General features: G+C 73.7%; 91 protein-coding genes (2 of these 91 only partly in view). 62 read left to right on the top strand and 29 right to left on the bottom strand.

The features are described from left to right. A protein-coding gene (locus D1J63_RS11275) for a response regulator (protein ID WP_125628797.1) crosses the window boundary here: on the bottom strand, positions 1-121 show its 5' end (the start). The gene continues 572 nt to the left of window position 1, outside the view; 121 of the gene's 693 nt are visible here — the first part of the coding sequence; it begins with the start codon at positions 119-121; its stop codon lies beyond the left edge, outside the window. Next, the gene (locus D1J63_RS11270) at positions 118-1782 is read right to left on the bottom strand and encodes a sensor histidine kinase (RefSeq protein ID WP_125628796.1); all 1665 of its coding nucleotides are present in this window, start codon (positions 1780-1782) and stop codon (positions 118-120) included. Before D1J63_RS11270 ends, D1J63_RS11275 begins: the two co-directional genes overlap by 4 nt. A 154-nt stretch (positions 1783-1936) precedes the next feature. On the opposite strand from D1J63_RS11270, the gene D1J63_RS11265 reads away from it, so the two are divergent. The 4 genes from D1J63_RS11265 (at position 1937) to D1J63_RS11250 (ending at position 6669) form a co-directional block, all read left to right on the top strand. Further along, positions 1937-3331 (top strand): cation:dicarboxylase symporter family transporter, encoded by a 1395-nt coding sequence (locus tag D1J63_RS11265; protein WP_125628795.1) that lies wholly within the window; start codon positions 1937-1939, stop codon positions 3329-3331. A 188-nt stretch (positions 3332-3519) separates the two neighbouring features. Further along, on the top strand, positions 3520-3918 hold the full coding sequence (locus D1J63_RS11260; RefSeq protein ID WP_125628794.1) for a MerR family transcriptional regulator: 399 nt from the start codon (positions 3520-3522) through the stop codon (positions 3916-3918). Positions 3919-3929: 11 nt separating this feature from the next. Then, the gene (locus tag D1J63_RS11255; protein ID WP_125635388.1) at positions 3930-4244 is read left to right on the top strand and encodes a thioredoxin domain-containing protein; all 315 of its coding nucleotides are present in this window, start codon (positions 3930-3932) and stop codon (positions 4242-4244) included. A 148-nt stretch (positions 4245-4392) separates the two neighbouring features. Next, positions 4393-6669 (top strand): AAA family ATPase, encoded by a 2277-nt coding sequence (locus tag D1J63_RS11250; protein WP_125628793.1) that lies wholly within the window; start codon positions 4393-4395, stop codon positions 6667-6669. Between the two features lie 3 nt (positions 6670-6672). On the opposite strand, the gene glgB is transcribed toward D1J63_RS11250, so the two are convergent. From glgB to D1J63_RS11230, 4 genes are all read right to left on the bottom strand, one after another. Beyond that, complete coding sequence (gene glgB, locus D1J63_RS11245) at positions 6673-9024, bottom strand: 1,4-alpha-glucan branching enzyme (RefSeq protein ID WP_164712800.1); 2352 nt, start codon at positions 9022-9024, stop codon at positions 6673-6675. A gap of 40 nt (positions 9025-9064) precedes the next feature. Further along, positions 9065-10462 carry a maltokinase gene (locus D1J63_RS11240; protein WP_125628792.1) on the bottom strand — a complete coding sequence of 466 codons (1398 nt, stop codon included), beginning with the start codon at positions 10460-10462 and terminating at the stop codon, positions 9065-9067. 96 nt (positions 10463-10558) lie between these two features. Continuing rightward, complete coding sequence (gene treS / locus D1J63_RS11235; protein ID WP_125628791.1) at positions 10559-12259, bottom strand: maltose alpha-D-glucosyltransferase; 1701 nt, start codon at positions 12257-12259, stop codon at positions 10559-10561. Continuing rightward, positions 12256-14319, bottom strand: a complete 2064-nt coding sequence (locus D1J63_RS11230) for an alpha-1,4-glucan--maltose-1-phosphate maltosyltransferase (protein ID WP_125628790.1) — start codon at positions 14317-14319, stop codon at positions 12256-12258. The genes treS and D1J63_RS11230 overlap by 4 nt, the downstream gene beginning before the upstream one ends. A gap of 370 nt (positions 14320-14689) precedes the next feature. Here D1J63_RS11230 and D1J63_RS11225 point away from each other — a divergent pair, with 370 nt between their 5' ends. Then, complete coding sequence (locus D1J63_RS11225; RefSeq protein WP_164712799.1) at positions 14690-17308, top strand: glycosyltransferase family 1 protein; 2619 nt, start codon at positions 14690-14692, stop codon at positions 17306-17308. Positions 17309-17339: 31 nt separating this feature from the next. Here the strand turns inward: D1J63_RS11225 and D1J63_RS11220 are convergent, their stop codons facing one another. The 7 genes from D1J63_RS11220 to D1J63_RS11190 all read right to left on the bottom strand — a co-directional run bounded on the left by D1J63_RS11220 (position 17340) and on the right by D1J63_RS11190 (position 29550). Then, the gene (locus D1J63_RS11220; protein ID WP_102928392.1) at positions 17340-17849 is read right to left on the bottom strand and encodes a DUF1990 domain-containing protein; all 510 of its coding nucleotides are present in this window, start codon (positions 17847-17849) and stop codon (positions 17340-17342) included. A 71-nt stretch (positions 17850-17920) separates the two neighbouring features. Beyond that, a complete protein-coding gene (locus D1J63_RS11215; RefSeq protein WP_125628788.1) occupies positions 17921-19570 on the bottom strand; it encodes a M4 family metallopeptidase in 1650 nt (549 codons plus the stop codon). Positions 19571-19824: 254 nt separating this feature from the next. Next, positions 19825-21873, bottom strand: coding sequence for a M4 family metallopeptidase (locus D1J63_RS11210; RefSeq protein WP_164712798.1), 2049 nt, complete (start codon positions 21871-21873; stop codon positions 19825-19827). Between the two features lie 294 nt (positions 21874-22167). Continuing rightward, positions 22168-23925: an ABC transporter ATP-binding protein gene (locus tag D1J63_RS11205; RefSeq protein WP_125628786.1), complete on the bottom strand. Its 1758-nt coding sequence runs from the start codon at positions 23923-23925 to the stop codon at positions 22168-22170. After that, positions 23922-25739 (bottom strand): ABC transporter ATP-binding protein, encoded by a 1818-nt coding sequence (locus D1J63_RS11200; protein WP_125628785.1) that lies wholly within the window; start codon positions 25737-25739, stop codon positions 23922-23924. Before D1J63_RS11200 ends, D1J63_RS11205 begins: the two co-directional genes overlap by 4 nt. After that, entirely contained in the window at positions 25736-27628 is a 1893-nt protein-coding gene (locus tag D1J63_RS11195) for an ABC transporter ATP-binding protein (protein WP_125628784.1), read from the bottom strand. Before D1J63_RS11195 ends, D1J63_RS11200 begins: the two co-directional genes overlap by 4 nt. Then, positions 27625-29550, bottom strand: coding sequence for an ABC transporter ATP-binding protein (locus tag D1J63_RS11190; RefSeq protein ID WP_125628783.1), 1926 nt, complete (start codon positions 29548-29550; stop codon positions 27625-27627). The genes D1J63_RS11195 and D1J63_RS11190 overlap by 4 nt, the downstream gene beginning before the upstream one ends. 193 nt (positions 29551-29743) lie before the next feature. On the opposite strand from D1J63_RS11190, the gene D1J63_RS11185 reads away from it, so the two are divergent. The 4 genes from D1J63_RS11185 to D1J63_RS11170 are packed head-to-tail and all read left to right on the top strand — an operon-like array spanning position 29744 to position 33406. Continuing rightward, a complete protein-coding gene (locus D1J63_RS11185) occupies positions 29744-30646 on the top strand; it encodes an ABC transporter ATP-binding protein (protein WP_164712797.1) in 903 nt (300 codons plus the stop codon). Further along, complete coding sequence (locus D1J63_RS11180; RefSeq protein WP_125628782.1) at positions 30643-31404, top strand: ABC transporter permease; 762 nt, start codon at positions 30643-30645, stop codon at positions 31402-31404. The genes D1J63_RS11185 and D1J63_RS11180 overlap by 4 nt, the downstream gene beginning before the upstream one ends. Before the next feature lie 39 nt (positions 31405-31443). Beyond that, entirely contained in the window at positions 31444-32697 is a 1254-nt protein-coding gene (locus D1J63_RS11175; RefSeq protein WP_176153714.1) for a sensor histidine kinase, read from the top strand. Next, positions 32687-33406, top strand: a complete 720-nt coding sequence (locus tag D1J63_RS11170) for a response regulator transcription factor (protein WP_277601461.1) — start codon at positions 32687-32689, stop codon at positions 33404-33406. The genes D1J63_RS11175 and D1J63_RS11170 overlap by 11 nt, the downstream gene beginning before the upstream one ends. 75 nt (positions 33407-33481) lie before the next feature. Here the strand turns inward: D1J63_RS11170 and glgX are convergent, their stop codons facing one another. Beyond that, positions 33482-35758 (bottom strand): glycogen debranching protein GlgX, encoded by a 2277-nt coding sequence (glgX, locus tag D1J63_RS11165; protein WP_125628780.1) that lies wholly within the window; start codon positions 35756-35758, stop codon positions 33482-33484. A gap of 155 nt (positions 35759-35913) precedes the next feature. On the opposite strand from glgX, the gene D1J63_RS11160 reads away from it, so the two are divergent. From D1J63_RS11160 to D1J63_RS11140, 5 genes are all read left to right on the top strand, one after another. Further along, a complete protein-coding gene (locus D1J63_RS11160; RefSeq protein ID WP_125628779.1) occupies positions 35914-37164 on the top strand; it encodes an Ig-like domain-containing protein in 1251 nt (416 codons plus the stop codon). A gap of 197 nt (positions 37165-37361) precedes the next feature. Next, the gene (locus tag D1J63_RS11155; protein ID WP_232250108.1) at positions 37362-38522 is read left to right on the top strand and encodes an Ig-like domain-containing protein; all 1161 of its coding nucleotides are present in this window, start codon (positions 37362-37364) and stop codon (positions 38520-38522) included. A 44-nt stretch (positions 38523-38566) separates the two neighbouring features. Then, a complete protein-coding gene (locus D1J63_RS11150; RefSeq protein WP_102929612.1) occupies positions 38567-39334 on the top strand; it encodes an enoyl-CoA hydratase-related protein in 768 nt (255 codons plus the stop codon). Positions 39335-39640: 306 nt separating this feature from the next. Next, a complete protein-coding gene (locus D1J63_RS11145) occupies positions 39641-40144 on the top strand; it encodes an ATP-binding protein (protein ID WP_164712796.1) in 504 nt (167 codons plus the stop codon). 97 nt (positions 40145-40241) lie between these two features. Beyond that, positions 40242-40853, top strand: coding sequence for an ADP-ribosyltransferase (locus tag D1J63_RS11140; protein WP_125628776.1), 612 nt, complete (start codon positions 40242-40244; stop codon positions 40851-40853). A 16-nt stretch (positions 40854-40869) separates the two neighbouring features. On the opposite strand, the gene D1J63_RS11135 is transcribed toward D1J63_RS11140, so the two are convergent. Then, positions 40870-41511, bottom strand: a complete 642-nt coding sequence (locus D1J63_RS11135) for a GNAT family N-acetyltransferase (protein WP_125628775.1) — start codon at positions 41509-41511, stop codon at positions 40870-40872. A 48-nt stretch (positions 41512-41559) separates the two neighbouring features. Here D1J63_RS11135 and D1J63_RS11130 point away from each other — a divergent pair, with 48 nt between their 5' ends. Both D1J63_RS11130 and D1J63_RS11125 read left to right on the top strand, forming a co-directional pair. After that, positions 41560-42474 carry a MerR family transcriptional regulator gene (locus D1J63_RS11130; RefSeq protein WP_125628774.1) on the top strand — a complete coding sequence of 305 codons (915 nt, stop codon included), beginning with the start codon at positions 41560-41562 and terminating at the stop codon, positions 42472-42474. Positions 42475-42521: 47 nt separating this feature from the next. Next, complete coding sequence (locus D1J63_RS11125) at positions 42522-42734, top strand: EF-hand domain-containing protein (RefSeq protein WP_030402432.1); 213 nt, start codon at positions 42522-42524, stop codon at positions 42732-42734. Positions 42735-42800: 66 nt separating this feature from the next. Here D1J63_RS11125 and D1J63_RS11120 read toward each other — a convergent pair whose 3' ends face one another. After that, positions 42801-43358: a glycoside hydrolase family 25 protein gene (locus D1J63_RS11120; protein WP_125628773.1), complete on the bottom strand. Its 558-nt coding sequence runs from the start codon at positions 43356-43358 to the stop codon at positions 42801-42803. Between the two features lie 179 nt (positions 43359-43537). Here D1J63_RS11120 and D1J63_RS11115 point away from each other — a divergent pair, with 179 nt between their 5' ends. The 8 genes from D1J63_RS11115 to D1J63_RS11080 all read left to right on the top strand — a co-directional run bounded on the left by D1J63_RS11115 (position 43538) and on the right by D1J63_RS11080 (position 52585). Beyond that, positions 43538-44272, top strand: coding sequence for a D-Ala-D-Ala carboxypeptidase family metallohydrolase (locus tag D1J63_RS11115; RefSeq protein WP_125628772.1), 735 nt, complete (start codon positions 43538-43540; stop codon positions 44270-44272). A gap of 138 nt (positions 44273-44410) precedes the next feature. Further along, positions 44411-44938, top strand: a complete 528-nt coding sequence (locus tag D1J63_RS11110) for a hypothetical protein (protein ID WP_102929604.1) — start codon at positions 44411-44413, stop codon at positions 44936-44938. 319 nt (positions 44939-45257) lie between these two features. Continuing rightward, the gene (locus tag D1J63_RS36890) at positions 45258-46769 is read left to right on the top strand and encodes an FAD-binding oxidoreductase (protein WP_206209357.1); all 1512 of its coding nucleotides are present in this window, start codon (positions 45258-45260) and stop codon (positions 46767-46769) included. 131 nt (positions 46770-46900) lie between these two features. Then, on the top strand, positions 46901-48112 hold the full coding sequence (locus tag D1J63_RS11100) for an acyl-CoA dehydrogenase family protein (protein WP_125628771.1): 1212 nt from the start codon (positions 46901-46903) through the stop codon (positions 48110-48112). A 67-nt stretch (positions 48113-48179) separates the two neighbouring features. Then, entirely contained in the window at positions 48180-49676 is a 1497-nt protein-coding gene (locus D1J63_RS11095; protein ID WP_125628770.1) for an MFS transporter, read from the top strand. Positions 49677-49863: 187 nt separating this feature from the next. Beyond that, positions 49864-51570 carry an AMP-binding protein gene (locus tag D1J63_RS11090; RefSeq protein ID WP_164712795.1) on the top strand — a complete coding sequence of 569 codons (1707 nt, stop codon included), beginning with the start codon at positions 49864-49866 and terminating at the stop codon, positions 51568-51570. Beyond that, positions 51561-52061, top strand: coding sequence for a nuclear transport factor 2 family protein (locus tag D1J63_RS11085; protein WP_125628768.1), 501 nt, complete (start codon positions 51561-51563; stop codon positions 52059-52061). Before D1J63_RS11090 ends, D1J63_RS11085 begins: the two co-directional genes overlap by 10 nt. Then, complete coding sequence (locus D1J63_RS11080; RefSeq protein WP_240798787.1) at positions 52058-52585, top strand: PPOX class F420-dependent oxidoreductase; 528 nt, start codon at positions 52058-52060, stop codon at positions 52583-52585. The genes D1J63_RS11085 and D1J63_RS11080 overlap by 4 nt, the downstream gene beginning before the upstream one ends. On the opposite strand, the gene D1J63_RS11075 is transcribed toward D1J63_RS11080, so the two are convergent. After that, positions 52539-53549, bottom strand: coding sequence for an NAD(P)-dependent oxidoreductase (locus D1J63_RS11075; protein WP_164712794.1), 1011 nt, complete (start codon positions 53547-53549; stop codon positions 52539-52541). The genes D1J63_RS11080 and D1J63_RS11075 overlap by 47 nt on opposite strands. 216 nt (positions 53550-53765) lie before the next feature. On the opposite strand from D1J63_RS11075, the gene D1J63_RS11070 reads away from it, so the two are divergent. After that, a complete protein-coding gene (locus tag D1J63_RS11070) occupies positions 53766-54530 on the top strand; it encodes a glucose 1-dehydrogenase (protein ID WP_125628766.1) in 765 nt (254 codons plus the stop codon). A gap of 257 nt (positions 54531-54787) precedes the next feature. On the opposite strand, the gene D1J63_RS11065 is transcribed toward D1J63_RS11070, so the two are convergent. Beyond that, positions 54788-55657 (bottom strand): ScbA/BarX family gamma-butyrolactone biosynthesis protein, encoded by an 870-nt coding sequence (locus tag D1J63_RS11065; protein ID WP_164712793.1) that lies wholly within the window; start codon positions 55655-55657, stop codon positions 54788-54790. A gap of 285 nt (positions 55658-55942) precedes the next feature. Between D1J63_RS11065 and D1J63_RS11060 the strand changes: the two genes are divergently transcribed. Beyond that, a complete protein-coding gene (locus tag D1J63_RS11060) occupies positions 55943-56629 on the top strand; it encodes a ScbR family autoregulator-binding transcription factor (RefSeq protein ID WP_125628764.1) in 687 nt (228 codons plus the stop codon). A 49-nt stretch (positions 56630-56678) separates the two neighbouring features. Here the strand turns inward: D1J63_RS11060 and D1J63_RS11055 are convergent, their stop codons facing one another. Next, entirely contained in the window at positions 56679-57281 is a 603-nt protein-coding gene (locus D1J63_RS11055) for a shikimate kinase (protein ID WP_241235547.1), read from the bottom strand. Between the two features lie 203 nt (positions 57282-57484). Between D1J63_RS11055 and D1J63_RS11050 the strand changes: the two genes are divergently transcribed. The 16 genes from D1J63_RS11050 to D1J63_RS10975 all read left to right on the top strand — a co-directional run bounded on the left by D1J63_RS11050 (position 57485) and on the right by D1J63_RS10975 (position 78866). Then, entirely contained in the window at positions 57485-59299 is a 1815-nt protein-coding gene (locus tag D1J63_RS11050; protein ID WP_125628762.1) for a class I adenylate-forming enzyme family protein, read from the top strand. Beyond that, complete coding sequence (locus D1J63_RS11045) at positions 59296-59694, top strand: hypothetical protein (RefSeq protein WP_125628761.1); 399 nt, start codon at positions 59296-59298, stop codon at positions 59692-59694. The genes D1J63_RS11050 and D1J63_RS11045 overlap by 4 nt, the downstream gene beginning before the upstream one ends. A gap of 78 nt (positions 59695-59772) precedes the next feature. Next, positions 59773-60078, top strand: a complete 306-nt coding sequence (locus D1J63_RS11040; protein WP_125628760.1) for a LysR family transcriptional regulator — start codon at positions 59773-59775, stop codon at positions 60076-60078. A gap of 320 nt (positions 60079-60398) precedes the next feature. Beyond that, positions 60399-60902: a flavin reductase family protein gene (locus D1J63_RS11035; protein WP_240798785.1), complete on the top strand. Its 504-nt coding sequence runs from the start codon at positions 60399-60401 to the stop codon at positions 60900-60902. A gap of 216 nt (positions 60903-61118) precedes the next feature. Then, on the top strand, positions 61119-62657 hold the full coding sequence (locus D1J63_RS11030; protein WP_125628758.1) for an FAD/NAD(P)-binding protein: 1539 nt from the start codon (positions 61119-61121) through the stop codon (positions 62655-62657). Between the two features lie 76 nt (positions 62658-62733). Beyond that, the gene (locus D1J63_RS11025; RefSeq protein ID WP_164712792.1) at positions 62734-63543 is read left to right on the top strand and encodes a class II aldolase/adducin family protein; all 810 of its coding nucleotides are present in this window, start codon (positions 62734-62736) and stop codon (positions 63541-63543) included. Between the two features lie 171 nt (positions 63544-63714). Further along, complete coding sequence (locus tag D1J63_RS11020) at positions 63715-65106, top strand: 3-deoxy-7-phosphoheptulonate synthase class II (protein ID WP_125628757.1); 1392 nt, start codon at positions 63715-63717, stop codon at positions 65104-65106. A gap of 25 nt (positions 65107-65131) precedes the next feature. Beyond that, the gene (gene aroH / locus D1J63_RS11015; protein WP_102932541.1) at positions 65132-65509 is read left to right on the top strand and encodes a chorismate mutase; all 378 of its coding nucleotides are present in this window, start codon (positions 65132-65134) and stop codon (positions 65507-65509) included. Further along, positions 65509-66681 carry a prephenate dehydrogenase gene (locus D1J63_RS11010; protein WP_125635378.1) on the top strand — a complete coding sequence of 391 codons (1173 nt, stop codon included), beginning with the start codon at positions 65509-65511 and terminating at the stop codon, positions 66679-66681. Before aroH ends, D1J63_RS11010 begins: the two co-directional genes overlap by 1 nt. Positions 66682-66828: 147 nt before the next feature. Further along, entirely contained in the window at positions 66829-68013 is a 1185-nt protein-coding gene (aroC, locus tag D1J63_RS11005) for a chorismate synthase (RefSeq protein ID WP_125628756.1), read from the top strand. Between the two features lie 97 nt (positions 68014-68110). Further along, complete coding sequence (locus tag D1J63_RS11000; protein WP_125628755.1) at positions 68111-69610, top strand: transposase; 1500 nt, start codon at positions 68111-68113, stop codon at positions 69608-69610. Continuing rightward, entirely contained in the window at positions 69607-71739 is a 2133-nt protein-coding gene (gene tkt, locus D1J63_RS10995; protein ID WP_125628754.1) for a transketolase, read from the top strand. The genes D1J63_RS11000 and tkt overlap by 4 nt, the downstream gene beginning before the upstream one ends. Before the next feature lie 110 nt (positions 71740-71849). Beyond that, positions 71850-73082, top strand: a complete 1233-nt coding sequence (gene aroA / locus D1J63_RS10990; RefSeq protein ID WP_232250442.1) for a 3-phosphoshikimate 1-carboxyvinyltransferase — start codon at positions 71850-71852, stop codon at positions 73080-73082. A gap of 222 nt (positions 73083-73304) precedes the next feature. Then, positions 73305-74216: a helix-turn-helix domain-containing protein gene (locus D1J63_RS10985; RefSeq protein ID WP_164712791.1), complete on the top strand. Its 912-nt coding sequence runs from the start codon at positions 73305-73307 to the stop codon at positions 74214-74216. After that, a complete protein-coding gene (locus D1J63_RS10980) occupies positions 74213-77869 on the top strand; it encodes an AMP-binding protein (protein ID WP_125628751.1) in 3657 nt (1218 codons plus the stop codon). The genes D1J63_RS10985 and D1J63_RS10980 overlap by 4 nt, the downstream gene beginning before the upstream one ends. A gap of 790 nt (positions 77870-78659) precedes the next feature. Beyond that, positions 78660-78866 carry a hypothetical protein gene (locus D1J63_RS10975; RefSeq protein WP_125628750.1) on the top strand — a complete coding sequence of 69 codons (207 nt, stop codon included), beginning with the start codon at positions 78660-78662 and terminating at the stop codon, positions 78864-78866. Between the two features lie 76 nt (positions 78867-78942). On the opposite strand, the gene D1J63_RS10970 is transcribed toward D1J63_RS10975, so the two are convergent. Next, positions 78943-79935: an LLM class oxidoreductase gene (locus D1J63_RS10970; RefSeq protein WP_125628749.1), complete on the bottom strand. Its 993-nt coding sequence runs from the start codon at positions 79933-79935 to the stop codon at positions 78943-78945. A gap of 495 nt (positions 79936-80430) precedes the next feature. On the opposite strand from D1J63_RS10970, the gene D1J63_RS10960 reads away from it, so the two are divergent. The 17 genes from D1J63_RS10960 to D1J63_RS10880 all read left to right on the top strand — a co-directional run bounded on the left by D1J63_RS10960 (position 80431) and on the right by D1J63_RS10880 (position 100111). Next, positions 80431-81654 (top strand): transposase, encoded by a 1224-nt coding sequence (locus D1J63_RS10960; protein ID WP_232250744.1) that lies wholly within the window; start codon positions 80431-80433, stop codon positions 81652-81654. Positions 81655-81870: 216 nt separating this feature from the next. Then, complete coding sequence (locus D1J63_RS10955; RefSeq protein WP_125628748.1) at positions 81871-83511, top strand: carboxylesterase family protein; 1641 nt, start codon at positions 81871-81873, stop codon at positions 83509-83511. Between the two features lie 182 nt (positions 83512-83693). Continuing rightward, positions 83694-84863, top strand: a complete 1170-nt coding sequence (locus D1J63_RS10950; protein ID WP_125628747.1) for a 3-deoxy-7-phosphoheptulonate synthase — start codon at positions 83694-83696, stop codon at positions 84861-84863. A gap of 62 nt (positions 84864-84925) precedes the next feature. Beyond that, positions 84926-85741 (top strand): 2,3-dihydro-2,3-dihydroxybenzoate dehydrogenase, encoded by an 816-nt coding sequence (locus D1J63_RS10945; RefSeq protein ID WP_125628746.1) that lies wholly within the window; start codon positions 84926-84928, stop codon positions 85739-85741. A 139-nt stretch (positions 85742-85880) separates the two neighbouring features. Next, positions 85881-86504 (top strand): isochorismatase family protein, encoded by a 624-nt coding sequence (locus D1J63_RS10940; RefSeq protein WP_125628745.1) that lies wholly within the window; start codon positions 85881-85883, stop codon positions 86502-86504. Continuing rightward, entirely contained in the window at positions 86501-88426 is a 1926-nt protein-coding gene (locus D1J63_RS10935; protein WP_125628744.1) for an anthranilate synthase family protein, read from the top strand. Before D1J63_RS10940 ends, D1J63_RS10935 begins: the two co-directional genes overlap by 4 nt. A 168-nt stretch (positions 88427-88594) precedes the next feature. After that, on the top strand, positions 88595-89674 hold the full coding sequence (locus tag D1J63_RS10930; protein WP_125628743.1) for a ketoacyl-ACP synthase III: 1080 nt from the start codon (positions 88595-88597) through the stop codon (positions 89672-89674). Positions 89675-89684: 10 nt separating this feature from the next. Further along, the gene (locus D1J63_RS10925; protein WP_125628742.1) at positions 89685-90488 is read left to right on the top strand and encodes an arylamine N-acetyltransferase; all 804 of its coding nucleotides are present in this window, start codon (positions 89685-89687) and stop codon (positions 90486-90488) included. Positions 90489-90493: 5 nt separating this feature from the next. Beyond that, positions 90494-92080 carry an FAD-dependent oxidoreductase gene (locus tag D1J63_RS10920; RefSeq protein WP_125628741.1) on the top strand — a complete coding sequence of 529 codons (1587 nt, stop codon included), beginning with the start codon at positions 90494-90496 and terminating at the stop codon, positions 92078-92080. Between the two features lie 146 nt (positions 92081-92226). Continuing rightward, on the top strand, positions 92227-92712 hold the full coding sequence (locus tag D1J63_RS10915; RefSeq protein WP_233645640.1) for an Rrf2 family transcriptional regulator: 486 nt from the start codon (positions 92227-92229) through the stop codon (positions 92710-92712). Between the two features lie 87 nt (positions 92713-92799). Further along, on the top strand, positions 92800-94284 hold the full coding sequence (locus tag D1J63_RS10910; RefSeq protein WP_125628740.1) for an MFS transporter: 1485 nt from the start codon (positions 92800-92802) through the stop codon (positions 94282-94284). 194 nt (positions 94285-94478) lie between these two features. Next, complete coding sequence (locus D1J63_RS10905; RefSeq protein ID WP_125628739.1) at positions 94479-95672, top strand: MFS transporter; 1194 nt, start codon at positions 94479-94481, stop codon at positions 95670-95672. Positions 95673-95799: 127 nt separating this feature from the next. Beyond that, entirely contained in the window at positions 95800-96417 is a 618-nt protein-coding gene (locus D1J63_RS10900) for an NAD(P)H-dependent oxidoreductase (RefSeq protein ID WP_125628738.1), read from the top strand. A gap of 29 nt (positions 96418-96446) precedes the next feature. Then, the gene (locus tag D1J63_RS10895; protein WP_125628737.1) at positions 96447-96830 is read left to right on the top strand and encodes a DUF4440 domain-containing protein; all 384 of its coding nucleotides are present in this window, start codon (positions 96447-96449) and stop codon (positions 96828-96830) included. A gap of 142 nt (positions 96831-96972) precedes the next feature. Then, the gene (locus tag D1J63_RS10890) at positions 96973-97620 is read left to right on the top strand and encodes an NAD(P)H-dependent oxidoreductase (protein ID WP_125628736.1); all 648 of its coding nucleotides are present in this window, start codon (positions 96973-96975) and stop codon (positions 97618-97620) included. 179 nt (positions 97621-97799) lie between these two features. Next, a complete protein-coding gene (locus tag D1J63_RS10885) occupies positions 97800-99377 on the top strand; it encodes a class I adenylate-forming enzyme family protein (protein WP_206210503.1) in 1578 nt (525 codons plus the stop codon). Between the two features lie 176 nt (positions 99378-99553). After that, positions 99554-100111, top strand: a complete 558-nt coding sequence (locus tag D1J63_RS10880) for an NAD(P)H-dependent oxidoreductase (protein WP_318023158.1) — start codon at positions 99554-99556, stop codon at positions 100109-100111. A gap of 414 nt (positions 100112-100525) precedes the next feature. On the opposite strand, the gene D1J63_RS10875 is transcribed toward D1J63_RS10880, so the two are convergent. From D1J63_RS10875 to D1J63_RS10835, 9 genes are all read right to left on the bottom strand, one after another. Further along, entirely contained in the window at positions 100526-101740 is a 1215-nt protein-coding gene (locus D1J63_RS10875) for an FAD-dependent oxidoreductase (RefSeq protein ID WP_241235546.1), read from the bottom strand. After that, entirely contained in the window at positions 101737-103134 is a 1398-nt protein-coding gene (locus tag D1J63_RS10870; RefSeq protein WP_241235545.1) for an FAD-dependent oxidoreductase, read from the bottom strand. The genes D1J63_RS10875 and D1J63_RS10870 overlap by 4 nt, the downstream gene beginning before the upstream one ends. Further along, positions 103131-105251 carry a molybdopterin oxidoreductase family protein gene (locus tag D1J63_RS10865; RefSeq protein ID WP_125628734.1) on the bottom strand — a complete coding sequence of 707 codons (2121 nt, stop codon included), beginning with the start codon at positions 105249-105251 and terminating at the stop codon, positions 103131-103133. Before D1J63_RS10865 ends, D1J63_RS10870 begins: the two co-directional genes overlap by 4 nt. Next, positions 105241-106620, bottom strand: coding sequence for a nitrate/nitrite transporter (locus D1J63_RS10860; RefSeq protein WP_125628733.1), 1380 nt, complete (start codon positions 106618-106620; stop codon positions 105241-105243). Before D1J63_RS10860 ends, D1J63_RS10865 begins: the two co-directional genes overlap by 11 nt. Before the next feature lie 74 nt (positions 106621-106694). Continuing rightward, positions 106695-108083, bottom strand: a complete 1389-nt coding sequence (gene pcaB, locus D1J63_RS10855) for a 3-carboxy-cis,cis-muconate cycloisomerase (RefSeq protein WP_125628732.1) — start codon at positions 108081-108083, stop codon at positions 106695-106697. Continuing rightward, entirely contained in the window at positions 108080-110056 is a 1977-nt protein-coding gene (locus D1J63_RS10850) for an FAD/NAD(P)-binding protein (RefSeq protein ID WP_125628731.1), read from the bottom strand. Before D1J63_RS10850 ends, pcaB begins: the two co-directional genes overlap by 4 nt. Positions 110057-110159: 103 nt before the next feature. Next, positions 110160-111728 carry a class I adenylate-forming enzyme family protein gene (locus D1J63_RS10845; protein ID WP_125628730.1) on the bottom strand — a complete coding sequence of 523 codons (1569 nt, stop codon included), beginning with the start codon at positions 111726-111728 and terminating at the stop codon, positions 110160-110162. A 105-nt stretch (positions 111729-111833) separates the two neighbouring features. Continuing rightward, positions 111834-112388 (bottom strand): SRPBCC family protein, encoded by a 555-nt coding sequence (locus tag D1J63_RS10840; protein WP_125628729.1) that lies wholly within the window; start codon positions 112386-112388, stop codon positions 111834-111836. Positions 112389-112718: 330 nt separating this feature from the next. Then, positions 112719-113696 (bottom strand): NADPH:quinone reductase, encoded by a 978-nt coding sequence (locus D1J63_RS10835; RefSeq protein WP_125628728.1) that lies wholly within the window; start codon positions 113694-113696, stop codon positions 112719-112721. A gap of 223 nt (positions 113697-113919) precedes the next feature. On the opposite strand from D1J63_RS10835, the gene D1J63_RS10830 reads away from it, so the two are divergent. The 3 genes from D1J63_RS10830 to D1J63_RS10820 form a co-directional block, all read left to right on the top strand. Beyond that, positions 113920-114363, top strand: a complete 444-nt coding sequence (locus tag D1J63_RS10830) for a GNAT family N-acetyltransferase (RefSeq protein ID WP_125628727.1) — start codon at positions 113920-113922, stop codon at positions 114361-114363. A 135-nt stretch (positions 114364-114498) separates the two neighbouring features. Next, on the top strand, positions 114499-114939 hold the full coding sequence (locus D1J63_RS10825; protein ID WP_125628726.1) for a hypothetical protein: 441 nt from the start codon (positions 114499-114501) through the stop codon (positions 114937-114939). Further along, a protein-coding gene (locus D1J63_RS10820; protein WP_277601460.1) for a disulfide bond formation protein DsbA crosses the window boundary here: on the top strand, positions 114926-115343 show its 5' portion. Its footprint extends 239 nt past the window's final position; the window shows 418 of its 657 coding nt (coding positions 1-418); its start codon is at positions 114926-114928; its stop codon lies off the right edge, out of view. The genes D1J63_RS10825 and D1J63_RS10820 overlap by 14 nt, the downstream gene beginning before the upstream one ends.

The following is a 115343-nucleotide window of genomic DNA, read 5'->3' as shown; positions in this document are numbered from 1 at the left end:
GGGCCTTGCCGACCGCCGTGAACCCCGGCACCCGGCCGACGTACATGACGTGCGCGTCGGCGGCGACGGGGTCGTCCTCGACGACCAGGACCCGGATGGGCTGCGCGTCGGCCGTGCTCACACCGCACCCCCGGCGCCAGGTCTGCCCGCCGCGGCGGCCGGTGCCGCTCCGTCGCCCAGCGGCAGCCGGGCCTCGAAGCGGGCGCCGCCGCCCTCCGCCTCCGCCACGGTCAGGGTGCCGTCGTGCCGCCGCACCGCCTGCCGGACCAGGGCGAGGCCCAGTCCGCGCCCGCCCTCGCCGGCCGGCTTGGTCGAGAAGCCCCGCTCGAAGACCAGGTCCGCGTGGGCGGGATCGACCCCGGCGCCGGTGTCCGACACGCGTAGGACCAGCTCCGAGCCGACGTCCCCGGAAGCCTCCGTGTACGCCGCCACCGTCACCCGCGACGGCACCGCGCCCTGCGCCGCGTCCACCGCGTTGTCCACCAGGTTGCCCAGGATCGTTACCAGGTCCCGGGCGGGCAGCGACGGCGGCAGCAGTCCGTCGTCCAGTCGGCTGTCCTGCGACACCACCAGCTCCACTCCCCGCTCGTTGGCCTGCGCCGTCTTGCCCAGCAGCAGCGCCGCGAGCACCGGCTCGCTCACCGCCGCCACCACCTGGTCGGTGAGGGCCTGCGCCAGCTCCAGCTCCGCCGTCGCGAACTCCACGGCCTCTTCCGCCCGCCCCAGCTCGATCAGCGAGACGACCGTGTGCAGCCGGTTCGCCGCCTCGTGCGCCTGCGAGCGCAGCGCCTGCGTGAAACCGCGCTCCGAGTCCAGCTCGCCCGTCAGCGACTGAAGTTCGGTCACGTCCCGCAGCGTCACCACCGTGCCCCGGCGCTCGCCGCCGGAGACCGGCGAGGTGTTCACCACCAGCACCCGGTCCGCCGCCAGGTGCACCTCGTCCACCCGCTGCTCCGACGCCAGCAGCGCCCCGGTCAGCTGCGACGGCAGCCCGAGGTCCGCCACCGAGGCCCCGATCACGTCACCGTGCACGCCGAGCAGCTCCCGTCCGCCGTCGTTGATGAGCGCGACGCGGTACTGCCCGTCCAGCATCAGCAGCCCCTCCCGCACCGCGTGCAGCGCGGCCTGATGGTAGTCGTGCATCCGGCTCAGCTGGTCCGCGTTCATGCCGTGCGTGTGCCGGCGCAGCCGCGCGTTGATCACGTACGTGCCGACCGCGCCGAGCAGCAGCGCCCCTGCCGCCACCCCCGACAGGGCCGTGAGCTGCTCCTGCGCCCTCTTGCTGATCTCCTCGACCTTGATCCCCGCGCTGACCAGACCGACGATCCGGCCGTCGTCCGTGATCGGTGTGACCGCCCGGACCGAGGGGCCGAGCGTGCCCGTGTAGGTCTCGGTGAAGGTCTGGCCCCGCTGCGCGCGCTCGATGTGGCCCTGGAAGAGGTGGCCGATTTGCTTCGGGTCCGGGTGGGTCCAGCGGATGCCCTCCGGATTCATGATCGTCACGAAGTCCACGTCCGTGTCCTCCATGACCCGCACCGCGTACGGCTGGAGGCGGGCCGTCGGGTCCGGGGTGCGGATCGCCTCCGCCACGGACGGCGAGTCGGCGATCGCCAGCGACACCGCCCTGGCCTGGCGTCCGGCGGCCTCCTCCGCCTGCCCCCGGTCGCTGAGGTAGGTGAACAGCGCGTACCCGACCACGACGACCGCTATCAGTACGGCCTGCATGGCGAAGAGCTGCCCGGCCAGCGAGCGCGGGCGGGGTCTCGGAACGCGGAGGTGCATGCCGCCAGTCTCCCTCGTGGCTGGATTGTGAACTAAATGAACGCAAGGGTGACCGCGCTCACATGCCGGGAGATAGTCACCGCATCCCCGATACACACCCCGGACGTGAGCCGCACGCCGGTGACTACCGACGACGTCGTCAAGGAGGGCAGCCGTGACCAGCAACGCCGCTACCGCACCGGCCGCACCCAAAGCCAAGCGGGACCGCACGCACTATCTCTACATCGCCGTGATCATCGCGGTCGCCCTCGGTATCGCCGTCGGTCTGATCGCCCCGGACTTCGCCACCGAGCTGAAGCCGCTCGGCACCGGCTTCGTGAACCTCATCAAGATGATGATCTCGCCGATCATCTTCTGCACGATCGTGCTGGGCATCGGCTCGGTCCGCAAGGCCGCCAAGGTCGGCGCGGTCGGCGGCATCGCCCTGGTCTACTTCTTCGTGATGTCCCTGGTGGCGCTCGCCATCGGTCTGATCGTCGGCAACATCCTGGACCCGGGCACGGGCCTCGCGGTCACCGACGCCGTCAAGGAGACCGGTCAGGCGCAGGTCGACGCGGAGGCCAAGGGCACCGTCGACTTCCTGATGGGCATCATCCCGACGACGATCGTCTCGGCGTTCACCGCGGGCGAGGTGCTCCAGACCCTGCTGATCGCCCTGCTCTGCGGCTTCGCCCTGCAGGCCATGGGCAACGCCGGTCAGCCCGTGCTGCGCGGCATCGAGCACATCCAGCGGCTGGTCTTCCGCGTCCTGGCGATGATCATGTGGGCGGCCCCGGTCGGCGCCTTCGGTGCCATCGCCGCCGTCACCGGCTCGGCCGGCGTCGACGCCCTGAAGAGCCTGGCCGTGCTGATGCTCGGCTTCTACGTCACCTGCGTCCTCTTCCTCTTCCTGGTCCTCGGCACGGTGCTGCGCCTCGTCTCCGGGATCAACGTCTTCTCGCTCTTCAAGTACCTGGGCCGCGAGTTCCTGCTGATCCTGTCCACCTCCTCCTCGGAGTCGGCGCTGCCGCGCCTCATCGCGAAGATGGAGCACCTGGGCGTCAGCAAGCCCGTGGTCGGCATCACCGTCCCGACCGGCTACTCGTTCAACCTCGACGGCACCATGATCTACATGACCATGGCCTCGCTGTTCATCTCCGACGCCATGGGTACGCCGATGTCGATCGGTGAGCAGATCCCGCTGCTGCTCTTCCTGCTGGTGGCCTCCAAGGGCGCCGCCGGTGTCTCCGGCGCCGGTCTGGCCACGCTGGCCGGCGGTCTGTCCTCGCACAAGCCCGCCCTGGTGGACGGCATCGGCCTGATCGTCGGCATCGACCGCTTCATGAGCGAGGCCCGCGCGCTGACCAACTTCGGCGGCAACGCGGTGGCCACCGTCCTGATCGGCACCTGGACCAAGGAGATCGACAAGGACCGGGTGAACGACGTCCTCGCCGGACGGATCCCGTTCGACGAGAAGACCCTCCTGGACGACGAGCACGGCGCCCCCGACGCCGAGGACACCCCGGACCTGCCCGAGCAGGGCGGCGAGAAGGAGCTGGCGCGGGCCTGACGGCCGTACGACGCCCGCACACTCCGGGCGGCTGAGGTGCTCCCCCCGTTGCTCAGCCGCCCGGTCCCCCCAAGAAGCCCCGCGCCATCCCCCCGGCGCGGGGCTTCTGCCTTCGCGGGCCTTCTTGCCTTGACGTCCGCGCCCACCGGCTTGCCTTGACGTCCGCGTCAAGGCCTACGTTCGTCCCCATGCGAATCGGCGAGCTGGCCGCACGGGCCGGGACCACCACGCGGACGCTGCGGTACTACGAATCGCGGGGGCTGCTGCCCGCGCGGCGGGGCGACAACGGCTACCGGACCTACGACGAGGACGACCTGAAGCTGCTGCGGCAGATCAGGACCCTCCAGGACTTCGGGTTCGACCTGGAGGAGACCCGCCCCTTCGTGGAGTGCCTGCGCGCCGGGCACCCCGAGGGCGACTCCTGCCCGGCGTCCCTGGTGGTCTACCGGCGCAAGCTGGCGGAGCTGGACACGCTGATCGAACAGCTCACGTCGGTGCGCACGCAGGTCGCCGCGCAGCTGACGCGGGCCGAGGCGGCGGTTCCGGGGGGTCCGGAGCCCAAGTGCGAACTGGGAGGACACGGATGACGAGCAACGGGGTGCGCGAGGTGACCGACGCGGATTTCGCGGTGGAGGTGATCGGGTCGGACCTGCCCGTGCTGGTGGAGTTCACCGCCGACTGGTGCCCGCCGTGCCGGCAGATGGCGCCGGTGCTCGGCGCCCTCGCCGAGGAGGAGGGCGACCGGCTGCGGGTGGTGCAGCTGAACGTCGACCGGAACCCGGCGACGACGAACGCGTACAAGGTGTTGTCGATGCCGACGTTCCTGGTGTTCCGCGGGGGTGAGCCGGTGAAGTCGATGGTCGGCTCCCGGCCCAAGCGGCGGCTCCTGGAGGAACTGTCCGAGGTCGTCTGAGACGACCTCTGAGGCGTCGGCCGACCGGCCGGCCCGGCATACGAAAAAATCCCCTGAGCAATTGCGCTCGGGGGATTTCTCTGCGTATATTCGATGATTCGTGACTTCACGGGAATGAGGTCGCGAAGAAGTTCAGTAGGCACAGTATATGCGGCCGGGAGTGGAATTGTCAAACACCGAATTTCCGGACGATGAATTGCGGCACGAGCAGGAATTCATCGACGGGCTGTACGCGCGCGTGGACGCGCTGCGCGGCGACGCCGAGGTCTCGGTGACCGAGGCGCTCGCGCAGGGCAACACCCCCCAGCAGGCCCGGCTGGAACGGGACATCCTGGTCGCCGAGCGCTCCGGGCTGCTCGCCGCGCTCAACGCGGTGGACGGCTCCCTGTGCTTCGGCAGGATCGACCTCACCTCCGGCGAGGGCCACCACATCGGCCGCATCGGCCTGCGCGCCGACGACGCCGAACGCACCCCCGTCCTCATCGACTGGCGGGCCGGTGTCGCCCGCCCCTTCTACCTGGCCACCGGCCACACCCCGATGGGGCTGCGCCGCCGCCGGCACATCACCAGCGAGGGCCGCACGGTCACCGCCCTGCACGACGAGATCCTCGACCTCGGCGACGAGACCCGCACCGGCCACGAGGACCCCTCCGGCGACGCCGTGCTGCTGGCCGCGCTGAACTCGGCGCGCACCGGCCGCATGGGCGACATCGTGCAGACCATCCAGGCCGACCAGGACCGCATCATCCGCGCCCCGCACCGCGGCGTCCTGGTCGTCGAGGGCGGCCCCGGCACCGGCAAGACCGCCGTCGCCCTGCATCGCGCCGCCTACCTGCTCTACGAGCACCGCGAACTGCTCGCCAAGCGCGCCGTCCTCATCGTCGGCCCCAACCCGGCCTTCCTCGGCTACATCGGCGAGGTGCTGCCCTCGCTCGGCGAGACCGGCGTCCTCCTCGCCACCGTCGGGGAGCTGTTCCCCGGCGTGAGGGCCACCGCGACCGACACCCCGGAGGCGGCGGCCGTCAAGGGCCGGGCCGACATGGCCGACGTGCTCGCCGAGGTGGTCCGCGACCGGCAGGCGCTGCCCGACCCGGTGATCGCGATCGAGCACGACCGCGAGATCCTCATGCTCGACGACGACCTGGTCAGAGTCGCCCGCGAGCGCACCCGCGCCGCGAAGCTCCCGCACAACGCGGCCCGCGAGCACTTCGAGGGCCACATCCTCAACACCCTCACCGACATGGTCGCCGAACGCATCGGCACCGACCCCTACGACGGCACCAACCTCCTCGACCCCAGCGACATCACCCAGATCCGCGACGAACTCGCCGAGAACCCCGAGGTCTGGTCGGCGATCGACCAGCTGTGGCCCCGGCTCACCCCGCACCGCCTGGTCGCCGACCTCCTCGCCGCCCCCGAGGCCTTCCTCCCCGCCGAGGACGCCGCCGCCGTCCGCCGCCCGGTCACCCGGCGCTGGACCGTCGCCGACGTGCCGCTGCTGGACGAGGCGGCCGAACTGCTCGGCGTGGACGACCGGGTGGCCCGCACCCGCGCCGAACGCGAGCGCGAGGAGCAGATCGCCTACGCGCAGGGCGTCCTCGACGTGTCCTACGCGTCGCGCACCTACGAGTTCGAGGACAAGGACGAGGAGGACGCCGAGGTCCTGTCCGCCCACGACATCATCGACGCCGAGCGGTTCGCCGAACGCCAGGAGGAGGACGACCACCGCAGCGCCGCCGAACGCGCCGCGGCCGACCGCACCTGGGCCTTCGGGCACATCATCGTGGACGAGGCGCAGGAGCTGTCCCCGATGGCCTGGCGGCTGCTGATGCGCCGCTGCCCGACCCGCTCGATGACCCTGGTCGGCGACCCGGCGCAGACCGCCGAGGCGGCCGGCGTCGGCTCCTGGTCGAAGATCCTCGCCCCGTACGTCGAGGACCGCTGGGAGCACACCCGGCTCGGGGTCAACTACCGCACGCCGGCCGAGATCATGGACCTCGCGGCGGCGGTGGTCCGGGCCGAGGACCCGTCCTTCGCCCCGCCGAGTTCGGTTCGGTCCACGGGCGTACGGCCCTGGATCCGCGCCACCGCCGACCTCCCGGCCGCCGTCGCCGAGGCCGCCCGGGAGCTGACCCCCGAGGAGGGCCGCCTCGCGGTCATCGCCCCGCGCGAACTGCACCGGGTGCTCGCCCCCCGGCTCGACGGCGTGACCGCGGGCGCCGAGCCGGACCTCACCCACCGGGTCGTCCTGCTCGACCCGCGCCAGTCCAAGGGCCTGGAGTTCGACTCCGTCCTGGTCGTCGAGCCCGGCCGTTACGGCACCAGCGACCTGTACGTCGCCCTCACCCGGGCCACCCAGCACCTCGGCGTCCTGCACAGCGAGCCGCTGCCGAAGGGGCTCGCGGACGAGGGCGGGGCGGGCTGACGGTCAGGCCGGGCGCAGCCACACCGTGGCCAGGGGCGGCAGGGTCAGCCGGATGCTCGCCGGCCGGCCGTGCCACCCCTGCGGTTCCGGCTTGACCGGGTGCGGGTTGCCCACGTCACCGCCGCCGTACCGGGCGGCGTCGGTGTTGAGCACCTCGTGCCAGGCCGGGACCTCGTCGGGGACGCCGAGGCGGTAGTCGGAGCGGACCACCGGGGCGAAGTTCGACACCGCGAGCAGCGGGGTGCCGTCGGCGTCGAGGCGCAGGAACGCGACGACGTCGTCCTCGGCCGCGTCGCCGACCACCCACGCGAACCCGGAGGGATGGGTGTCGCGTCGCCACAGTGTCGGCGTGGCCCGGTAGACGGTGTTCAGGTCCCGGACCAGGTCGCGCACGCCCCGGTGGTCGGCCGCCGCGCCGTACTCCGGGTCGAGCAGCCACCAGTCGGGGCCGTGCGCCTCCGACCACTCCGCGCCCTGGGCGAACTCCTGGCCCATGAAGAGGAGTTGCTTGCCGGGGTGGGCCCACATCCAGCCCAGGTACGCACGCTCGTTCGCCCGCTGCTGCCACCAGTCGCCGGGCATCTTCGACACCAGGGACCTCTTGCCGTGCACCACCTCGTCGTGGGATATCGGCAGCACGTAGTTCTCGCTGTAGGCGTACACCATGGAGAAGGTCAGCTCCCCGTGGTGGTACTTGCGGTGCACCGGCTCGCGGCCCATGTACTCCAGCGAGTCGTGCATCCAGCCCATGTTCCACTTCAGGCCGAATCCCAGCCCGCCGAAGCCGCTCGGGCCCTTGTGGTGCGTGGCCCGCGTCACCCCGTCCCAGGCCGTCGACTCCTCCGCCACGGTCACGACGCCGGGCACCCGCCGGTACACCGTGGCGTTCATCTCCTGGAGGAACGCCACCGCGTCCAGGTTCTCCCGGCCGCCGTGCTCGTTCGGCGTCCACTGGCCCGGCTCGCGCGAGTAGTCCAGGTAGAGCATCGAGGCGACCGCGTCCACGCGCAGCCCGTCGATGTGGAACTCCTCGCACCAGTACACGGCGTTGGCGACCAGGAAGTTGCGCACCTCCCGGCGCCCGAAGTCGAACTCCAGCGTGCCCCAGTCCGGATGCGCCGCCCGCAGCGGGTCGGAGTGCTCGTACAGCGGGCGCCCGTCGAACTCGGCCAGCGCCCAGTCGTCGCGCGGGAAGTGGGCCGGTACCCAGTCCATCAGCACGCCGATCCCGGCCCGGTGCAGCCGGTCCACGAGGTACTTGAAGTCGTCCGGGTCGCCGAGCCGGGCCGTGGGCGCGTAGAAGCCGGTGACCTGGTAGCCCCAGGAGCCGCCGAAGGGGTGCTCGGCCACCGGCATCAGCTCGACGTGCGTGAAGCCCAGGTCGGCGACGTAGGCCGGGAGCTGCTCCGCCAGCTCGCGGTAGGTCAGCCCGGGGCGCCAGGAGGGCAGGTGGACCTCGTACACCGACATCGGCGCCTCGTGCGCGGGCGCGTCCGCGCGGTGGGCCAGCCACTCCGCGTCGCCCCAGGTGTAGTCCGAGGCGTGCACGACGGAGGAGGTGGCCGGCGGGACCTCCGTACGGCGGGCCAGCGGGTCCGCGCGGAAGGTGCGCGAACCGTCGGGCCGGGTGATCTCGAACTTGTACAGCTCGCCCGCGCCGACACCGGGCAGGAACAGCTCCCACACCCCCGTCGAGCCGAGGGAGCGCATCGGGTGGGCGGTGCCGTCCCAGAAGTTGAAGCCGCCGGCCACCCGGACCCCGCGCGCGTTCGGCGCCCACACCGCGAACCGGGTGCCCGCCACCCCGTCGTGCGTCGTCGGGTGCGCGCCGAGCGCCCGCCACAGCTGCTCGTGCCGGCCCTCGCCGATCAGGTGCAGGTCCAGCTCGCCCAGGGTCGGCAGGAAGCGGTACGGGTCCTCGACCTCCTGCTCCGTCCCGTCGTAGACCACCAGGAGCCGGTGGGCCGGGACCTCCTTCAGCGGCGCGAGGCCGGAGAAGAACCCGTCCCCGTCGTCGTGCAGCTCGACCCGCAGCTCCTCGGCGAGCACGGTCACCGCGCGGGCGTACGGCCGCAGCGCCCGGAACGCGACCCCGCCGGGCACCCGGTGGGCGCCGAGCACCGAGTGCGGATCGTGGTGCGTGCCGGCGAGCAGCCGCTCCCGGTCGGCGGCGTCCGGGGCGGGGGAGCCGGCGACGGTCGTCCCGGGCGAGCCGACGGCCACCTTCCGGGGCGCCTTCTTCTTCGCGGCGGCCTTGGCGGGCCCCTTCCCGGAACCGGAACCGGAACCGGCCGTCTTCTTCTTCCCGGTCGTCTTCTTCGGGTCGGGGCCGCTGGACGAGGGGCGGGGGGTCACGGGAGGAGCCTCCTGGGCGGGACGGGGGCGGACGGGGGCGTCATGCGGGTTCGGGCACGGACAGGCGGCGCACCGCCGCCAGGGGCACCTCGAGCCAGTCGGGACGGTGCCGGGCCTCGTACAGGACCTCGTAGACCGCCTTGTCCGTCTCGTAGGCGCGCAGCAGCACCGGGTCGGTGCGCGGGTCGTGGCCGGCGGCCTCCGCGTACCCGGTGCAGTACGCGGCCCGGCAGGAGTCGGCCCAGCCCGGCACGCGGACCTCGGCCGAGTGCGCGGCGTAGTCGAAGGAGCGCAGCATTCCCGCGACGTCCCGCACCGCCGGCTGCGGGAGCCGCCGCTCGGCCAGGGGCTTCGCGGGCTCGCCCTCGAAGTCGATCAGCGACCACTCCCCGTCGGGCGAGCGCAGGCACTGGCCGAGGTGCAGGTCGCCGTGGACCCGCTGGGCGGTCCAGGTGGTGCCCTCGGCGGCCAGGTCGGCCAGCGCCGTGAACGCCGTCCGCAGCGCGGGCGCGTACGGCCGGAGCAGGGGCACGGCCCGGGCGGCCTCCTCCAGCCGCCCGGTCATGCCCTCGGCGAGCTGCCGCACCTGGGCGTGGCCGAGGGTGACGGTCGGCAGTGCGCGGGCCAGCGCGGTGTGCACCTCGGCGGTGGCCCGCCCGAGCGCCCGGGCCTCGGCGACGAAGTCCTCGCCCTTGGCGAGTTCGCGCAGCGCCAGCTCCCAGCCGTCGGTCGCACCCTGCAGATAGGGCTGGAGCACGCCCAGCACCCAGGACCGGCCGGCCAGGTCCGCAACGATCCACCCGGCCGGCGCCGGCACCCGGGGGCAGCCCTCGCGGGCCAGGGCCAGCGGCAGCTCCAGGTCGGGATTGACGCCCGGCACGATCCGCCGCAGCACCTTGAGGATGAACGTATCTCCGTACACGACCGACGAGTTGGACTGCTCGGCGGTCATCAGCCGCGGCACCAGCCGCGCGCGGATGGCGTCGTCGTCCGGTGCCCGCTCGAAGCGGAGCCCCCCGATGCGGGCCCGCGTGCGCAGCGCCTCCAGCAGGACCTCGGCGGGGCGGGTGTCGTGGAGGGCGTCGTAGGCGGTGCGGCCGGCCGCCGGGCCCTCGGTCACATGGCCGATCAGCGCGGGCGCGAGCCGGGGCGGCAGCGCCTCGCGGGTGCCGATCAGGAGCTGGTAGCAGTCACCGGGTTCCTGGGCCGCGCCCCCGGCCGGCGCGTGCTGCTGGTGGGCGCGGACCAGGACGTGGTGGAGGCCGAGGCGGGAGTCGGCGGGGAGCAGTTCGGTCGCGGCGACCAGCGAGAAACCGGTCACCGGACGTCCCTTGCCGGCGAACCAGCGCTGGCGCGGGAGCCATTCCCGCAGCAGTGGGTCGAGGGACGCCAGGAGACCCGGCGGGCTCGTGACGGTGCGTATGACGGCTTCCGACATGGCGTCGCGTCCTTTCCCCGGAGAATCGGGGTGGTTACTGATGCGTGCCCCGCGCGGAACGGTGGAAACCGCCCCGCCCGGGGGCGGGGCCGGTGGCTAGACGGCGTCCTTGCGGAGCCGGAACCAGTAGAAGCCGTGCCCGCCGAGGGTCAGCAGGTACGGCAGGTCGCCGACCGCCGGGAAGCGGACCCCGCCGAACAGCTCGACCGGGTGCCGTCCGCCGAAGGCACTGAGATCCATCTCCGTGGGCTGCGCGAACCGCGAGAAGTTGTGGACGCACAGCACCAGGTCGTCCCCGTACTCGCGCAGGAACGCCAGGACGGCCGGGTTGGAGGAGGGCAGCTCGGTGTAGGTGCCGAGGCCGAAGGCGGGGTTCTGCTTGCGGATCTCGATCATGCGCCGGGTCCAGTGCAGCAGGGACGAGGGCGAGGCCATGGACGCCTCGACGTTGGTCACCTGGTAGCCGTAGACCGGGTCCATGATCGTGGGCAGGAAGAGGCGGCCCGGGTCGGACGAGGAGAAACCCGCGTTCCGGTCGGGCGTCCACTGCATGGGGGTGCGCACGGCGTCGCGGTCGCCGAGCCAGATGTTGTCGCCCATGCCGATCTCGTCGCCGTAGTACAGGATCGGCGAGCCGGGCAGGGACAGCAGCAGGGCCGTGAACAGCTCGATCTGGTTGCGGTCGTTGTCGAGGAGCGGGGCCAGGCGCCGCCGGATGCCGATGTTGGCGCGCATGCGTGGGTCCTTGGCGTACTCCGCGTACATGTAGTCGCGTTCCTCGTCGGTGACCATCTCCAGGGTCAGCTCGTCGTGGTTGCGCAGGAAGATGCCCCACTGGCAGCCGGACGGGATCGCGGGGGTCTTGGCGAGGATCTCGGAGACCGGGTAGCGGGACTCCCTTCTGACCGCCATGAAGATGCGCGGCATGACCGGGAAGTGGAACGCCATGTGGCACTCGTCGCCGCCCGCCGCGAAGTCGCCGAAGTAGTCGACGACGTCCTCCGGCCACTGGTTGGCCTCCGCCAGCACCACCGTGTCCGGATACTGCGCGTCGATCTCCTTGCGGACCCGCTTCAGGAAGTCGTGCGTGCGCGGCAGGTTCTCGCAGTTGGTGCCCTCCTCCTGGTAGAGGTACGGCACCGCGTCCAGCCGGAACCCGTCGATGCCCAGGTCCAGCCAGAACTTCAGCGCGGAGATCATCTCCTCCTGCACGGCCGGGTTCTCGTAGTTGAGGTCCGGCTGGTGCGAGAAGAAGCGGTGCCAGTAGTACTGCTTGCGCACCGGGTCGTAGGTCCAGTTGGACGCCTCGGTGTCGACGAAGATGATCCGCGCGTCCTGGAACTGCTTGTCGTCGTCGGCCCAGACGTAGTAGTCGCCGTAAGGGCCTTCCGGATTTCTCCGGGACTCCTGGAACCACGGGTGCTGGTCACTGGTGTGGTTCATGACGAAGTCGATGATCACGCGCATGCCGCGCTGGTGCGCCGCGTCCACGAACTCCACGAAGTCGGCGAGGTCGCCGAACTCCGGCAGGACGGCCGTGTAGTCGGAGACGTCGTAACCGCCGTCACGCAGCGGCGACTTGAAGAAGGGCGGGAGCCACAGGCAGTCCACGCCCAGCCATTGCAGGTAGTCCAGTTTGGCGGTCAGGCCCTTGAGATCACCGATGCCGTCGCCGTTGCTGTCCTGGAAGGAGCGGACGAGGACCTCGTAGAAGACGGCTCTTTTGAACCAGTCCGGGTCCCGGTCCTTGGCGGGGGTGTCCTCGAAGGTGTCCGGCACGGGCTCGTTGACGATCATGTGGTGGGTGACCCTCCGATCTGCGGGTGGGACGGTCGCAGAACCGTGCAGACGTGCGCGGGCGAACGGCCCGGCTCCAGGCGCACATAGTTGGCCCTGCCCCAGTGGTAGGTCTCGCCGGTCAGCTCGTCGCGGACCGGCACCGACTCGTGCCAGTCCAGGCCGAGTTGCGGCATGTCCAACGAGACCGTCGCCTCCTGGGTGTGGCGGGGGTCGAGGTTCACGACCACCAGAACCGTGTTCGACCCCTGCCGCTTCGAGTAGGCGATCACCTCCTCCTTGTCCGTCGGGTGGAAGTGCAGATCGCGCAGTTGGCGGAGCGCCGGGTTCTCGCGCCGGATGGTGTTGAGGCGGGTGATGAGGGGGGCGATGGTGGTGCCCTCGCGTTCGGCGCGGGCCCAGTCGCGGGGTTTGAGCTGGTACTTCTCGCTGTCGAGGTATTCCTCGCTGCCGTCGCGCAGGGGGGTGTTCTCGCACAGTTCGTAGCCGCTGTAGATGCCCCAGGTGGGGGAGAGGGTGGCGGCGAGGACGGCGCGGGTCTCGAAGGCGAGGCGTCCTCCGTGCTGGAGGTAGGCGTGGAGGATGTCGGGGGTGTTGGCGAAGAGGTTGGGCCGCATGTAGGAGGCGGCGTCCCCCGACAGTTCGGTGAGGTACTCCGTCAGTTCGCGTTTGGTGTTGCGCCAGGTGAAGTAGGTGTAGGACTGCTGGAAGCCGATCTGGGCGAGGGTGTGCATCATCGCGGGGCGGGTGAAGGCCTCGGCCAGGAAGACGACGTCGGGGTCGGCGCGGTTGATGTCGGCGATGACGCGTTCCCAGAAGGCGACGGGTTTGGTGTGGGGGTTGTCGACGCGGAAGATCCGCACCCCGTGGTCCATCCAGTGCCGCAGGATCCGCACCGTTTCGGTGTGGAGGCCGTCGGGGTCGGTGTCGAAGGCGAGGGGGTAGATGTCCTGGTACTTCTTGGGCGGGTTCTCGGCGTACGCGATCGAACCGTCGGGGCGGTGGTGGAACCACTCGGGGTGTTTGTGGACCCAGGGGTGGTCGGGGGAGCACTGGAGGGCGAAGTCCAGGGCGATCTCCAGGCCGTGGCGGCCGGCCTCACGCACGAAGTGGTCGAAGTCGTCGAGGGTGCCCAGGGCGGGGTGGATGCTGTCGTGGCCGCCTTCGGGGGAGCCGATGGCCCAGGGGACGCCGACGTCGTCGCGGGTGGCGGACAGGGTGTTGTTGCGGCCCTTGCGGTGGGTGGTGCCGATGGGGTGGATCGGGGGGAGGTAGACGACGTCGAAGCCCATCGCGGCGATCGCCGGGAGGCGTCGGGCGGCGGTGCGGAAGGTGCCGTGGGGGGTGTCGGGGGTGCCCTCGGAGCGGGGGAAGAACTCGTACCAGGCGCCGTAGAGGGCGCGTTCCCGCTCGACCAGCAGCGGGAGGGGCTCGGAGGAGGTGACCAGGTCCCGCAGCGGATGCCGGGCCAGGACCGCGTCCACCTCCGGCGTCAACGCCGCCGCCAGCCTGGACGCGGCCGGCCTGTCCTCGTCCCGCAGCGCGTCGACGGCGGCCAGCAGCGCACGCCGCTCCGCCCGCCCGGGCACCTCGGCGGCGGCCCTCTCGTACAGCCGGGCGCCCTCCTCCAGCACCAGGTCGGTGTCCATCCCGGCCGGAATCTTGATCCCCGCGTGGTGCCGCCACGTGGTGACCGGATCGCTCCAGGCCTCCACGGCGTACGACCACAGTCCGGTCTCGCCCGCGGTGACGGTGGCGCCCCAGCGGTCGGTGCCCGGGGCCAGTTCCCGCATCGGCGTCCAGGGGCCCGGCCGGCCCCGCGGATCTCTCAGGACGACGTTGGCGGCGACCGCGTCGTGTCCCTCGCGGAACACGGTGGCGGAGACCTCGAACGACTCGCCGGTGACGGCCTTGGCCGGCCTGCGCCCGTGCTGGACGACCGGACGGACGTCCAGGACGGGGATGCGCCCGACGACGGTGGTGGGCTTTGCGGAGGACGCCGGGGAGGTGCCGGCGGCCGGGGATGCGGGGGATGCTGACGAGTGGTGCGTGGCGGGCATGACCGCTCCTGTCCGCGTCAACTGGGTGGGCGGATGACTGCTGGGGAGGTGGGTCCTGCGAGGTGCGTGCGGGGCGTACCGCAGGAGCCTTCCCACACTCTTCCGGTGGGCAATCCGGCACTTTGTTAACTACTCGCGCGTATGTCGACAACACGACACACACGGCGATCTGACCGTCGCTTTCCCGGATGTCGCTCCCGCAATCAGCGTGCGTCGCGACATGTGCAGCTTTCCTCGCGGGCCGAAGTGCCACAAGAAGGCCGACGGGGAAAGATCCGGCCATATCGACACGCCGTGCGCGTCACGGCCTGTCCGGCGGAACGGGTCGAAGGGCCCAACACGGGACACATCGCGCGGTAACGTCGTGAGGGTGAAGGCGATCCGTCGACTGACCGTCCGTCCCGTACTCCCCGACCCCCTCCGGCCGCTCAGTGATCTGGCCCGCAATCTGCGCTGGTCCTGGCACCCGGAGACCCGCGACCTCTTCCAGTCCGTCGACCCCGAGTGCTGGACCGCGTCCGGCCGCGACCCGGTACGGCTGCTCGGCACCGTGCCGCCCGCGCGCCTCGCGGAGCTGGCCGAGGACCGGCGCTTCCGGCGCCGGCTGACCGCGGTGGCCGACGACCTCGACCACTACATGACCGGCGACCGCTGGTACCAGGCGCAGCCGGGCCGACTGCCCGCCGCCGTCGCCTACTTCTCGCCCGAGTTCGGCATCACCGCCGCGCTGCCCCAGTACTCCGGCGGCCTCGGCATCCTGGCCGGCGACCACCTCAAGGCGGCCAGCGACCTGGGGGTGCCGCTCGTCGGCGTGGGCCTGCTCTACCGGCACGGCTACTTCCGGCAGTCCCTCTCCCGGGACGGCTGGCAGCAGGAGCACTACCCCGTCCTCGACCCCCACGAGCTGCCGCTGGCGCCCCTCAAGGAAGCCGACGGCACCCCCGCGCACGTCGCGCTCGCGCTGCCCGGCGGCCGGGAGTTGCGGGCCCGCATCTGGCTGGCCCAGGTCGGCCGGGTGCCGCTGCTGCTGCTCGACTCCGACGTCGAGGAGAACGACCCGGGCGAACGAGGCGTCACCGACCGTCTCTACGGCGGCGGCAGCGAACACCGGCTCCTCCAGGAGATGCTGCTCGGCATAGGAGGTGTCCGGGCGGTGCGCACGTACTGCCGGCTCACCGGCCACGCCGCGCCCGAGGTGTTCCACACCAACGAGGGCCACGCCGGGTTCCTCGGGCTGGAACGCATCGCCGAACTGTGCGACGAGGGCCTGGAGTTCGGTCCGGCCCTGGAGGCGGTGCGGGCCGGCACCGTCTTCACCACGCACACCCCGGTCCCGGCCGGCATCGACCGCTTCGACCGCGAGCTGGTCGCCCGCCATTTCGGCCCCGACTCCGAACTCCCGCGCATCGACGTCGAACGCGTCCTGCGGCTCGGCATGGAGACCTACCCCGGAGGCGAGCCGAACCTCTTCAACATGGCCGTGATGGGCCTGCGGCTCGCCCAGCGTGCCAACGGCGTCTCCCTGCTGCACGGCGGGGTCAGCCGGGGGATGTTCGCCGGACTGTGGCCCGGCTTCGACGCCGAGGAGGTGCCCATCACCTCCGTCACCAACGGCGTGCACGCCCCGACCTGGGTGGCCCCCGAGGTGTTCCGGCTCGGTGCCCGGCAGATCGGTGTGCAGCGGGCCGAGGACGCGCTGACGGTCGGCGGCTCGGACCGCTGGGACTCGGTCGCCGACATCCCCGACCAGGACATCTGGGAGCTGCGCCGCACCCTGCGTGCCCAGCTCGTCGAGGAGGTGCGCGAGCGGCTGCGCGCCTCCTGGCGGCAGCGCGGCGCCGGGACGGCCGAGCTGGGCTGGATCGACGACGCCCTCGACCCGGACGTGCTCACCATCGGCTTCGCGCGCCGTGTCCCGTCGTACAAGCGGCTCACGCTGATGCTGCGCGACCGGGAGCGGCTCACCGAGCTGCTGCTGCATCCCGAGCGGCCGATCCAGATCGTCGTCGCGGGCAAGGCGCACCCGGCGGACGACGGCGGGAAGCGGCTGGTGCAGGAGCTGGTGCGGTTCGCCGACGACCCCCGGGTGCGGCACCGCATCGTGTTCCTGCCGGACTACGGCATGGCGATGGCGCAGAAGCTCTACCCCGGCTGCGACATCTGGCTGAACAACCCGCTGCGGCCGCTGGAGGCCTGCGGCACCTCCGGCATGAAGGCGGCGCTCAACGGCTGCCTCAACCTGTCGGTGCTCGACGGCTGGTGGGACGAGTGGTACCAGCCGGACTTCGGCTGGGCCATCCCCACCGCCGACGGCGTCGGCACCGACCCCGACCGGCGCGACGCCATAGAGGCCAACGCCCTCTACGACCTGCTGGAGCAGCGGATCACCCCGCGCTTCTACGAGCGGGGCGCGAGCGGGCTGCCCGACCGGTGGCTGGAGATGGTCCGCAGGACCCTCAGCCTGCTCGGCCCGAAGGTGCTGGCCGGCCGCATGGTCCGCGAGTACGTCGAACGGCTCTACGCCCCGGCCGCCGAGGCGCACCGCGCGATGGACCCGGACTCCGCGCGCGGGCTCGCCGAGTGGAAGGCGCGGGTGCGGACGGCCTGGCCGGGCGTGAGCGTCGACCACGTGGAGACGTCCGCCGCCACGGCCAGCGCCGAACTCGGCACCACGCTCGCCCTGCGGGTGCGGGTCAAGCTCGGCGACCTCGCGCCGGAGGACGTGGAGGTGCAGGCGGTCTCCGGCCGGGTGGACTCCGAGGACCGGATCACCGACGCGGCGAAGGTGCCGCTGAAGCCGGTGGGCGGCCCCGACCTGGAGGGCCGTTGGGCCTACGAGGGCCCGCTCGCCCTGGACCGCACGGGCCCCTTCGGCTACACGGTCCGCGTCCTGCCCGCGCACCGGCTGCTGGCGTCCGGCGTGGAGACCGGTCTGGTCGCGGTGCCCTCGGGCGACCTGGTGGAGGCGGCGGGGCTGCTGATGCGGTGAGCGCCGACGGCGGGGCGGTGACGAGGAGGGCTCAGTCCTCCTCGTCACCCCCGCTCAGCCGCCTGAGGACCGTGCCGCAGCGGCGGGCGTAGGCGTGCTGGAAGGCGCGGGCCGCCGGTCCGCCGGCCTTGGCGTACCACTTGGCCGGGCGGCTGAAGGCGTGCACGGTGAGCCAGACCGTGCCGTCGCCCGTGCGGTCCACCACGAAGGCCTCCTCGCCGGACTCCGGGTGGCCGGGCAGCGTGCCGTAGGCCCAGCCCGCCCGGCGGTGCTCCTCCAGGGTCCACACCACCCGGCAGGGCGCCTTGATCATGCCGGCCAGGGTGACGGTGACGTCGACGCCGGGCGCGGCACGCTCCGCGCTCGCGTCGATGCCGACCCCCATCTCCCGGTGCATCTCCCAGGTGAGCAGGGCCTCGGCCGCCCGCCGGAACACCGGTTCGCCCTCCCCGAGGCGGGTGCGTACGTGCATGGGGCGGAAGCCGGGCGGGCAGTGGTCCTGCTCGCGGGTGGCGCCGACGTCGTCGTACGTGAAGGACATGGGCACCAAGGGTAGGGCGGCACCCGGGAACCACTGGTTCCGGGTGCCGCGGGCCGTGTCGGGCGGGATCGTCAGTTCACGTTGATCGCGGTCCAGGCCGCGCCCACCGTCTTGTACTCCGTGCTGTCGGCGCCGTACAGGTCGGACGCCGCGCTCAGGGTGGCCGCGCGGGCGTCGGCGTAGTCGGTCGTCGACGTCATGTACTCGGTCAGCGCCTTGTACCAGATCTGCAGGGCCTTGGCGCGGCCGATGCCGGTGACGGTGGAGCCGTCGTGGGTCGGCGAGTCGTAGTCCACCCCGTCGACCGTCCGCGCCCCGCTGCCCTCGGCCAGCAGGAAGAAGAAGTGGTTGGCGGGACCGGACGAGTAGTGCACGTCCACGCCGCCGAGACCCGAGTCCCAGTAGTCCTTGGACGCGCCGTCCTTGCTGGGCTTGTCCATGTAGCGCAGCGGGGTGCCGTCACCGTTGATGTCGATGGCCTCGCCGATGAGGTAGTCGCCCTTGTCGGTGGAGCTGTTCGCGAAGTACTCCACGCCGGTGCCGAAGATGTCGCTGGTCGCCTCGTTGAGGCCGCCGGACTCGCCGCTGTACTCGAGGCCCGCGGTGTTGGAGGTGACGCCGTGGGTCATCTCGTGCCCGGCCACGTCCAGCGAGGTCAGCGGGTTGGTGTTGCCCGTGCCGTCGCCGTAGGTCATGCAGAAGCACTGGTCCGACCAGAAGGCGTTGACGTAGTTGCTGCCGTAGTGGACGCGGGAGTAGGCCGCCTTGCCGTCGTTCTTGATGCCGTTGCGGCCGAAGCTCTCCTTGTAGAAGTCCCAGGTGACCTGGGCGCCGTAGGCGGCGTCGACGGCGGCGGTCTGGTCCTGGGGGTCGCTGGAGGCGGTGCCGGTGCCCCAGACGTCGTCGGCGTCGGTGAACAGCGTGCCGGTGCCGGAGGTCTTGCGGGCCAGGTTGTACGTCTTGTGGCCGCCGCGCCCGGTGTCGTACAGCTGGTACGAGGAGCCGGACTTGGTGGTGCCGAGCTCGACCGTGCCCGAGTAGAGGCTCTTGCCGGAGCCGGTCTGGATGCCCTGGTACTCGTACAGCTTGGCGCCGGTGGCGGCGTCGGTGATGACGTGCAGCTCGTTCGGGGTGCCGTCGTCCTGGAGGCCGCCGACCACGGTCTCGTAGGCGAGGACGGGCTTGCCCTCGGCGGCCCAGATCACCTTGCGGGGCGCGGAGTCGGCCGCGGTCCTCGACGACCCGGCGTCCTCGGCCGCGGACAGCGCCTGCTGCTCGGCCTTGGCCGCCTTGACCTTCGGCGTGACCGTGGCGACCTTGATGGCGGCCTTCGTCGCCTTGGTGACGCCTCTGGTGGCCCCGGACTTCGACCGGTGCACGACGAGGTCGCCGCCGAGGACGGGCAGGCCGGCGTAGGTGCGCTCGTAGCGGGTGTGCACGGTGCCGTCGCGGTCCTTGACCACGTCCTTGACGACCAGCTTCTCCTTGGCGCCCAGGCCCAGCTCGCGGGCGGCGTCGGCCGCGCCGGCCTGCTGCTCCCGTATGAGCGCGCTGCGGGCGGAGTCCGACAGCAGGACGGGGGCGCCCGGGAGTGCCGACGGCGCGGTGCTGTCGGCGGCGGCGGTGCCCGCGGTCAGACCGGTGGTGAGCATCGCCCCGGCTGCGACCGCGGTGGCGAGGGCCAGCGTGGTGCGCTTGTGACGCGCGAAGAGGGAAGACACACAAGCTCCTTCGGTGGGGGGACCCGGTCGGCGTGGGGTGTCCGGCCGGTTGCTGCGAAGTTGTGCGGCGGGTGACGGAAGACTGACACCGAGAGCGCGTACATGTCAGGAGGGCATGATGATGTTGGCCGAAAATAGTCGGCCGGTTGTATGGGTGCGAAATGTGAAGGACATGAAGAGGGCGCCGCCCCGGAGGAGTCGAACCTCCGAAGCGGCGCCCTGACTCGGGGTGGTGCACCCGGGGGCCGGCGGGCCTACGGGAAGGTGAGCCGCCAGGCGTCGATGTAGCCGGTGTCCGCCGGGCCCTGGTCCTGGACGCGGAGCTTCCAGGTGCCGTTGGCCGTCTCCGAGGAGGCGTTGACCGTGTAGGTCTCGTGCACGTCCTCCGCCGGGTCGTAGCCGCTGCTCTTGAGGCGGTACGTCGACCCGTCGGGCGCGACCAGGTCGATCCGCAGGTCACCGCGCCAGCTGTGCACGATGTCCACGCCCACCTGGAGGTTGCTCGGTGCCCTGCCGGAGCGGCCCGTGACCGTGATGGACGAGGTGACCGCCGACCCGTAGTCGGGGATGTTCACGTCCGTGTCGTTCTCGAACGTGCCGCCGTCGCCGGGGTCGGGGTCGCCACCACCGGGCCGCGAGCCGACGTTGATGCCCGCCCACGCGTTCGCCACCGCGGTGTACTCGGCGCTGCTGGTGCCGTACAGCTCACCGGCCGCCGCGAGGGTGCCGGTGCGGGCGCCCGCGTAGTTGGTGGTCGACGTGAACTTCGTGGTCAGCGCGCGGAACCAGATCTTCTCCGCCTTGGCGCGGCCTATGCCGGTGACCGGGAGGCCGTCCGAGGTGGGCGAGTTGTAGGTGACACCGTTGATGGTCTTGGTGCCGCTGCCCTCGCTCAGCAGGTAGAAGAAGTGGTTGGCCGGACCCGACGAGTAGTGCACGTCGGAGTTGCCGATGCCCGAGAACCAGTTGTCGTAGGACGCGCCGTCCTTGCTGGGCTTGTCCATGTAGCGCAGCGGGGTGCCGTCGCCGTTGATGTCGATCTCCTCGCCGATGAGGTAGTCACCGACGTCCGAGGAGTTGTTGGCGTAGAACTCGACCGACGTGCCGAAGATGTCGGACGTGGCCTCGTTCAGACCGCCGGACTCGCCGCTGTAGTTGAGTCCCGCGGTGTTGGACGTGACGCCGTGGGTCATCTCGTGCCCGGCCACGTCGATGGCGGTGAGCGGGTTCGAGTTGTTGATCCCGTCGCCGTAGGTCATGCAGAAGCAGCTGTCCGACCAGAACGCGTTGACGTAGGCGTTGCCGTAGTGGACCCGGCTGTACGCCGCCACACCGTCGCCGCGGATGCCCGAGCGGCCGTGCACGTTCTTGTAGTAGTCCCAGGTCAGCGCGGCCCCGTAGTGCGCGTCGGCGCCGGCGGTCTCCGGGTCGGAGGAGGTGCCGTTGCCCCACACGTCGTCGGAGTTGGTGAACAGCGAGCCGGTGCCCGAGGTCCGGCCGCCCAGGTTGTACGTCTTGTGGCTGCCGCGCGCGGTGTCGGTCAGCGTGTACGACGACCCGGACTGCGCGGTGCCCAGCGTCACGGTGCCGCTGTACGTGGTGTGGCCGGTGCCGTTCTCGATGCCCTGGTACTCGTACAGCTTGGCGCCGGTGGCGGCGTCGGTGATGACGTGCAGCTCGTTCGGGGTGCCGTCCTCCTGGAGGCCGCCCACGACCGTCTCGTACGCCAGGACCGGAGTGCCGTTGGCTGCCCAGATCACCTTGCGCGGGGCGCGGTCGGCGTCCGGCTGCTCGGCGCCGGCGGCCTTCGCGGCGGACACCGCCTGCGTCTCGGCCTTCGCGGCGGAGATCTTCGGCGTCACGGAGGCCGGCTTGATCGCCTTTGCCGTGGCCTTGACGACCTGCTCCGTCTTGCCCGCATCACTGGTCACCACGAGGTCGCCGCCGAGGACCGGCAGGCCGTCGTAGGTGCGCTCGTAGCGGGTGTGCAGGGTGCCGTCGCGGTCCTTGGCCACGTCCCGGACGACCAGCTTCTCCTTGGCGCCCAGACCAAGTTCGTCGGCGGTCTTCGCCTTGGTGGCGTTGGCGTCGCGGATCAGCTCGGCGCGCTGGGCCGGGCTGAGCTTCACCAGCTCGTTGCCCTTCGCGGGCGACGGGTCGGGGGCCGCGGTGGCGGTGCCGGACTGCACCGCCGTGGCGATCAGCGCGGCGACACCGGCCAGCGCGACCGCCGCGGCACGCCGGTGCGTGGCGCGGCGGGAGGTGGTGTGGGAGGTGCGTCTGTGGGGAGTACTGCTGCTCAACACTGACTCCTTCTGCGTGGCCGCGGGTTGCGCGGCCAGGGGAGACCGGTCGGCGGGTGGCCGGCCGGGCGGAACTGTGCGGTACGCAGAAACCTGGTGCTAGGAGCTGGCCTCGGCACAGCGCTCGTGGGGAAGCTGTGGGGGCACTGTGAAGGGGCCGACGGAAGAGTGGCAGGAGAAAGCGCTACTTGTCAGGAGCGCGTCACTAAGTTGGCTGGAAATGGTTCGTTGACCGGGCGTTCACGTTCGATAAACGGAATCGTTGCCGTCCGGGGCCGGTTACTGTCCGGCCGGTCAGTATCCGGCGGACGGCTCCCCGTGCCAGGAACCCCACAGGGCCGCGTACGCCCCGCCCGCCGCCACCAGTTCGTCGTGCGTGCCCAGCTCGGTCAGCAGACCGCCCTCCATCACCGCCACCCGGTCGGCGTCGTGCGCGGTGTGCAGGCGGTGCGCGATGGCGATGACCGTACGGCCCTTCAGCACGGCGGCCAGCGCCTGCTCCGTGTGCCGGGCCGTCGTCGGGTCCAGCAGGGCGGTCGCCTCGTCCAGGATCAGCGTGTGCGGGTCGGCCAGCACCACCCGGGCCAGCGCGAGCCGCTGGGCCTGCGAACCGTCCGGGGTGTGCGCGCCCTCCTTCGCCCCCAGCTCGGCGTCGAGGCCCCCGGGCAGCTCCCGCACCCACTCCTCGGCGCCCACCGCGTCGAGCGCCGCCCACAACTCCTCGTCCGTGGCGGCGGGCTCGGCGATGAGCAGATTGTCCCGGACCGTGCCCAGGAACACGTGGTGCTCCTGGGTGACCAGCACCACCTGACGGCGCAGCCGCTCCGGGCCCAGCGCGACCACGGGCACCCCGCCCACCGTCACCGAACCCTCCGTCGGCGCGTCGACGCCCGCGAGGAGCCGGCTCAGCGTGGTCTTGCCGGCCCCCGAAGGACCGACCACCGCCAGCCGCTCGCCCGGCCGCACGGTCAGGTCCACCCCGCGCAGCACCTCCCCGCCCCGCTCGTAGGCGTAGCGCACCCCGGACACGTCGATACGGTCGTCCGCCGGCACCGCCGACTCGTCCGCCCCCGCCCGCGGCGCCCCCGCCAGCCCCTCCACCCGGGCGAAGGAGGCGGCACCGGCCTGCAGTTGCTCGACCCGCAGCAGCACCTCGTCCAGCGGCCCGGCCAGCTGCTGGAGGTACACGGCGCAGGACACCACCGCGCCGAGGCTCGCCGACCCGTGCTCCCGCAGCACCCCGCCGAGCAGCAGCACGCCCGCCACGGGAAGGACGTAGGAGACGTCCACCGCCGGGAAGAACACGCTGCGCAGGAACAGCGTGCGGAACCGGGCGCGCCGCGACACCTCCAGCGCCTCGAGGTTCGTCGTGACCCGCCGCCCGGCCAGCCCGAACGCCTCGACGGTGCGGGCCCCCGACACCGTGGCCGCCAGGCTCTCCGCGACGTCCGAGTTGGCCGCGCCCTCGGCGAGATAGGCCGCCCGCGCCCGGCGCAGGTACCAGCGCAGCGCGAGCCAGGCCGGCGTCAGCCCCAGCACCCCGACCAGACCGAGCAGCGGGTCGAGGACGAACACCGCGGCGGTGAGGAACAGCGCCTGCACCGCGTTGACCAGCAGCTCCGGGCCCGCGTCGCGCAACGTCGTGCCGACGGCGGTCACGTCGGCGGTGCCGCGCGTCGTCAGGTCCCCGGTCCCCGCCCGCTCCACCACCGACGCGGGCAGCGCCAGCGTCCGGTCCACGTACCGCTCACGCACCCGGGCGAGCGTCCGTTCCCCGAACCGGTACCCCACGTAGCGCGCCCAGCGGGCCAGCAGCAACTGCGCCAGCGAGCAGACCAGAATGGCGCCCGCCATCCGGTCCACCGCGTCGACCCCGCCCCCGGCGCGCACCTCGTCGACGATCCGGCCCAGCAGCCACGGCCCCGCGAGACCGGCCAGCGCGGCCAGCGCGTTGAGGCCGAGGACGACGGCGAAGGACCTGCGGTCGGCGCGTACGAGGCCGGCTGCGGCGCGGCGGACGTCGGCGCGTTCGGCCACGGGCAGGTGTGTCATCGGGCGGGCTCCCCTTCTTCCGCGCCCTGTCCTGCGGCGGCCTCCGCTTCGGCGTCCCGCGCGACCAGGGCGCGGTATCCCGGTTCGGTGTCCAGGAGTTCGCGGTGCGTGCCGGTGGCGGCGACCTTGCCGTCGACCAGGTGGTGCACGACGTCCGCGCGGTCGAGGAGGAGCGGGGAGGTGGCGGCCAGCACGGTGGTGCGGCCCTTGCGGGCGCGCTTCAGGCGGCCGGCCACGGTGGCCTCCGTGTGGGCGTCCAGGGCGGAGGTGGGTTCCGCGGCCAGGAGGATTTCGGGCTCGGTGTGGAGGGCGCGGGCGAGGCGGACGCGTTGGCGTTGGCCGCCGGACAGGTTTCGGGCCTGGGCCTCGATGGGGGTTTCGAGGCCGTCGGGGAGGGCGCGGACTATGTCTTCCGCGGCGGCTGTGTGGATGGCTGCGGTGAGCTTCGCCCACTCGTCTGCCCCGGTGCGCTGTTCTGCGTCTGCCGCTGAGTTGTGGCTTGTCGCGCAGTTCCCCGCGCCCCTGGGGTCGGATTCCAGAGCGCCGATCACATTGCTCAGGGGGCCTGCGAAGAGGTCGGCTTCCGGGGCCGCGACCAGGATGCGGGAGCGGATCTGGCGGAGGGGGATGTCGGCCAGCGGGATGTCTCCCCAGGTCGCGTCCGACGGGGTGTAGCGGCCCAGGCGGTCCAGGATCTCGGCGGCGTCGGACGGGCGGGACGTGGCCAGGGCGGTGAGGCGGCCGGGGAGGACACGGACGCCCGAGGCCGGGTCGTGGAGTGCCGAGGGTTCCGCGGGGGCCTCCCGGGTGCCCTCGTCCGGGGCCGGTTCCAGGCGGAGGAAGGCGACGACGCGGCGGGCGGCCACCACACCGCGGCTGAGCTGGTGGCCCATCTCGATGAGGAACGCCACCGGCCAGCCCAGCGCGACGACATAGCCGTACACCGACACCAGTTCGCCCACGCTGATCCGGCCCTGGGCGGCCAGCCGCGCGCCCATCCAGGTCACCAGGGCCAGGAACAGCATCGGCAGCCCCATGCCGAGGGCCTGGATCCAGCTGGTCACCGCGCCGACCCGGTAGCCCTGCTCGCGCAGCCGGCCCGAGTCCCGGCGGAAGGCGTCCGCGACCAGGCCCTTGCCGCCCAGTCCGTTCAGCACCCGCAGCCCGCCCGCCAGGTCGCCGATCCGCGCGGTCAGGACGGACTGCCGCTCCCGGTACTCCGTCTCCCTGCCCTGAAGCCGGCCCATCAGCGGACCGAGGGCCACCGCGAGCAGCGGCACCCCGAGCAGCACCACCAGGGCGAGCCGGGTCGACACCGACAGCATCAGTCCGCCGACCGTCGCGTAGGCGGCGACCGCCCCGACGCCCGGTCCCACCGCCGTCAGGGACCCGCTGATGGTCTGCACGTCGCCCACCCCGATGGTGACGACCTCGCCCGTGCCCACCTGGGCGCGCAGGGCCGCCCCGAGCCGGGTCGCGTGGGCGACGACCGCCTTGACGGTGCGGAAGTTGGCGTCCATCCGCACCTTCGTCATCGTGCGGTGCCGCATCATGCCCAGCCACGCGTTGACCCCGCCGACGGCGACCATGGCGCCCGTCCAGCCCGCCAGCGCGCCCAGGTCGCCGGGCTCCAGGCCGTGGTCGACGGCGCGGGCCATCAGGTACGGGGTCGCCGCCAGCAGCACCATCCAGACGCTGGCCAGCACCGCCCCCGCCAGGCAGCGGGGCCACTGCCGCCGCACCAGCCACGCCAGATACCGCCAGCCGCCCCGGCGGTCGGGGGTGCCCGGGTCCGCGTACGCGTCGATCCTCACGCCAGACTGTCCCGCCAAGCCCGGTGCAGGTCCGCGAACCGGCCGGTACCGGCGACGAGTTCGTCCGGGGCGCCGTCCTCGACGATCCGGCCGTGCTCCATCACCAGCACCCGGTCGGCGATCTCCACGGTGGACAGCCGGTGCGCGATCACCACCGCCGTACGGCCCTTCAGCACCGTCGTCATCGCCCGCTGCACCGCCCGCTCCCCGGGGATGTCCAGCGAGCTGGTCGCCTCGTCCAGGATCAGCACCGCCGGGTCCGCGAGCAGCGCCCGCGCGAACGCCACGAGCTGCCGCTGACCGGCGGAGATCCGGCCGCCGCGCTTGCGGACGTCGGTGTCGTAGCCGTCGGGCAGCGCGGCGATGAAGTCGTGGGCGCCGATCGCCTTAGCGGCCCGCTCGATCTCCTCCCGCGTCGCCTCCGGACGGCCGATGGCGATGTTGTCGGCGACCGTGCCGGAGAACAGGAACGCCTCCTGCGTCACCATCACCACCCCGCGCCGCAGTTCCGGCACGGCCAGCTCGCGCAGGTCGGTGCCGTCCAGCAGGACCCGTCCGGCGGAGGGGTCGTAGAACCGGGCCAGCAGCTTGGCCAGCGTGGACTTGCCCGCGCCGGTCGAGCCGACGACGGCGACCGTCTGCCCGGCCGGGAGCGTCAGCTCGAAGCGCGGCAGCACCTCGCCGCCGGTGCGGTAGCCGAAGCTCACCGACTCGAAGACGACCTCGCGTCCGGGGTGCTCCGACTTCAGCGGCGGCAGCTCCTTCGGCGCGGTCGGCTCCGGCACCGACGGCGTCTGGGCCAGCAGCCCGGCGATCTTCTCCAGTGAGGCCGCCGCCGACTGGTAGGAGTTCAGGAACATTCCGAGCCGGTCGATCGGGTCGTACAGGCGGCGCAGGTACAGCACCGCCGCCGCCAGCACCCCGAGCGCCAGCGTGCCGTCGGCGACCCGGTAGGCGCCCCACAGCACGATCCCCGCGACGGCCGTGTTGGCGATCAGACGGGAACCGACGACGTAACGGGCCATCTCCAGCAGCGCGTCGCCGTTGGTCCGCTCGTGGCGGTGGTTCAGGACCGCGAAGTCGGCGTCGTTGGCGGCCTCCCGGCGGAAGGCGCGCACCGGCCGGATCCCGTTCATCGTCTCCACGAACTTCACGATGACCGCCGCGATCGCCGTGGACCGCTGCCGGTACACCCGACCCGCGCGCCGCTGGTAGAGCCGCACCAGCCCGTACAGCGGGACGAACGACGCCACCGCGACGGCGCCCAGGCCCAGGTCCAGCCAGAGCAGCAGCGCGGCGATGTAGACGAAGGACAGGATGACCGTCACCAGCTCCTGCAGGCCCTCGTCGAGCAGCTCGCGCAGGGCTTCCACGTCCGTGGTGGAGCGGGAGATGAGACGGCCCGAGGTGTAGCGCTCGTGGAAGTCGACGCTCAGGGCCTGCGCGTGCCGGAAGATCCGCCCGCGCAGGTCCAGCAGCGCGTCCTGGTTGACCCGGGCCGCGGTGGCGATGAAGGCGTACTGGAGCGCCCCGGCCGCCAGCGAGCACAGCAGGTAGCCGGCGCCCACCGCGATCAGCGGGCCGTGGTGGTCGTCCCGCAGGGCCGGTACCGCACGGTCGATGGCGTACGCCACCAGCAGCGGGCCCGCCTGCACGGCCGCCTGCTGGAGCAGCAGGAGGAGGCCGGTGAGGGCGACGCGGGCCTTCATCGGCGCCAGCAGGGAGCGCAGCAGGGCACCGGTCGCACCCGGCGGGCTGGGCAGGACGTCCTGGTCGAACGAGTCGCCGCCGTCGGCGGCGCGCGCGTCGGTGCCGGTCCCGGCCGGGTCCCCGCTCCCGGGGTCCTCCGGCTGGTCCCTCTTCGGCGCGGTGGCCGTGGGCGAGGTCATCGGCCGTCCCCTTCCTGGAAGCCCTCGGGATTCTCGTGCCCGTCGAGCCCGGACATCAGATGGGCGTACTCGGGGCTGGTGCGCAGCAGTTCGTGATGGGTGCCGACGGCGGTGATCCGGCCCCCGGAGAGCAGGGCGACGCGATCGGCGAGCAGGACGGTGGAGGGGCGGTGGGCCACGATCAGCGCGGTGGTGTCCGCGAGGACGTCGCGCAGGGCGGCCTCCACCGCGGCCTCCGTGTGCACGTCCAGCGCGGACAGCGGGTCGTCCAGGACGAGGAACCTCGGCCTGCCGACCACCGCCCGCGCGAGCGCGAGGCGCTGACGCTGGCCGCCGGAGAGGCTCAGGCCCTGCTCGCCCACCTGGGTGCCGGTGCCCTCGGGAAGCGCGTGCGCGAAGTCGGCCTGCGCGACGGCGAGCGCGCGGTCCAGCTCCTCGGCGCCGGCGCCCTCACCGGCGCCCATCAGCACGTTCTCACCGACGGTGGCCGAGAAGAGGGTGGGTTCCTCGAAGGCCACGGCGACCATCGAGCGCAGCTCCTCGCGGGACAGGGCGGTGATGTCCTCGCCGTCCAGCGTGATCCGTCCCTCGGTCACCTCGTGCAGACGGGGGACCAGCGCGGTCAGCGTCGTCTTGCCGCTGCCGGTGGCACCGACGAGGGCCATGGACTCACCGGGGCGGATGTGCAGGTTGACGTCCGTCAGGAGGGGCGGGGAGTCGGGGGCGGCGTCGGGGTAACGGAACAGGACGTGCTCGAACCGGAGGCCTTGTGGCTGACCCGTGCTGGTGGTGGCCTCAGGGAGAGGGCGCTGCTCGCTGGAGGGTGCCGGTGCGCCCACCCTCCCCCACTCTCGGCTTCGCTCGAGCGGGGGGACCCCCATCGCCCCAGCGGCACGACTGCCCGCAGCTGGGGCCGATTCAACCTCCGCGTCCATCACCTCGAAGTACCGGTCCGTGGCCGTCGCCGCCTCCTGGCTCATCGCCAGGAGGAAGCCGATGGACTCCACCGGCCACCGCAGCGCCAGCGCCGTGGACAGGAACGCCACCAGCGTCCCCGCCGACAGCGCCCCGTCGGCCACCTGCACCGCGCCCACCACCAGCGCCGCCCCGACCGCCACCTCGGGCAGCGTCACGATGACCGCCCAGATGGCCGCCAGCAGCCGCGCCTTGCGCAGCTCCGTGCCCCGCAGGGTGTGCGACAGCTCGTGGAAGGCGCGGGCCTGGCTGCGGTGCCGGCCGAAGCCCTTGATGATCCGGATGCCGAGCACGCTCTCCTCGACCACGGTCGTCAGATCCCCGACCTGGTCCTGCGCGCGCCGCGCCACCGCGGAGTACTTCTTCTCGAAGATCCCGCACATGATCATCACCGGGACGGCGGGTCCGAGGACGACCAGCCCCAGCGTCCAGTCCTGGACCAGCATGATGCCCACGCCGACCAGGATCGTGACGCCGTTGACCAGCAGGAACGTCAGCGGGAAGGCGAGGAACATGCGGAGCAGCATCAGGTCGGTCGTCCCGCGCGACAGCAACTGTCCCGAGGCCCAGCGGTCGTGGAAGGCCACCGGCAGCCGCTGGAGATGCCGGTACAGGTCGGCGCGCATCCCCGCCTCGACCCCTGCCAGCGGCCGGGCCACCAGCCACCGCCGCAGCCCGAACAGCAGCGCCTCCGCCACTCCGAGGAGCAGCAGGTACAGCGCCCCGAGCCACACGCCCGCCGGGTCGCCGTCGGCGACCGGCCCGTCCACCATCCACTTCAGGACGAGCGGGATCACCAGCCCCACGCAGGAGGCGAGGATCGCTATGACCGCGGCCGTGCCCAACCGCGCGCGGACCGGCCGCACATAGGGCCACAGCCGCAGCAGGGCACGGACGGTGGAACGCTTCTCGGCAGCGTCCGGGGCGGGGGCAGGTGTCGTGGGCATCAGCAGCGAGCCTACGGTTCGCCACTGACACTGCCCACCGAGTTTTCGAGCCCGTCCGGGGTCGTACGGAGGCCCCGCCGGGGTCGTACGGGAGCCGCGCCGGGGTCGTACCGGCGCATCAACCGATCGGCTGATGCGCCTTCGAGCGCGTCGGCCGATGTGCCGGGACCCCGGTCGCCGGGAGGCTGGTGCCATGCCCGTCATCGAAGTCACCGACCTGCGCAAGTCCTACGGGGGCCGTCCCGTCGTCGACGGTGTGTCCTTCGCCGTCGAGGAGGGCGAGATCTTCGGCGTCCTCGGCCCCAACGGAGCCGGCAAGACCACCACCGTCGAGTGCGTCGAGGGGCTGCGCGTCCCCGACGCGGGCCGGGTACGGGTCACCGGGCTCGACCCCGTCGCCGACCACCGGCGGGTCGCCGAGGTGCTCGGCGCCCAGCTGCAGCAGAGCGAACTCCAGGCCAAGCTCACCGTCCGCGAGGCCCTGGAGCTGTACGCCGCCTTCCACCCGAAGCCGGCCGACTGGCGCCCGCTCGCCGAGCGGCTCGGCCTCGTCCCGATGCTGAACACCCGGTTCGGCAAGCTCTCCGGCGGCCAGAAGCAGCGCCTGTTCATCGCACTGGCCCTGGTGGGCGACCCCCGGGTGGTCGTCCTCGACGAGCTGACGACCGGCCTCGACCCGCGCGCCCGCCGGGAGACCTGGCAGCTGATCGAGGACATCCGCGCGGGCGGCGTCACCGTCCTGCTGGTCACGCACTTCATGGAGGAGGCCCAGCGGCTCTGCGACCGGATCGCGGTGATCGACCGGGGCCGGGTGGCCGCCCTGGACACCCCGGCCGGACTGATCCGGCGCTCGGCGGGCGCCACCGTCATCAGCTTCACCCCGTCCGCGCCGCTGGACGAGGCCGACCTGCGGGCGCTGCCCGAACTCGCCTCGGCCGAGTTCAAGGACGGCCGCGTCACCCTGTCCGGCACCGACGAGACGGTCAACGCCGTCATCACCCTGCTCGCCCGCACCCGCGTCACCGCCCACCAGCTCCGGGTCACCGACACCACGCTGGACGACGCCTTCCTCGACCTCACGGAGGCCTCCGCATGAAGACCGGCCCGACCACCGACGTCTTCGACACCGCCGTACTGCGGACCGAACTGCGGCTGTTCCGGCGCGAACCGGGCGCCCTGTTCTGGATGCTGGTGTTCCCGACGCTGCTGCTGGCGATCCTCGGTGCCATCCCCTCCTTCCGCGAGGCCGACGCCTCCTTCGGCGGGCTGCGCCCGGTCGACGCCTATGTGCCGGTGGCCGTGCTGCTCGGCCTGACCGTGGGCGGGCTGCAGGGCATGCCGCAGGTCCTCACCGGCTACCGGGAGCGCGGCATCCTGCGCCGGATGGCCGTCACGCCGGTGCGTCCGGCGGCGCTGCTGTCCGCGCAGATGGTGGTGTGCGGCGCCGCCGCCCTGGTCTCCGCGCTGCTCGCGCTCGCCGTCGGCCGGCTCGCCTTCGACGTGGCGCTGCCCGAGCAGCCCCTCGGCTACCTCCTGGCGCTGCTGCTCGCCGTGCTCGCCGCGCTCTCCCTGGGTGCCGTGCTCTCCGCCCTGTCCCGCACCACCAAGATCGCCGGCGCGGTCGGCTCGGCCGCGCTGTTCCCGGCGATGTTCTGCGCGGGCGTATGGCTGCCGGTGCAGGCCATGCCGGACCTGCTGGCCCGGATCGTGGGCTGGACCCCCTTCGGCGCCGCGGCGCAGGCCCTCAACGAGGCCGCCGCGGGCAACTGGCCCGGCTGGTCCCACCTGGCGGTGCTGGTGGGCTGGACGGTGCTGCTCACGGCGGCGGCCGCGCGCTGGTTCCGCTGGGAATGAGAGTGGGGGAGAGGCGGCGGCGTGTCCGACAATGACGCCATGACGGAGACAACGGCGGTCGACGAACGGTGGGCGGCGTTCCACCGCTGGGGCCCGTACGCGCTGCTGGCCGTCGGGACGCTGGTCGCCTGGTCGGCCGCCGACGCCATCGGCATGAGCACCGGGGAGCGGCGGGCGAGCGGGGTCCTGATCGTCGTCGCCGTCGTGCTCCAGCTGTGGTGGAACCGGGCGGCGCGCACCCGCCCCGACCCGTCCCCGGCGGGCACCTGCTACTACGCCGTCCGCTGGGCCATCGGGTTCGCCCTCACCTGGCTGAACCCGCTCTTCGCCTTCTACGCGGTCGTCGGCTACTTCGGCGCCCAGCACCTGCTGCCGCGCCGGCTGTGCCGGGCCGGACTGTTCGCCACCGCCGTCACCCTCGCCGGTTCCCAGTCCGGCGGGCTGCCGCCGAACGGGATCATGGGGTGGGTGCTCTTCGGCGCCATCCTCACCGTCAACAGCATGCTGGTGGCCCTCTTCGCGCACTTCGCCACGCTGGAGGAGGCCCGCAGCCGGGCCCGGGTCGAGACCATCACCGAGCTGGAGCGCACCAACACCGCCCTGCAGCAGGCCCTCGACGAGAACGCCGCGCTGCACGCCCAGCTCCTCGTCCAGGCCCGGGAGGCCGGGGTCGCCGACGAGCGCAGGCGGCTGGCCGCCGAGATCCACGACACCCTCGCCCAGGGACTGACCGGCATCATCGCCCAGCTCCAGGTCGTGGCGGCCACCCCGGACCGGGCCCTCGGCCGCGCGCACCTGGACCGGGCGCTCGCCCTGGCCCGGCACAGCCTCGGCGAGGCCCGCCGCTCCGTGCACAACCTCTCACCGGTCGCGCTGGCCGACGACGGGCTGCCGGACGCGCTGAAGAAGACGGTCACGGAGTGGGCCGAACGCACCGGCGTCCAGGCCCGCTTCACCGTCACCGGCACCGCCGAGCAGCTCCACGACGAGGTCGCCGCCACCCTCCTGCGCATCGCCCAGGAGGCCCTGTCCAACACGGCCCGGCACGCCGCCGCCGACCGGGCGGGCGTCACCCTCTCCTACATGGGCGACGAGGTCACCCTCGACATCCGCGACGACGGCCGGGGCTTCGACCCGCTGACCGCGCGGCAGCGCACCTCCGCGGGAGGCTTCGGCCTGGACGGCATGCGGGCCCGTGCCGAGCGCATCGCCGGTTCGCTCACCGTGGAGGCGGAACCGGGGCACGGCACGGCCGTCTCCGCTCGCGTACCGTTGGTCCGCCATGACCGATGACGCAGTGCCCCAGGACGCAGTGATCGACGACGCAGCGCTCCACGACGCCCCGACCGGTGACACCGCGGCCGGTGACGCGGTGATCACCCTCCTCGTCGTCGACGACCATCCCGTGGTCCGCGACGGCCTGCGCGGCATGTTCGAGTCCGCGCCCGGCTTCCGCGTCCTCGGTGAGGCGGCCGGCGGTGTCGAGGCGCTGGACCGGGCCGCCGCGCTCGACCCCGACGTGATCCTCATGGACCTGCGGATGCCGGGCGGTTCGGGCGTGGACGCCATCCGCGAACTGACCCGGCGCGGCGCCCGCGCACGGGTGCTCGTGCTGACCACGTACGACACCGACTCCGACACCCTGCCCGCGATCGAGGCGGGCGCGACCGGCTACCTGCTCAAGGACGCGCCCCGCGCCGAGCTGTTCACCGCGGTCCGGGCCGCGGCCGAGGGGCGCACGGTCCTCTCCCCGGCGGTCGCCTCCCGCCTGGTCTCCGCCGTCCGCGCCCCGAAGGCCCCCGGCGGCGAGCCCCTCTCCGCCCGCGAGCGCGAGGTGCTCGCCCTGGTGGCGCGCGGCACCTCCAACAAGGAGATCGCCCGGGAGCTGTTCATCAGCGAGGCGACCGTCAAGACCCACCTCACGCACCTGTACGCCAAGCTCGGCGTGAGCGACCGGGCGGCGGCCGTCGCGACGGCGTACGAACGCGGCATCCTCGGCTGAACGGGCCGCGCCGCGACCACCGGCCGGGATCGGTCCCGCTCGCGACGGCCGCACCGGCCGGCCGGGCCTTCGCGCTCACCCCGCCCGCAGCAGCAGCACCGTCCGCCCCGGCACCGTGATCTCCGCCCCCGCCGGGTGCACCACGCCCGGTGCCTCGTCCTGCTCCTCCCGGCCGGTGTCGACGACCACCTCGTACCGCTCCGCCCACGGAGCACCCGGCAGGACGAACCCGGCCGGCTCCCCGCCCGCGTGCAGGACGGCCAGGAAGCTGTCGTCGGTGATCGGGTCGCCGCGCTCGTCGCGGCCCGGGATGTCCCGCCCGGACAGGTACATGCCGAGGGTGGCCGCGGGGGCGTACCAGTCCCGTTCCGTCATCTCCCTGCCGCCCGCGGTGAACCAGGCCAGGTCGCGCAGGCCGTCCGCGGAGTGCGCGCGGCCCGAGAAGAAGGCCCGGCGGCGCAGTACCGGATGCCGGTGGCGCAGGGCGATCAGCCGGGAGGCCAGCTCGAACAGCGGGCGCCACTCCGGGTCGTCCCGCAGGCTCCAGTCCACCCAGCCGATCTCGTTGTCCTGGCAGTAGGCGTTGTTGCTGCCGCGCTGGGTGCGGCCCATCTCGTCGCCCGCGACCAGCATCGGCACCCCGGTCGACAGCAGCAGCGTGGTCAGCAGGTTGCGGAGCTGGCGGCGGCGCAGCGCCCGCACGGCCGGGTCGTCCGTCTCGCCCTCCGTGCCGCAGTTCCAGGACCGGTTGTCGTCCGTGCCGTCCCGGTTGCCCTCGCCGTTGGCCTCGTTGTGCTTGCGCTCGTACGACACGAGGTCGCGGAGCGTGAAGCCGTCGTGCGCGGTGACGAAGTTGACCGACGCGTACGGCCGCCGCCCGCCCCACGCGTACAGGTCGCTGGAGCCCGACAGGCGGTAGCCCATCTCCCGCACGTCCGGCAGCGCGTGCCGCCAGAAGTCCCGCACCGCGCCCCGGTACCGGTCGTTCCACTCGGTCCACAGCGGCGGGAAGGCCCCCACCTGGTAGCCGCCCGAGCCCACGTCCCACGGCTCGGCGATCAGCTTCACCCGGCGCAGCACCGGGTCCTGCGCGATCACCGCGAGGAACGGGGAGAGCATGTCGACGTCGTGCATCGAGCGGGCCAGCGCCGCCGCGAGGTCGAAGCGGAAGCCGTCCACGCCCATCTCGGTGACCCAGTAGCGCAGGGAGTCGGTGATCAGGCGCAGCACGTGCGGCTGGACGACGTGCAGGGTGTTGCCGCAGCCGGTGTAGTCGGCGTACCGGCGGGCGTCCGGCTGGAGGCGGTAGTAGCCGCGGTTGTCGATGCCCTTCAGGGAGAGCGTCGGTCCCAGCTCGCCCGCCTCCGCCGTGTGGTTGTAGACCACGTCGAGGATCACCTCGATGCCGGCCGCGTGCAGCGCGCGCACCATCCGCTTGAACTCGCCGACCTGCTCACCGGTGGTGCCGGAGGCGGCGTAGGCGGCGTGCGGGGCGAAGTAGCCGACCGAGTTGTAGCCCCAGTAGTTGCGCAGGCCGCGCTCCAGCAGATGGCTCTCGTGCGCGAACTGGTGGACCGGCAGCAGCTCCACCGCCGTCACGCCCAGCCGCGTCAGGTGCGCGATCGCCGCCGGGTGCGCGAGGCCCGCGTAGGTGCCGCGCAGCTCGGGCGGGACGTCCGGGTGGAGCCTGGTGAAGCCGCGCACGTGCAGCTCGTAGATGACCGAGTCCGCCCACGGCGTCTTGGGCCGGCGGTCGTCCGACCAGTCGTCGTCGTCATGGACCACGACGCCCTTCGGGACGTACGGCGCCGAGTCCCGGTCGTCGCGGACGGTGTCCGCCACGTGCTGCTCGGGCCAGTCCCGCACATGGCCGTAGACCTCGGGCGGCAGGCCGAAGTCGCCGTCCACGGCGCGGGCGTACGGGTCCAGGAGCAGCTTGGCCGGGTTCCAGCGGGCGCCGGTCCACGGGTCCCAGCGGCCGTCCACCCGGTAGCCGTAGCGCTGCCCGGGCAGGACGCCCGGCACGAAGCCGTGCCAGATCCCGTGCGTCAGCTCGGTCAGCCGCACCCGCCGCTCGCCGGCACCGGGGCCCGGCCCGTCGAACAGACACAGCTCCACCGCCTCCGCCCCGCCCGCCCACAGCGCGAAGTTGGTCCCCGCCACCTGGTCCGGGCCGGTCCGGAAGCGGGCGCCCAGCGGCACCGGGGTGCCCGGCCGGGCCGGCACGGCGGGCGGCGGGGCGGCACGCCGTGCGCCGTTCACCACGACGGCCGGGCGCCCGTCCGCGGTGGCCCGCCCGTCACCGGCGGGCCGGTCCCCGGCCACCGCCTCCTGCTCGGCTGCGCTGGACACCTGTCAGCCTCCCACGGCTCGTGGAACGACGTCCGGCAGGAGGGCGTGCGGCGTCCCGGCCGCTGCTCCCCGTCGCGTCGTCCTCCCCACAGTTCTGCCCACCGGGTGGCTCGCACTCACGTTTCCCCAGGGCCGACCGGTCGTTACGGGTGAATGTGAGGCACGTACACGGGCGCGCACGGCGCGCGGGCGCCGCTCTGGCCGCCCTACTGACATGGGCAGGACTGCTGGCCGGGGCCGCCGGATGCACCTCGGACGGCGACGGCATCGGGTCCGGCATCGGCTCGGGCATCGGCGAGATGTTCGGCAAACAACCCGCCGCCGAGGACGTCATCCGCGTCACCCCGGACGACGGGAGCAAGGCCGTTGCGCCGGAGAAGAAGCTGTCGGTGCGGGTGCCCGACGGGCGCCTGGAGTCGGTGAAGGTCGTCAGGTCGCAGGACGCGCAGGAGACCCCGGTGCCCGGCCGGATCTCCGAGGACGGCCTGAGCTGGCGGCCCGACGACGACCGGCTCGCCCTCGCCGCCAAGTACACGGTCGACGCCGTCGCCCTGGACGGCGGCGGACACCGCTCGGCCCGGCACACGACCTTCACCACCAAGGTCCCCGAGGAACGCTTCATCGCCTACGTCGCCCCCGAGAACCGCTCGGTCGTCGGCACCGGCATGATCGTTTCGCTGGAGTTCAACCGCGAGATCACCCACCGCGCCGCCGTCGAACGCGCCGTCACGGTCACCGCGGAGCCCGCCGTCGAGATCCGCCCCCACTGGTTCGGCAAGGACCGCCTCGACTTCCGCCCCAAGAGCTACTGGAAGCCCGGCACCGAGGTCACCGTCGACCTGAGGCTGCGGGACGTCGAGGGTGCGAAGGGGGTCTACGGACTCCAGCACAAGAAGGTCTCCTTCACCGTCGGCCGCAGCCAGGTCTCCCGCGTCGACGCCCTGGAGCGGACCATGGAGGTGCGCCGCGACGGCACGCTGCTGGCCACCGTGCCGATCACCGCGGGGGCGCCGACGACGCCCACCTACAACGGCCGGATGGTGATCACCGAGATGCTCGAGGTCACCCGCATGAACAGCCGCACGGTCGGCTTCGGCGGCGAGTACGACATCCCCGACGTCCCGCACGCCATCCGCCTGACCAGCTCGGGCACCTTCCTGCACGGCAACTACTGGGCCCCCGCCGACACCTTCGGCCGGGCCAACGTCAGCCACGGCTGCATCGGGCTGCGCGACGACAAGGGCGGCGGTTCCGACACCCCGGCGGGCTGGTTCTTCGACCGCAGCCTCGTCGGCGACGTCGTCGAGGTGGTCCACAGCAAGGACAAGACGGTCGCCCCCGACAACGGGCTGGGCGGCTGGAACATGAAGTGGAAGCAGTGGAAGGCGGGCAGCGCGGTGAAGTGACGCCGTCACCCCCTCTCGGCCCCCGCCGCCAACTCGGTACGGAACGGTGACAATTCACCTGTCCCGTAACCCTTTGGCCTGCGGTTACGATGCGCCAGTGCGCGCGCGAGCGCACAGGGGCGGGGGCCGGACCAGGCCCGGCGAGGGGAGACGAAGTGAAGGTGCGTCCGATAGCGGGGGCGGCGATCGGGCTGCTGATGCTGACCGTCACCGCGTGCGGTGGGGGCGGCTCGGGCTCGGGGGCCGGGGACGGCACGGGGGAGAAGGTCAAGGACTCCACCGCGGCACAGAGCAAGCAGTCCGAGGCCGTCGTCACCATCGCCCCGAAGAACGGGGCCGAGGCGGTCGACACCAGCGGCGCCCTGAAGGTCGGCGCGACGAAGGGCCGGCTCACCGAGGTCGTCGTCAAGGACGGCAAGGGCGCGAAGGTCGACGGGAAGATATCCGGGGACGGCGCCACCTGGACGCCGTCCACCCACCTGGCCGCCTCCACGACGTACACCGTGCACGCGGTCGCCAAGGACTCCGAGGGCCGCACGGCCGCCGAGGACTCCCGGTTCACCACCCTGACGCCGAAGAACACCTTCATCGGCACCTTCACGCCGGAGGACGGCTCGAAGGTCGGCGTCGGCATGCCGTTCTCGATCCGCTTCACCCGGGGCATCACCAACCCGGAGGACGTCGAGAAGGCCATCACCGTCAGGACCGAGCCGGCCGTCGAGGTCGAGGGCCACTGGTTCGGCAACGACCGCCTCGACTTCCGCCCCGAGAAGTACTGGAAGGCCGGCACCAAGGTCACCGTCGACCTCAACCTCGACGGCGTCGAGGGCCGCGACGACGTCTACGGCAAGCAGGCCAAGACCGTCTCCTTCACCGTCGGCCGCAGCCAGGTCTCCGTCGTGGACGCCAAGAAGCACACGATGAAGGTCGTGCGGGACGGCAAGACCGTCAAGACCGTCCCCGTCACCACGGGCGCCCCCGGCTACGAGACCTGGAACGGCCAGATGGTCATCACCGAACGGCTCGCGGTGACCCGCATGAACGGCGACACCGTCGGCTACGGCGGCGAGTACGACATCAAGGACGTCCCGCACGCCATGCGGCTGTCCACCTCCGGCACCTTCATCCACGGCAACTACTGGGGCGGCGACGCCTTCGGCAACCGCAACACCAGCCACGGCTGCATCGGCCTGCGCGACGTGCGCGGCGGCTGGGACAAGGACGCGCCGGCCCGCTGGTTCTTCGAGAACTCGCTCATCGGCGACGTGGTCGTGGTCAAGAACTCCGAGGACGCCACCATCGCCCCGGACAACGGCCTCAACGGCTGGAACATGTCCTGGGAGAAGTGGAAGGCGTAGGGGGAGCCTGCCGCGGCACGTGAACGCCCGCTAACCTGCGGAGCATGACCGTACATCTCGAAGTCGCCGAAGGCGTTGGCACGCTGCGCCTGGACCGCCCGCCCATGAACGCGCTGGACGTCGCCACCCAGGACCGGCTGAAGGAGCTGGCCGAGGAGGTCACCCGGCGCGAGGACGTCCGCGCCGTGGTGATCCACGGCGGCGAGAGGGTGTTCGCGGCGGGCGCGGACATCAAGGAGATGCAGGTGATGGACCACGCGGCGATGATCGCGCGGTCCCGTGCCCTCCAGGACTCCTTCACCGCGGTGGCCCGCATCCCCAAGCCGGTGGTCGCCGCGGTGACCGGCTACGCCCTGGGCGGCGGCTGCGAGCTCGCCCTCTGCGCCGACTTCCGCATCGCCGGGGAGAACGCCAAGCTCGGCCAGCCCGAGATCCTGCTCGGCCTGATCCCGGGCGCGGGCGGCACCCAGCGGCTGTCCCGGCTGATCGGCCCGTCCAAGGCCAAGGACCTGATCTTCACCGGCCGCCAGGTGCGGGCCGACGAGGCGCTGGCGCTCGGCCTGGTGGACCGGGTGGTCCCGGCCGCCGAGGTCTACGAGCAGGCGCACGCCTGGGCCGCACGGCTCGCGAAGGGTCCCGCCATCGCCCTGCGCGCGGCGAAGGAGGCGATCGACACGGGGCTTGAGACGGACATCGAGACCGGCCTCGCCGTCGAGCGGAACTGGTTCGCGGGCCTGTTCGCCACGGAGGACCGCGAGCGCGGGATGCGCAGCTTCGTCGAAGAGGGCCCCGGCAAGGCCAAGTTCCTCTGACGTTCGCACCGGGGAGACCTCCGTCTCGCCGGAAGTCGTGTCGCACCCCTTGCAGTTGACGCGATGTCTGATCCGGGTCCCCCGATGGGGCGGTTTATGGCAGCCTTAACGCACCATTAAGCGCGCCTTGTCGAGGGAGTCCGTCGCTTGTCTCCGGCCGAGCCGTTCCCGCAGGTCAGTGGGTCTGTTTCGGGCCCCGAACTGCCTGTGGCATATGCCGATCGACCGTCGTCCCGCCCGGTCCCGGCAGGGGTCCATTCCCCGGGAACGGCCCCGGAGCCCCCCGAAGGCGGCCATGATGGGGGCATGGCGGGGCTGGATGGTACGGAACAGCCGCGGGGAGCCGGACGTGCGACCGCGGCGCGCTGGTCGCCGGCGGTCGAGGACGAGCGCGCGCTCAAAGCGCTGGAACTGTTCGGCAACCCGACGGAGCGTGAAGTTCCGTTACCCTCCCGTCCCGAGTCCGCCGCCACCGCCCGCCGGCTGGCCCAGGTCGTCGCCCTGCGCCAGTGGAAGCTCGGGCCCAAGGTCACGGAGGACGTCGTCCTGCTCGTCTCCGAGCTGGTCGGCAACGCCGTACGCCACACCGGCGCCCGCGTCTTCGGCCTCCGGATGCGCCGCCGCCCCGGCTGGATCCGGGTCGAGGTCCGCGACCCCTCCCGCGGGCTGCCCTGCCTGATGCCGGTGCAGGAGACGGACATCAGCGGGCGCGGCCTCTTCCTCGTCGACAAGCTCTCCGACCGGTGGGGCGTGGACCTGCTGCCGCGCGGAAAGACCACGTGGTTCGAGATGCGGGTCGTGGACCGCTGAGAGCCCATCTGCCGCGGAAGGCAAGCCCGTTCACCGGACACGCCACCTACGGGTGAGAATCCGGAACGCATCGCTCCGCAGCCGGGATCGTATCCGCATGATCACCACTCGTCTGCGCCGACGGACCGCCGCCGCCGTCCTGTCGCTCGCCGCGGTCCTCGCCACCACCGCCGCCACCGCTCCCGCAGCCGCCCCGGCCCCGTCGGCCGCCGTCCAGGCCGCCCCGGCCTGTCCCCAGTTCGACGACAGGACCAAGGCCGCCGCCGACCGGGGCGTCGACGTCGACCGCATCACCCCGGAGCCGGTCTGGCGCACCACCTGCGGCACCCTCTACCGCAGCGACAGCCGCGGCCCCCAGGTCGTCTTCGAAGAGGGCTTCCACGCCAAGGACGTCGAGAACGGCCAGTACGACGTCGAGAAGTACGTCCTGGTCAACCAGCCCTCGCCGTTCGTCTCGACGACCTACGACCACGACCTCTACAAGACCTGGTACAAGTCCGGCTACAACTACTACATCGACGCCCCCGGCGGCATCGACGTCAACAGGACCATCGGCGACACCCACAAGTGGGCCGACCAGGTCGAGGTCGCCTTCCCCGGCGGCATCCAGCGCAAGTACATCATCGGCGTCTGCCCGGTGGACCGGCAGACCAAGACCGAGATCATGAGCGAGTGCGAGAGCAACCCGCACTACCAGCCCTGGCACTGACACCGGCCGCCCCGGCTCAGGGGCGCAGGAACAGCGCCTCCGACCCCACGGGCCGGTAGCCCGCCGCCTGGAACGCCCGCAGACTGCGGGCGTTCCCCGCCGACACCTGCGCCCACACCACCTCGCCCCCGGCCAGCTGCCGCGCCGCCGTCACCAGCAGCCGCCCCAGCCCCCGGTGCCGGGCGCCCTCCGCCACCTCCACGGCGACCTCCAGCCGCCCGCCGACCCCGCGGCCCATCACCAGCACCCCACCGTCCGCGGCCCACACCCGCACCCCGTCGCGCCGCCGCCGGGCCGCGACCACCCGCAGATGCCCGGGATCGGCGACCTCCGTCAGCCCGACCTCCGGCTGCCCCGGAAGCGGGGTCCCGGTCAGCAGCACGTCGATCGTGTCCGTCCTACGCCCGGTGCGCTCCCCGAAGGCGGTCAGGAACCCGGCGTTCATCGTGGCGGCCAGGGGATCGCACCCCAGGGACGCCAGCGTCCTGCGGACCCACCCCTCCTCCGCGTCGTCGGTGAAGACGACCGAGTGCGCCGTGAAGGCGATCACGCCCGCGTCCCGCCCGCCGTGCTGCGGCACGACGCTCGTCCCGCCGTCCGCCGGCGGGAACACGCCCCGCGCCGCCGCGTCCAGAATGTCCCGCAGGCTCTCCGCCACACCGCGCTCCTTGAGTCTCCACCCACTGGAAGGCACAGACTCCCAGACATGACCGACGACGGCACCGGCCTCATGACCATCGGCGAGCTGGCGCGGACCACCGGACTCCCGGTGCGCACCATCCGCTACTGGTCCGACGAGGGCGCCCTGCCCCCGCACGCCCGCTCCGCGGGCGGCTACCGGCTCTACGACGCCGCCTCCGTCGCCCGCCTGGAGCTGATCCGCACCCTGCGCGAACTGGGCCTCGGCCTGGACGCCGTACGCCGTGTGCTGGCCGGCGAGACCACGGTCGCGCGGGTCGCGGCGGCGCACGTGAGCGCGCTGGACGCGCAGATCGCCGCCCTGAAGGTGACCCGCGCGGTGCTGTCCACCGTGGCACGACGCGGCTCGACCGCCGAGGAGATGACACTCATGAACAAGCTGGCGAGACTGTCCACCGCCGAGCGGCGGCGGATCATCGAGGACTTCATGGCGGAGGTGTTCGAGGGCATCGACACCGCCGACCCCGACATCCGCACCCGCCTGCGCTTCGCCGCGGCCGACCTGCCCGACGACCCCACCTCGGAGCAGGTCGACGCCTGGGTGGAGCTGGCCGAGATGGTCCAGGACCCGGACTTCCGGGCGACGATGCGCCGGATGATCGAGTTCAACGCGGCGGACCGGGGACCGGACGTGCCCACGGGCTCCTCCCTCTGGTTCGTGAGCCGCCTGGTCCGGCTCGCGGGTGAGGCGCTGCGCGACGGGGTGGCACCGGACTCGCCGCGGGCCGACGGAATCCTGCACGCGCTGATCGGCGACGCCGACCCGGCCGTCGTACTCGAACGCCTCACCGCGGTGACCAACGTCCGGCTCGCCCGCTACCGGGAGTTGTCGGCGATCGTGAACGGTATGGAGCCGCCGTCGGCCCACGAGGAGCAGTTCGGGTGGGTGGTCGCCGCGCTGGGCGCTCGGACGGCCGGTTAATCTGACCTGCGTCAGATGGACCCATGCACGAAACGAGGGGCGGACCGGTGGCCGACATCGAGGAAGCACGCAAGCAGTTCGAGCGGATCGACACGGACGGTGACGGCCTCATCACCGCGGCCGAGTTCAAGACCGCGCTCGCCCAGGGCGGCGACTGGAACGTCACCGAGTCGGTGGCCGAGGCGATCATCGCCGGCCGCGACCTCGACGGTGACAAGAAGCTGTCGTTCGACGAGTTCTGGGCCCACCTGAACAAGTAGCGACGCCGCGCCGAGAGGGGCGCCCGCCGGCCACCCGGACGGGCGCCTTCGCGCGAAGCGGCGCCCTCAGGCGCTCTGCGCCCACTCCTTCAGCGCGGCCTTGCTCGCGAAGTCCGCCACGTTGGTGTCGACCGGGTCGTCCGTGTACTGGTGGAAGCGCCACTTCGCCTGGATGCGCGGCTTGCCCGCCGAGACGTAGTCGGCGATCCAGAGGCCGTCACCGGCGTACGAGGTGGTGTCGATGTTGAGCCAGAAGTGCCGGTTCGCATAGAGGACGACCCGGTTGTCCGGTCGCAGCGCCTTCACCTTCTTGATGAAGCTGTCCTTCTCCGCGTTGCTCGGGTGCGTGCCCTCGCCGTTCGTCTCCCAGTCGACGGCGAGGATGTCGCCCTTGCGGTCCGGGGCCTTGGAGACGAAGTACTCGGCCTGGGCGGTGAGGTTGCCCGGCCACAGGAAGTGGTAGAAGCCGACGACGAGTCCGGCGTCGCGGGCCCGCTTCGTCTGGGCCGCGAGCTTGGGGTTGACGTACGAACGGCCCTCCGTCGCCTTCACGAAGACGAAGGAGAGGCCGTCGGTGTCGTAGCTGGAGGACTGGTAGGCGCTGACATCGATGCCACGCAGCATGGGGCCTCCCTGAGGAGCTGTGGGGGGACGGGAGTTGGTTATTCCCCACGATGACACGGGCGATCCCCGTCGGTGACGGAAACGTCGACTTCCCTTCGCCCGGGCGCCATTGACGCGCGTAGCGCGGTGCCGCACGCTGGGCTCCGGTTCACGGACGACTCGACGGTCGGGAGGCCGGGATGTTCAGACGCGTGTCACGTCTCCTTCTCTCATTTGTCATGCTCATGGCTGGAGCGGTGGTCGGGGTGGGCGCCACCGCCGGCGCCGCGCACGCCGACTCCTGCTACACCTGGAACCGCACCCTCTCCCAGGGATCCTCAGGCAGCGACGTGACGCAGCTGCAGATCCGCGTCGCGGGCTGGGTCACCTCCGGCGAGCGGCTCTCCTACGACGGCCAGTACGGTGCCCGCACCGCCGCCGCCGTCAAGAAGTTCCAGGCCGCCTACGGGCTGGCCGCGGACGGCGTCGCGGGCCCCGCGACCTTCAGCAAGATCTACGCCCTCCAGGACGCGGACTGCACACCCGTCCACTTCACCTACGCGGAACTCAACAAGTGCAACTCCGACTGGTCCGGCGGCGCGGTCTCCGCCGCCACCGCCAAGTCGAACGCCCTGAAGACCATGTGGAAGCTGGAGGCGATGCGGCACGCCCTCGGCGACGTGCCGATCACGATCTCCAGCGGCTTCCGCTCCCGCGCCTGCAACAGCGCCGTCGGCGGCTCGTCCACCAGCCGCCACCTCTACGGCGACGCCGCCGACCTCACCGGCTCGCCCAGCTTCTGCCGGCTCGCCCAGCAGGCCAGGACCCACGGCTTCTCGGAGATCCTCGGCCCGGGCTACCCCGGCCACAACGACCACACCCACGTGGCCTTCGACCCGTCGCCGTACTGGTCGGCCCCGAACTGCGGCATCTGATCCACCGGCCACCCTGGAAACTTCCAGGTTCCGCCCCGTTCGCCTCCCGTTGACAATCGCTCGTGCCGCCGGCGCTCCGGCCGGCGGCACGCACCGGGCCACGGCGCCCTGCCGGGACCCGGCAACGGGAGGAGTGCGATGAGTTCGAGGAGCAAGGCGACGGCCGGCCTCGCCGCGGGGGCGGCGATGGCGGCCGTCGCGGTCCTGGGAGGCGCGGCACCCGCGCAGGCCTACAGCCCCGATCCGTCGGCGACGATCATCCACCGGGACACGGACGGCTGCCCGTGCAGCGGCGGCAGTCTCGGCGACCCGTTCGACGGCACCTACTTCCAGCACGACGCGGGCGGCAAGGCCGTGAAGATCGAGCTCTACGACGACGGCTGGTTCATCGGCAAGGTGGAGTTCCACCCCTACGGCAACAAGATCTGGGTGTACGACACCAAGAACGACGGTGACGGCATCTACGTCCACGTGGCCGTCGACAACCACGACGGGCACGGGCTCACCGGCTGGAACCTCTACCACCCGCCGGGCACCGACAAGGTCGTGGACTACTCCGTCAACAGCCTCGGCAGCAATGTGCGGGAGGGCGCCGACATCCGCATCCGCGTGTTCGACGACTCCCGCACCACCGACCTGATCACCACCGCCTGGGGCGTGGCCTGACCGACGCGGGGCGGACCCCTGGGGTCCGCCCCGGACCGCGTGTGCGCGGCCCCTCCGAGTGCGCCCCATCCGAGTGCGCCCCGTCCATGTGCGGGGCGCACTTCCTTTTCCCGCCCCGGACGTCCGTGCGGGAGGTACGTCGGTCGGGTGGCCGGCGGCGGCCCCGGCTCCGGTCGTGCGCGAACTCCTCAATAGGCGTGCGCGATCCCTGGAGAGCGAACCCCCCGGCCTTCCTAGCGTGGTGGCGACGCCCGGCGAGCGACATGCAACGCCGCCGGACCGTCCGCCCACCCGTCGACGAAGGAACCGAGGTACCGCGATGACCGTCCTCCCCGAATCCGTCACCGGGCCGCACGGATCCACCGACGCCGCCCTGCGCGCCGTCCTGGCCGACGCCGCCCGCGTGGTGGGCGCGGACCGCGTCACCCACCCCGGCGAGGAGCCCGACGGCGCGCCCGTCACCCCCCTCGGGCCCAACGTGAGCCTCTACCGCTCCCGGACCGTGCACGGCGTCGTCCGTCCGCAGTCCGCCGACGAGGTCCGCCGCCTGGTCGCCCTCTTCGCGGACGGCTCCACCGGCGCCCGGCTGCACGCCTTCAGCACCGGCGGCAACTGGGGGCTCGGCTCCCGCGAACCCGCCGCGGACGGCGCGGTCGTGCTCGACCTCTCCGGCCTCGACCAGATCCGCGACATCGACGTGGCCCAGGGCTGGGCGGTCGTCGAGCCCGGCGTCACCCAGGCCCGGCTCGCCACCCTGCTGGCCGGCACCGAACGCATGCTCAACGTCACCGTCTCCTCCGCGCACACCAGCGTCGTCGGCAACGCCCTCGACCGCGGTGTCGGCCTGCGCCACCAGCGGGTGGACGACCTGATGGGCCTGGAGGTCGTGCTGCCCGACGGCGAGACCGTCCGCGTCGGCTGGTGGCCCGAGGCCGCCCGCCCCACCCCCGTCTACCCCCACGGTCTCGGCCCCTCCCTCGTGCAGCTGTTCGTCCAGTCCGACCTGGGCGTCGTCACCGCCGCCACCGTGCGGCTGCTGCCGAGGCCCGAGGCGCTGCGGGTGGTCCGGCTCAACTTCGCCCCGCGGGACGTCGAGGCGGCCACCGCCGAGATACGCCGCTGGGTCGCCCAGGGCCTGGCCCGCGGCGTGGTGAAGATCTACAACGAGGCGGCGGCCGCGGCGTACGGCGGCCCGGCCGGGCAGTACCTGGTCCACGTCTGCGTCGACGGGACCCGGGAGTCCGTGGCGGCGCTCACCGGCGTCGTCACCGCGGAGGCCGAGCGCTCCGGGCTGTTCAGCGCCGTCTCCGCCACCGACGCCGAGGACCCCGAGGCGGACAACCACGACGTCGCCGTACGGGTGGAACGCGCCTACGCGGGTGACCCGGACCCCTCCGACGCGCTGTTCGAGGCGAAGATGGGCCGCCCGGCCGTCCGCCTCGACGAGGAGGGCGGGTTCCTGTTCTTCCTGCCGCTGGTGCCGTTCACCGGGGCGGCCCTGGCCCGCGCCGACGCCCTCCTGGAGCAGGTGCGGGTGGAGACCGGCGTGCGCTGCGGGGCCACCCTCAACGCGCTCGGCGCCGACGTCGTCGACTGCGTCGTGACGATGAAGTTCCCCCGCGGGGGCGAGGAGGCGGACAACGCCCACCTGGCCCTCGACCGGCTCTACGAACTCTTCGCCACGGAGGGGTTCATCCCGTACCGCCTCGACATCGAGCACACCGACTGGGCCGACCGGCTCGCCCCCGACACCGGGGCGCGTGCCTTCGCCCGCCGACTGAAGGACGCGGTCGACCCCCATCGGGTCATCGCGCCGGGCCGCTACGCCTGACCGGAGTACGGGCACCGACGCGGACGCGCCGGCCGTCCGTACGGGAAGCCGGACCCGCACCGCCGCACAGCCGAGTCACCGCCCCCGATCCACCGCAGTCCCGCCCACCCCGGACGCTGGGAGAACGCCGCATGAGCCTGATCGATGCCCTGGACTCCGTCACCGCCCCGCCGGAGACCTCCGTCACCGCCGAGGAGATCCTGGCGCGGGCCCGCGCCGTCGCCCCCCGGCTGCGCGAGCGCGCCGAGGACGTGGAGAACAACCGCCAACTGCCGGCCGACGTCGTGGCCCTGCTGCGCGGCACCGGTGTGTTCCGCATGGCCCGGCCGAAGTCCTGGGGCGGACCCGAACTCGACGCCGTCCAGCAGACCGAGGTGATCGAGGCGCTCGCCCAGGGCGACGCCTCCGCCGCCTGGTGCGCCATGATCGGCATGGACACCCCGATCTACGCCGGCTTCCTCGGCGAGGACGTCGCCGGCCGGCTCCTCGCCGACCCCGACACCGTCACCGCCGGGGCGATCATGCCCATGGGCCGCGCCGAGCGGGTGCCCGGCGGCTACCGGGTCACCGGGCAGTGGCACTTCGGCAGCGGCATCACCCACAGCACCTGGGTGGTCGGCGGCGTCCTCGTCACCCGCGGCGGCGAACTGGAGCCGGGCCCGCCCGGAGCCCAGGGCAACTGGCGCGTGATCGTGGCCCCGGTCGAGGACTTCGAGATCCAGGACACCTGGTACACCACGGGCCTGGCCGGTTCCGGCAGCCGCGACTACCGCACGGAGAACCTCTTCGTGCCCGAGGAGTACACCTTCAGCTTCGCCGCGCCCCGGGTCACCGGCGCCGCCGCGACCCCGGACGCGGTGCTGCGCAACATGCCCGGCGTGCCGCTCGGCACCGCCCGCGCCGCCATCGACCACGTGCGTCAGATGGCCACCACCCGCATCGACCGCACCACGGGCACGCCGTGGCCGGAGAACTACCGGGTGCAGATCGCCGTCGCGCAGGCCGAGATGGACCTGTCCGCCGCCCGCTACGCCGTCTACGGCAGCCTGCGCGAGCAGTGGGAGATCCTGGAGGCCGGCGACGTACCCACCCGCGACGAGCAGGTGGCCACCGTCCTCGCCCGGGTCAACGCCTTCCGCACCGCCCGCTCCGTCGTCGCCTCCCTCTTCGACGTGGTGGCGACCTCGGCCGTCTACCGCCCCTCGGTGCTGGACCGCGCCCTGCGCGACCTCAACACCATGTGCCAGCACGTCATCGCCCAGGACCAGGTCATCCAGTCCGCCGGCGCCCACCTGCTGGGCGGGGCCCCGCACAACGCCTACAGCGTGGGCGTCGTCCTCTAGCGGCGCCGCCGAACGACGCACCCCCACACCGCACGCCACACCACACCGACAACGAGGACCAGCTCTCATGGCCACTTCCACCGAACCACCCCTCCTCAAGGACGACATCGACACCGGCCGGCCCGACTCCGACGCGCCTCGCTCGGGCTGGGGACCGCGCCTGTGGGGCACCCTGATCGTGCTGTGCGGCGCCATGTTCCTCGACGCGCTGGACAACGCGATGGTCGGCATCGCCGTCCCGCCCATCCAGTCCGACCTGGGCATGTCCACCGCCTCCGTGCAGTGGGTCGTCAGCTCCTACGTCCTCGGCTTCGGCGGCTTCCTGCTGCTCGGCGGGCGCATGGCCGACCTCCTCGGCCGCCGCAAGGTCCTGCTGGTCGCCGTCGCGGTGTTCGCCCTGGCCTCCCTGGCCGGCGGTCTCGCCACCGACGGGGCCCTGGTCATCGCGGCCCGCTTCGTGATGGGCGTGAGCGCGGCCTTCACCGCCCCGGCCGGACTCGCCATCATCATGTCCACGTTCCCGGAGGGACCGCAGCGCAACAAGGCGGTCAGCATCTACACCGCCTGCGGCGCGGCCGGGTTCTCCATGGGCCTGATCTTCGGCGGCCTGCTCACCGAGATCGGCTGGCGCTGGACCTTCCTGCTGCCCGTGCCGGTCGCCGTCGGCGTCTTCCTCGGCGCGCTCGCCCTGGTGCCCCGCGACCCCGCCCGCGGCACCGGCCGGCGCAAGTACGACGTGGCCGGCGCCGTCACCGTGACGCTGGCGATGCTGCTGCTGGTCTTCACCATCGTCCAGGCCCCCGAGGCGGGCTGGGGGAGCGCCGAGACGATCGCCGGATTCGCCGTGGCCGTGGCCCTGGCCGCGCTGTTCGTCGCGGTGGAGAAGCGCACCCCCGAACCGCTGATCCGCCTCGGCCTGCTCACCAACCGCACCCTGGTCGGCGCGTCACTGGCCGCCGCGGCCATCCTCGGCACCTACATGAGCTTCCAGTTCGTCGGCGCGCTGTACATGCAGTCGCTGCGGGACTGGTCGCCGCTGGAGATGGCGATGGCCTTCCTGCCGTGCGGGCTGCTCATCGCCACCGTCGCCCCGCGCGCCGGCAAGCTCGTCGGCCGCTTCGGCGCCGCCTGGATGATCTTCGCCGGGTTCGTCGCCTACACCGCCGCGTACGTGCTGTTCTGGCGGATCGGCGAGACCTCCGGCTACGCCGCCGTGATCCTGCCGACCATGCTGCTGATCGGTATCGCCTTCCCGTTCTCCTTCACCGGCTCCTACGTGCAGGCCACCACCGGGGTGGACGAGTCCGAGCAGGGCGCCGCCGCCGGTGTGCTCCAGACCGGCTACCAGGTGGGCGCCGCTGTGGTCCTCGCCATCGTGACCGCCACGATGGCGGGCGGCGAGCGGCCCTCCGCCGCGGAGCAGCTCGACGGCTTCCACAACGGGATGTACGTCATCACCGGTATCTCCGCGCTCACCATGGTGTTCGCGCTGGTCTCGGCGGTGCGCGGCGCCGCCCGCAAGCGCGCCGCACGGGCGCTCGCCGAGGAGACGGCGGGCGTCTGACCTCCGGCCCCCCAGCCGGCCGGCGGCGGAACCCCGCCCGGGGTCCCGCCGCCGGCCGCACCCGGCTCCCTGCCGGTACCCGGCTTCCCGCCGGTATCCGGCTTCCCGCCCACACGCCCTCGCCCTCACCGTCCCGCCGGTCCGCACACCGGTGCCGTCCGTCGTACCAGCCGAAGGAGGAGGTCCGTTGGGGCCCCTGGAGAGCACTCGCAGCCCCGGACCCGGCGGCGGCACGACGGCCGCCACGACCCCCGTCACTTCGCTGCTGACCGGTCCGCCCCTCACCGACCCGGGACCGGCGAGCCTGGCCGACGTCCTGCGCCGGGCCGCGGCACGCCGCACCTGCCCGGCCGTCTGCCACCTCGACGCCGAGGGCCGCGAGACCTGGACCGGCTACGGCGAACTGTTCGCGGACGCCTCCCGCCTCCTCGGCGGCCTCCGCCGTGCCGGGGTGGTCCGCGGGGACCGGGTGCTGCTGCACCTGGGCGACGAGCGGGAGTTGCTCACCGTCTTCTGGGCCTGCGTGCTCGGCGGCTTCGTCCCCGCTCCGGTCGCCTCGCGCGAGGGACCGGACGGGCTGTCCGACGCCTGGCACACCCTGCGCGGCCCGTGGATCGTCGCCGACGACGCCACCGGCACCGCGCTCGTGGACGGCCCTCGCGCCCACTGGCTGGGCAGCGCCGCCCACCTGTCCGGCCCCGCCGCCGGGGCGGACGTCACGCCGACCCCCGGCCGCGGCGACGACCTCGCCGTCCTGGTCCTGACCGCCGGCAGCACCGGCGCCCCCAAGGCGGTGATGCTCAGTCACCGCAACATCGTCAGCCGCTCGGCGGGCACGGCCCTCGCCAACGGCGTCGGAGACGCGTGCGTCACCTTCAACTGGATGCCGCTGGACCACGTCAGCGGACTGGTCATGTTCCACGTGCGGGACGTGTACGCCGCCGCCGCGCAGATCCACGCCCGCAAGGAATGGGTGCTCGCCGACCCGCTGCGCTGGCTCGACGTGATCGACCGCCACCGGGTCTCCGTCGCCTGGGCCGCCGACTCCTTCTTCGACCGGGTCGCCGCGCGGGTGGAGGACGGGACGGCGGCCGGCCGCCGGTGGGACCTGTCCGCCCTGGCCTACGTCATGAACGGCGGCGCCCCCGTCAAGGCGCGCACGGTGCGCCGCTTCGCCGCAGCCCTCGCCCCGCACGGACTGCCTGCGACCGCGATGCGCCCCGGGTGGGGCATGTCGGAGACCGCCTCCGGCGTCGTCGACCACCGGCTCGACGCGCGGCGCCTCGACCCGGGCGCGCGCTGGGTGCCGTCCGGCGTCCCGCACCCCGGCGTCTCGGTACGGGTCGTCGACGAGGACGACCGGACGGTGCCGCCCGGTACCCTCGGCCGGCTCCAGGTCACCGGCCCCACCACGACCCGCGGATATTTCGGCGCCGAGGAGGAGACCCGGGCCGCGTTCACCGCCGACGGCTGGTTGCGCACCGGCGACATGGCCTTCGTCGCGGACGGCGCGCTCACCGTCACCGGCAGCGCCGACGACCTGGTCCGGCAGGGCGAGGTCTCCTGCCACGGTCACGAGATCGAACACCTCCTGGCCGGCTTCGACGGCCTGCTGCCCGGCTCGGCCGTCGCCTGTACGGCCGCCGACGGCACCCTCGCCGTGTTCTGCTCGCTCGCTCCGGACGCCTCCGCCGACCGGACGGCACGGGAGGTACGGGCCGCGGTCGCCCGCCGGTTCGGCGTCGACGTCGCCCACGTCGTCCCGCTCGACCTCGCGGACATCCCCCGCACCCCCACCGGAAAGCCCCGGCGCGCCCGCCTGCGCGCCCTCATCCCCGCCCGGGACACCCGTCCCGCCGACACGCCCGACGAGGAGCACCCGCCATGCAGCTGACGGAGAGTCCCCGCACTGTGGACACGGTCACCGCCGACGCCGTCCAGGAACTGATCGACCGTCAGGAGATCGTGGACGTCCTCCACCGCTTCGCCCTCGGCCGCGACCTGAAGGACCCGGACCTCTTCCGCTCCGCCTTCACCCACGACGCCGAGTTCGACTTCCGTCCCGTCGGCGCCCGGATCGGCCTGGAGTTCCCGGTGATGCACGGCGTCGACATGATCACCCAGGTGGTCATGGACCCCGAGGCCGGCCTGGACACCTCGCACACCGTGACCAACTGCCGGGCGCGGATCACCGGGGACGAGGCCCTGCTGACCGCGCTGGTGGAGGCGCAGCACCTGCCCGGCGCCGACCACAGCCGGCACCTGCTGCTGAAGAACGTGTACGACGTCGCGCTGGTCCGCGACGGACAGCGCTGGCTGGCCCGGCGGATCACCGTCGACAACCTCTGGTTCACCGGTGACCCGCAGGTGATCCTCGGTCGATGACCGCACCCGGCCATCACCGCACCCGCCACCCCGGCGGCGCGCACCCCCGCCCCGCGGACCGCGCCTCCACCACGATCGCGTCCCCTCCCACGATCACGAAGGAGAGTCCCACGATGACGACCGAGACGCTCGCGCTGCGCCCGGAGGTCAGGGCGCTCGCGGACGGAGCCCACTTCGCCGCGCTCACCACACTCATGCCGGACGGCACCCCGCAGACCCAGGTCGTGTGGGTCTCGGCCGACGGCGACCACCTGCTGGTCAACAGCGAGGTGGAACGGCAGAAGGTGCGCAACCTGCGCCGCGACCCGCGGGCCACGCTCATGATCTGGCAGCGGGACAACCCCTACCGGTACGTGGAGGTGCGCGGCCGCGTCACCGGCGAGACCACCGGCCCCGCCGCCCGCGCCCACATCGACGAGCTGTCCCTGAAGTACAACGGCCGCCCCTACCCGCCGCAGGACATCGGCTCGGCGCGGATCATGCTGAGGATCGCGCCCGGGCGGCAGTACGTGTGGGGCCACTGACCGGGACGGACGGGTCGGCGCCGAGACGGGCGCGGTACCAGTCGGCGCCCGCCGCGAAGTCCGCCGCGAAGCTCCCGCCGGGTGCGATGCCGAGGAGCCGCCACAGCCGGGAGGTGTCGTACCAGTGGTCCATCGCCAGCAGCGACAGCCGTCGATGCCAGCCCGGGTCGCCCTGCGCGCCGTGCCAGCCGCGCGCCTGCTCGTACGTCACCTCCCCGGCCGGCAGCGGCAGGTCCAGGGCGCGGGCGGTGGCGGTGATCAGCTCGCGCGCGCGGACCGGCGCCGGGCGGCCGGCGTGCAGCACCGCGCCCCGGGGCACCGAGGCCCGCACGGCGAGAGCGGCGAGGACACGCGCCAGATCCTCCACGCCGATCACCGACATCAGCGCCCGGCCGCCGTCCACCCAGTGCGGCAGCACCGTGAGGAACTCGGCCAGCGCCGGGCCGACCCACACGTCGCCCGGTCCGTACACCAGGTGCGGACGCACCACCAGACCGCCCGCCGCCAGCACCCGCTGCTCCCCGGCGAGCCGGGAGACGCTCGTCGCCGAGGTCGGCCCCACCTCCAACTCGCCCTCTCCGGGCCCCAGATGCCGGCCGTCCCGGTACACCGCCGTGGTGCCGAGCTGGACGATCCGCCGTACCCCGGCGTGCTTCGCCTCGGCGAGCAGCGCGCCGGTGCCGGCGTCGTTGACCGCCCGGCACTCCTCGGGGCCGCCGCCGACCTGCGAGGCCAGATGGAGGACCGTGTCGACGCCGTCGCACACCCCGCGCAGGGAGGCGGGGTCGGTCAGGCTGCCGGTCCGCACCTCCGCCCGGCCCGCGAGGGCGTCGGGCCACGAGCGGTGGGCGAGCAGCCGCAGGGCGGGCCGGTCCGCCCGCGGGCCGTCCGAGGCGAGGAACTCGGCGACACGGGCGCCGACGAAACCCGTGCCACCAGTGATCAGAATGCGAGGTACTGCCATGTCGCTCATCCCTTTCAGCCATGTGCGAGACAGTTCGAGTACTCCGGGGAGGGCGGCCGGGCGCCGCGCTCGCGCCGGGTGTGTCGCGCCGGTGCGCGGGCCGCTGGAACCCACCGGTCAACGTGCGGGGGTGCCCCGCTCGCGGGACACGGGAGGAATCAGGCCAACTGTTTGCCGGAGCGACGGCCCGGGACCCCGTCCAAGTAGCTTGGGATCATGACGCACCAGGGTCTTCTCGCAGGTAAAACCGCTTTCATCAGTGGAGCGAGCAGTGGCATCGGAGCCGCCGCCGCACAGGTGTTCTGCCGTGAAGGTGCGGCCGTCATGCTGGTGGCCCGCCGCGAGGACCAACTGGCCGCCCTCACCCGCGAACTGCTGGACCAGGGCCACCAGGCCGACTACACCGTCGCCGACGTCAGGCGCGCCGCCGAGGTGGCCGAGGCGGTCCGGCGGACCCTGGCCCGCTTCGGCGCTCTCGACGTCGCCTTCAACAACGCCGGGGTCGGAGCCGCCCAGGTCCCCCTGCACGTGATGGCCGACGAGCTGTACGACACGATCATGGACACCAATGTGCGGGGGGTGTGGAACTGCATGCGGCACCAGATCGCGGCGATGCTGCCCCGAGGCGGTGCCATCGTGAACACCAGCAGCACCGCCGGCCTGGTCGCCACTCCCGTGGCCGCCCCTTACATCGCCTCCAAACACGCCGTACTGGGGCTGACCAAGGCCGCCGCGGCCGAGTACGCCCCGCACGGCATCCGCATCAACGCTCTCGCGCCCGGTTCGACGCGCAGCGAGATGGTGGACGCCTGGCTGGAAGAGGATCCCGGGGCCGAGGAGTTGCTGCGGGCGGCGGCGCCGCTGCCGCGGATCGCCGCCCCCCGCGAGATCGCCGAGGCCGCGGTCTGGCTCGGCAGCGACCGGGCCTCCTTCGTCATCGGCGCCACGCTGCCGGTGGACGGCGGGTGGACGGTCCGGTGACCGGGCCGGGAAGAGGGGAGAGCGGGAAGCGGACGCAGAAGGGGGACGCGCCCCTTCCGCCTGCCGGACGGGTCCGGGTGGGGGTGCGGGTACCTGCGCGAGTGCGGGTGGGGCCGGCGGTCGATGACGCGCGCGGGCTGCCCGGTCTCCCGACGGAAACCCGGGGCGGGGCGGCGGCGTGGGGGGAGGCCTGCTCGAAGAGCCGGTGACGAGGGCCTGCCGCGCGCCGCGGCCGGGGACGGTCCGAAACGCGTGCCCTAGTGTGCGGCGCTCCCGCCGAACCGCACCACGAAGGCGAGTTGACCGTCCTGGTGGCCGGTGACGCTGACCGAGGCCGTGCCGTCGGCGTTCTCGGAGGTGTGCGCCGCGACCCGGCAGGGGCTGCCGATCTCGACGTACCTGCTGAAGCGCATCTCGGAGGAGGACGGGGTGAACCGCCCCTCGGGGACGCTGAGATGGGCGGCCTGCTGCGCCGCCTCGACCAGGACCATCGCCGGGACGTGGTCGTTGACCCGGTCGAAGAAGAGCTCGTTGGCCGGGTCGGCGCGCAGCAGCCAGCCGCCCGGCTCCCCGGCCGGGGAGAGCGCGACGTCGCACGCCTGGGTGTGGTGGACGCCGGCCGGGTCCACGGGTGCGGCCGCCGCGACGCCCGCGCCCGCCGCGCTGGTGGGCAGGTGCCCGCGTATTCGGGTGTAGGCGGCGGGTGAGGTGATCTGGAAGCGGATCGAGCCCGACCCCACGAGCCGGCCACCCGACCGCAGCAGCATCTCCAGGTGCACACTGGACGGCACCGCTCCGCGCCTGCGCAGGTCGGCGACGTGCACGTCGAGGGTGAGGTCGTCGGCCGCGGTGCGGGTGAGCAGCCGCGTGTCGAGCCGGTGGCACAGGTCGTGCATGACGAAGTGGTGGCCGAGCGGCACCCCCAGCTCCGCGTGCGAGACCAGCAGCGTGCTCTGCCGGATCGTCTCCAGCACCAGCGAGGCCGTGCTCCGCCCCTCGGCGGTCACGAACAGCCGGTGCGTGCGCGGCCTGCGCGCGGAGACGGTGAAGTGAGTGTCGTCATGACGTGTGAGTTGTGTGGGCAGTACGTCGCGCAGCCGGGCCCGGTGGACAAGTGTCTTCTCCACCGGAAGCGCCGGAGCGCTGGGCGGTCCCCCTGCTGTGATGTCCGGGAATGTGGCGCTGTGCGCCTCTTTGTGGACGTCCCGGATCGTCGAAGCCATAGCGCGCAAGGTCGTTGCCTCTTCTGTCGAAGGTGAAGGTGCAGGACGACGTGGGGTATGGCCGATCTCCCCCCGCGGTCGGTAAGATACAGGCGTGCGGGTTTGTTTTTCAATGAGATGAGGCAAGCTCGCGAAGACAGACAAATGGAGCCGTTCCCTCCGAGCGGCCGGGTACAGATGGGAGGCCGCGTGGCGCGACAGGAGCGGGCGGTCAGGACCAGGAAAGCGATCCTGGGCGCAGCCGGAGAGGTGTTCGCCGAACACGGATACGCGGGAACGACGATCTATGACGTCTACACCCGGTGCGGGGTGACGAAGGGGGCCTTCTACTTTCACTTCTCCTCCAAGGTGGAGCTGGCCCAGGCCGTGCTCGACGAGCAGGTCGGCGGCCAGATCGCCTACTTGGAGGTCCCGTTCACCGGGGACGCCGTCAAGTTCCAGGAGGTCGTGGACATCGGGCTGCTGGTGGGCCACCGGCTCACCTTCGACCGGATGCTCCAGGGCAGCATCCGGCTCGCCGTGGACCAGGGTCACGAGATCGACCGCCGGGTGCCCTACCGGGCGTGGATCGACGTGCACAGGAGCCTCCTCGCCGAGGCGGAGGCCCGGGGTGAACTGCTGCCCGGCACCGACCTGGACGACGCGGCCCAGATGATCGTCGGGGCGTTCAGCGGCGTGCAGTTGATGGCCGAGGTGATGAGCGACCGCAAGGACCTGGAGGAACGGGTCGCGGTGCTCTACCGCGGCCTCGCCCGTGCCGTGGCCACCCCGGAGGTGGTGGCGCAGCTGGACATCACCCCCGACCGCGGCAAGCGGCTCATGGCGCGCGTCGTGGCGGAGGCCGACGACCGTGCGAGGGAGGAGGCGGGCGGGTGAACGGGTCCGCCGCGGGAAAGGGGAGCCGGCGGCGGACGCCCGACGATGTTCAGCGGGTCGGTTCCAGACCCAGCGCGAGCAGTGCCGTCCGGGTGACCTCCGCGGCATCGAGTCCCCGGGTCGCGACCGTGACCCGGGCCACCTCGCGGTAGAGCGGCGCGCGCCGTTCGGACAGCAGTCGCAGCCGGCCCGCGGTGTCGCCGGTGAGCAGCGGCCGGCCCGTGACGCCGCCGCGCCGGCCGAGTATCTCGTCCACCCCGGCGTCGACGTGGACGACAGGGCCGCCCATCAGCCAGGAGCGGGTGACCGGATCGAGAACGGCGCCACCGCCCAGGGCGAGCACGCCGTCGTGCCCGTCCAGCGCGGCACGCACCGCGGCCCGTTCCAGTACCCGGAACCGGTCCTCGCCCTCGTCGGCGAAGAACCGCGCCACGGTGCGCCCGGTGAAGCGCTCGACGTCCTCGTCGGTGTCCCGGAAGGCGACGCCGAGCCGGTCGGCCATCAGCCTTCCCACCGTCGACTTTCCCGCCCCGGGCAGGCCCACCAGGACCGCCGAAGGGCGCACGCGCGGAGCGGTCGCGACGGCGGGGCCGGGAGCGGGGGCGGGCGCCTTGGCGGGGCCCAGGGCTGGGAGGAACCGGGCGTCGGTCAACGGAGCCTCCGGGGTGAGGGGTGAGGGACCAGGGGCGGGGGAGTGCGCACTCGCATGGTCGGCGCCCGGGGGCGCTCGCGGACGGGCGACCTGACACGCCGGCGCACTGGCATCACACTTCTCGATAGATGTTGATACCCGCATGCGGGTTTGTTTCGCTGAGGTAGGTTTCCGCACCGGCTCACCGACCACGGAGAAGCCACATGATCAGAATTGAGCACATCCGTCGGCACGCGACCGCACGGCCCGACGCGACCGCCGTCGTGGACGGCGCGGTCCGGCTCTCCTGGACGGACTTCGCCGACGCAGTGGGACGGTGCGCGGCCGGCCTGACGGAGCAGCTGCCCGAGGAGCGCCGGGCCCGCCCGGTCCGCGCGGTGTTCCTGTCCGGGCCCCGCTGGGAACTGGCCGTGCTGCTGGCGGCCTGCGCCACGCTCGGCATCCCGTGCACGGGACTCGACCCCGCGCAGGACACGGACCGGCTCGCCCGCACGCTCGACCTGCTCGGTCCGTCGATCGTCATCGTCTCCTCGGAGCATGCGCCGGTGCTAGACGCGGCGCTGGGTGCGGCGCCGGGCACGGACGCGCGCGAGCTGCTGCGTGTCCCGCTGGACCCGCCCGCCGAGAGCACGCGGCCCTCCGGAGCGGACGCCGCGGGCGGGGCGGCCGGCCCGAACGGCCTGCCGGAGCCCGGCGCTCACGTGGACGCCCCGCGGGCCACGGGCGCCGCCTCATCCCCGGCGCACGCGGACCGTGCCGCCGGGCGGCCGGAGTTCGCCGGGCGCCCGGACCCGGGGGCCGAGGAGCCGGTCCGGCCCTTCCCCGACCTCCTGGCGAGCGACCCGCCCCGCCGCCTGCCCGAGCCCCTGCACCAGGAGTCCCTCGCCGTGGTGCCCGGCGGATCCCGGCCGCGCGTCACCGTGCGCGGCTCCGCCGCCGAGGGACGGGCGCTGATCGACCTGGTCGACGAGTTCGGCTTCGACGCCCACGACATCCACCTGGTCGCCGCCCCGCTGTGGCAGCCGCTCTCGCTGCAACTGGCGCGCACCCTCCTCACGGTGGGCGGGGCGCTGGTGCTCGACGACACCGGCGACGCCGAGGTCCTGGCCGCGCTGATCGCCGCCGAACACGTCACCACCACCATGATCGAACCGGGCGCCCTCGGCCGGCTGCTGGTCCACCCGGACTCCGCGGCGCCGGCCCGCGCCGGCCGCCTGCGCTGCGTGATCACCCCGGGGCGGCACCTGGGCCGCTGGACGGTGGACACCGCCTGGGCGCGGCTGGGTCCGGTGCTGCACCTGGCCCTCACCTCGCCCGAGACCGGGCTCGCCGGCCTGCTCACCCCGGAGGAGTCCCAGGTCACGCGGGCGCGGACGGGGCGGGCGGTGCTCGGCACCACCGTCGTCGTCCTGGGTGACGAGGGCGAGGTGCTCCCGGCGGGCCGGCCCGGCCGCCTCGCGTTCGCGGGACCGCACGTGATGGACGGCTACCTCGACGGCGAGGCGGAGTTCCGCACCCTCGACACCGGCGCGGACTCCGGCGCGGGGTCCGCCCTCGGCGAGGACGCGGGGGAGCGCCGCTTCCTCGTCACCGACGACCTCGGGGTCCTCGACGAGCACGGCCGGTTCACCCTGACCGGGCGGGCCGGCGGCGTCCGGGCCGCGGTGCGCGACCGCGCGGTCGACGCCGCGCTGTTCCGTCTGGAGTCCGACCTCCTCAACCTGCCCTGCCTTCGCGACACCGCCGTGGTCCGGGTGAGCCTGCCCACGCTCGGCGACGCCCTCGTCGTGCCGTTCATCGCCGTGGCCGTCGGCCGCGAGGCCACCGGGTACGCCGCCCTGCGCACGGCGTGCGCGCGCCGGGTGCCGTCCATCCCGGCGCACGTCATCGCGGTGGACCACATCCCCTACAGCCCGACCGGGCGGATCAGGACGGCCGAACTGCTGCGGGCCGTGGTCCCGATCCTCACCCTCAACCTCCAGTTGGAGCAGACCGTGCATCAGGAGATCTCCGCATGACCGTCACCGAGACCGGGGCCGGCGCCGCCGCCGAGGGCGGTGTCGAGGGCGGTGCCCGGGACGCCCGCTTCGCCCGCGACTTCTTCGTCCTCGAGGGTGAACTGCTGGAACTGGCCTGCGTGCGCGAGTGCGCGGTCGTCGCCACCGAACTGCCCGAGCTGGGCTCCTCGGTGGTCGTGGCGTTCGTGCCGCTCGCGCCCGAGCAGGAGGTCGCCGGGCGGCGGGCCGTGCTCGCCGCCTGCCTGCGCAACCTGCCCGCCCACTACGCGCACGCCGTGGCCGTGGACGAGGTTCCGCGCACCGCGGACGGGGCGGTGCGGGAGGGCGAACTCCTCGACCAGGTGCTGCCGCAGATCGCCCGTGACCTGATGTCGCCCATGGCGATGGCGGACTGAGGGAAGCCGTCGCACCGACCGGTGAAAAATACACGCAAGCCGGTATGTTATAGGAGGACCAGAGGGGAGGGCCCTGTCATGCAGTTCCAGCAGTTACGCGCGTTCCGAGAGGTGGCGGCCGAGTTGAGCTTCACTCAGGCCGCCAAGAACCTGCACTACGCCCAGTCGACCGTGACGACGCAGATAAAGAACCTCGAAGAGGCCGTCGGTACCGAGCTGTTCGACCGCACCCGGCGCCAGCTCACCCTGACCGAGGCCGGGCAGCGGCTGCTGCCGCACGCCGAGCGCATCATCGAGATGGCCGAGACCGCCCGGCGCGAGGTCGCCGAGACCGCCCGCCGTCCGCGCCGGCACCGGGTACGGCAGCCGACGTCCCTGCTCTGAGCGGAGAGGACGCCGCCCTCCTCGCGCCAGGCCCCTGCGCACCTCGCCGGCCGGTCCCCGTCCTGGGACCGGCCGACGCCTGTGTGCGGGGCGGGGCCCCGGGGCGACCGTCGGTCCATGGTGGTTCTTGCGCCAACCGGGGCGCGTGATTCCGCCAATGCCGGTGCGCTGCGCGGCAATTGCGGGACCGGTCCCGTTCCTAGAGTCGCTGCTGTCGAACCGTTGTCCGTGTCTTTCGGACTCGCGTTCGCCTCATGCCCGAGACCCGGAGAGGATCGACCATGGGCCAGGCCCCAGCAGCAGATCACACGACGGGTGCCGTGGACGCACCGGACGACCTGCGCGCCGTCATGCGCCATTTCGCCACCGGCGTCTGCGTCGTCAGCACACACCGGCAGCAGGAGGACGGCCTGCGGCACAGCGCCGTCACCGTCAACTCCCTCACCTCGGTGTCGCTCGAGCCGCCCCTGGTGTCCGTGAGCTTCCGCAGCGACTCCAGCTTCCTCACCGACCTGATGGAGGCCCGCGTCTGGGGCATCTCCATCCTCGACGGCGGCTCGGAGGAACTGGCCCGGCTCTTCGCCCGCCCGCGCGCCGAACGCGACGAGGCGGTGCGGACCCGGCCCGCCGAACCCGGCCCGCACACCGGCGCCCTGCTCTTCGAGGCGGCCGGCTGGATGGAGTGCCGCTACCGCGACCACGTCGTCGCCGGCGACCACGTCATGGTCATCGGTGACGTCGTCGGGCTCGGCGTGCGCGGCACCCGCACGCCGCTGATCTTCCTCCAGGGCGGCTTCCACCGTTTCGAGCCCCCGCAGACCTGACGCACCCGCGCAGACCGGCGGCCCCCGCCGATGCGGAGCGCCCGGCGCGCCTCTCCCGGCCGCCTCCGAGCGCCCCCGGCACCCACGGCCCCCTCCGAACCCGTATCGCAGTGCCCCGCGCACCGACTCCGCACGCCCTCCGGACCCGCCCGAACCCCGGCCCGGACCCCGTACCCGTCCCCCGTCCGCCTCCGCATACCGATAGGTGACTGACTCATGCCCCCTGGAATCTCGATCGGCGTCGTCGGCGGCGGCGCGGCAGCCGTCTGTCTGATCGACGCCCTGGCCCGGACCGAGGGCGACCCCGGCAGCCTCACCGTGTTCGAGCCCTCGCCCCACCTGTGGCGCGGCCGGGCCTACCAGGTGGACAGCGAGACGCTGCGGGTCAACGCCACCCCCGACGACATGTCCGTACGCGCCGGGGACCTGGGCCACTTCGAGCGCTGGCTGGAGACCCGGGACCGCGTCACGGGCGTCGCGAGCGGCGTCGACCGCATCTCCGGCGCCCGCTTCGCGCCCCGCCCGCAGTACGGCGAGTACCTGGAGGAGTCCGCGTACGCGGCCCTCGGGGAGCTGCGCCGCCGCGGCTGGCGCGTCGACATCATCGGCGAGGCCGTCACCTCCGCCGCCCGGCTGCCCAACCAGGTGCTGCTGCGCACCGGCCCCGGACAGTCCCGCGCCTTCGACTACGTGGTGCTCAGCGTTGGCGGCGACAGCCCCAAGGACGTGTACGGGCTCGGCGGCACCCCCGGCTTCGTCGGCGACCCCTACCCGGTCGCCGGCGCCCTCGACGACATCGGCGAGAACGAGCACGTCGCCGTCATCGGCAGCGGCCTGACCGCCGTCGACATCGTCCTCTCCCTGGCCGCCCGCGGCCACCAGGGCCCCGTCAGCCTGCTGTCCCGGCGCGGCGTGCTGCCCGGCGTCCGGCAGCGGCCCGTCCACTTCGCCCTGCGCCACGTGACCCCCGAGCGCATCCGCACCACGGCCCGCGACCGCAGCGAACTCGCCGTCGAGGACGTCGCCGCCGTGCTGCGGGCCGAGTTCCGCGACGCGGGCGCCGACCTCGACGCGGTCGTCGAGGAGATCATCCGCGTCGACCTGGAGGACCCGGTGGACCGGCTGCGCCGCCAGATCGAGGAGGTCGACTCCCCGCAGATGGGGATGCGCATCCTCCAGCGGGCCGTCCCCGAGGCCGGTCCCGACGTGTGGCCGCTGCTGCGCGAGGAGGACAAGGTGCAGATCCTGCGGGCGCACTACCGCACCATCATGAGCCTGTGCTGCCCGATGCCGCCGAGCAGCGCCTCCGTCCTGCTGGAACTGGTGCAGGCCGGACAGCTGGAGATGTTCTCGGGACTGCTCGACATCGTCCCCGGTGAGGAGGGCGGCTTCGACGTCCTGGCGGCCGACGGCACCGAGTTCCGCGCCGACCGGGTGATCAGCGCCGTCAACGCCTCCGAGGGGCGCATCCCCACCGGCGCGCTCTCCCTGGTGACCTCGCTGGTGGAGGCCCGCGCGGTCGCCCGGCACCCGCACGGCGGACTGCACCTCGCCCGCGCCACCAGCCGGCTGACCAGCAACGGACGCCCCGACCCGCGCCTCTACGGCCTCGGCAACATCGCCGCCGGCGCCCTGTTCTTCACCTTCGGCATCCCCTCACTGGTCGACCGCAGCCAGGACATCGTCCACGCGATCCTCGAACACTCCTCGACCGTCGAAGCGGTGCGGCAGGAGGCCACGGCCGTCGCCGCATGACCCTGCCGTCGTGCACCGCGCCCCGGCGTCGTGCACCGCCATCCCCTGACCGCCCCTCCACAGCGAAGGCCACCGCATGAGCATCAGCACCGACGCCCGCCCCGTCTACCTCGCGGACACCGCCACGGGGCTGCCCATCCCCGGCGACCCCGAGTTCGCCACCCACGAGGACGCCCGGCGCCACCGCAAGCAGCGGCTCGCCGCCGCGCTGCGCCTGTTCGGCAAGTACGGCTTCGGCGAAGGCATCTCCGGTCACATCTCCGTGCGGGACCCCGAACACCCGGACCGGTTCTGGGTCAACCCGTTCGGCGTCTCCTTCAACCAGGTCCGGGTCGCCGACCTGATCTGCGTCGACTCCGCCGGCCGTGTCGTCAGCGGGCGGCACAAGGTCAACCCCAGCGCCTTCGTCATCCACTCGCAGATCCACGAACTCCACCCCGGCGCCACCGCCGCCGCCCACGGCCACACCCCGCACTCCCGCGCACTGGGCGCGCTCGGCAGGCTGCTGGAGCCCATCGACCAGGAGTCCGCCGCCTTCTACGGCCGCCAGGTCCTCTACGGCGAGTACGAGGGCCCCTCCGTCTCCGTGGCCCAGGGCCGGGACATCGCCGAACGGCTCGGCGACAACCGGGCCGTGCTGCTGCGCCACCACGGGCTGATCACGGTGGGTGGCTCCCTGGAGGAGGCCGTGCACTGGTTCTTCACCTACGACGGCTGCGCCCAGGTGCAGCTCCTCGCCCAGGCGGCCGGCACCCCGCAGACCTTCACGCACGAGCAGGCCCTGGCCGCGCGCGAGGGCTTCGGCGACGAGCAGCTCGGCCGGTTCAGCTTCCAGCTCCTGTGGAACGAGATCGTCGCCGAGCAGCCCGACCTGCTGGACGAGTGACCAGCAGGTCGCCCTCCCGGTCCTGCGCCCTGCCCTCCCGGTCCTGCGCACCGTCCTCCCGGGGCCGCACCCGGCCCCGCCCATGGGGTCCCGGCACCCGCCCTCCAGGCCCCGCGCACCCGCACCTTCCGCCCCGCACGAGCCCTTCGGACGAGAACGAGGCCCTTTCCGATGCTTGCTGACCACACCGTGACCGCCTTGGACTCCTGGCGCCGGCTCCCGGCCGACCAGCAGCCCGCCTGGCCCGACACCGACGCCCTGAACGGCGTCGTCGCGGAACTCTCCTCCTACCCGCCGCTCGTCTTCGCCGGGGAGTGCGACCTGCTCCGCGAGCGGCTCGCCCGGGTCGCCCGCGGCGAGGCGTTCGTCCTCCAGGGCGGCGACTGCGCCGAGACCCTCGACGCGGTCGGCGCCGAAGAGGTCCGCGACAAGATCAAGACCCTGCTCCAGATGTCCGCGGTCCTCACCTACGCCACCTCCGTGCCGGTCGTGAAGATCGGCCGCATCGCCGGCCAGTACGCCAAGCCCCGCTCCCGGAACACCGAGATCCGCGACGGCGTCGAACTGCCCGTCTACCGGGGCGACTCGGTCAACGGCCTGGAGTTCACCCCGGAGGCGCGCACCCCCGACCCCGAGCGGCTCAAGCGTGTCTACCACGCCTCCGCCGCCACCCTGAACCTGATCCGCGCCTTCATCACCGGCGGCTACGCCGATCTGCGCCAGGTCCACGAGTGGAACCGGGACTTCGTCGCCAGTTCCCCGATCGGCGAGCGCTACGAGGACCTCGCCCGGGCCATCGACGACGCGCTCACCTTCCTCGCCGCCTGCGGCGCCGACCCCCGGGAGTTCCACTCCGCGGAGTTCTTCTCCAGCCACGAGGCGCTGCTGCTCGACTACGAGACCGCCCTCACCCGCACCGACTCGCGCACCAACCGCGCCTACGACGTCTCCGCGCACATGATCTGGATCGGCGAGCGCACCCGCCGCCTCGACGGCGCCCACGTCGAGTTCGCCTCCACGGTCCGCAACCCCATCGGCGTCAAGCTCGGCCCGACCACCACCGCCGACGAGGCGCTCGCCCTGATCGACCGCCTCGACCCCGAGCGCGAGCCGGGCCGGCTGACCTTCATCACCCGCATGGGCCGCGACAAGGTCCGGGACGTGCTGCCCGAACTGGTCGCCAAGGTGACCGGCTCCGGCGCCCAGGTGGTCTGGCTGTGCGACCCGATGCACGGCAACACCTTCGAGGCGTCCAGCGGCCACAAGACCCGCCACTTCGACGACGTGCTGGACGAGGTGCGCGGCTTCTTCGAGGTGCACCGGGCGCTCGCCACCCACCCCGGCGGCATCCACATCGAACTGACCGGCGACGACGTCACCGAATGCGTCGGCGGCGGCGACCGGATCGGCGTCGGCGACCTGCACCAGCGCTACCAGACCGCCTGCGACCCCCGGCTCAACCGCTACCAGTCCCTCGACCTCGCCTTCCAGGTCGCCGAGTTGTACCGGGCGCGCGCCACCCCGCTGCGGCGGGAGCCCGCCCCGATCGCCACCGCGGCCTGACCGCCCGAACCGACCGAAAGGCGCCATGACGATGCGAGCAGTGCGCGGCGCGGTGCAGTTGGAGCGCGACGACCGGCTCCACCTGCGCGACAGCGTGAAAGACCTGTTCCAGCAGATGCTCGACGCCAACGGACTCGTCCACGACGACCTGATCAGCGTCATCTTCACCGCCACCTCCGACCTGCACAGCGACTTCCCCGCCGTCGCGGTCCGCGAACTCGGCCTGGCCGACGTGCCGTTGATGTGCGCGCAGGAACTGGACATCGAAGGGGCGCTGCCCCGGGTGGTGCGCATCCTCGCGCACGCCGACACCGACCGGCCCAAGCCGGCCATCCAGCACGTCTACCTGGGCGGTGCCGCGGCGCTGCGCCGGGACCTGGCGGCGAGGGAGGCCGGCGGATGATCCGTACCGCCGCGGTGGTGGGCACGGGTCTGATCGGCACTTCCATCGCGCTCGCGCTGACCCGGCACGGCGTCACCGTGTACCTGGCCGACGCCGACGTCTCCGCGGCCCGTACGGCGGCGGCGCTCGGCGCCGGACTGGTGGGCGGTCCGCCCGTGCCGGCCGACATCGCGGTGCTGGCGGTGCCGCCCGCCCGGGTCGGCGCCGTCCTCGCCGAGCAGCAGCGGCGCCGGCTCGCCCGCTGCTACACCGACGTGGCGAGCGTGAAGGGCGGACCCGAGCGGGAGGTCGCCGCGGCCGGCGCCGACGCCGCGGTCTTCATCGGGGGCCACCCCATGGCGGGCCGGGAGCGGTCCGGGCCGCTGGCCGCCTGCGCCACCCTGTTCGAGGAGCGGACCTGGGTGCTCAGCCCGTCCGCGCACACCGGCCGCGACACCCTCAACCGGGCGCTGGAACTGGTCGCGCTCTGCGGCGCCGTGCCCGTCCTGATGGACAGCGAGGCGCACGACCGCGCCGTCGCCGTCGTCTCGCACGCCCCGCACGTGGTCGCCGCGCTGATGGCGGCCCGCCTCCAGCACCTCTCCCCGGACGCGGTGCGGCTGGCCGGGCAGGGCGTACGGGACGTGACCCGCATCGCCGACGGGGACGTACGGCTGTGGAGCGACATCCTGGAGTCCAACGCGACCGCCGTCGCCGACGTGCTGGAGGAGGTCGCCGGAGACCTCATCGGCACGGTCGCGGCACTGCGCGCGCTGGCCGGCGAGGACACCGGCGCCCGCGCCGGCGGCACCGCCCGGCTGGCCGACCTGCTCACCCGCGGCCTGGCCGGGCGCGGCGCCATCGCCGGGAAGCACAAGACGCCCGACCTGACCTGCGTGCCGGTGCGCATCCGGATCGGGGACCAGCCCGGCGAACTGGCCCGGCTGCTGGGCACCGCCTCCGAACTCGGCATCAACATCGAGGACATGTCCATCGACCACACCCCGGACAAGCCGAGTGGACTGGTCGAGCTGATGGTGTCGCCCACCGCCGCGCTCGGCATGGCGCAGCGGCTGAAGGACTGCGGCTGGCGGGTCCAGCGCGTCGCCGACCACTCCGGCCCGCGCACACCGTCCCGCCGTACCGGGCCCGCCGCCCGACGGGACCGGACGGGCGCCCGGACCGCGGCCTGAGCCGAGTCATCCCGGTCTCCCTCCGCCCTCCGCCCTCCTGCCTCCTTCCTCCTCCCTTCTTCCTTGTCTCCGTTCTCCGTTTCGCGTTGACCGTCGGCCGGTCGTCGCTCACCGCCGTCCGCTCCCGCTTCCCTGCGAAGGATCCGCATGTCTGCTCTGCGATGGCTCACCGCCGGCGAGTCCCACGGGCCCGCCCTGACCGCCGTACTGGAGGGGCTCCCCGCCGGGGTGCGGACCTCCACCGACCAGGTCGCCGACGCCCTGGCCCGCCGCCGGCTGGGCCACGGCCGGGGCGCCCGGATGACCTTCGAACGCGACGAGGTCGCCTTCGCCGGTGGCGTACGGCACGGCGAGACCCTCGGTTCACCGGTCGCCGTCCGCATCGCCAACAGCGAATGGCCCAAGTGGCGCACCGTGATGGCCGCCGACCCGGTCTCCGCCGACGTCCTGGCCGGGCAGGCCCGCAACGCGCCCCTCACCCGGCCCCGTCCCGGCCACGCCGACCTGGCCGGCATGCAGAAGTACGGCTTCGACGACGCCCGACCGGTCCTGGAGCGGGCCAGCGCCCGCGAGACCGCCGCCCGGGTGGCGCTGGGCGCCCTCGCCGAGGCGTTCCTGCGGCAGGCGTACGGCATCGGGCTCGTCGCCCACGTCGTGGCGCTCGGCGGGGCACGTTCCACCTCGCCGGAGCTGCCGGAACCCGAGGACACCGGGCGGCTGGACGCCGATCCCGTGCGCTGCCTCGATCCCGGCGCGTCGGCGGCCATGGTCGCCGAGGTGGACCGCGCGCACGGCGCCGGCGACACGCTCGGTGGGGTCGTCGAAGTGGTGGCGTACGGGCTGCCGCCGGGGCTGGGTTCGCATGTGCACGGGGACCGCCGGCTCGACGCCCGGCTCGCCGGGGCACTCATGGGCATCCAGGCCATCAAGGGCGTGGAACTGGGGGAGGGGTTCGCCCTCGCCGGTGTGCCCGGCTCCCTCGCCCACGACGAGATCCTCACCGGCGCGACCGGGGTGCGCCGGGCCACCGCCCGCTCGGGCGGGGTGGAGGGCGGGATGTCGACCGGGGAGCCGCTGCGGGTGCGGGCGGCGATGAAGCCGATCGCCACGGTGCCGAGGGCGCTGGCCACGGTGGACACGGCCACGGGTGAGGCGGCCGTCGCCCATCACCAGCGCTCCGACGTGTGCGCGGTGCCGGCCGCCGCGGTCGTCGCCCAGGCGGCGACCGCGCTGGTCCTGGCGGACGCGGCGCTGGAGAAGTTCGGCGGCGACAGCGTCCCGGAGACCGCCCGCAACCACCGCGCCTACCTGTCCCACCTCACCGTCCGATGAGGCCCGCCGCCACCCCGCGAACGGGCCGGGCGGTGCGCTCGCGCCCGGGGGGTGCGCGCCGTGTCGTGAGTGCGCGTCGCCGGACCGCCGTCGGCCCGTGCACACCTGGCCCGTGCACACCTGGTCCGTGCACGCCCGGCCGGTGCACGCCCGGCCCGGTCGTGGGCGGGCCGTACGCCACGCGGCCGTCCCGGCGCCGATCCCGGCGGCGCGCGTGACCGGCCGGGTCGCGTTCCGGGCGCCGGTACCCGCGCCCGGGGCGCCGATCGCCCCCGGGGTGGCCCGGAAGACCCCCGGGACGGCCCGGATCGCCCCCGGGCCCAGGACCGCGCCCGTGGTCGACGCCGTCGCCGCCCTCTTCGCCGAGGGAGACTTCCGCCCGGCGGTGTTCGACGACCCCGGCGGTCCGGGCGGCGGGGCCGGGGACGATCTCGTCGGGGAGCTGTGCCGACGGGTGCTGGGCCCGCTCGCCCGCAGCGATCAGCGGCGCAGCGGCGAGCTGTACATCCGGGGGCTGCTCGCCGCGACCGGACGCAAGAGCATCCGCAACATCGCCGCGCAGACCGGCGTCCCCGCCGACGCGCAGCGGCTGCACCACTTCATCAGCGACTCCACCTGGCGCTGGCGCCCCGTACGCGCCGCGCTCGCCCACCACGTCGGCGCCCTCGCCCCGCCCCGGGCCTGGGTGGTGCACACCGCCACCCTGCCCCGGGCGGGCCGAGGCGGCGTCGGCGTCGAGCAGTTCACCGACCCGCGCACCGGGCGGCGTGTCAACGCCCGGTGCGCGGTGGGCCTGTGGGCCGTCACCGCGCACGGCTCCTGCCCCGTCGACTGGATCCTCCGGCTCACCCCCCGCTGGCTCGACGACCCCGTACTGCGGGCACGCGCCCGGCTCCCCGCGGACGCGGCCGCCGTGGACGCCGTAGCGGCCGGTCTCGACATGGTCCGCGCGACCGCCGCCACCGCCGGGCCGCACCGCGCGCCGGTGCTGCTGGACGCCCGGCACGCCCCCGCGGGCCGGGTCGCCGCCCGCCTCCAGGCCAGCGGCTTCCCCTACCTGCTGCGGATCGCCGCATCGCACCCCCTCACCCCCCTCGCCGCCGACGGCCGGGACGCCGCCCGCGTCGTCACCGCCCGCCACCTGGCGGCGGGCCCGGCGGCCGGTGCGTACGGCAGGGTGCGGCCACCCGGGGCGGCCGACGGGCCGTACGACGTGGTCCGCGTCCCCTGCCGGGCGTACGACACGCCGCCGGGGCCGCGCCGCCGCCAGCTCCTGCTGGCCCGGCGCGATCCGTACCACCCGGAGCGCACCGCGTACTGGCTCACCGACCTGACGACCCTGCCCAGCGCCGCGCTCCTGCGGTTGGCCGCCGCCCCCGACGGGATCGACCGGGACGTCTCCGTCACCGGCCGCCGTCACGGCCTGCACGACTTCGACGGCCGTACCTTCGCCGGCTGGCACCGCCACATCACGCTCGCCTCGGCGGCCCACGCCGCCGCCCTGCTGCTCGACCGTCGGCCCGCCGTCGCCGGACCACCGCCGCCGCCCGCCCCCACCCGCCGGGGCGAGCGGTCCCTACCGAGGAAGAGACCATGACCGCAAGCGTCACCGAATACGACGAAACCCTGGCCGCCCCCGTGTGGACCGACGCGGACCGTCGCGCCGCCGACGTCGCGCGCGCACTGGCCGCCGACGCGGTGGAGGCCGCGGGGCACGGCCACCCCGGCACCGCCATCAGTCTGGCCCCCGCGGCCCACCTGCTCTTCCAGCGGCTGCTGCGGCACGACCCGGCCGACCCCGAGTGGGCCGGCCGGGACCGTTTCGTGCTGTCCTGCGGCCACGCCGTCCTCACCCTGTACGTCCAGCTCCACCTCACCGGCTACGCCCTCGGCCTCGACGACCTCAAGGCCCTGCGCCGCGAGGGCAGCCTCACCCCGGCCCACCCCGAGCGAGGGCACACCCCGGGCGTGGAGGTGACGACGGGACCGCTCGGACAGGGACTGGCCAACGCGGTCGGGATGGCGGCGGCCGCCCGCCGCGAACGTGGCCTGTTCGACCCCGACGCCCCGGACGGCACCTCGCCGTTCGACCACACGATCTGGGTCTTCGCATCCGACGGGGACCTCCAGGAGGGAGTGAGTCATGAGGCCGCCTCGCTCGCCGGGCACCAGCGGCTGGGTAACCTGGTGGTGCTCTGGGACGACAACCGGATCTCGATCGAGGACGACACCTCCGTCGCCCTGTCGGAGGACGTCCCGGCCCGCTTCCGGGCGTACGGCTGGGACGTGCGGCAGGTGGACTGGACCGTCACCGGGACGTACACCGAGGACCTGGAGGCGCTGTACCGGGCGCTGAGCGAGGCCCGGCGGGAGACCGGCCGGCCCTCCCTGGTCGCGCTGCGCACGGTGATCGGCTGGCCCGCGCCCACCAAGCGGAACTCCGGCGCGATCCACGGCGCGGCGCTCGGCCCGGCCGAGACGGCCGGACTCAAGGAGGCGCTCGGGCTCGACCCGGAGCGCTCCTTCCAGGTCCCCGACGACGTCCTGCTCCACACCCGCACCGCGCTGGAGCGCGGCCGGCGTATGCGCGCCGACTGGGAGCGGCGCTACGCCGACTGGCGGGCGGCGCACCCGGAGCGCGCCGCCGAGTACGACCGGATCGGCGCGCGCACCCTGCCCGAGGGGTGGGCCGAGCACCTCCCGACCTTCCCGGCGGGCGGGTCGATGGCCACCCGCAAGGCGTCCGGGAAGGTCCTCGACGCCCTCGCCGGGGTGCTGCCCGAACTCTGGGGCGGTTCCGCGGACCTGGCCGGCTCCAACCTCACCACCATGGCGGGCGAGCCGTCCTTCCTGCCCGAGGAGCACGCCACCGCCGCCTTCCCCGGCCACCGCTACGGCCGCACCCTGCACTTCGGCATCCGCGAGCACGCCATGGGCGCCGTCCTCAACGGCATCGCCCTGCACGGCGGCACCCGCCCCTACGGCGGCACGTTCCTGGTCTTCTCCGACTACATGCGGCCCGCCGTACGGCTCGCCGCGATGATGCGGCTGCCCGTCACCTACGTGTGGACGCACGACTCCATCGGCCTGGGCGAGGACGGGCCGACGCACCAGCCGGTGGAGCACCTGTGGTCGCTGCGCGGCATCCCCGGCCTGGACGTGGTGCGGCCCGCCGACGCCAACGAGACCGTCGTGGCCTGGCGCACGATCCTCACCCGCGCCGACCGGCCCGCCGGTCTCGCGCTGAGCCGGCAGGAACTGCCCGTGCTGGACCGCTCGCCCGGCACCGGACTCGCCTCCGCCGACGGCGTCGCGCGCGGCGGGTACGTCCTCGCCGAGGCCGACGGCGCGGCGCCCGAGGTGATCGTCCTGGCCACCGGCAGCGAGGTGCCGGTCGCCCTGGACGCGCGGGCCCTGCTCCAGGCGGAGGGGATCGCCACCCGGGTGGTGTCGATGCCGTGCCTGGAGTGGTTCGCCGAACAGGACGAGGAGTACCGCGAGTCGGTGCTGCCCGCCGGTGTGGCCGCCCGGGTGTCGGTCGAGGCCGGCACCGCGATGGGCTGGTACGCGCTGCTGGGCGGCGCGGGCGAGGCGGTCAGCATCGAGGAGTTCGGCGCCGGCGCCCCCTACCAGCGCCTCTTCGAGCAGTTCGGCCTGACCCCCGACCGCGTGGCGGCGGCGGCCAGGGCCGCCCTGGAGCGGGCCCGGCGCGGGAGCCGTCGATGACCGCGGACACGACGAGCCACGGCGCCGACGGCCGCCTCCCGGGCCCCGCCCGCACGGAGAACGGGCGGACCACCGCCTCCGCCGCCTCCGGCGAGGCCCCGCCCCCCGTCCTGAGCGCCCGCGTCCCCGGCTCCAAGAGCATCACCAACCGTGCGCTGCTGCTGGCCGCCGCCGCGCACGGAACGACCCGCCTGGACGCCCCGCTGGTCAGCGACGACACCGTGGCCTTCGCCGAGGCGCTGACCGCACTCGGCGTCGACGTGCGCACCGGCGACGGCCACTGGACCGTCACCGGCGCCGGCGGCGGGCCCCGGTCCGGCGGCCGGGTCTGGTGCGCGGACGCGGGCACCGCCGCCCGCTTCCTGCCGCCCTGGGCGGCGACCGGCCGGGGCGAGTACGTCTTCGAGGGTTCCGGGCAGCTCGGCGCCCGCCCCCTGCGCCCGCTGGTGGACGCCGTGGCCGCGCTGGGCGCCGACGTCCGGCCCGGCCCCGGCGGCGGACTTCCGCTCACCCTGCGGGCGTCCGGCCTCGCGGGCGGCACCGTCGCGCTGGACTCCCGCACCAGCAGCCAGTACCTGACGGGGCTGCTGATGGCCGCGCCACTGGCCCGCGCCCCGCTCACCGTCCACGCCCACGGCCTGGTCAGCGGGCCGTACGTGGCCATGACACGGGCCCTCATGGCGCGCTTCGGCGTCACCGTGGTGACACCGGAGCCCGGCGTGCTGCGCATCGAGCCGGGCCGCTACACCGCCACCGGCCTGCGCGTCGAACCGGACGCGTCGACCGCCTCGTACTTCTTCGCGGCGGCGGCCGTGACCGGGACCACGGTGCGGGTGCCGGGGCTCGGACGCGGCAGCCTCCAGGGCGACGTGCGCTTCCTCGACGTGCTGCGTCGGACCGGCGCGCGGATACGGCTGACCGACGACGCCGCCGAGGTCACCGGGACGGGCCGACTGCGCGGTGGGTTCAGCGTCGACATGGGGGAGATCTCGGACACCTTCATGACGCTGGCCGCCGTGGCCCCGCTCGCCGACGGACCGATCACCGTCACCGGCATCGCGCACGCCCGGCTGAAGGAGTCCGACCGCATCGCCGCGGTGGCCGGGAACCTTCGCGCGCTCGGCGTGCGTACCGAGGAGGGGCCCGACCGGCTCACCGTCCTGCCCGGTCCGGTGCGTCCCGCCCGGGTCGCCTGCCACCGCGACCACCGCATCGCGATGGCCTTCTCCGTACTGGGCCTGCGGGTCCCCGGCATCACCCTGGACGACCCGGAGTGTGTGGCCAAGACCTTCCCCGGCTTCCACGCGGAACTCGGCCGGCTCTTCGGACCCCGGCGGGGATGACGCCGCGACCTGCGGCGCAGCGGTGGCCGTAACTGTTCGAACTCGCGTTGTATGCGTGTCCTATTGAACCCTCCGATATGACTGTGATACCGGCATGCGGGTATGTTTGCATGGAGGTGAGGGGGCGGAACCCCCGGAACGACCGCCGGTTCCGTCCCGACGCGCTGACGGATGGGGGAGACGGTGCGGAGCCTGGAGGAACGGAAGGGACCGGCACCCGCCGTGCCGCGGCCGGCCGCGGCCGGCCGGGCGGCGCCCGGCGGAGTGCAGATCGTCCACCGGCACGACGAGCCGTTCGACGGCACCCTGCGGGCCCACCAGTTCGGCGGGGTCCGGGTGGCCCTCGTCAAGGGCGACGGCCCGCGGGAACTGATCCGCCCGGGCCACCGCATCGCCCCCGCCGACGAGGGCGTGCTGCGGGTCCTGCGGCCGCTGACCGGCGCGGTCTGGGTCGTCCAGGACGGCCGCCACGGCACGGTGCGCGCCCCGCAGCTCATCTGCTTCGACAGCACCCGCCCCTACAAGGCGGCCATGCCCGAGAACTTCCGCCTGGTCGACGTCACCGTGGCCCACCGCCTGGTCGGCCTCACCCCCGCCGAGGCCGAACCGCTCACCGCGCGGCCCTGGTCCGGCTCCGAGGGACTCGCCGCCCTGCTCTCCTCCCTGCTGGACGGGCTCGGCCGGCACGGCCGGGAGGTCGCGACCTCGGTCGACCTGCTCGGCGGCAGCGTCGTGGGACTGACCGCCGCGCTCTTCGCGGAACGCATGCGGGAGGTCGCCGAGGACCCGCAGATCGCCCGCCAGGCCCTGATGCTCCAGGTCCAGTCCTACGTCCGCGAGCAGCTCGCCGAACCCGGCCTGAGCCCGGTGACCATCGCCCGCGCCCACAACGTCTCCCTGCGCTACCTGCAGAAGATCTTCCAGGAGCACGGCATCAGCCCCGCCCGCTGGATCCGCGACGAACGCCTCGCGCGCTGCCGCACCGAACTCGCCGACCCCCTCCTGGACCACCTGCCGGTCGCCCTGATCGGCGAACGCGCCGGCCTCTACGGCGCTTCGCACTTCAGCCGCCTCTTCCGCGACCGGTACGGCATCACCCCCCGCGAGTTCCGGAAGGAGCGTGACGTCCGGTGACCGCACACGGACTGTCGCTGCTCGACGGCGGACCCGCTCCCGACCCCCGGTGCGCCACCCTCGGCAACGCCCTGGTGCGGGCCGCGCTCGCCCCCGGCGACCGGGGCCTGTGCTTCGTCGGCCCCGACGGCGGCGAGACCCGCTGGAGCTACCGCCGCCTCCTCCACGAGGCCGCCCGGACCCTGGCCGGACTGCGCCGGGCCGGCACCCGCCCCGGCGAACGCGTCGTCGTGCACGTCGCCGAGGCCCCCGAGCTGCTGAGCGTGTTCTGGGCGTGCGTCCTCGGCGGGTTCGTCCCCCTGCTGGTCGGCACCGGCACCACCGAGGCGAACCGCGCCGCCGCCCCCGCGCTCCTCGACGAGGTCTGGAACCGCTACGGCAGGCCCCGCCTCGTCACCGGCCGCGGGCAGCCCGTCGACCCGGCCACCGAGGCCGCCGCCCGCGCGGCCGGGGCCTGGCTCGGCAGCCCGCACGAACTGCGCGCGGACGCCCCCGACCACCGCCGGCACCCCGGCGGCCCCGACGACACTGCGGCCCTGCTGCTCACCTCCGGCTCCACCGGCGTACCCAAGGCGGTGATGCTCAGCCACCGCAACATCCTCAGCCGCAGCGCCGCCACCGCCCGCGCCAACGGCCTCGGCAGCGCCACCCGCACCGTCAACTGGATGCCGCTGGACCACGCCGGCGGCCTCCTCCTCTTCCACGTGCGGGACGTCTTCCTCGGCGCCCACCAGGTGCACGCCCCCACCGAGTGGGTCCTCGCCGACCCGCTGCGCTGGCTCGACCTCGCCGACCGGCACCGCGCCTGCACCACCTGGGCCCCCAACTTCGCCTTCTCGCTCGTCAACGACCGCGCCGACGGCCTCGCGGACCGCCACTGGGACCTCAGCCGTCTGCGGTACGTCATGAACGGCGGCGAGGCGGTCCGCGCCTCCGTCGTCCGGCGCTTCCTGGACCTGCTCGCGCCCTTCGGACTGCCCGGGGACGCCGTGCACCCCGGCTGGGGCATGTCGGAGACCGCCGCCGGCGTCGTCGACCACCGCTTCCGCGACCTCGACACCGCCGACGCCCGCCACGTCCCGGCCGGCCGGCCCCAACCGGGCACGGCCGTGCGCTGCGTCGACACCGACGGCACCGTCGTCCCCGTCGGCACCGTGGGCCGCCTGGAGGTCCGCGGCCCCTCCGTCACCCGCGGTTACCTGGACGACGCCGCGCACACCCGGCGCGCCTTCACCGCCGACGGCTGGTTCCGCACCGGCGACCTCGCCTTCGTCGAGGACGGCGTCCTCACCGTCACCGGACGCGCCGACGAACTCGTCGAGTGCGACGGCGTGTGCCGCCACAGCCACGAAATCGAGGCCGTGGTCGAGGAACTGGACTTCGTCACCCCCTCGTACACCGTGGCCACCCCGGTCACCGGCCCCGCCGGCGAGGAGATCGCCGTCTTCTACCGCCCCCGGCCCGGCACGGGACCCGAGCGGGCCGCGACGGCCGTCCGCGCCCGCGTCGCCGACCGCCTCGGGGTGCGCGTCACCCGTGTGGTGCCGGTCGCCGCGGGGGACGTGCCCAGAACGGGCATCGGCAAGCTCCGGCGCGCCCGCATGCGTCACTGGTACGAGACACAGGGCGGCGCCCCCTCCGCCACCCCCCAGGACGGGCCCGCCGCGCGGGCCGGAGAGGAAGAGGACGCGATGGCCGAGGAGACCAGGGCACAGCACCCCGGGGCGGACGGCGGCGCGCTGCGCGTCTCCGTGCTCGGCCCGCTGGAGATCCGCGCCCAGGGCGAGGACCGCACGCCCTCCGCTCCCATGGCCCGACGGGTGCTGGCGGTGCTGCTGCTGAACGCCAACCGCCTCGTCTCCACCTCCACCCTCATCGAGGAGCTCTGGGAGGCCGAACCGCCCCGCCTGGCCCGCAAGACCGTCCAGACCTACGTCTACCAACTGCGCAAGGCGCTGCACTGCGAGGTGAACCCCTGCGAGCGGGTGCGCACCGGGCCGAACGGCTACCGCATCGACCTCCGGCCCGGCGAACTGGACCTGTGGGAGTTCGAACACGGTGTCCGGCGCGCCCGCACCGCGCTCGGCGAGGGCGACCCGCGCACCGCCGCGGCGCTCGCGCGCGACGCGCTCGCGCTGTGGCGCGGGGAGCCGTTCGCCGGGCTGGAGACCGGGCCGCTGCTCGCCGCCCAGCTCCCGCCCCTGGCCGATCTGCGCCTGAGCGCGCTGGAGTTGCGCGTCACCGCCGACCTGCGGCTGGGCCGGCACCGTGCCCTGCTGGGGGAGTTGCGGCAGCTCACCGCCGACCATCCGCTCAACGAGGAGTTCACCGCGCAGCTGATGACCGCCGCGCACCGCTCCGGGCAGCGCGCCACCGCGCTGGAGGCGTTCGCGCGGCTGCGCCGCCGGCTCGTCGACGAGCTCGGCATCGAACCCTCCGAGCGGCTCCAGCGGTTGCAGCAGGAGGTGCTGACCGCGCAGGTCTCCGAGACGGAGGCCGCCGCGCCCGCCCTGGACCCGGACCCGGCCCCGGCGCCCGGCAGCGCCGCCCCCGCCCGACCCGAACCCGTCCGCGGCAAGCTCCCGCTGGACACCCCCGACTTCACCGGCCGGGCCGCCGAACTGGCCCGGCTCACCGCCCTCGCCGAGCCGGACACGCCCGGCCGGGCCACGAACGGCGGGCCCCGGGTGGTCGTGGTGCTCGGCCCGGTCGGCGTGGGCAAGAGCGCCCTCGCCGTGCACGGTGCCCACCGGCTGGCCGGCGGCTTCCCCGACGGCGTGCTGCACGCCCGGCTCCACGACGCCGAGGACCGCCCCCGGTCCGCCCGCGCCGTCCTGCACGCCCTGCTGCGCGACTGCGGCCACGACCCGGCCGCCCTGCCGGACGACACCGACGAACTCGCCGGGATGCTCCGCGCGGCCACGGCGGGCCGGTCGCTGCTGATGCTGCTGGACGACGCCGCCACCACCGACCAGGTACTGCCGCTGCTGCCGGCCGACGACAGCGCGCTGGTCCTCGTCACCTCCCGGGTCCGGCTGCCCGGCCTGCCCGGCGCGCACGCGCTTGCGCTGGGCCCGCTGCCGGCCCCCGATGCCGCCGCGTTCTTCGCCCGCGTCGCCGGGGGCGAGCGCGTCGCCGACGACGCGGAGACCCTTGGCCGGGTCACCGGGCTGATGGGCAACTTCCCGCTCGCGCTGCGCGCGGTGGGGGAGAAGTTCGCCGGGCGCCCCATGTGGACCCTGGGCGACCTGGCGCTCGGCCTCGTCGACGAGGGGCGGCTCGCCGCGGAACTCCACGACGAGGCGTGCGACGTACTGGCCCGCGCGGCCGGGGCGGTGGTCCGGCTGCCCGCGTCGCTGCGGCGGGCGCTCGCCCTGCTGTCGGCGGCCGAGGAACCCTTCGACATGGCCCGCGCGGGCGAACTGCTCGACGGCGACAGCTGGGACACGCAGTCCCTGGTGGGCCGGCTCCTCGACCACCACGTCCTGGTGGCCGAACCGCACACCCGGCCCGCCGCACTCCTCCTGCGCGTCCCGCACCTGGTCCGCCTCGCCCTGCCGTCCCCGGACGACACCGGCCTGCGCGTCCTCCCGGGCACCGACCGCGACCTCGGCCACCGCACGGTCTCCAGCGTCCTGACAGCAGCGGGCTGACCCCACCCTTGCGCCGCTGCGCACCCGGCGGCCGGCTCGGCCTGGCGCTGTCCCGGCGGCCCACGCGGCCTGGCGCTGCCCCGATGACCCGCTCGGCCGGCGCTGTCCCGCGGCCCGACGCTGTCCCGGCGGTCCCGTCGGCCTGGCGCTGTCCCGGCCGTCCTGTGGGGGCGGCGCTGTCCCAGTGGGCCTCTCGGGCCGGTGCTGTCCCGGGGGGGGGCGACTTAGCGGGTCGTTCGTGCGGGAGCGGCGTGGGCCGGTGTCTGGCGGGGCGGCCCTTGGGCCGACGCGGTCCCGGTGGGCTTCTCTCGGGCCGACGCTGTTCCGGTCCTTCGGCTCGTGGGTGACGTCGCCGGTCGTTCGTGCGGGAGCGGCGGAGGCCGGTGTCTGGCGGGGCGGCCCTTGGGCCGACGCTGTCCCGGTAGGCCTCTCGGGCCGGTGCTGTTCCGGTCCTTCGGCTCGTGGGTGGCTTAGCCGGTCGTTCGTGCGGGACCGGCGTCGGCCGGTACCCGGTGGGGCGACGCGGTCCCGGTGGGCTTCTCTCGGGCCGGTGCCCTCCCGGAAGGCGACTTCGCCCGTCCTCCGTGCGGGACCGGCGGCGGTCGGTATCCGGCGGGGCGGGCCCCCGGTACGGGGCTGTCCCGGTCGGGGCGCGTCGGTACGGGCTCGCGTGTTGACGTCATGCGTTGGTCGGGCCTTCACCCGGGCTGGACCGGGCCCGTCGACGCTGGCGGTGAGGCGGTGCCGGGCGGAGCAGCCGGACCGGTGCGGCCCAGACCGAGGAGGCGGCATGCCGCTCGACGAACACGAAGGGATACCGGCCCGCTGGCTGATGGTGCCGGCCGGCGTGGAGCTGGAGTTGACCCCGCCGCCCCCGGCGCACGGGACGCCCCACCGCCGGACCGGCGACGGCTTCGCGGCCCACCCGGCGGCCTGCCGCCATTGCGGGGCACCCGGCGGCGGGGGCGACCCGGCCGAGGAACTCCCGGCGGCCTGACCGGACCGCACCGTGTCCGGCCCAGACACGCCGAGAGGGCCCGGGGCGACCCGGGCCCTCTCGGCGTCCGCCGTCGTCAGGCCGCGGAGGCCATCGCCGCCCGCTCGTGCGCGGGGAAGTGCGGCAGGATGTACTCCGCGAGTTCCTGGACCACTTCGTCGGCGGGCCGGCGGCCGTACTTCAGGTTGAGGACGACGTGGTGCACGCCCGCCTCGCGCAGCCCCTCCAGGTGGGTGCGGAGGTAGCGTCGGCCGGTGCGGTAGCCGAGATGAATGGCGCTCGGCCGGGCGTCCGCGCGCTCGACCAGGTCGAGGTAGAGGGACTGGGAGAAGGGCTTGGCCGCGCCGCCCGCCTCCGCCACCGCCTTCTGCCACATCGCCGTGGTCCGGCGCTGCTGGATCAGCGGACGCGGATACATCAGCCAGCCGTCGGCGTGCTCGGCGATCCACGGCATGCTCTGCCGGCTGTGCCCCGTCACCAGCAGCGGGATGCGCCCGCCGTCCGGCTTGGGCAGCACCCCGGCGTCCCGCAGCGTCCCGTACCGCGAGTCGACGGCCGGGAAGTCCTCCGACCACAGCCGGCGCAGCGTGGTCACCGCGGTGCGGAACAGCTCCGGGCTGTCGTCCCGGTCGAGCCCGTACGCGGGGAACTCCACCCCCCGGTCCCCGGTCGCCGCGCCCAGCACCAGCCGGCCGCCGCTGAGCAGGTCCACCGACGCGGCCGACTTCGCCGTATCGATGGGGTTGCGCAGCGGCAGCACCGTGGAGCCGGTGGCGAGCGCGATCCGGGTGGTACGCGCGGCGATGTGGGAGAGCCACACCCACGGGTCGTACAACTGGCCGGCGTCGCCGAACGACGGGTCCAGCAGCGGGATGTCCCGCACCCACAGCGCCGCGAAGCCGGCGCGTTCCGCCTGGAGGGCGCGGGCGCTCTGCTCGTTGACGTCCATCCGGGGCACCGGACCGTCGTAGGACTCCATCGGGAAGAACAGGCCCAGCGTCAGCCCGCCGGGGCGGAACACGCGCGCGTACCCGGGGCGCGAGGCGAACCGGGGGTCGAAGCAGGACATACGGCCTCCACATCGAGGTCCGCCCATCGCGACGGGACACGAACCCTCCCGCCGCGGTGAGCGGACGTACCGACACCATCTCCGCGAGCCAACCTAGGCACCGGCCGGCCCCGCCCCTGCCCGATCCGCGCACCGCACCTGACCCGTCCGCGCACCGCCCCCGTCCGCGCACCGCCCCCGCCAGTGCGCCGCCCCCCGGGCGCCCGGCTCGGCGTTGACCCGTGCCCGGCGGGTTCCCCGCCCGGCCCCGCCCCGCCCGCTCCCGCGCGCGCCGTCCCCACTCCCCCCGCACGCGCCGTCCCCGCGCCCTCCCCTCCCGCCTGCGCGTTTCCCGGGCCTTGGCCTCGCCTTGGACGGGTCGCCGGAGGCTCCTACCCGGCAGCAGGACCGCGGCCCACCGGCCCGCGGACCACCGCCACGCAGGAGTCAACCGCACAGACACGGACCGCGGCCGGATCGCCGGGACCGGTCGACCGAACGGCGATGGGGGACGTGATGCAGACGAGATTGCAGGAGCGCGCCAGGGGCATGGAGCCGACCGGTCCGGCGCGTGCGACGGCCCGGGACGGCGTGCTGGAGGAGCTGGTCGGAGTGGTCTTCGAGTCCCTCCCCCGCAGCGACCAGCGGCGCCGCGGCATGGAGTACGTCCAGGGACTGCTCGGCGTACAGGGCCGCAAGTCCATACGGAACATCTCGTCGCTGTTCGGCGGCGAGGCGGCCGAACAGAGCCTGCACCACTTCATCAGCGGCTCGACCTGGGACTGGGGTCCCGTCCGCCGCGCCCTCGCCCGGCACCTGGAGGAGCTGTCCCCGGCCCGCGCCTACGTACTGCGGCCGATGGTCATCCCCAAGGCGGGCGACAGCTCGGTCGGTGTGGACCGCCGCTTCGACCCCGGCCGGGGCCAGATGATGAACGCCCAGCACGCGGTGGGCGTCTGGGCCGTCTCCGAGGAGCACAGCACCCCCGTCAACTGGCGGCTCTACCTGCCCGAGACCTGGCTGGACGACGAGACCCGGCGCCGGCAGGCCTCCATCCCGGAGAGCGCCGTGCCCGAGACCATGGACCAGTGCGGCGTCGAGGCCTACCTCTGCATCACCCGCGACTGGGGCCTGCCGGTGCGTCCGGTGGTCATGGACGCCCGCGAGTCCGACGTACCCAGCACGGTGCGCCGCCTCCAGGCGGCCGGCGCGCCGCTGCTGTTGCGGGTCAGCGCCAACCTGCGGCTCTCCGCGACGGACCCCGGACTGCCCCGCTCCGTCGCCGAGACGGAGCTGACGGCACATCAGCTCATGCAGATGGCCCGGCCGTTGCGGCAGCCGGTCATCCAGCGCCGCCCCGACGGCCGGGGCGCCGCGCACGCCGCGCTGACCGCCGCCGTCCGGGTGCGGCTGCCCCGGCGCGCCGGCCGCCGCCCGTCCTGGTGCCGGGAGCTGGTGCTGCTCGGCGTCGGCGAGAGCGGCGGGCGCTGGCCCGCCGAACTCTGGCTGACCGACCTGACCGACCTGCACCCCGCCCAGCTGCTCCGGCTGAGCCGGCTGACCCGCCGCGTCGACCGGGACTTCGCCGACATCGCCGAGCGGGTCGGCATCAAGGACTTCTCCGGCCGCTCCTTCAACGGCTGGCACCGCCACGCCACCCTCGCCTCCGCCGCGCACGCGGTAGCCGTCCTCTCGGGCACGGACGGCCCCGCCGCGCCTCCCGCGAAGGTGTCCGCGTGAGCGCACCGCGCCCGCGGGACGGGCGCGGAGTGTAGAGGCGGCAGCGGCGGCTGTCAGCCGCCCTCGCACCCCCTCCGTCAGCTCCCCGGCCGGCCCGGCCCGGGAGCTGACGGACTCTGTTCGGCAGCTGACGTATTGCGCGGGCCCTCTTTGGCGACCCCGGAACCGGCGGCACACGATCGGCGGACCAGTCCTCCGAGTGCCTAGGAGCCCACCATGGCCAGCCAGCCGCAGGCCGCCCGAGAACGGCGAGGCGCCCCCGCCGTCGTCCCGAGTCCGCCCCGCCCCCGCGCCGCCACCGGCTCCCGGGTCGTGGTGCGCACCACGGGCGGACCGGTGGCCGGAGAACGCGCCGCCGGCGTCACCGCCTTCCGCGGCGTGCCCTACGCGCGGCCCCCGGTCGGCCCCCTGCGTTTCGCCTCCCCGCGCCCGCCGGTGCCCTGGTCCGGCGTCCGGGAGGCGGTCCGCTTCGGTCCCGTCTCCCACCAGCCCGCCATTCCCAACCGGCCCGTGCCGCCCGGCAGCGAGGACTCGCTCCACGCCAACGTCTTCACCCCCGCGACGACCGGCTCCCGGCCCGTCCTGGTGTACGTCCACGGCGGCGGCTGGCAGGCCGGCGCCGGCAGCATGCCCGCCTACGACGGCACCCGGCTCGCCGAACGCGGGGACCTCGTCGTGGTCACCTTCAACTACCGGCTCGGCGTCCTGGGGTTCGGCCTCCACGAGGAGCTGACCGACCCCACCACCGGCCACGCCGCCAACTGGGGGCTCCAGGACCAGGTGGCGCTGCTGCGCTGGGTCCACGACAACGCCGCGGCCTTTGGCGGCGACCCCGGGAACATCACCGTGTGCGGCACCTCCGCGGGCGGCGCCGCCGCCTGGCAGCTCTCCCTGCTGCCCGCGGTGCGCGGCCTGATCCGGCGCCTGGTCTGCGTCAGCCCCAGCCACGTCACCGCGCCCGGCACCGCGCTGACCGCCGAGGACTCCCGTACCGCCTACGCCACCGTGGCCCGCCGGCTCGGCACCACCGTGGCCGGGCTGCGCGAGGTGCCCGTCGCGGCGCTCACGGACGCCTGGGAGGCCCTGTTCGCGCCCCCGCCGCAGGACCGGGTGGTCGCCAGCGGACGGTGGTACCGCGGGCCGGTCGTCGACGGCCGCACCATGCCGGCCCCCGACCACCTCCTGCCCACCCCCGACATGCCCGTGCTCTCCGTCCACACCAGCACCGAGGGCTCGTTCTACACCGGGCCCGGCTCCCCGTATCCGCAGCCCTGCCCCCGGGACGACGCCGCACTGGTCGGCGCGGTGCGGCAGGTGCTGCGGCTGGCGGTCCCCGACGCCGACGACGGCCTCGCCCGCGCCTGCGCCGCCGCCTACCGGGCGGCCGCACGGGACGCCGGGCTGCCCGGCGACCCCCGGTCGCTATGGACGGAGATCTGGGGCGACGCCTTCTTCCGCCACCAGATCGTCCGCTTCGCCGACCGGCACGCCCGCCGGGGTTCGAGCCCGCTGTACATGATGGAGTTCGCCCACCCGGCGCTGCCGCCGCACTTCGGCACCCCGCACGAGGCGACCTCGCCCTTCCTGTTCGGCACCCACCGGCTCCCGCAGTTCGCCGAGGTGTTCGGGGACGGGCCCGTGCAGCGGCTGCTCTCCGACGTGTTCGTGGACCTCGTCGCCGCGTTCGCCCGCACCTCGGTGCCGCACACCCCCAACACCGCCGACTGGCCCGCGTACACGCCCGACGAGCCCAGCACGCTCGTCCTCGGCGGCCCCGGCGTCGTGGAGGTCACCCGCACCCCGAAACTCGCGCAGCTCGGCTTCTGGGACACGGTGGGCTGGTCACCGGCCCCCTGACCCGTCGGCCCACCGACCCCGTCCGCCCCCTCCCGGCGGGCCCCGCGCCGACCCCGTCGGCCCCGCGAGCCCCCGTCGGCCCCTCTACCACCGCCACCCTCTCCGCACCGCCGACGCCCTACCCACCCATGTCCGAACGCGGCCCGTGCCGTGCCGCCCACCGTCCCTGTCAGGAGACATCTGTGGACGACTCCCTAGTCGACATCGAACTGAAGATCGCCCCGCAGCAGCCCGAGTGGGACGACCCGGCCCAGGTGCGCCGGGTGCGCACCGACCTGGCGGGCCGCCCCGCCCTGGTCCGCGCCGAGGACGTACGCTCCCTGCGCCGCTCCCTGGCCCAGGTCGCCGCCGGCGAGGCACTCGTCGTGCAGGCCGGGGACTGCGCCGAGGACCCCCTGGAGTGCACCGCCGGACACGTCGCCCGCAAGGCGGCCGTGCTCGACCTGCTCGCCGGGGCGCTGAAGCTGATCACCAGCAAGCCGGTGATCCGGGTCGGTCGCATCGCCGGACAGTTCACCAAACCCCGCTCGCAGAACACCGAACGGATCGGCGAGCGGGAACTGCCCGTCTACCGCGGCCACATGGTCAACGACCCGGAACCCACCCCCGAGGGCCGCCGCCCCGACCCGCTGCGCCTGCTGACCGGTTACATGGCGGCCGACGACATCATGGGCCACCTCGGCTGGCGGGGGACCGGCCCCGAGGGCCGCGTCGACCCCACCGTCTGGACCAGCCACGAGGCGCTCCTGCTCGACTACGAGGTTCCGCTGCTGCGCCGCGAGGACGACGGCCTGCTGCTGTCCTCCACGCACTGGCCCTGGATCGGCGAGCGCACCCGACAGTCCGAGGGCGCGCACGTGGCCCTGCTCGCCGGTGTCGTCAACCCGGTGTCCTGCAAGGTCGGTCCGACCACCACCGTCGAGGCGCTGCTGGACCTGTGCCGGCGCCTGGACCCCCTGTGCGAACCGGGCCGGCTCACCCTCATCGCCCGGATGGGCGCCGACAAGGCCGCGGACGTGCTGCCGCCGCTGGTGGAGGCGGTCCGCGCGGCCGGCCATCCGGTCATCTGGCTCACCGACCCGCTGCACGCCAACACCGTCACCACCCCCAACGGCTTCAAGACCCGTTACGTGGAGGCCGCCGAGAGGGAGGTGGCCGCCTTCCGCAGGGCGGTCGTCGACCACGGCGGCGTCGCCGGCGGCCTGCACCTGGAGACCACCCCGGACGCGGTCACCGAGTGCGTCCCCGACGCCCGCTCGGCCCACCTCGTCGGCGACGCCTACGAGAGCTTCTGCGACCCGCGCCTCAACGTCGGCCAGGCCATCTCCGTGGTCTCGGCCTGGCACGCGTGAGCCGCCCCGCACGCCCCGCATGTCCCGGCACCACCCCTGCGACCGCGAAGGAGAGGCACCACATGCACAGCGCACACGCAAGCGACGGCGACACCGGCGACGACACCGCGAGCGGACTGGCCCTGGTCACCGGGGCGGCGGGCGGCATCGGAGCCGCCGTCGTCCGCACCCTGGCCGAACGCGGCCTGCGGGTCGCCGCCGTCGACCGGCACGCCGGCCGGCTCGGCGAGGAGGTCGCCAAACTGGCCGCCGACGGGCTGCCGGTGACCGCGCACGCCGCGGACGTCACCGACAGCGCCGCGGTGGAGGCGGTCGTCGACGAGATCGAGGGGACCCTCGGGCCCGTCGACCGGCTCGTCAACGCCGCCGGCGTCCTGCGGCTCGGCGAGGTGACCGCCTTCACCGACGACGACTGGACCAGCACCTTCGCCGTCAACACCACCGGCGTCTTCCACCTCTCGCGCGCCGTGGTGAGCCGCATGGTCCGGCGGGGCGGGGGAGCCGTCGTCACCGTCGCCTCCAACGCCGCCGCCACGCCCCGCTCGGGGATGGCCGCGTACGCCGCGTCCAAGGCGGCGGCGGAGATGTTCACCAAGAGCCTCGGCCTGGAGGTGGCCCGGCACGGCGTCCGGTGCAACATCGTCGCCCCCGGCTCCACCGACACCCCGATGCTCAGCTCGATGTGGCACGACGAGTCGGGGCCCCGCGCCACCCTCGCCGGCAACCTGGAAGCGTTCCGGGTGGGCATCCCGCTGGGCAAGCTGGCCCGCCCCGCCGACGTCGCCGAGGCCGTCGCCTTCCTCCTGTCGGACCGGGCCTCCCACATCACCCTGCACACCCTGACCGTCGACGGCGGCGCGGCCCTCGGAGCGGCCTGAGCGGCGGGCGTCCGGGTCCCCCACTCCTCGCCCGCCCCCGCGCAGAGCACTCAGCCCCTCCCGAACTCCCCCACGCCCACCCACCCGCACCTGGCGGTCACCGCCGAGAGCGGACTGCCGAGAAAGGACACTCCCCACCATGGCCGGTCTTCCGACCATCGAGTCGTACCCGCTGCCGACCTCGCCGGACCTGCCGGCGAACACGGCGCCCTGGACCGTGGACCCCGACCGCGCGGTCCTCCTCGTACACGACATGCAGCGCTACTTCCTGGAGCCCTTCCCCGAGCCGCTGCGCGGCCAGCTCGTCGCCAACGCCGCCGAGCTGCGCGAGCGTTGCGCCGCCCTCGGCATCCCCGTCGCCTACACCGCCCAGCCCGGCGGCATGACCACGCACCAGCGCGGTCTGCTCAAGGACTTCTGGGGACCGGGCATGCGCCCCGCCCCCGCCGACCGGGCCGTCGTCGACGCCCTCGCGCCCCGGGACGGCGACTGGCTGGTGACCAAGTGGCGCTACAGCGCCTTCCACCACACCGACCTGCTCACCCGGATGCGTTTCCACCAGCGCGACCAGCTCATCGTCTGCGGTGTCTACGCCCATGTCGGGGTGCTGATCACCGCCGTCGAGGCGTTCAGCCACGACATCGAGACGTTCTTCGTCGCGGACGCCGTCGCCGACTTCGACGAGGACCGGCACCGGATGGCCGTCGAGTACGCCGCCGCGCGCTGCGCCGTCGTCACCACCGCCAAGGAGGTCCTGGCATGACCGGCATCCGCGCCGGGCGCGCCCACGGGTCCGATCTGCTCCAGGAGATCCTCGGCCCCACGCCCCCGCCGTTCGCCCTGCTGTACCGCCCCGAGGCCACCGGGCCCGGCGTGCTCGACATCCTGGTCGGCGACGTGTCCCGCCCCGGCACACTGGCCGACATCCCCCTCGACGAGCCGTCCGGCACCCCCGGCGCGCCCCGCCACGAGGTCCTCGCCCTCGTCCCCTACCGGCAGATCGCCGAACGCGGCTTCGCCGGGCACGACGACGGCACCCCCCTGGTGGCGCTCACCGTCACCCGGCAGGAGACCGCCCCCCTCGCCGCCGTCCTGCAACGCCTGCCCGACGTGCCGATCCGCACCACCGGCGCCCGGTTCGACGTGGACGACGACTCCTACGCCGAGACCGTGCGCCGCATCATCACCGACGAGATCGGCACCGGCGAGGGCGCCAACTTCGTCATCAAGCGCACCTTCACCGTCGACATCACCGACTACACCCCGCACAGCGCCCTGACCTTCTTCAAGCGGCTCCTGGAGCGCGAGAAGGGCGCGTACTGGACGTTCGTCGTGCACACCGGCGAGCGCACCCTGGTCGGCGCCACCCCCGAGCGGCACATCAGCGTGGACGAGGGCACCGCGGTGATGAACCCGATCTCCGGCACCTACCGCTACCCCGCCTCCGGCCCCACCCTTCCCGAGGTCATGGACTTCCTCGCCGACCGCAAGGAGGCCGACGAGCTGTACATGGTGGTGGACGAGGAACTGAAGATGATGGCCCGGATCTGCCCCGGCGGCGGCCGGGTCACCGGACCCTTCCTGAAGGAGATGGCCCGCCTCGCCCACACCGAGTACTTCATCGAGGGCCGCACCACCAGCGACCCGCGCGTCATCCTCCGCGAGACCCTCTTCGCGCCGACCGTCACCGGCTCACCGCTGGAGAGCGCCTGCCGCGTCATCGGCCGCTACGAGCAGGAGGGCCGCGGCTACTACAGCGGGGTCCTCGCCCTGATGGGCCAGGACGCGAACGGCGGTGCCGCGCTCGACTCCGCGATCTGCATCCGCACCGCCGACATCGACCGCGGCGGCACGGTCCGCATCGGCGTCGGCGCCACCCTCGTACGCCACTCCGACCCGCTTTCGGAGGTGGCCGAGACCCGGGCCAAGGCGGCCGGTCTGCTCTCCGCGCTGGAGGGGGAGGGGGCGGCGAGGTTCGCGGCCCACCCCGAGGTGCGGCGAGCGCTGGAGCGGCGCAACGACACCATCGCCGGGTTCTGGCTCGCCGACCGGCCGCAGGCGCCCGCCGCCGGGCAGGCCGCGCTCTCGGCCGGCCGCCGGGTCCTGGTGGTGGACGCCGAGGACACCTTCACCTCGATGATCGGCCACCAACTCGGCGCGCTGGGCCTGGAGGTGACGGTCCGTCGCTTCGACGAGCCCTACACGGTCGCCGGCCACGACCTGGTGGTCATGGGCCCCGGCCCCGGCGACCCGCGTGACCTGTCCCACCCGAAGATCGCCCACCTGGACGCCGCGATCGCGCGGCTGCTGCGGGAGCGCCGCCCCTTCCTGGCGATCTGTCTCAGCCACCAGGTCCTCAGCCGTCGCCTCGGCCTCGATCTGGTGCGGCGCCCCTTCCCCAACCAGGGCGTCCAGCGCGACATCGACCTGTTCGGGCGGCGCGAACGCGTCGGCTTCTACAACACGTTCGCCGCCGCCAGCGGCGAGGACAAGGCGGAGACGGAGGCCGGGGTGGTGGAGATCGCCCGGGACGAGGAGAGCCGGGAGGTGCACGCGCTGCGCGGCGCCCACTTCGCGTCGATGCAGTTCCACCCCGAGTCCGTGCTCACCCAGAACGGCGTCGGGATCACCGGCGGCCTGGTCCGCGGACTGCTGACCGGCCTGCCGCTCGCGCCGGCCGCGTGACACCCGGCGGCCGGTCCGGGGCGGACGCCCGCCCCGGACCGGCCGCCATCTGACGCACTCCCCGGCGACCTGACGGGTTCGGCCGGCGGCCTTTGTCGCCGGCCCCGTGCCCTCGGGAGCATCGGTTTGCGCGGGGAGGCCCGACACCTTCACGGAAGGGGCACGATCATGATCAGCACGGGTACCGCCAGGCACGGCCGGACGTCCGGCTCCATCGCCGTCCTGGGCACGGGCTCCTGCCTGCCCTCCCACGTCGTCGGCAACGACGAGGTGGGAGCCGCGGCCGGGGTCACCGACGAATGGATACGGCGCAAGACCGGGATAATCGCCAGGCGCCGGGCCAAGCCGGACGAGGCCACCTCGGACCTCGCCATCGCCGCCGGGCGGGCCGCGATGGAGGCCGCCGGCATCACCGCCGCCGACCTCTCGCTGATCGTCGTCGCCACCTCGACGCCCGACCAGCCGCAACCGCCCACCGCCAGCATCGTCGCCGACGGCCTGGGCGCCGGGCACGGCGCCGCCGCCTTCGACGTCAACGCGGTGTGCAGCGGCTTCGTGTTCGCCCTGAACACCGCCCAGCACGTGCTGGCGGGTTCCGACTCGCCCTACGCGCTGGTCATCGGCGCGGACGTCTACTCCCGCATCCTCGACCCGGCCGACCGGCGCACCGCCATCCTCTTCGGGGACGGCGCCGGCGCGGTCGTCCTCGGCCCCGCCCGCCCCGGGCGCGGTCTGCTGGCCTCCCGGCTGGCCGGCTTCGGCGCCGAACGCGACCTCATCGAGGTCCCCGCCGGCGGCAGCCGCCGGCCCACCACCCCCGAGACCCTGGCGGCCGGCCTCCAGTACTTCCACATGAACGGGCGCGGCGTACGCGACTTCGTCACCGATGTCGTCACCCCGGCCATCGGCGCCTTCGTCGACGACGCCGGCTTCACCCCCGCCGACATCGACCACTTCGTGCCGCACCAGGCCAACGGGCGGATGCTCGACGACCTGTCGGCCACGCTCGGCATCGGCGCCGGCCGCACGCACTTCACCTACGAGGACTTCGGCAACACCGGATCCGCCTCGGTCCCCGTCACCCTCGACCACGCGGCCCGCTCCGGGCGGCTGGCCGACGGCGACCTGGTGCTGCTCGCCGCATTCGGCGGCGGCATGGCCATGGGCCTGTCGCTGCTGCGCTGGCAGCACCCCCTGCCCACCCACACCGCACCCACCGGTTACACCCACACCACCCCCTTCTGCTGAGGAGACGGCGATGCAGGACGGCATCATGGACGCGTACCTCGACCGGATCGGCGCCACCCGCCCCGACCGCCCCGACCTGGCGGGCCTCCGTCACCTGATGGAGCGACACCTGCTGTCGGTGCCCTTCGAGAACCTCGACTACCACCTGGGCGAGGACATCTTCATGGACGAACGGGTCCTGGAGAAGATCGTCACCAAGAACCGCGGCGGCGGCTGCTACGAGGTCAACCCCGCCCTCTCGTTCCTGCTGACCTCGCTCGGATACGAGGTCGACATCCTGCCCGGCTGGGTGCACCGGCCCGGCGGGCTCCTGGGCCCCTTCCAGGGCCATCTGGCGCTGCGCGTCAAGGCCGACGGCCGCGACTGGCTGGTCGACGTCGGCTTCGGCCGCAACAGCCGCTTCCCGCTGGACCTTTCCTCCCGCGAGACCCAGCAGGACCCGCACGGCGAGTACCGCCTCCAGGACGCCGGAGACGGGGCCGTCGACGTGTACCTCAACGGCAACCCGCTCTACCGGGTCTCCGACCGGCCGGTGCGCATCGAGGACTTCGCGCCGACCCTGTGGTGGTACCGCACCTCGCCCGACTCCTCGTTCCTCCAGGCCCTGTTCTGCTCCATCCGCACCCCCGACGGCCTGGTCACCCTCAAGGGCAACACCCAGATGAGCAGGGTCGCCGGGAGCGAGCGGTCCAAGCACACGCTGGCGAGCGAGGAGGAGTCGTTCGAGGCGTACCGGACCCACTTCGGCATCAGCCTGGACAAGCTGCCCGAGGAGCCCGCCGGGGGCGTCACCGCCGGCGTGCGGACGGAATGAGCACGATGAGCGAGAACCTCACCGGCGCCGACGTCGACGTGCTCGTCGTCGGCGCCGGGCCGACCGGACTGCTGACCGCGGTGGAACTGATGCGCCGCGGCGTACGGGTGCGGGTGATCGACCGCAACCTGGAACCGTCGACCACCCCCAAGGCACTGTCCGTGTGGCCCCGCGCCCTGGACATCCTGGAGGACGCCGGACTCGCCGACGCGGTGCGCCGTGAGTCCGCCCGGATCGACCGGCTCAGCTACTTCTCCGAACGCACCCCGCTCGCCTCCTTCGCGCTGAGCGAGGACACCGCCTGCCGGGTGCTGCCCCAGCACGTGACCGAACGGCTGCTCGCCGAGCGGTTCGCCGGGCTCGGCGGCAAGGTCGAGCGCGGGGTGCGGCTGCTGGCCCTGGAAGGGGTCGACTTCGCGGGCGGCGTCGGCTCGGGCGACGGTGTCACCGCCGTCGTCGAGACCTCCGACGGCGGCCTCGACCGCATCCACGCCCCCTACGTGGTCGGCGCCGACGGTGCCGGCAGCGCGGTCCGCGGCCAGCTCGGCATCGGCTTCCAGGGCAGTACGTACGAGATGGCCTTCGCGCTCGTCGACGCCCGGATCGAGGGCGACCTGCCCGACGACGAGTGCCTCTTCTACCAGGCGCCCAGCGGGGCCCTGGTGGTCGTACCGATGCCGGGCGGCGTCCACCGCTTCCTCTCCGTCATGCCCCAGGGCCGCCGCGAGGTGTCCCTGGAGATGATGCGCGAGATCGTGGACGAGCGGGGCCCGCGCGGGGTGCGGCTGACCGAGGCGGTGTGGCAGGCGGTGTTCCGGGTGCACGCCCGGCACGCCTCCGACTTCGCCGTCGGCCGGGTCTTCCTGGCCGGTGACGCCGCGCACGTGCACAGCCCGGCCGGCGGCCAGGGCATGAACAACGGTCTCCAGGACGCCCAGAACCTGGCCTGGAAGCTGGCCGCCGTCGTGCACGGCACCTCACCCGCCTCCCTCCTCGCCACCTACGGCGCGGAACGCTCGGAGGCCACCCGGCAGATCGTCCGCGACACCGATCTCCAGACCCGGGCCTGGGTCGCGAACAGCCGGGCCAAGGTCGCGGCCCGGGACGCCGCGTTCAAACTGCTCGACCGCACCGGCGCCGTCTCGCGGTACTACACGCCGGTCATGGCCGGACGGCGGCTGGCCTACCCGCCGCAGCGCGACACCCAGCGCCCCTCCGGGTTCGCCGCCTGCCGGGTGCGGGGCCGCGTCCCGGGCGGACTCAAGGAGGGCGCCGTCTTCCCGCGGCGCCACGCCCTCGCGCACGGCGTCAGCGGACCCGGCACCGACCCGCAGGCCTGGACCCTGGTCCTGGCGCCCGCCTCGGACGCCTGGCGCGCCGAGGCCGGGCACGTCGCCGCCCGCTACGGCGAGCGGCTGCGCACGGTGGAGCTGCGGCGCCGCGAGGCCGCCTTCGCCACCGGCTGCCACAGCGCCGGCTACTGGCTGGTGCGCCCGGACGGGCACATCGCCGCCCACGGCCACCGGGCCGACCTCGGCCGCCTGGAGGCCGAACTGAGGGTGGCGCTGGTGGCGGAGCCCCACAGCTCCTGACGGCCGGTCGCGGCCCGCCCGGCGGACGGGCCGCGACCACCCCGCACACCCCCTCCGACCTGCGGAAACACGTACGTCCGCAGCGACTTGACGGATAACGGAGCGAGCCCTTCTGGCGGACATCGTGGATGCGTAATGTCCAGGACATGAAGCTGAGAGAGGGCGTGGAGTGGGCGGTGCACTGCTGCATCAACCTGTCCTGGATCTCCCCGGACCGGGCGGTGCCGGCGGCCAGACTGGCCGCGTTCCACGACCTGCCCACGGCCTACCTCAACAAGCAGATGAACGCCCTGGGACGCGTCGGCATCGTCGCCTCCCGCTCCGGCCCCCGCGGCGGCTTCCGCCTCGGCCGGGAACCCGAACGCATCACGCTGATGGACGTGGCGACGGCGATAGACGGCTCGGCACAGGCCTTCCTGTGCACGGGCATCCGCCACCACGGCCCGGCCGGCACCATCACGGGACCGGCCGCCGACCGCACCACCTGCACCGTGGCCCAGGCCTTCTCCACCGCTGAACTGGCCTGGCGGCGACAGCTCGCCGACCGTTCCATCGCCGAGCTCGCCGACACCGTACGGCGGGCCAACCCGGCCGCCCCGGACCAGGTACGCCGCTGGTTCGACCGACCCTGAACCACCTACCGCACAGATCCCGCACCGCTCCCGGAACCCCGTTCCGGAACCTCCCGACCTTCGGACCCCGTAGGGAAAGGCACAGTCATGCCGTCTTCGGCCACAGGCGTCGCCACCGAGACGCCCCGCCGGCGCACCGGACTCCTCCTGGCGCTGCTGGCGTTCGCCCAGCTCATCATCTCCATCGACTACAACATCGTCTACGTCGCACTGCCCGAGATCGGCGACGGACTCGGCTTCTCCGCCCAGAGCCTCCAGTGGGTGGTCAGCGCCTACGCGGTGGCCTTCGGCGGGTTCCTGCTGCTCGGCGGCCGGGCCTGCGACCTGTTCGGACCGCGCCGCATCTTCATCCTCGGACTCGCCCTGTACGGCGTGTCCTCCCTGGTCGGCGGACTGGCCACCGACCCGGGCGTGCTGATCGCGGCCCGCGCGGTGCAGGGCGTCGGCGGTGCCTTCCTCTTCCCGGCCACGCTCACCCTGGTCTCCACCAAGTTCGCCGAGGGCAAGGAGCGCAACCGCGCCTTCGCCGTGTGGGGCACCGCGGGCGGCTCCGGCATGATCCTGGGCTCGCTGCTCGGCGGCGTCCTCACCGAGGCGTTCGGCTGGGAGTCGGTCTTCTACGTCAACGTCCCGCTCGCCGCCGTCGCCATCGCCGTCGCCTTCCCGCTGATCGCCCGTGACCAGCTGGGCGGCTCCCGCCGCTCCTTCGACCTGGCCGGTGCGCTCACCTCCACGGTCGGCACCACCTCCGTCGTCTTCGCCCTGGTCCAGGGCCCGGAGTCGGGCTGGGGCTCGGCCGAGATCGTCGGCGCCTTCCTCGTCGGCGTGGCGCTGCTCGTCGCCTTCCTGCTCATCGAGAAGCGCAGCAGCGACCCGCTGATGCCGCTGCGCCTGTTCCGCAACCGCAACCTCAGCACCGGCGCCGGCGTCACCTTCTTCTACATGGCGACCTTCGGCACCCTGCTGTACTTCCTGACCGTCTACTTCCAGGGCGTGCACGGCTACAGCGCGCTGGAGACCGGCCTCGCCTTCCTCGTCCCGATGGTCGCCATCGCCATCGGCGCCCAGACGGCCGGCCGGCTGGCCACCAAGTACGGCCTGCGCGCCATCATGGTCGCCAGCCTCCTCGTGGGTCTCGTCGGCACCGTCGTCCTCGGCTTCTCCCTGGCCACCGACGCCTCCTACGTCGCCCTGATCCCGGGCATGGTCGTCATGGGCCTCGGCCAGGGCGCCGGCTACACGCTGATGTTCGGCGCCGCCACGGTCGGTGTCGACCCGATGGAGCAGGGCATCGCCTCCGGCTGGGCGTCCACCACCCAGCAGATCGGCGGCGCGGTCGGCCTCGCCATCCTGGTCGCCATCGCCAACTCCGGCCTGGAGGGTGCTCAGGGCGAGGCGCTGCGCGCCGCCACCACGGACGGCCTGCGCACCGCGGTCTTCATCGCCGCGGCCGGTATCGCGCTGACCGCCCTGGTCGCCCTCGGCCTGCGCAAGCCCGGCAAGCAGCCCGAGCCGGTCGCCCAGGGAGGTGCCACCGCCGCGACCGACGAGCCGCAGACCGCCCAGGTCTGATCCGCAGGACCCCGGCGCGCCCCCGACGGGCGCGCCGGTCACCGGACCCCCGTGCCGTACGTTCCCCCGCCGGCGCGGGGGTTCCGGCGTTTGTGCCCTCCGTCGTGCCGCCAAGCAACCATGTGCGCGGGCGACTTGATGCATTGACGTATCCCGCCTGGCCCGGCCGGCCCCCGGGCTCGCAGCATCGATGTATGTCGAAATCATCGGTGGTCGAGGTGCCCTCGGCCACGTCGGGAAACGCACCGTTCGCCGCCACCGTCGCGACCGTGTCCGTCATGGGCGTGCTCGTGGTCGGCCAGATGTACGTGACCATCCCGCTCATGCCGCAGCTCGCCGACGCCTGGAACGTGTCCACCGGCTCGGCCGCGGCCTCCACCACGGCGTTCGCCTTCGCCCACGCGGTCGGCTCGCTCGTCAGCGGCCCGCTCTCCACCCGCTTCGGGCGGCGCACGGTGATGGTCACCAGCGTCCTCGCCATGGCCGTCGTGACCGCCGTGCTGCCCCTGGTGGGCTCGCTGGTCCCCGGCGTCGGCCTGCGGGCGCTCCAGGGCCTGTTCGCGGGCTCCTTCATCCCCATGGCCTACGCCTACCTCAACGCCCGCTTCGAACCCCGCCGCGCCTCACTGGCGCTCACCGTCGTATCCGCCTGCATGGGCGCCACCGTGGTGATCGGCCAGGTCGAGGCCCAGCTCGTCGCCTCCCTGGCCGGCTGGGTCTGGGTGTTCTGGGGGACCGTACCCCTGCTGCTCGCCGGAGCCGCCGTCTCCTGGCGGGTCCTGCTGCCCGAGGGGCGGCAGGAGACCGGCCCGGCGGGGGAGCGGAGCCACTCCCCGCTCAGGGCCGCGCTGAGCCCGCGCGTGATCCCGCTGTACCTGGTCATCCTCGTCGGAGCGGGCAGTCTCACCGCCGCCTACACCGGCGTCCAGCTCTACGGGCCCGACGACGTGGCAGGCGGTGGCGCACCCCTGCTGGCCCTGCGCGCCAGCGCCCTGCCCGCCCTGCTGGGCGCCGTGCTGATCGCCCCGGCCCTGGCCCGGGTCCCCGCCTCCCGCCGGGCCGTGGCCGCGCTCGCGGTGACCGCCGCGGCGATGCTGGCCGCCGCCCTGGGCGGCAACGACGCCGTGACCCTCGGCGCCGCCCTGTTCGCCTTCATGGCGGGCTTCTCCACCCTCGGCCCCGCGCTCATCCAGTCGGTCGGCGCGCGGGCCGGCGCCGCCGCCCAGACCACCGCCATCGCCCTGTACGGCTTCACCCTGAACGTGGGCGCCGGAGCCGGGGCCCAAATCGCCGCGCTCTTCGACCGGTTCGGCGACCTCGCGCTGTTCCTGGCGCTCGCCCTGGCCGTCGCCACCCTGGGCGTCGCCCGCAGGTCCCGCACGACCTGATGCACTCGGCGGCGACGCGTTGTCCGGCCCCCGCGCCGCGGACCACCATGCGGACAGTCGTCCGAACGTCCGGCTCCGACAGCCACCCGATCCTCACACCACCCGTACGCCCAGGGAGCGCCTGACCATGACCAACGTCGCCGTCATCTACTACTCGTCCACCGGTTCCACCCACCGTCTCGCCCAGGCCGCCGCGTCGGCGGCGGCGGAGCAGGGCGCCGAGGTGCGGCTGCGCCGGGTGCCCGAGATCGCCGCCACCGGCCGTCCCGGCTCCCAGGAGCACGCCGCGGAGGTCGCCGGGATCCCCGAGGCCACCCTGGAGGACCTGGAGTGGGCCGATGCCGTGCTGCTGGGCTCGCCGGTCCACTTCGGGCTCGCCGCCCCGCAGTTGATGCAGTGGATCAACACGACCTCGTCGCTCTCCATCCACGGAAAGCTCCTCGACAAGGCCGTCTCGGCCTTCGCCTCGGGCTCCGCCGAGCACGGCGGCCAGGTGACGGCGATCCTCGCCCTGCACAACGCCATCTGCCACTGGGGCGCGGTCGTCGTCGCCACCGGCTCCGCCGACCCGGTGCTGTACGAGAAGAACAACGGGAACCCGTACGGCGCCAGCACCGTCGCGGGCGACCGGATCGGCTTCATCCACGAGGAGAACGCCGGCGCCATCGCCTACCAGACCCGCCGCACCATCCACGTCGCCGCCGCGCTCAAGGCCGCCCGCTCGGCGTCCGTGGCCGCCGCCTGACCGCACCCGCGCGAGAAGGGAGCCCTCTCATGGCAGTCATCGACCCGGCCCTCCTGCCGGACACGTTCGTCGCGGCCTTCAACGCCAAGGACCTCAACGCCATCGACCGGCTCTTCGAACCCGGGGCGGTCCGGGTGCTGCGGCCCGGCGAGGTGGTCGTCGGCGACGGCCGCCGCGCGGCGACCAGCAGCTTCCTGGCGCTCGGCGTGCCGATCGAGATCAGTCTGCGCCACTCCTACGTCTACGACGACACCGCGCTGCTGATCGGTGACTTCGTCATCGACGGCACCAAGCCGGACGGCGAGCGGGTGCACATCGAGGGCACCGCCACCGACGTGGCCCGGCGCGGCCCCGACGGCCTGTGGCGCTACATCATCGACAACCCGCCCGGCGTGGAGAAGGCCGACGGCTGAAGACCCCCGCAGCCCCGGTGAGGAGGTCACCTGACGGACTATTGAATACCGGTGGCCGCGCCCGCGCCGCCCGCACCAGTATGGGCAGCGCAACGCCGGCAACGGCACCCGAGCACCCAATCCAAGAGGGAGCGGTACGGCCATGACCAATGTCGCCATCGTCTATTACTCGGCCACCGGAAACATCCACAAGCTGGCTGTCGCCGCGGCCGAGGCGGCGGAGAAGGCGGGCGCCGAGGTCCGGTTGCGCCGGGTCGCGGAGATCACGGACGAGCCGCTCGCCCCGAACTACACCGAGTGGTCCGACGCCAACCGGGAACACGTCTCGGCCAGCCGGGACGTGCCCGTCGCCGCCATCGACGACCTCGACTGGGCGGACGCCGTGGTCTGGGGCACCCCGGGCCGCTACGGTCTGCTCGCCGGCCCGCTCAAGCACTTCATCGACCAGACCTTCGAACTGCACGCCCGGCGCGGCCTGATGAACAAGGCGATGTCCGCGTTCACCTCGACCGGCACGCCGCACGGCGGCCAGGAGTCCACCCTCCTGTCGCTGAGCAACGTGTTCTACCACTGGGGAGCCGTCATCGTGCCGCCCGGCGTGACCGACGACATCCTGCTCGCGCCGAGCAACGGCAACCCCTACGGGGTGAGCGCCACGTCGGGCCTCCAGGCCATCCCGGGGCATCTCGCGCAGAACGTCACCGACGACAACCTCGCCGCGGTCGGCTACCAGACCGTCCGCACCCTGAAGGTCGCCGAGGCGCTGAGGAAGGGCCTGGCCCAGGGCTGACCCACCGGTCCCCCGCGGGGGCCGGACCGCGCCGTGCCGGCGCGGTCCGGCCCCTTTTTCGTGGCCGAAATACAAGATGACGCATTTCCCTTTCCTTTCTTTCCGGGGGCGTCCCGAACGTGTGAACTTAGAGAGGGGAATTCCTGTTCCATGTGACGGTTCTCGGAGGAAGAGTCCTGATGTTTATGGTTCCGAAAAGCAAGAAGTTCCTCTATCTCGGGGTGATGTCCGAGCAGGCCGCGAAGAAGTACGGCGACACCCCGATCACGCTCGACCACGAGATGGACGCCTTTCCCGACACGGGCCGGAAGTTCACCGTCTCGGAATTCGCCGACCTGGTCGCCGCCACCGCCGACCGGCTGTGGGCGGCCGGCGTGCGCCCCAGCGAACCCGTGGCCGTGCACAAGACCTCCAGCTTCGACATCACCGTGCTGGCGTGCGCCGTGGCCCGCATAGGAGCCGTGCCGGCGATGCTCTCCCCGCACCTGGACGGGGAGACCGTGGGCAAGCTCCTGGAGCGGCTGGAGCGGCCCACCCTGCTCACCGACGAGGCCAAGCTCACCGGCACGCTCGCGGGGCTGCCGCTGGGCGAGCTGACCGCGCGGGTCGTCACCGCGACCGGCTCCCACCCGGACGCCGTCGCCCTCGCCGACCTCGCCGGCGCACCCGTGCGGCGGCCGGTGCTGCTCGCCCCCGACCAGCCCGCCCTGATGACCCACACCTCCGGGACCACCGGCGTCCCCAAGCTGGTGGTGCACTCGGCGCGTTCGCTGGGCGCCCGCGGCAGCTGGCAGGACAAGGTCGTCTCCTTCATCCGCAAGCGCGAGACGGTCGCCATGCACGTCTCCTACGTGCACTCGCGGATGTACCTGGGTCTCGCCGTGCTCCAGGCGCGCGGCATGCCGATGGTGTTCATGAACGACGCCACCCCGGCCCACGTGGCCGACATCCTCGCCGAGCACCGGCCGGGCGTGCTGGAGACCCACCCCAACTCGTTCCTGGAGTGGGAGGAGATGCTGGACGACCCGCGCCGGCCGATCTCCAACGTCAAGTACTTCAACAGCACCTTCGACGCCATCCACCCCAGCACCATGCACAAGTTCCTGCACGCCTCCGACCGCCGCAGCCCCGTCTTCCTCCAGGTGTACGGGCAGAGCGAGTGCGGGCCGCTGGCCGCGCGCACCTACCGGCGCCGCAACGCCCTGAAGGCCGACGGCCGGTGCCAGGGCTATCCCACGCCGTTCATGACCAGGTACCGGCTGGTCTCCCGCGGCGGACAGCGCCCCACCAAGGAGAACCCCGGTTACATCGACGTGGCGACCGCCGGGCGGGCCCTGACCTACTTCGGCGAGCAGGAGCGGTTCGACAAGCAGGTCGTCGGCGGCGAGTGGTGGCGCGGGGGAGACGTCGGCTACCGCACCAAGTGGGGCTGCCTGCACCTGCTCGACCGCGAGGTCGACGTGATCCCCGGCGTCGAGTCCACCCTGGAGGTCGAGGACGCGGTCCTCCACCGGCTGGACGAGCTGACCGAGCTGGTCGTCGTGCCGGGCCCGGACAAGAAGCCGGTGCCGGTGGTCTGCACCCGCGGCGACAAGCCGCTGGACGCCGCGCGCTGGCGGGCCGCGGTCGCCGACCAGCCGACCCTGGGCGAGCCCGTCCAGCGCCGGCTGTCCGAGCTGCCGCGCACCGCCACCGCGAAGATCCGGCGCCTGGAGCTGGCCCGTCAGCTCGCGGAGGAACTCGCCCCCGCCCAGTGACCCGCGCGTACCCCGTCCGCCGGACCCGCCTTTGAGCGGGTCCGGCGGAGGTGTGTCGCATCGATTTTCTCGATACGGCTTGGAAACCCGCATGCGGGTTTGTTCTTCTGGTGAGGGAGGACGGACCGACCGTTGTTGAAAGGGCTGACATGCCGAGTGACCGCATCCGTGTGGCTGTGATCCTGACGAGCGTACGCAAGGGCCGCTTCGGCCCCACGATCGCGAACTGGTTCGTCGGCACCGCCGACCAGCGCGACGACGTCGAGGTCGACCTGATCGACCTGGCGGACTTCCCCCTGCCCACCGCTCTGACCGACGAGCCCTCGCCCGAGGTCGCCGAGGTGCTCGCCGCCTTCTCGGCCCGCCTGCACGGCGCCGACGGCTTCGTGGTCGTGACCCCGGAGTACAACCACAGCTTCCCGGCCTCGCTGAAGGCCGCCGTGGACTGGACCCAGAACGAGTGGCACGCCAAGCCGGTCGGCTTCGTCGGCTACGGCGGTCTCGCCGGCGGCCTGCGCGCCGTCCAGCAGCTGCGCCACATCTTCAACGAGCTGCACGCCGTCACCGTTCGGGACGCCGTCAGCTTCCACGGCCCCTGGGCGCAGTTCGACGCGGAGGGCCACCTCAACGACGGCGCCGACGCCGAGGCCGCGGCCAAGGTCCTCTGGGACAAGCTGACCTGGTGGGCGCAGGCCACCAAGGAGGCGCGGGCCAAGCGCCCGTACGACAACTGACGGGCGGGCCCGGCACGCACCGGGCCCCGCCCGCTCCGGCCACCGCCGCGCGCAGCGCTCCCCATCCCGGGGCGCCGCCGCGCCCGCCGTCCGTCCGCGCCCCCATCCCCGGCGCGGCCCCGGCCGGCCACCGACCACCCCCGTACCGCGGACCGCGCCCCATCCCCCCGCGCGGTCCGCGCAAGACCCCGCCGGGCTCCCGGCCCCTCACGCACCCGGGGGCCCGGCGAGGTCTGAGGGGGCGCACCACTTCGGACGCGTGCACCGGCGCACCGAACGAGGGCTCGTACGCCGGTGCACGACAGCAGCGGGGTCCGGCACGACAGGGACGGGTTGCCGGGCCCCGCTCAACCGGCCGCGGCCGGACGGCCACGCCCGCACAGGCGACGAACCGTCCGGCCGCAGGCCGTCCACTCAACTCCGCGGTGTCAGCAGCTCCTCGGGAGAGGCGGGCAGTTCGCGGCCGGTCAGGGACCGCAGCGTCGGGTAGGCGCTGGTGTCGCCGGCCAGGACCCCGCCGAGCAGTGTCCGGCCGTCCGCGGCCAGCACCACCTTGGCGTAGACCCCGGCCCGCCGGTCCTCGTGGACGTACTCCACCGCTCCCGGCTCGCGGGCGTGGGCGTCGCCGAAACCGGCCATCCGCACGCCCAGCAGCTTGAGTTCGGCGGAGGCGTCCGCGCCCGGAAACGGGCCGGCCGCGGTGCCGAGCAACTGCCCGGCCACGGTCTCGGCCATCCGGAAACCGGGAGCCGCCAGCCCGTGGCAGCGGCCCTCGACGGCCGCGCACTCACCGACGGCGTACACCCGCTCGTCCGCCGTGCGGCACCACGAGTCGACGAGGAAGCCGCCCCGCTCGCCGCGTGCCAGACCAGCCGGCCCGGCCAGTTCGTCGCGCGGCCGGACCCCGGCGGCGAAGACGACGAGGGCGGCCTCCAGGGCCGTGCCGTCGGCCAGCTCGACCCGGTCCACCCGGCCGTCCGGTCCCGCGCCGACCGCGCCGAGCCGGGACGAGCAGTGCACCCGCACACCGAGCCGGCCGACCGCCTCGGCCAGGAACCGGCCACCGCCCTCGTCGATCTGCTGGGCCATCAGCCACGGCGCCAGTTCCACCACGCGGGGCCGCATCCCGAGCGACCGCAGGCCGCCGGCGGCCTCCAGGCCGAGCAGCCCGCCGCCGACCACGACCGCGGGCCGCCCCGGCACGGCCGCCGCGCGGATCGCGTCGACGTCCTCCACCGTCCGGTAGACGAAGCACCCCGGCAGGTCGTGGCCGTCCACCGGCGGTACGAACGGCCGCGAACCGGTGGCGAACACCAGCGCGTCGTAGCCGATCACCGTGCCGTCGTCGCAGGTCACGGTCCGCGCCGCCCGGTTCACACCGGTGACCGTGGTGCCGGGCCGCAGCTCGAGGCGCGGGTCGGCCGTCACCTCCGGCCCGGCCAGAGCCAGGTCCTCGGGCGTGGCACCGCCGAGCAGCGAGGAGAGTGCCACCCGGTCGTAGGCGGCCCGGGGTTCCTCGCCGACCACGACCAGCCGCCAGCGCCCCTCCGGGTCCCCGGCCAGCATCTCCTCGACCAGCCGGGCCGCCGCCATGCCGTAACCGGCCACCACCAACGTGCGTGTCCTCACCGTGTCCCTCCCTCGGCCGGGTCGGCCGGCCGGCCGAGCGCCGCGCACAGCTCCCGCACGACGGGGCCGCAACTGCCGCACCCCGTCGTCGCGCGCGTGGCCGCGGCCAGTGCCGCCGCGTCCCGGGCGCCGCCGTGCCAGGCGTCCTTCAGTGTCTTCCTGGTGACGTTGTTGCAGTGGCAGACCACGGTGTCCTCCGGCGGTTCCCCGCCGCCCGTGTAGGTGCCGTCGGCGCCGGTCAGCAGGGCCAGCAGGTCGGCCGGGACGGGGGCGTCCCGGGCGTGCAGCAGGGTTACCGCGGCGACCGCCCGCGCCGAGCCGGCGACCACGCCGTGGCGGATCCGGCCCTCGCGCAGCACCAGCCGGGCGTACCGGCCCCGCGCCGGGTCCCGCAGCGTCACGGTCCTGTCGCCCTCCGCGCCGTCCCGGCCGGGCGGCAGCACGACGAGGTCCCTGCCGGGCAGGCGCGGGCGCAGCGCGTGCCGTCCGGCCCGGTGGACGGTGTCCTCGCCCGTGAGGATCCGGGCCAGCGTGTCCGCCTGCTCCCAGGCCCCGAGCACGGTCGCGCCGGGCGTGCCGTCCTGTTCGGCGCAGTCGCCGATGGCGTGGACGTGCGGGTCGGCGGTCCGCAGCCGGGCGTCCACGAGGACCCCCTCGCCCACCGGCAGCCCGGCGGCCCGCGCCAGCCGCGTCTCCGGCTCGGTGCCGGCGCACACCAGCACGGTGCCCGCCGCCAGGACCTCGCCGTCGTCCAGGACGACCTTGCCGGGCGCGTACTCGGCGGCCCGCCGGCCCAGCCGCAGGGTGACCCCCCGCTCGGCCAGCCACTGCGCCACGACGGCGCCGCCGGCCGCGTCCAGGTGCCGGTCCATCGGGTGTGCCGCGGGGTGCGCAAGCACCACCTCGTGCCCGGCCCGGCGCAGCGCCAGCGCCGCCTCCACCCCGCGCGTACCGCCGCCGACGACCACGACCGGCCCCTCGGACAGCGGACGGCAGTCGGCCGCCGCGCGCAGGAGGCGCACCCCCTCCGCGAGCCGGCCGTGCCGGTCGGTGAGCCCCGGCACGGCGGGCACCCGGGCCCGGGCGCCGGTGGCCAGGACGAGGGTGCCGTAGGGTAGTTCGCGGCCGTCCGCGGTGCGCACCGTGCGCAGCGCCCGGTCGACGCCGGTCACCCGCACCCCGGTCAGCAGCCGCACCGGCCCCGGCAGCGCCGGCAGCGCGAGCCGTTCGCTCTCCAGCGAACCGTCCAGCACCGAGCCCAGCAGCGCCCGGTGGTACGGGGCACGCGGTTCGGCGCCCACCACGGTGATCCCGCCGCCGTGGCCGTGGCGGACCAGGCGCTCGGCCAGGCGGTGCGCGGCCGGGCCGCCGCCCACGATCAGGACCCCGCTCACGACCGCTCACCCACCGGCGTCACGCGCACCGCGGACACCTTGAACTCCGGCATGCGGCTGCGCGGGTCGAGCGCGTCCCCGGTGAACAGGTTGGCGCGGGCCGCGCCCGGATAGTGGAACGGCACGAACACCGTGTCCTCGCGCGCGGTGCGGGTCACCCGGACCCGGGCCCGGGTGCTCCCGTGCACCGACTCCACCTCGGCGAGCGCCCCGTCGGACAGGCCCAGGCGCCGGGCGGTGTCGGGGTGGACCTCGACGAACGCCTCCGGCGCCGCCTCGGCCAGCTCCGGCACCCGGCGGGTCTGCGCGCCCGACTGGTACTGGGCGAGCACCCGGCCGGTCGTCCCGTACAGCGGGAACCCGGCGTCGGGCTCGCGGGCGGGCGGCCGGTGCTCGACGGCCGCGAACCGGGCCCGGCCGTCCGGATGGGCGAACCGGTCCAGGAACGCCCTGGGCGTGCCCGGATGGTCGCCGCCGGGCACGGCCGGGCACGGCCAGTGCAGCGCCTCCCCGGCGTCGAGCCGCGCGTAGCTGATCCCGGAGTAGTCCGCCGGGGCGCCCGCCGAGGCCCGGCGCAGCTCGTCGAAGACCTCCCGGGGCCGCACCGGGAAGCGCTCGGGGGGCTGGCCGAGCCGGACCGCGAGGGCGTGCAGCAGCTCCAGGTCGGTGCGGACCCCCGGCGGCGGACTCAGGTGGGCGCGCCGGCGCAGCACCCGGCCCTCGAGACCGGTGAGCGTGCCCTCCTCCTCGGCCCACTGCGCCACCGGCAGCACCACGTCCGCAAGCGCCGCCGTCTCGGACGGCACGAAGTCGGCCACCACCAGCAGGTCCAACGCGGACAGACGCTCGGTGACATGGGCGGCCCGGGGTGCGGAGACCACCGGGTTCGAGCCGAACACCAGCAGCGCGCGCGGTCCCTCGGGGGTGCCGAGGGAGTCCAGGAGTTCGTAGGCGCTGGGCCCGGGTCCCGGCAACGCGTCCGGGTCGACGCCCCACACGGACGCCACGTGCGCGCGGTCCGCGGGGTCGGTCAGCGAACGGTAGCCGGGGAGCTGGTCGGCCTTCTGGCCCATCTCCCGGCCGCCCTGACCGTTGCCCTGCCCGGTCAGGGTGCCGAAGCCGCTGCCCGCCCGGCCCGGCAGACCGAGCGCCAGCGCCAGGCCGATGAAGGCGGCGACGGTGTCGGAGCCCTTGCTGTGCTGTTCCGCGCCCCGCCCGGTCAGGACGTGGGCGCGGCGGGCCCCGGCGAGCATCCGCACCGCTCGGCGCATATCCGCCACCGGCACCCCGGTGACCGCCTCGACGCGCTCCGGCCACCAGGCGGCGCAGCTTTCCCAGGCCGCCTCGAAACCGGTGGTGCGGGCGGCCACGTACTCCTTGTCCACCAGCCCCTCGGTGACCGCCAGGTGGAGCAGGCCGAGGGCGAGGGCGAGGTCGGAGCCGGGGACCGGCTGGAGGTGCAGCGCGGCACGCTCGGCGGTCCGGGTGCGGCGCGGATCGACGACGACGAGGTCCGCCCGCTCCAGGTGGCGCATCAGCGGCGGCATGGTCTCCGCCGGGTTGGCGCCGGCCAGCAGCACCACGTCGGAGTCGTCCAGGTCGGTCACCGGGAACGGCAGCCCCCGGTCCAGGCCGAAGGCCGCGACCGTCGCGGCGGCGGCGGAGGACATGCAGAACCGGCCGTTGTAGTCGATCCGGCTGGTGCCCAGCGCGACCCGCGCGAACTTGCCCAGCGTGTACGCCTTCTCGTTGGTCAGCCCGCCGCCGCCGAACACCGCGACCGCGTCGGCGCCGTACCGCTCCCGGGTCCGGCGCAGCCGCCCGGCGACCAGGTCGAGCGCGGCGTCCCAGGAGGCCGGCGCGAGCACGCCGTCGGCGCCGCGCACCAGCGGGGTCAGCAGCCGCCCCGGGGTGTCGAGCAGGGCGGGCGCGGTCCACCCCTTCTGGCACAGACCGCCCCGGTTGACGGGGAAGTCCGGCGAGGGACGCACCCCCACCCGGCCCGGTCCGCCGGACAGCTCGGTGGAGCACTGGAGCGCGCAGTACGGGCAGTGCGTCGTCGTCTCCGGCACGTCCGCCGGGATTCGCGGGCCGCGCCCGCCCGCCTCACCGGACATGGGAGGACCGCACTCGGGCCGAGCCCGGCAGGGCACCGGCCGCGCCCGCGCCGCGCAGGTACACCACGCGGATCAGCACCGCGCAGAGCCCGTAGAAGCCGAGGAAGGCGTAGAACGCGGGCTCCCCGGTGCCCAGTTCGCCGTACGAGGAGCGGAACGCCAGGTTGATGGCGACGCCGCCGAGCGCGCCCACCGCCCCCGCGATGCCGATGACCGCCCCCGACAGCCGGCGCGAGCGGGCGAAGGCCGCGGCGGCGTCCCGCCCGGAGGTGACGGCCTCCTCCGCCTGCCGGGCGAACACCGCGGGAATCATCTTGTACGTCGAGCCGTTGCCGACCCCGCTCATCACGAACAGCGCGGTGAAACCGGCCACGAACAGCGCGAAGGAATCGCTGCGGGTGGCGACCAGCAGCACCCCGATCCCGCCCGCCATCCCGGCGAACGCCCACAGCGTCACCCGCGCCCCGCCCCACCGGTCGGCGACCCGGCCGCCCAGCGGACGTGCCACCGAGCCGAGCAGCGGCCCGAGGAAGGTGAACGAGGCCGCCTCCAGGGGCGACGAGCCGAACTGGTTCTGCAGCACCAGGCCGAAGGCGAACCCGAAGCCGATGAAGGAGCCGAAGGTGCCGATGTACAGCAGCGAGATCCACCAGGTGTGGGGATTGGCGGCGGCCTCGCGCTGCGCGCCCGGCTCGGTGCGGATCACGGCCACGTTGTCCATCCGCAGCGCGGCCAGCACCGACACCAGCGCGATCAACGGCAGGTAGCAGGCGGCCACGTAGGCGGGGTGGGTGTCGCCGAACGCCGAGATCACCAGCAGACCGAGCAACTGCACCGCGGCCACGCCCAGGTTGCCGCCGCCCGCGTTCAGGCCGAGCGCCCAACCCTGGTGGCGCTGCGGGTAGAAGGCGGTGATGTTCCTCATCGAGGAGGCGAAGTTGCCGCCGCCCGCCCCGGCCAGCGCGCCGATCACCAGGAACACCCACAGCGGGGTGCCGGGCCGCTGCACGAAGTACGTCGTCAGCCCGGTCGGCACCAGCAGCACCAGCGAGGCGAACACGGTCCAGTTGCGGCCCCCGAAGCGGGTCACCGCCCGGCTGTAGGGCAGCCGCAGCAGCGCGCCCGACAGCGTGGGCACCACCACCATGAGGAACTTCTCGTCCGGTGCGAAGTCCAGCCCGATCCTCGGCGACATGAACAGCACCAGGACCGACCACATGCTCCACACCGAGATACCGATGTGCTCGGCGGCCATCGACAGCACGAGGTTGCGCCGGGCGACGCGGCGTCCACCGCGCTCCCACCGCTGCTCGTGCTCGGGATCCCAGTTCTCGATCCACCGCCCTCGGGCGGCACCTGCGCGGGTCATCTTCTCCTCGGCTTTCCGGGGCGTCGAGCCGTGGCCCGGCGGGTCCGGGCGACGGCTTGCGGGGGGGCGGGGGGTCAGGACCGCAGGGCACGGTCCACCAGGGCGGTCGCGGCGCCGGTGTACCCGGCCGGGTCGCACAGCGCGGGCAGTGCGCCCGCCACCTCGGGCGGCAGTCCGGGCATCTCGCCCAGCACCTCGGCCAGCGGGCGGCCCGTCTCCCCGGCCTCCCGCGCGGCCTCCGTCAGCAGAGTGCGGGCGCGGGCTCTGCCGAGCACCGGGGCGAGCCGCGCGGCCACCCGCTCCGAGACGACCTGACTGGACGTCAGGTCGAGATTGGCGCGCACGCGCCCGGTACGGACCTGCAGGCCCTCGGCGAGTTCGGCCGCGGTGCGGGCCGCGCCGCCGGACAGCCGCAGGCACTCCCGCAGCAACTGCCACTCGGCGTGCCACGCCCCCGCGGACCGTTCGTCCTCGGAGACCAGGCACCCGGTCAGCGCCGCGGCGAGCGCCGGCACCTGGAGCGCCGCGGCACGCACCATGGTCGCCAGCACCGGATTGCGCTTGTGCGGCATCGCCGAGGAACCGCCGCGCCCCGGACCGCCCGGCTCCGCGACCTCCCCGATCTCGGTACGCGCCAGCGACTGCACGTCGACCGCGAACTTGCCGAGCGCGCCCGCCGTGAAGGCGAGCGCGGACGCCAGATCGGCGACCGGGGTGCGCAGCGCGTGCCAGGGCAGCACCGGCACGGCGAGCCCCGTCTCGGCGGCGAACGCCTCGGCCAGCTCCGCGGCGTACCCGTCCGGGGCGGGCTGCGGTCCGTCCGCCGCGTACTCCAGATAACCGGCCAGGGTGCCGGCCGCCCCGCCCAGGGAGACGGGGAGCCCGCCCTCCTGGATCCGGGCCAGCCGGGCGTCGGCGTCCAGGACCAGTGCCCGCCAGCCCGCCGCCCGCAGCCCGAACGTCGTCGGGACCGCGTGCAGGGCCAGGGTCCGGGCCACCGCGAGGGTGCCCCGGTGCCGCCCGGCCAGCGCCGCCAGCGCCCCGGCCGTGCGCGCGAGGTCCGCCCGCACCAGCGCGAGGGCCCGGCGGGCCACCAGCATGGCGCCGGTGTCGAAGACGTCCTGGCTGGTGGAGCCCTGGTGCACGTACTCCGCCGCCGACGGGTCCGCCTCGGCCACCACCGCCGTGAACGCCTTCACCAGGCCCACCACCGGGTTGGCGGTCTCCCGGGCGGCCAGCGCCAGGGCACGTGCGTCGAGGCGATCGGCGTCGGCGGCCCGGGTGATGGCCTCGGCCGCCTCCTTCGGCACTCTCCCCAGCGACGCCTGGGCCCGGGCCAGCGCCGCCTCCGCGTCCAGCATGGCCTGGAGCCAGGCCCGGTCGCCGGTGGCCGCCTCGACCGGCGACCCGGCCCGCACCGGCGACAGCAGCCCGTCGTCGGCCCAGGACGGCGAGGGGCTCACACGATCACCCCGTCGGGCAGGCCGGTGTCCGCGTCCACCGGCCGTACCCCGTCGGGCACCCGGGCCACCGGCGGCAGCTCCAGCACCGTGCGGGCAATGGCGTCGGAGTCGCCCAGGGTCACCGAGTCCACCCCGGGGCGGATGCCGGCCGCGGTCACCCAGTGCACCGACTCCGTCGGCACCCCGTAGGCGAAGCGCCGCGGGTGGGCCCGCCCCCGGCCGTCGAGGAGCCGGTAGGGGCGCTCGGTGACCGCCAGACCGCCGGTCTCGTAGTCACCGCCGCCCGCGCCCGCGATCCGGAACGGCGCGGCCTGGTCGGTGTCGAGCAGGTGCCGCAGCAGCGGGTCGTCGGTGCGCCGCAGGTCCGGCTCCGGCAGCCGGGCCTCCACCAGCGCGGAGGCCGCCACCGGTTCGCCCGGCACCGACGCCGAGTGCGCGATGAACAACTGGGCCGTGGTGTCGATACGCACCTGGGTGCCCGGACCCGTCACCGTCAGCACGCCGGCCTCGATCAGCGCGATCATCTCCTCGATCCGGGAGGCCGGCGGTCCGATCGACAGGAACGCGTTGAGCGGCGTGTACCAGCCCTCCAGGTCGTCGCGGTGCGAACCGCCCTCCAGGCCGCCGTGGTCGACCGCGAGCCGGATCTCGTTGCGCAGGTCGCGCAGCACGTCCAGGGCCGCCTTTAGCGGGCCGCTGACATTGCCCCGCCGGGACTCGGCGACGTCCTTGCGCAGGTAGTCCAGCAGCCAGCCGGTGAAGTCGGCGCGGTCGGCGAAGACGCGGTCGCCGTAGGGCCGCGACAGCCGCTCCCAGTCCCAGCGCTCGTCGGCCGCGATGCCGAACGAGTCCAGCACGGCCGCCGTGTCGGCGCCCGCCGCCAGGTACCGCTCGGCCAGTTTCTCGCCGCGCTCCCGCTCGCCGCGCGCGGCCAGCAGCGCCCGGTAGTAGACGCTCTGCACCTCGCGGGAGATCAGCGGCCACAGGTCGGTGCCGAAGTTCACCGGAGCGCCGGCGACCGCGCGCTCGCGGAGCGTGGCGATGTACTCGGGGGTGAGCAGCCGCGGGAAGTACCGCCCGGTGGCGCCCTTCTCGTTCTCGCCTCGCGCGTGGTAGGGGACGCCGCGGCGGGAGAACGCGAACAGCTTCGGCTCGCTGCCCGAGCGCCGGTACACCAGCCCGCCCTCGGCACGGCGCTCGAACCGGCCGCCGCGGCCCAGCGTGAACAGGGCCATGTGGTCGAAGAAGTTGAGGCCCAGACCGCGCAGCAGCACGTTCTGGCCCGGTTCGATGCCGCTGAGGTCCAGGTCGGCGGGGTTGGCCGGGGTGACGTAGGTCAGGTGGTGGATGCGGGCCAGGCTCGCGGTGCGGGCCTCGCGCGCCGACAGCCGGGCGGGTACGTGGCCCTGCGCCATGATGATGGCGTCCAGGTCGTTGAGCCGGGTGCCGTTCTCCAGGCGGATGCCCTGCGGGCCGCCCGGCACGCCGTGGGTGTCGGCCGCCGCGACCGCGCGCGAACGGTGCACCAGCACCTCGACGTGGGCGGGCGCGGACCCGGTGATGCGCTCGAAGCAGTCCTTCAGGTAGCGGCCGTAGAAGGCGCGCGTCGGGTAGGAGTCGGGGCCCAGCCGCCCGGCCTCGGCCAGGGTGGTGGCGTCGTGCCGCGTGGGATCGCCCAGCAGCGCCAGCGTCTGCGCCCACTCGTAGAGGCTCGGACCCGGCTCGATGGGGCCGTCGATGCCCGCGCTGTCGTCGGTGAAGACGGTGATCTGCGAGGCCACGGTGTTCATCAGCAGGTGCTGCGACTGCTCCGCGCGCCACACGGTGCCCGCGCCAGGCGCCGAGGGGTCGACGACGTGGACCGTGACCTTGCTGTGGGCGGGGGAGCGGCGCTCGTTGGCCAGCAGCCGCTCAAGCACCGACAGCCCGCGGGGGCCGGCACCGATGATGCAGACCTCGAGGGTGCTGTTCATCTGGGTGGAATCCGTTTCTGGGCGGGGGGACCGGCGGCCGGGTAAGGGGGCGGCCGCCGGTCCCGGGGCGGGAAGGGGGCGGGAACGGGCGCGGCGGTGCGGGTCAGCCGGCCGGGGCGTCCGTGATCAGACGCGCCAGCTCCAGGCGCTTGATCTTGGTGGTGGCGGTCTGCGGGAGGTCCTCCAGCCGCCACTGCACGGGCGCGCCGAGCGCCGGCAGGTCCACGACCGCGGACTTCCAGGCCAGTTCGTCCAGTGGCGCGTCGTCCTGCGTGCACACCACCGGCACCGCGCGGCCGTCCGGGCCGGGGATGACGATGACCTCGACCAGCTCCGGCAGCCGGGTGAACAGCTTGTCCTCGATCTCCAGGGTGGACTGCACCCCGGGGATCTCGTCCACCTCGCGGTCCAGCAGGTGCAGGCAGCCGAACCGGGTCCGGAAGCCCAGGTCGCCCATGCGCCACCAGCCGTCGTTGACCTGCTTCTGCCAGCGTCCGTGCTCCCCGAGGTAGGTGACGATCCGCCCGTCGCTGCGGACCTCGATGAAACCGGGATTCTCCTTGGAGACCGGCGCGCCGTTGCGGCTGACCACCCGCACCCCGGTCATGCCGGGGAACGGCACACCCACGCAGCGGCCGTTGAAGTCGGTGCCGTCCTTCAGGGAGTAGGTGCGCGCGGCGATCGGGCCGACCTCGCTCTGGCCGTACGCCTGCGCGAACCGCCGGCCCTTGCGGCGGGACCCCTTCAGCAGGGTGTTCACCGTGCGCGGGTGGATGGCGTCGAAGGTGCTGGAGAAGTACTTCACGTTGGCCAGCGGCCCGCGCGGATCGTCGGCCAGCACCTCCCAGCGCAGGAAGCTGTTGGGGTGGGCCTCGATGAACCCGGGCGGCACCTGCGCGAAGAGGTCACCGACGGTCGCCGGATCGTCGTCCCGCAGCACGATCAGCGGGTGGCCCTGGAGGATCGCGATGGGCATCGCCGTGAACATCCGCGAGTGCACGAACGACACGTGCACCGCGACGGGTTCGCTGCGGCGCACCGCGCTCTTCACGACGGTGGCCTGCGGGCGGTAGCGGGCCTGGAAGCTCATGCCGGTGTGCACGGCCAGCTTCGGCGTGCCGGTGGTGCCGGAGGTGTGGGTGATGAGCGTGGGGTGGTCGATGGGCATCGGCACCGCCGGCACCCGCTCGACACCGGCCAGCGAGGCGAACGAGACGGCTCCCTCGTGCTCGCCGGAGGCGAGGAGCACCTCGCGGGAGAGGTCGAAGACCTCGGCGGGCAGGTGGTGGTCGAGCTTGTCCCGGTCGGTGACCAGGAACGGGCGGCCGACCCGGCGGATCAGCTCGGCGACGGTGGCGCCGTCCAACTGCGGGGACAGCAGCACCGGGATGGCGCCGGTGCGGGCGACGGCACAGGCGAGGAGGGAGATGTCGAAGCCGTCGCTCTTGTGCACCACCACGTGGTCGCCGGGCCGTGCGCCGACCGACCACAGGCGGGAGGCGAAGTCGTCCACCAGGTCGGCCAGTTCGGTCAGCGTCGCGCGCCGTCCGAGCTGCGGGGCGATGTCGAGGTCGTGGTCGAGGATCACGAGATTCGCCGGATGCCTGGCGGCGGCCCGGTCGAAAAGCGTGCCGAGTCGAATTCCCTTGCTTCCTATTCGCTGGAGAAACATGTAACCGATCTCTCGTCCATGGCTGTGGAATCCTGAGGGGAGTGCGAATTGCTCAACTTCACGCCGGTGCGGGCGGACCGTGCCGGGCGGGGCCCGGAACGCGGGTCAGTCGGCCTCGATGACGGCCTTGATCCGGGCCAGCGTGTCGTCGAGGTCCTGGGCGAGCTTGGCGGTCCAGTCCACGACGAACCGCTTGCGGCCGTCCTCGTCGAGGTCCGCGACGATCTTGTGGATGCCGGCCGTCGCCTTGCCCATGCGGAAGTGGTGGATGAGCCAGGAGGTGCCGTCGCCGGCGTCCTCGATGTCGAAGCCCCACACGGATTCCTGGTCCTCACGGGCGTGCGTGAGCATCATCCAGCGGAAGGTCCGGCCGGGTTCGGCGGCCACCACGCGGGCCTCGGTGTACCAGGTGCCGCGCACCAGCGGGGCCCAGCCGACGACGTCCTCGCTGCGCAGGTTCTCGCCGCGGAAGACCGAACCGACGGCCGAGGGCGCGCCCTCGATCCACTCGCCGCCCATGCACTCGGGGCTCCACTCCTTGGAGCGGGCCAGGTCGCTGACGACGGAGTAGATCTTTTCCGGGGACGCCGCGACGCGAATGCGGGCGTCGAGTTCGAAGAGCGGGGAATTGTCGATGATGGTTTCTGTGTTGGCGGTCATGGCGGCAATACTGCCGACGGGCCGGGAAAGCCTGCAATCGAGCCGTTCGGGGTACGTCAAGTTCAATTCCGGCCCCGGCGACGAAAGTCGCGCCGGGCACCGGCCGGGTGCCGGAGGAATTCGGGGCGGGCGAATGCCGGGTAATCGAGTCCGGGCGGAAAGGGATGCGCGCCGGGGCGGGCTCCGCGAGACGGCCTGCCTCGCGGAGCCCGCCCCCGGCGTCGCCGTACGGGGCTGACGTCGTCGTACGGGGCTGACGTCGCGTACGGGCGTGGCGGTGCGCTCTCAGTCGCGTACGGGCGTGAGGCCGCGTACGGGCGTGGCGCGCTCTCAGTCGCGTACGCGCAGCACGAGTTTGCCGGTGACCTTGCCCTCGTCCAGCCGGCGGTGCGCCTCGGCCGCCTCGGCGAGCGGCAGCACCTCGGTGGCGCGGGGCCGCAGCCGACCCGCCGCCAGCAGACCGCCGATGCCGCGGGCCGCGTCGGCGAGGTGCGCCGTGTCCGCGTGCGAGATGGCGAAGCCGCGCACCGAGCGGTCCCTCAGGTACAGGGCGCCCACCGGCAGCACCGGCCGGGTGCGCAGACCGGCCAGGACCACGATCCGGCCCCGGCCGGCCAGCAACTCCACCGCCGTCTCCAGGTCGTTGCGCCCGGAGGTGTCCACATGGACGTCCACACCGTCCGGGGCGGCGGCCCGGATCAGTCCGGGGACGTCGTCCGCGCGGTAGTCCACGACCGTGTCGGCGCCCAGGGAGCGGACGTACTCCGCGTCGCGTGCGGCGGCGACCGCGACGACGCGCGCACCGGCGTGGACCGCCATCGTCACCAGGGCGCTGCCCACGTTGCCGGCGGCGCCGAGCACCGCGACGGTCTCACCGGCCCGGAGCCCGCCGTGCGTGAACAGCGCCAGGTGCGCGGTCGCGGCCGGGTGGGCGAGGGCCACGGCGTCGACCGGATCGACACCGTCGGGCAGGTGGTAGAGCCGGTCCACGGGGACCACCGCCCGCTCGGCGGCGGCGCCCTGGCGGCCGTCGTGGCCGAGGCTGTTGGACCAGACCCGGTCGCCGACGCGGAAGCGGGTGGCCGCGGCACCGGCCGCGACGACGGTCCCGACCAGGTCGCGGCCGATGACGAAGGGGAACTCCACCGGGGTGCGCCAGGCGCCTGAGCGCACGAAGGTGTCGACATGGTTGACGGCGCTCACCTCGACGTCGACCAGCACATCGTGCGGGCCCGGCGCGGGCGGCGGCAGCTCCCCGATCCGTATGAGGTCGGGGGAGCCGAGCTGGGTGATGTAGGCGGCACGCATGTTCACGGAGTCTGGCACCCGGGCGGGCCCCGGCGGCCGGGACGGCGGCGAACGGGGGCCAGGGTGTGTCAGGTCGGGGCCCGGGTGTGTCAACTTGGAGTGCGACGGGGGCCGTTCCCGGCTCGCGGCGCGGTCGGCGTGGGACGCCGCGGGCGCGGTCCGTGCCCGGCGGTGTGTCAACTCCGCACCGTCCGTCGGCCCCCGCGCTCCTACGCTGCCGCTCATGTCTCTCCCACCGCCCACGGACGTCACGCCGGGCGACCGGCGGATGGCCGCCCACGTACGGCCGCTGGTCCTGGCCCTGCGGCCCGCGCTCACCGAGGCCGAGTTCGACCGGTTCGCCGTCGAGGCGCACGCACAGGGACTGGTCTTCACCGCCGCGTACGACGAGCACGGCCACTGCGTGGCGGTGGCCACCCACCGCGTCCTGGCGACCAGCCGGGGCCGCGTCCTGTTCGTCGACGACCTCGTCACCGACCCCGCCCACCGCTCCGCCGGCGTCGGGGCCCGCCTGTTCGCCCACCTCGCCGCCCGCGCCCGCGACGCCCACTGCACACGCGTGGAACTGGACTCCGGCGTCACCAACCACCTCGCCCACCGCTTCTACCACGCTCGCCGCATGCGCGTCACGGCCCTGCACCTCGCCCTGGACGTCGCCGACGGATGAGCGCCTTTGCCGCGCCTTGGCCGGACCTCGACCACGCGCGCCGATCGTCGGCACGGCACACCGCCGCCGTACGCGCCGCAGCGAGCCGCGCTGCCGGCCCACCGGACTCGAACCAGGAAGCGGAAGACTCTCCCGATGAACGACCCCACCACCTCCCCGCGCCGGCCGGGGCATTCCGCCCCCGACGGGATCCCCGAGCTGACGGCCTCGCTGGCGCGGGACCTCACCACCGGCGCCTGGCTGCCCGGCCCCCTGGAGCGCCGGCTCGCCCGGCGTCTGCTCGACGCCTGCGCGGGCGACGGCGCCCTGACCGCCGACCGTCTCCGCGCCGTCCTCTGGGAGGGCGACATCGCCCTGACCCACGCCGGGGAGGGCCGCCTGGCGACCCTCTTCGCCCGGCTCGCGGCCTCCACGGCCCCGCCCTCGCCCAGCGGGCGGTCCCCGCTCGCGGCGCCGCCCCCGCCCGGGACCGCCGCCGAGGCGGCCGAAGACGCCCGTGAGAACGCCCGCGTCGGCGCCCTCGCCCTGATCGAACGCCTCGCCGAGGAAGGAACCGACACCCGTGTCCGTGACTGAGACCCCGACCGAGCCCCCGAGCCGCCCCGTCGCCGTCGACTTCTGGTTCGACCCCGTATGCCCCTGGGCGTGGATGACCTCGCGCTGGCTGCTGGAGGTCGCCGAGCGGCGCCCCCTGGACATCCGCTGGCGCCTGATGAGCCTGGCGGTGCTCAACGAGGGCCGCGAGGACCTCCCGGAGCGGTACCGGCGCCTGCTGACCGAGGGCTGGGCGCCGGTCCGCCTGGTCGCCGCCGCACAGCGCAAGTACGGCGACGAGGTCACCGGCCGGCTCTACACCGCGCTCGGCACCCGTATCCACGTCCAGGGCCTCGGCCCCACCCGGGAGGCGCTCGCGGGGGCCCTCCAGGACGCCGGGCTGCCCCCGGAGCTCCTCGACGAGACCGGTGTGGACACCTGGGACG

Origin of the sequence: Streptomyces sp. KPB2, from assembly GCF_003950055.1 — a bacterium.
Taxonomy (GTDB): domain Bacteria; phylum Actinomycetota; class Actinomycetes; order Streptomycetales; family Streptomycetaceae; genus Streptomyces; species Streptomyces salinarius.
This window is presented reverse-complemented; position numbering and strand designations above follow the sequence as displayed.

Coding starts and splice junctions, on each gene's coding strand:
- D1J63_RS11270 (WP_125628796.1), bottom strand. CDS start 1,782: ATGCACCTCCGCGTTCCGAGACCCCGCCCGCGCTCGCTGGCCGGGCAG.
- D1J63_RS11260 (WP_125628794.1), top strand. CDS start 3,520: ATGCGAATCGGCGAGCTGGCCGCACGGGCCGGGACCACCACGCGGACG.
- D1J63_RS11250 (WP_125628793.1), top strand. CDS start 4,393: ATGCGGCCGGGAGTGGAATTGTCAAACACCGAATTTCCGGACGATGAA.
- D1J63_RS11240 (WP_125628792.1), bottom strand. CDS start 10,462: ATGTCGGAAGCCGTCATACGCACCGTCACGAGCCCGCCGGGTCTCCTG.
- treS (WP_125628791.1), bottom strand. CDS start 12,259: ATGATCGTCAACGAGCCCGTGCCGGACACCTTCGAGGACACCCCCGCC.
- D1J63_RS11230 (WP_125628790.1), bottom strand. CDS start 14,319: ATGCCCGCCACGCACCACTCGTCAGCATCCCCCGCATCCCCGGCCGCC.
- D1J63_RS11220 (WP_102928392.1), bottom strand. CDS start 17,849: ATGTCCTTCACGTACGACGACGTCGGCGCCACCCGCGAGCAGGACCAC.
- D1J63_RS11205 (WP_125628786.1), bottom strand. CDS start 23,925: ATGACACACCTGCCCGTGGCCGAACGCGCCGACGTCCGCCGCGCCGCA.
- D1J63_RS11195 (WP_125628784.1), bottom strand. CDS start 27,628: ATGACCTCGCCCACGGCCACCGCGCCGAAGAGGGACCAGCCGGAGGAC.
- D1J63_RS11190 (WP_125628783.1), bottom strand. CDS start 29,550: ATGCCCACGACACCTGCCCCCGCCCCGGACGCTGCCGAGAAGCGTTCC.
- D1J63_RS11185 (WP_164712797.1), top strand. CDS start 29,744: ATGCCCGTCATCGAAGTCACCGACCTGCGCAAGTCCTACGGGGGCCGT.
- D1J63_RS11180 (WP_125628782.1), top strand. CDS start 30,643: ATGAAGACCGGCCCGACCACCGACGTCTTCGACACCGCCGTACTGCGG.
- D1J63_RS11175 (WP_176153714.1), top strand. CDS start 31,444: ATGACGGAGACAACGGCGGTCGACGAACGGTGGGCGGCGTTCCACCGC.
- D1J63_RS11170 (WP_277601461.1), top strand. CDS start 32,687: ATGACCGATGACGCAGTGCCCCAGGACGCAGTGATCGACGACGCAGCG.
- D1J63_RS11155 (WP_232250108.1), top strand. CDS start 37,362: ATGCTGACCGTCACCGCGTGCGGTGGGGGCGGCTCGGGCTCGGGGGCC.
- D1J63_RS11150 (WP_102929612.1), top strand. CDS start 38,567: ATGACCGTACATCTCGAAGTCGCCGAAGGCGTTGGCACGCTGCGCCTG.
- D1J63_RS11145 (WP_164712796.1), top strand. CDS start 39,641: ATGGCGGGGCTGGATGGTACGGAACAGCCGCGGGGAGCCGGACGTGCG.
- D1J63_RS11140 (WP_125628776.1), top strand. CDS start 40,242: ATGATCACCACTCGTCTGCGCCGACGGACCGCCGCCGCCGTCCTGTCG.
- D1J63_RS11130 (WP_125628774.1), top strand. CDS start 41,560: ATGACCGACGACGGCACCGGCCTCATGACCATCGGCGAGCTGGCGCGG.
- D1J63_RS11120 (WP_125628773.1), bottom strand. CDS start 43,358: ATGCTGCGTGGCATCGATGTCAGCGCCTACCAGTCCTCCAGCTACGAC.
- D1J63_RS11115 (WP_125628772.1), top strand. CDS start 43,538: ATGTTCAGACGCGTGTCACGTCTCCTTCTCTCATTTGTCATGCTCATG.
- D1J63_RS11110 (WP_102929604.1), top strand. CDS start 44,411: ATGAGTTCGAGGAGCAAGGCGACGGCCGGCCTCGCCGCGGGGGCGGCG.
- D1J63_RS36890 (WP_206209357.1), top strand. CDS start 45,258: ATGACCGTCCTCCCCGAATCCGTCACCGGGCCGCACGGATCCACCGAC.
- D1J63_RS11100 (WP_125628771.1), top strand. CDS start 46,901: ATGAGCCTGATCGATGCCCTGGACTCCGTCACCGCCCCGCCGGAGACC.
- D1J63_RS11095 (WP_125628770.1), top strand. CDS start 48,180: ATGGCCACTTCCACCGAACCACCCCTCCTCAAGGACGACATCGACACC.
- D1J63_RS11085 (WP_125628768.1), top strand. CDS start 51,561: ATGCAGCTGACGGAGAGTCCCCGCACTGTGGACACGGTCACCGCCGAC.
- D1J63_RS11080 (WP_240798787.1), top strand. CDS start 52,058: ATGACCGCACCCGGCCATCACCGCACCCGCCACCCCGGCGGCGCGCAC.
- D1J63_RS11075 (WP_164712794.1), bottom strand. CDS start 53,549: ATGGCAGTACCTCGCATTCTGATCACTGGTGGCACGGGTTTCGTCGGC.
- D1J63_RS11070 (WP_125628766.1), top strand. CDS start 53,766: ATGACGCACCAGGGTCTTCTCGCAGGTAAAACCGCTTTCATCAGTGGA.
- D1J63_RS11050 (WP_125628762.1), top strand. CDS start 57,485: ATGATCAGAATTGAGCACATCCGTCGGCACGCGACCGCACGGCCCGAC.
- D1J63_RS11045 (WP_125628761.1), top strand. CDS start 59,296: ATGACCGTCACCGAGACCGGGGCCGGCGCCGCCGCCGAGGGCGGTGTC.
- D1J63_RS11040 (WP_125628760.1), top strand. CDS start 59,773: ATGCAGTTCCAGCAGTTACGCGCGTTCCGAGAGGTGGCGGCCGAGTTG.
- D1J63_RS11030 (WP_125628758.1), top strand. CDS start 61,119: ATGCCCCCTGGAATCTCGATCGGCGTCGTCGGCGGCGGCGCGGCAGCC.
- D1J63_RS11025 (WP_164712792.1), top strand. CDS start 62,734: ATGAGCATCAGCACCGACGCCCGCCCCGTCTACCTCGCGGACACCGCC.
- D1J63_RS11020 (WP_125628757.1), top strand. CDS start 63,715: ATGCTTGCTGACCACACCGTGACCGCCTTGGACTCCTGGCGCCGGCTC.
- aroH (WP_102932541.1), top strand. CDS start 65,132: ATGACGATGCGAGCAGTGCGCGGCGCGGTGCAGTTGGAGCGCGACGAC.
- aroC (WP_125628756.1), top strand. CDS start 66,829: ATGTCTGCTCTGCGATGGCTCACCGCCGGCGAGTCCCACGGGCCCGCC.
- tkt (WP_125628754.1), top strand. CDS start 69,607: ATGACCGCAAGCGTCACCGAATACGACGAAACCCTGGCCGCCCCCGTG.
- D1J63_RS10975 (WP_125628750.1), top strand. CDS start 78,660: ATGCCGCTCGACGAACACGAAGGGATACCGGCCCGCTGGCTGATGGTG.
- D1J63_RS10970 (WP_125628749.1), bottom strand. CDS start 79,935: ATGTCCTGCTTCGACCCCCGGTTCGCCTCGCGCCCCGGGTACGCGCGC.
- D1J63_RS10960 (WP_232250744.1), top strand. CDS start 80,431: ATGCAGACGAGATTGCAGGAGCGCGCCAGGGGCATGGAGCCGACCGGT.
- D1J63_RS10955 (WP_125628748.1), top strand. CDS start 81,871: ATGGCCAGCCAGCCGCAGGCCGCCCGAGAACGGCGAGGCGCCCCCGCC.
- D1J63_RS10945 (WP_125628746.1), top strand. CDS start 84,926: ATGCACAGCGCACACGCAAGCGACGGCGACACCGGCGACGACACCGCG.
- D1J63_RS10940 (WP_125628745.1), top strand. CDS start 85,881: ATGGCCGGTCTTCCGACCATCGAGTCGTACCCGCTGCCGACCTCGCCG.
- D1J63_RS10935 (WP_125628744.1), top strand. CDS start 86,501: ATGACCGGCATCCGCGCCGGGCGCGCCCACGGGTCCGATCTGCTCCAG.
- D1J63_RS10930 (WP_125628743.1), top strand. CDS start 88,595: ATGATCAGCACGGGTACCGCCAGGCACGGCCGGACGTCCGGCTCCATC.
- D1J63_RS10925 (WP_125628742.1), top strand. CDS start 89,685: ATGCAGGACGGCATCATGGACGCGTACCTCGACCGGATCGGCGCCACC.
- D1J63_RS10920 (WP_125628741.1), top strand. CDS start 90,494: ATGAGCGAGAACCTCACCGGCGCCGACGTCGACGTGCTCGTCGTCGGC.
- D1J63_RS10915 (WP_233645640.1), top strand. CDS start 92,227: ATGAAGCTGAGAGAGGGCGTGGAGTGGGCGGTGCACTGCTGCATCAAC.
- D1J63_RS10910 (WP_125628740.1), top strand. CDS start 92,800: ATGCCGTCTTCGGCCACAGGCGTCGCCACCGAGACGCCCCGCCGGCGC.
- D1J63_RS10905 (WP_125628739.1), top strand. CDS start 94,479: ATGTCGAAATCATCGGTGGTCGAGGTGCCCTCGGCCACGTCGGGAAAC.
- D1J63_RS10900 (WP_125628738.1), top strand. CDS start 95,800: ATGACCAACGTCGCCGTCATCTACTACTCGTCCACCGGTTCCACCCAC.
- D1J63_RS10895 (WP_125628737.1), top strand. CDS start 96,447: ATGGCAGTCATCGACCCGGCCCTCCTGCCGGACACGTTCGTCGCGGCC.
- D1J63_RS10890 (WP_125628736.1), top strand. CDS start 96,973: ATGACCAATGTCGCCATCGTCTATTACTCGGCCACCGGAAACATCCAC.
- D1J63_RS10885 (WP_206210503.1), top strand. CDS start 97,800: ATGTTTATGGTTCCGAAAAGCAAGAAGTTCCTCTATCTCGGGGTGATG.
- D1J63_RS10865 (WP_125628734.1), bottom strand. CDS start 105,251: ATGTCCGGTGAGGCGGGCGGGCGCGGCCCGCGAATCCCGGCGGACGTG.
- D1J63_RS10860 (WP_125628733.1), bottom strand. CDS start 106,620: ATGACCCGCGCAGGTGCCGCCCGAGGGCGGTGGATCGAGAACTGGGAT.
- D1J63_RS10850 (WP_125628731.1), bottom strand. CDS start 110,056: ATGAACAGCACCCTCGAGGTCTGCATCATCGGTGCCGGCCCCCGCGGG.
- D1J63_RS10845 (WP_125628730.1), bottom strand. CDS start 111,728: ATGTTTCTCCAGCGAATAGGAAGCAAGGGAATTCGACTCGGCACGCTT.
- D1J63_RS10840 (WP_125628729.1), bottom strand. CDS start 112,388: ATGACCGCCAACACAGAAACCATCATCGACAATTCCCCGCTCTTCGAA.
- D1J63_RS10835 (WP_125628728.1), bottom strand. CDS start 113,696: ATGCGTGCCGCCTACATCACCCAGCTCGGCTCCCCCGACCTCATACGG.
- D1J63_RS10830 (WP_125628727.1), top strand. CDS start 113,920: ATGTCTCTCCCACCGCCCACGGACGTCACGCCGGGCGACCGGCGGATG.
- D1J63_RS10825 (WP_125628726.1), top strand. CDS start 114,499: ATGAACGACCCCACCACCTCCCCGCGCCGGCCGGGGCATTCCGCCCCC.